General features: G+C 47.5%; 96 protein-coding genes, 1 tRNA gene and 2 riboswitches (2 of these 99 running past the window's edge). Of the genes, 54 read left to right on the top strand and 43 right to left on the bottom strand.

The genetic code is table 11. The features are described 5' to 3' along the window. From exeM to katB, 5 genes are all read left to right on the top strand, one after another. On the top strand, positions 1 to 396 hold the 3' end of the coding sequence (gene exeM, locus EYR25_RS03555) for an extracellular exonuclease ExeM (protein ID WP_023268388.1). It extends 2,217 nt beyond the left edge of the window; only the last 396 of its 2,613 coding nucleotides appear in the window; its start codon lies beyond the left edge, outside the window; its stop codon occupies positions 394 to 396. A 118-nt stretch (positions 397 to 514) separates the two neighbouring features. After that, positions 515 to 967 (top strand): hypothetical protein, encoded by a 453-nt coding sequence (locus EYR25_RS03560; RefSeq protein WP_039978636.1) that lies wholly within the window; start codon positions 515 to 517, stop codon positions 965 to 967. 108 nt (positions 968 to 1,075) lie between these two features. Next, on the top strand, positions 1,076 to 1,513 hold the full coding sequence (locus tag EYR25_RS03565) for a PaaI family thioesterase (protein ID WP_011623775.1): 438 nt from the start codon (positions 1,076 to 1,078) through the stop codon (positions 1,511 to 1,513). Between the two features lie 52 nt (positions 1,514 to 1,565). Continuing rightward, the gene (locus tag EYR25_RS03570; protein WP_023268386.1) at positions 1,566 to 1,811 is read left to right on the top strand and encodes a YgjV family protein; all 246 of its coding nucleotides are present in this window, start codon (positions 1,566 to 1,568) and stop codon (positions 1,809 to 1,811) included. Positions 1,812 to 2,155: 344 nt separating this feature from the next. After that, complete coding sequence (katB, locus tag EYR25_RS03575; protein ID WP_133178572.1) at positions 2,156 to 3,616, top strand: catalase KatB; 1,461 nt, start codon at positions 2,156 to 2,158, stop codon at positions 3,614 to 3,616. Positions 3,617 to 3,681: 65 nt separating this feature from the next. Here the strand turns inward: katB and EYR25_RS03580 are convergent, their stop codons facing one another. After that, positions 3,682 to 4,239, bottom strand: a complete 558-nt coding sequence (locus EYR25_RS03580; RefSeq protein ID WP_133178573.1) for a TMEM165/GDT1 family protein — start codon at positions 4,237 to 4,239, stop codon at positions 3,682 to 3,684. 85 nt (positions 4,240 to 4,324) lie between these two features. Beyond that, a riboswitch (yybP-ykoY riboswitch) is annotated at positions 4,325 to 4,428 on the bottom strand. 212 nt (positions 4,429 to 4,640) lie between these two features. Beyond that, positions 4,641 to 4,736, top strand: a riboswitch (cyclic di-GMP riboswitch). Between the two features lie 152 nt (positions 4,737 to 4,888). Between EYR25_RS03580 and gbpA the strand changes: the two genes are divergently transcribed. The 3 genes from gbpA to EYR25_RS03595 all read left to right on the top strand — a co-directional run bounded on the left by gbpA (position 4,889) and on the right by EYR25_RS03595 (position 10,439). Continuing rightward, positions 4,889 to 6,319, top strand: coding sequence for an N-acetylglucosamine-binding protein GbpA (gbpA, locus tag EYR25_RS03585; protein ID WP_425057217.1), 1,431 nt, complete (start codon positions 4,889 to 4,891; stop codon positions 6,317 to 6,319). 561 nt (positions 6,320 to 6,880) lie between these two features. Continuing rightward, positions 6,881 to 8,056: an aromatic amino acid transport family protein gene (locus EYR25_RS03590; RefSeq protein WP_165953543.1), complete on the top strand. Its 1,176-nt coding sequence runs from the start codon at positions 6,881 to 6,883 to the stop codon at positions 8,054 to 8,056. A gap of 226 nt (positions 8,057 to 8,282) precedes the next feature. Then, on the top strand, positions 8,283 to 10,439 hold the full coding sequence (locus EYR25_RS03595; RefSeq protein WP_011623769.1) for a S46 family peptidase: 2,157 nt from the start codon (positions 8,283 to 8,285) through the stop codon (positions 10,437 to 10,439). Positions 10,440 to 10,963: 524 nt separating this feature from the next. Here the strand turns inward: EYR25_RS03595 and EYR25_RS03600 are convergent. Beyond that, positions 10,964 to 12,001 carry a hypothetical protein gene (locus EYR25_RS03600; protein WP_133178576.1) on the bottom strand — a complete coding sequence of 346 codons (1,038 nt, stop codon included), beginning with the start codon at positions 11,999 to 12,001 and terminating at the stop codon, positions 10,964 to 10,966. 434 nt (positions 12,002 to 12,435) lie between these two features. Between EYR25_RS03600 and EYR25_RS03605 the strand changes: the two genes are divergently transcribed. Beyond that, positions 12,436 to 13,893: an OmpA family protein gene (locus EYR25_RS03605; protein WP_133178577.1), complete on the top strand. Its 1,458-nt coding sequence runs from the start codon at positions 12,436 to 12,438 to the stop codon at positions 13,891 to 13,893. 172 nt (positions 13,894 to 14,065) lie between these two features. Here the strand turns inward: EYR25_RS03605 and EYR25_RS03610 are convergent, their stop codons facing one another. From EYR25_RS03610 to EYR25_RS03620, 3 genes are all read right to left on the bottom strand, one after another. Beyond that, the gene (locus EYR25_RS03610) at positions 14,066 to 14,776 is read right to left on the bottom strand and encodes a 23S rRNA pseudouridine(2604) synthase RluF (protein WP_133178578.1); all 711 of its coding nucleotides are present in this window, start codon (positions 14,774 to 14,776) and stop codon (positions 14,066 to 14,068) included. Positions 14,777 to 14,787: 11 nt separating this feature from the next. Beyond that, the gene (locus tag EYR25_RS03615; RefSeq protein ID WP_133178579.1) at positions 14,788 to 15,480 is read right to left on the bottom strand and encodes a hypothetical protein; all 693 of its coding nucleotides are present in this window, start codon (positions 15,478 to 15,480) and stop codon (positions 14,788 to 14,790) included. Positions 15,481 to 15,643: 163 nt separating this feature from the next. Then, positions 15,644 to 16,981, bottom strand: coding sequence for a Na+/H+ antiporter NhaC family protein (locus EYR25_RS03620; RefSeq protein ID WP_133178580.1), 1,338 nt, complete (start codon positions 16,979 to 16,981; stop codon positions 15,644 to 15,646). A gap of 622 nt (positions 16,982 to 17,603) precedes the next feature. Between EYR25_RS03620 and EYR25_RS03625 the strand changes: the two genes are divergently transcribed. Continuing rightward, a complete protein-coding gene (locus EYR25_RS03625) occupies positions 17,604 to 18,443 on the top strand; it encodes an FAD:protein FMN transferase (protein WP_133182724.1) in 840 nt (279 codons plus the stop codon). Between the two features lie 171 nt (positions 18,444 to 18,614). On the opposite strand, the gene EYR25_RS03630 is transcribed toward EYR25_RS03625, so the two are convergent. Beyond that, complete coding sequence (locus EYR25_RS03630) at positions 18,615 to 20,246, bottom strand: methyl-accepting chemotaxis protein (protein ID WP_133178581.1); 1,632 nt, start codon at positions 20,244 to 20,246, stop codon at positions 18,615 to 18,617. Between the two features lie 137 nt (positions 20,247 to 20,383). Continuing rightward, positions 20,384 to 21,274, bottom strand: coding sequence for a DMT family transporter (locus EYR25_RS03635; protein WP_133178582.1), 891 nt, complete (start codon positions 21,272 to 21,274; stop codon positions 20,384 to 20,386). 191 nt (positions 21,275 to 21,465) lie between these two features. On the opposite strand from EYR25_RS03635, the gene EYR25_RS03640 reads away from it, so the two are divergent. After that, complete coding sequence (locus EYR25_RS03640) at positions 21,466 to 22,245, top strand: AraC family transcriptional regulator (RefSeq protein ID WP_023268372.1); 780 nt, start codon at positions 21,466 to 21,468, stop codon at positions 22,243 to 22,245. A gap of 565 nt (positions 22,246 to 22,810) precedes the next feature. Here the strand turns inward: EYR25_RS03640 and EYR25_RS03645 are convergent. The 4 genes from EYR25_RS03645 to EYR25_RS03660 all read right to left on the bottom strand — a co-directional run bounded on the left by EYR25_RS03645 (position 22,811) and on the right by EYR25_RS03660 (position 26,258). Then, positions 22,811 to 23,197 carry a GreA/GreB family elongation factor gene (locus EYR25_RS03645; RefSeq protein ID WP_023268370.1) on the bottom strand — a complete coding sequence of 129 codons (387 nt, stop codon included), beginning with the start codon at positions 23,195 to 23,197 and terminating at the stop codon, positions 22,811 to 22,813. 461 nt (positions 23,198 to 23,658) lie between these two features. Further along, complete coding sequence (locus EYR25_RS03650) at positions 23,659 to 23,793, bottom strand: DUF2474 family protein (protein ID WP_084294915.1); 135 nt, start codon at positions 23,791 to 23,793, stop codon at positions 23,659 to 23,661. Positions 23,794 to 23,854: 61 nt separating this feature from the next. Further along, positions 23,855 to 24,862, bottom strand: coding sequence for a cytochrome d ubiquinol oxidase subunit II (cydB, locus tag EYR25_RS03655; protein WP_133178583.1), 1,008 nt, complete (start codon positions 24,860 to 24,862; stop codon positions 23,855 to 23,857). A gap of 55 nt (positions 24,863 to 24,917) precedes the next feature. After that, a complete protein-coding gene (locus EYR25_RS03660; protein ID WP_133178584.1) occupies positions 24,918 to 26,258 on the bottom strand; it encodes a cytochrome ubiquinol oxidase subunit I in 1,341 nt (446 codons plus the stop codon). Positions 26,259 to 26,403: 145 nt separating this feature from the next. Between EYR25_RS03660 and EYR25_RS03665 the strand changes: the two genes are divergently transcribed. Continuing rightward, complete coding sequence (locus tag EYR25_RS03665) at positions 26,404 to 27,816, top strand: aminotransferase-like domain-containing protein (protein ID WP_133178585.1); 1,413 nt, start codon at positions 26,404 to 26,406, stop codon at positions 27,814 to 27,816. A 230-nt stretch (positions 27,817 to 28,046) separates the two neighbouring features. Further along, positions 28,047 to 29,339: an O-acetylhomoserine aminocarboxypropyltransferase/cysteine synthase family protein gene (locus tag EYR25_RS03670; protein WP_133178586.1), complete on the top strand. Its 1,293-nt coding sequence runs from the start codon at positions 28,047 to 28,049 to the stop codon at positions 29,337 to 29,339. Positions 29,340 to 29,399: 60 nt separating this feature from the next. Here the strand turns inward: EYR25_RS03670 and EYR25_RS03675 are convergent, their stop codons facing one another. Then, the gene (locus tag EYR25_RS03675) at positions 29,400 to 32,546 is read right to left on the bottom strand and encodes a DUF2339 domain-containing protein (protein WP_133178587.1); all 3,147 of its coding nucleotides are present in this window, start codon (positions 32,544 to 32,546) and stop codon (positions 29,400 to 29,402) included. A gap of 207 nt (positions 32,547 to 32,753) precedes the next feature. After that, the gene (locus EYR25_RS03680) at positions 32,754 to 33,887 is read right to left on the bottom strand and encodes a methyltransferase (RefSeq protein ID WP_133178588.1); all 1,134 of its coding nucleotides are present in this window, start codon (positions 33,885 to 33,887) and stop codon (positions 32,754 to 32,756) included. Between the two features lie 189 nt (positions 33,888 to 34,076). Here EYR25_RS03680 and EYR25_RS03685 point away from each other — a divergent pair, with 189 nt between their 5' ends. The 17 genes from EYR25_RS03685 (at position 34,077) to dinB (ending at position 51,754) form a co-directional block, all read left to right on the top strand. After that, entirely contained in the window at positions 34,077 to 34,736 is a 660-nt protein-coding gene (locus EYR25_RS03685; protein WP_133178589.1) for an alpha-ketoglutarate-dependent dioxygenase AlkB family protein, read from the top strand. A 134-nt stretch (positions 34,737 to 34,870) separates the two neighbouring features. Continuing rightward, positions 34,871 to 35,191 (top strand): BolA family protein, encoded by a 321-nt coding sequence (locus tag EYR25_RS03690; protein WP_023268362.1) that lies wholly within the window; start codon positions 34,871 to 34,873, stop codon positions 35,189 to 35,191. 200 nt (positions 35,192 to 35,391) lie between these two features. Then, a complete protein-coding gene (locus tag EYR25_RS03695) occupies positions 35,392 to 36,507 on the top strand; it encodes a TRAP transporter substrate-binding protein (RefSeq protein WP_133178590.1) in 1,116 nt (371 codons plus the stop codon). 155 nt (positions 36,508 to 36,662) lie between these two features. Then, positions 36,663 to 37,172 carry an S-ribosylhomocysteine lyase gene (luxS, locus tag EYR25_RS03700; protein ID WP_133178591.1) on the top strand — a complete coding sequence of 170 codons (510 nt, stop codon included), beginning with the start codon at positions 36,663 to 36,665 and terminating at the stop codon, positions 37,170 to 37,172. Positions 37,173 to 37,327: 155 nt separating this feature from the next. Continuing rightward, entirely contained in the window at positions 37,328 to 39,379 is a 2,052-nt protein-coding gene (locus EYR25_RS03705) for a TonB-dependent receptor domain-containing protein (RefSeq protein WP_133178592.1), read from the top strand. 403 nt (positions 39,380 to 39,782) lie between these two features. After that, a complete protein-coding gene (locus tag EYR25_RS03710) occupies positions 39,783 to 41,117 on the top strand; it encodes a Na(+)-translocating NADH-quinone reductase subunit A (protein WP_133182726.1) in 1,335 nt (444 codons plus the stop codon). Then, on the top strand, positions 41,117 to 42,316 hold the full coding sequence (locus tag EYR25_RS03715; RefSeq protein WP_023268357.1) for an NADH:ubiquinone reductase (Na(+)-transporting) subunit B: 1,200 nt from the start codon (positions 41,117 to 41,119) through the stop codon (positions 42,314 to 42,316). Before EYR25_RS03710 ends, EYR25_RS03715 begins: the two co-directional genes overlap by 1 nt. Beyond that, complete coding sequence (locus EYR25_RS03720; RefSeq protein WP_011621732.1) at positions 42,309 to 43,097, top strand: Na(+)-translocating NADH-quinone reductase subunit C; 789 nt, start codon at positions 42,309 to 42,311, stop codon at positions 43,095 to 43,097. Before EYR25_RS03715 ends, EYR25_RS03720 begins: the two co-directional genes overlap by 8 nt. Further along, on the top strand, positions 43,097 to 43,729 hold the full coding sequence (locus tag EYR25_RS03725; RefSeq protein ID WP_023268355.1) for an NADH:ubiquinone reductase (Na(+)-transporting) subunit D: 633 nt from the start codon (positions 43,097 to 43,099) through the stop codon (positions 43,727 to 43,729). The genes EYR25_RS03720 and EYR25_RS03725 overlap by 1 nt, the downstream gene beginning before the upstream one ends. 6 nt (positions 43,730 to 43,735) lie before the next feature. Further along, positions 43,736 to 44,344, top strand: a complete 609-nt coding sequence (gene nqrE / locus EYR25_RS03730) for an NADH:ubiquinone reductase (Na(+)-transporting) subunit E (RefSeq protein WP_006080469.1) — start codon at positions 43,736 to 43,738, stop codon at positions 44,342 to 44,344. A 46-nt stretch (positions 44,345 to 44,390) separates the two neighbouring features. Then, positions 44,391 to 45,647 (top strand): NADH:ubiquinone reductase (Na(+)-transporting) subunit F, encoded by a 1,257-nt coding sequence (gene nqrF, locus EYR25_RS03735; protein ID WP_023268354.1) that lies wholly within the window; start codon positions 44,391 to 44,393, stop codon positions 45,645 to 45,647. Positions 45,648 to 45,745: 98 nt separating this feature from the next. Next, entirely contained in the window at positions 45,746 to 46,804 is a 1,059-nt protein-coding gene (locus tag EYR25_RS03740; RefSeq protein ID WP_039978924.1) for an FAD:protein FMN transferase, read from the top strand. 11 nt (positions 46,805 to 46,815) lie between these two features. Next, a complete protein-coding gene (gene nqrM, locus EYR25_RS03745) occupies positions 46,816 to 47,040 on the top strand; it encodes a (Na+)-NQR maturation NqrM (RefSeq protein ID WP_011071354.1) in 225 nt (74 codons plus the stop codon). A 237-nt stretch (positions 47,041 to 47,277) separates the two neighbouring features. Then, entirely contained in the window at positions 47,278 to 47,751 is a 474-nt protein-coding gene (bfr, locus tag EYR25_RS03750) for a bacterioferritin (protein WP_133178593.1), read from the top strand. A gap of 9 nt (positions 47,752 to 47,760) precedes the next feature. Beyond that, positions 47,761 to 48,228, top strand: a complete 468-nt coding sequence (gene bfr, locus EYR25_RS03755) for a bacterioferritin (RefSeq protein WP_011621737.1) — start codon at positions 47,761 to 47,763, stop codon at positions 48,226 to 48,228. 297 nt (positions 48,229 to 48,525) lie between these two features. Further along, positions 48,526 to 50,529, top strand: coding sequence for a methyl-accepting chemotaxis protein (locus EYR25_RS03760; RefSeq protein ID WP_133178594.1), 2,004 nt, complete (start codon positions 48,526 to 48,528; stop codon positions 50,527 to 50,529). Between the two features lie 151 nt (positions 50,530 to 50,680). Next, a complete protein-coding gene (gene dinB / locus EYR25_RS03765; RefSeq protein WP_133178595.1) occupies positions 50,681 to 51,754 on the top strand; it encodes a DNA polymerase IV in 1,074 nt (357 codons plus the stop codon). Between the two features lie 242 nt (positions 51,755 to 51,996). On the opposite strand, the gene EYR25_RS03770 is transcribed toward dinB, so the two are convergent. The 3 genes from EYR25_RS03770 to EYR25_RS03780 form a co-directional block, all read right to left on the bottom strand. Then, complete coding sequence (locus EYR25_RS03770; protein WP_133178596.1) at positions 51,997 to 53,643, bottom strand: methyl-accepting chemotaxis protein; 1,647 nt, start codon at positions 53,641 to 53,643, stop codon at positions 51,997 to 51,999. Between the two features lie 63 nt (positions 53,644 to 53,706). Next, positions 53,707 to 54,261: a PDC sensor domain-containing protein gene (locus tag EYR25_RS03775; RefSeq protein WP_023268348.1), complete on the bottom strand. Its 555-nt coding sequence runs from the start codon at positions 54,259 to 54,261 to the stop codon at positions 53,707 to 53,709. A gap of 183 nt (positions 54,262 to 54,444) precedes the next feature. Continuing rightward, complete coding sequence (locus EYR25_RS03780; protein WP_133178597.1) at positions 54,445 to 55,905, bottom strand: aminoacyl-histidine dipeptidase; 1,461 nt, start codon at positions 55,903 to 55,905, stop codon at positions 54,445 to 54,447. A gap of 218 nt (positions 55,906 to 56,123) precedes the next feature. On the opposite strand from EYR25_RS03780, the gene EYR25_RS03785 reads away from it, so the two are divergent. From EYR25_RS03785 to EYR25_RS03810, 5 genes are all read left to right on the top strand, one after another. Then, positions 56,124 to 57,662 (top strand): M17 family metallopeptidase, encoded by a 1,539-nt coding sequence (locus tag EYR25_RS03785; protein ID WP_133178598.1) that lies wholly within the window; start codon positions 56,124 to 56,126, stop codon positions 57,660 to 57,662. Between the two features lie 916 nt (positions 57,663 to 58,578). Continuing rightward, positions 58,579 to 60,744: a TonB-dependent siderophore receptor gene (locus EYR25_RS03795; protein WP_133178599.1), complete on the top strand. Its 2,166-nt coding sequence runs from the start codon at positions 58,579 to 58,581 to the stop codon at positions 60,742 to 60,744. Between the two features lie 398 nt (positions 60,745 to 61,142). Continuing rightward, positions 61,143 to 62,432 carry an NCS2 family permease gene (locus EYR25_RS03800; protein ID WP_133178600.1) on the top strand — a complete coding sequence of 430 codons (1,290 nt, stop codon included), beginning with the start codon at positions 61,143 to 61,145 and terminating at the stop codon, positions 62,430 to 62,432. Positions 62,433 to 62,606: 174 nt separating this feature from the next. After that, the gene (gene proB / locus EYR25_RS03805) at positions 62,607 to 63,725 is read left to right on the top strand and encodes a glutamate 5-kinase (RefSeq protein WP_023268343.1); all 1,119 of its coding nucleotides are present in this window, start codon (positions 62,607 to 62,609) and stop codon (positions 63,723 to 63,725) included. A 12-nt stretch (positions 63,726 to 63,737) separates the two neighbouring features. Next, positions 63,738 to 65,015, top strand: coding sequence for a glutamate-5-semialdehyde dehydrogenase (locus EYR25_RS03810; RefSeq protein WP_133178601.1), 1,278 nt, complete (start codon positions 63,738 to 63,740; stop codon positions 65,013 to 65,015). 90 nt (positions 65,016 to 65,105) lie between these two features. On the opposite strand, the gene EYR25_RS03815 is transcribed toward EYR25_RS03810, so the two are convergent. The 3 genes from EYR25_RS03815 to EYR25_RS03825 all read right to left on the bottom strand — a co-directional run bounded on the left by EYR25_RS03815 (position 65,106) and on the right by EYR25_RS03825 (position 67,051). After that, positions 65,106 to 65,408 carry a hypothetical protein gene (locus EYR25_RS03815; RefSeq protein WP_023268341.1) on the bottom strand — a complete coding sequence of 101 codons (303 nt, stop codon included), beginning with the start codon at positions 65,406 to 65,408 and terminating at the stop codon, positions 65,106 to 65,108. 110 nt (positions 65,409 to 65,518) lie between these two features. Next, on the bottom strand, positions 65,519 to 65,995 hold the full coding sequence (ybaK, locus tag EYR25_RS03820; protein ID WP_133178602.1) for a Cys-tRNA(Pro) deacylase: 477 nt from the start codon (positions 65,993 to 65,995) through the stop codon (positions 65,519 to 65,521). Between the two features lie 135 nt (positions 65,996 to 66,130). After that, a complete protein-coding gene (locus tag EYR25_RS03825; protein WP_011716084.1) occupies positions 66,131 to 67,051 on the bottom strand; it encodes a DMT family transporter in 921 nt (306 codons plus the stop codon). Positions 67,052 to 67,335: 284 nt separating this feature from the next. On the opposite strand from EYR25_RS03825, the gene dnaK reads away from it, so the two are divergent. Together dnaK and dnaJ are read left to right on the top strand one after the other, a co-directional pair. Beyond that, entirely contained in the window at positions 67,336 to 69,255 is a 1,920-nt protein-coding gene (dnaK, locus tag EYR25_RS03830) for a molecular chaperone DnaK (protein WP_011625422.1), read from the top strand. A gap of 109 nt (positions 69,256 to 69,364) precedes the next feature. Next, positions 69,365 to 70,498, top strand: a complete 1,134-nt coding sequence (gene dnaJ / locus EYR25_RS03835) for a molecular chaperone DnaJ (protein WP_023268337.1) — start codon at positions 69,365 to 69,367, stop codon at positions 70,496 to 70,498. 554 nt (positions 70,499 to 71,052) lie between these two features. Here the strand turns inward: dnaJ and EYR25_RS03840 are convergent. Then, positions 71,053 to 72,117 (bottom strand): type I restriction endonuclease, encoded by a 1,065-nt coding sequence (locus tag EYR25_RS03840; protein ID WP_088210917.1) that lies wholly within the window; start codon positions 72,115 to 72,117, stop codon positions 71,053 to 71,055. Positions 72,118 to 72,716: 599 nt separating this feature from the next. Between EYR25_RS03840 and EYR25_RS03845 the strand changes: the two genes are divergently transcribed. The 6 genes from EYR25_RS03845 (at position 72,717) to carB (ending at position 81,364) form a co-directional block, all read left to right on the top strand. Further along, on the top strand, positions 72,717 to 74,072 hold the full coding sequence (locus EYR25_RS03845) for a DEAD/DEAH box helicase (protein WP_133178603.1): 1,356 nt from the start codon (positions 72,717 to 72,719) through the stop codon (positions 74,070 to 74,072). A 191-nt stretch (positions 74,073 to 74,263) separates the two neighbouring features. After that, positions 74,264 to 75,073, top strand: coding sequence for a M48 family metallopeptidase (locus EYR25_RS03850; protein ID WP_133178604.1), 810 nt, complete (start codon positions 74,264 to 74,266; stop codon positions 75,071 to 75,073). A 192-nt stretch (positions 75,074 to 75,265) separates the two neighbouring features. Continuing rightward, positions 75,266 to 75,883, top strand: a complete 618-nt coding sequence (gene bamJ / locus EYR25_RS03855) for a BamJ family beta-barrel-assembly machinery protein (protein ID WP_133178605.1) — start codon at positions 75,266 to 75,268, stop codon at positions 75,881 to 75,883. Positions 75,884 to 75,955: 72 nt separating this feature from the next. Then, positions 75,956 to 76,768 carry a 4-hydroxy-tetrahydrodipicolinate reductase gene (dapB, locus tag EYR25_RS03860; protein WP_011716092.1) on the top strand — a complete coding sequence of 271 codons (813 nt, stop codon included), beginning with the start codon at positions 75,956 to 75,958 and terminating at the stop codon, positions 76,766 to 76,768. A 168-nt stretch (positions 76,769 to 76,936) separates the two neighbouring features. Further along, the gene (gene carA / locus EYR25_RS03865; protein ID WP_023268331.1) at positions 76,937 to 78,112 is read left to right on the top strand and encodes a glutamine-hydrolyzing carbamoyl-phosphate synthase small subunit; all 1,176 of its coding nucleotides are present in this window, start codon (positions 76,937 to 76,939) and stop codon (positions 78,110 to 78,112) included. Positions 78,113 to 78,139: 27 nt separating this feature from the next. After that, entirely contained in the window at positions 78,140 to 81,364 is a 3,225-nt protein-coding gene (gene carB / locus EYR25_RS03870; protein ID WP_011716094.1) for a carbamoyl-phosphate synthase large subunit, read from the top strand. Between the two features lie 72 nt (positions 81,365 to 81,436). Here the strand turns inward: carB and EYR25_RS03875 are convergent, their stop codons facing one another. The 4 genes from EYR25_RS03875 to EYR25_RS03890 form a co-directional block, all read right to left on the bottom strand. Next, positions 81,437 to 82,204 (bottom strand): substrate-binding periplasmic protein, encoded by a 768-nt coding sequence (locus tag EYR25_RS03875; protein ID WP_133178606.1) that lies wholly within the window; start codon positions 82,202 to 82,204, stop codon positions 81,437 to 81,439. A 289-nt stretch (positions 82,205 to 82,493) separates the two neighbouring features. Next, on the bottom strand, positions 82,494 to 83,582 hold the full coding sequence (locus tag EYR25_RS21475; RefSeq protein WP_023268329.1) for a methyl-accepting chemotaxis protein: 1,089 nt from the start codon (positions 83,580 to 83,582) through the stop codon (positions 82,494 to 82,496). A 511-nt stretch (positions 83,583 to 84,093) separates the two neighbouring features. Continuing rightward, positions 84,094 to 85,467 carry a magnesium transporter gene (gene mgtE, locus EYR25_RS03885; RefSeq protein WP_133178607.1) on the bottom strand — a complete coding sequence of 458 codons (1,374 nt, stop codon included), beginning with the start codon at positions 85,465 to 85,467 and terminating at the stop codon, positions 84,094 to 84,096. A gap of 22 nt (positions 85,468 to 85,489) precedes the next feature. Next, positions 85,490 to 86,209 carry a hypothetical protein gene (locus EYR25_RS03890; protein ID WP_133178608.1) on the bottom strand — a complete coding sequence of 240 codons (720 nt, stop codon included), beginning with the start codon at positions 86,207 to 86,209 and terminating at the stop codon, positions 85,490 to 85,492. Positions 86,210 to 86,886: 677 nt separating this feature from the next. Between EYR25_RS03890 and EYR25_RS03895 the strand changes: the two genes are divergently transcribed. After that, complete coding sequence (locus tag EYR25_RS03895; RefSeq protein WP_133178609.1) at positions 86,887 to 88,020, top strand: endonuclease/exonuclease/phosphatase family protein; 1,134 nt, start codon at positions 86,887 to 86,889, stop codon at positions 88,018 to 88,020. 39 nt (positions 88,021 to 88,059) lie between these two features. On the opposite strand, the gene EYR25_RS03900 is transcribed toward EYR25_RS03895, so the two are convergent. From EYR25_RS03900 to bufA2, 3 genes are all read right to left on the bottom strand, one after another. Further along, positions 88,060 to 88,875, bottom strand: a complete 816-nt coding sequence (locus EYR25_RS03900) for an HvfC/BufC N-terminal domain-containing protein (RefSeq protein WP_133178610.1) — start codon at positions 88,873 to 88,875, stop codon at positions 88,060 to 88,062. Beyond that, on the bottom strand, positions 88,872 to 89,753 hold the full coding sequence (gene bufB / locus EYR25_RS03905; RefSeq protein WP_133178611.1) for an MNIO family bufferin maturase: 882 nt from the start codon (positions 89,751 to 89,753) through the stop codon (positions 88,872 to 88,874). Before bufB ends, EYR25_RS03900 begins: the two co-directional genes overlap by 4 nt. A 78-nt stretch (positions 89,754 to 89,831) precedes the next feature. Continuing rightward, positions 89,832 to 90,284, bottom strand: a complete 453-nt coding sequence (gene bufA2, locus EYR25_RS03910) for a BufA2 family periplasmic bufferin-type metallophore (RefSeq protein ID WP_133178612.1) — start codon at positions 90,282 to 90,284, stop codon at positions 89,832 to 89,834. 457 nt (positions 90,285 to 90,741) lie between these two features. On the opposite strand from bufA2, the gene EYR25_RS03915 reads away from it, so the two are divergent. Continuing rightward, complete coding sequence (locus EYR25_RS03915) at positions 90,742 to 91,932, top strand: class I SAM-dependent rRNA methyltransferase (protein ID WP_133178613.1); 1,191 nt, start codon at positions 90,742 to 90,744, stop codon at positions 91,930 to 91,932. Positions 91,933 to 92,039: 107 nt separating this feature from the next. Here EYR25_RS03915 and rpiA read toward each other — a convergent pair whose 3' ends face one another. After that, entirely contained in the window at positions 92,040 to 92,699 is a 660-nt protein-coding gene (rpiA, locus tag EYR25_RS03920) for a ribose-5-phosphate isomerase RpiA (RefSeq protein ID WP_133178614.1), read from the bottom strand. Between the two features lie 273 nt (positions 92,700 to 92,972). Here rpiA and EYR25_RS03925 point away from each other — a divergent pair, with 273 nt between their 5' ends. The 7 genes from EYR25_RS03925 to EYR25_RS03955 all read left to right on the top strand — a co-directional run bounded on the left by EYR25_RS03925 (position 92,973) and on the right by EYR25_RS03955 (position 100,178). Then, positions 92,973 to 93,899, top strand: coding sequence for a DUF808 domain-containing protein (locus EYR25_RS03925; RefSeq protein ID WP_133178615.1), 927 nt, complete (start codon positions 92,973 to 92,975; stop codon positions 93,897 to 93,899). Between the two features lie 93 nt (positions 93,900 to 93,992). Then, positions 93,993 to 94,904 (top strand): 3'-5' exonuclease, encoded by a 912-nt coding sequence (locus EYR25_RS03930; RefSeq protein ID WP_133178616.1) that lies wholly within the window; start codon positions 93,993 to 93,995, stop codon positions 94,902 to 94,904. A gap of 44 nt (positions 94,905 to 94,948) precedes the next feature. Continuing rightward, positions 94,949 to 95,917: a hypothetical protein gene (locus EYR25_RS03935; protein WP_133178617.1), complete on the top strand. Its 969-nt coding sequence runs from the start codon at positions 94,949 to 94,951 to the stop codon at positions 95,915 to 95,917. Positions 95,918 to 96,224: 307 nt separating this feature from the next. Next, positions 96,225 to 96,301 (top strand) — tRNA-Trp (locus EYR25_RS03940). A 158-nt stretch (positions 96,302 to 96,459) separates the two neighbouring features. Further along, positions 96,460 to 96,750: a DUF2946 domain-containing protein gene (locus EYR25_RS03945; RefSeq protein WP_165953459.1), complete on the top strand. Its 291-nt coding sequence runs from the start codon at positions 96,460 to 96,462 to the stop codon at positions 96,748 to 96,750. An 85-nt stretch (positions 96,751 to 96,835) separates the two neighbouring features. Then, the gene (locus EYR25_RS03950) at positions 96,836 to 98,983 is read left to right on the top strand and encodes a TonB-dependent siderophore receptor (RefSeq protein ID WP_133178619.1); all 2,148 of its coding nucleotides are present in this window, start codon (positions 96,836 to 96,838) and stop codon (positions 98,981 to 98,983) included. Next, on the top strand, positions 98,973 to 100,178 hold the full coding sequence (locus EYR25_RS03955; RefSeq protein WP_133178620.1) for an acetyltransferase domain-containing protein: 1,206 nt from the start codon (positions 98,973 to 98,975) through the stop codon (positions 100,176 to 100,178). Before EYR25_RS03950 ends, EYR25_RS03955 begins: the two co-directional genes overlap by 11 nt. Before the next feature lie 83 nt (positions 100,179 to 100,261). On the opposite strand, the gene dpsA is transcribed toward EYR25_RS03955, so the two are convergent. Further along, positions 100,262 to 100,729 carry a DNA starvation/stationary phase protection protein DpsA gene (dpsA, locus tag EYR25_RS03960; RefSeq protein ID WP_011621773.1) on the bottom strand — a complete coding sequence of 156 codons (468 nt, stop codon included), beginning with the start codon at positions 100,727 to 100,729 and terminating at the stop codon, positions 100,262 to 100,264. Positions 100,730 to 100,944: 215 nt separating this feature from the next. Between dpsA and EYR25_RS03965 the strand changes: the two genes are divergently transcribed. Together EYR25_RS03965 and rimI are read left to right on the top strand one after the other, a co-directional pair. Next, positions 100,945 to 101,295 carry a DNA polymerase III subunit psi gene (locus tag EYR25_RS03965; RefSeq protein WP_133178621.1) on the top strand — a complete coding sequence of 117 codons (351 nt, stop codon included), beginning with the start codon at positions 100,945 to 100,947 and terminating at the stop codon, positions 101,293 to 101,295. Positions 101,296 to 101,390: 95 nt separating this feature from the next. Next, positions 101,391 to 101,843: a ribosomal protein S18-alanine N-acetyltransferase gene (gene rimI / locus EYR25_RS03970; protein ID WP_165953544.1), complete on the top strand. Its 453-nt coding sequence runs from the start codon at positions 101,391 to 101,393 to the stop codon at positions 101,841 to 101,843. Positions 101,844 to 101,910: 67 nt separating this feature from the next. Here the strand turns inward: rimI and lipA are convergent, their stop codons facing one another. From lipA to leuS, 14 genes are all read right to left on the bottom strand, one after another. Continuing rightward, positions 101,911 to 102,876 carry a lipoyl synthase gene (gene lipA / locus EYR25_RS03975; RefSeq protein WP_023268311.1) on the bottom strand — a complete coding sequence of 322 codons (966 nt, stop codon included), beginning with the start codon at positions 102,874 to 102,876 and terminating at the stop codon, positions 101,911 to 101,913. After that, entirely contained in the window at positions 102,873 to 103,526 is a 654-nt protein-coding gene (gene lipB, locus EYR25_RS03980) for a lipoyl(octanoyl) transferase LipB (protein WP_133178623.1), read from the bottom strand. Before lipB ends, lipA begins: the two co-directional genes overlap by 4 nt. A gap of 92 nt (positions 103,527 to 103,618) precedes the next feature. Then, positions 103,619 to 103,885 carry a DUF493 family protein YbeD gene (ybeD, locus tag EYR25_RS03985; RefSeq protein WP_011621778.1) on the bottom strand — a complete coding sequence of 89 codons (267 nt, stop codon included), beginning with the start codon at positions 103,883 to 103,885 and terminating at the stop codon, positions 103,619 to 103,621. Between the two features lie 121 nt (positions 103,886 to 104,006). Then, a complete protein-coding gene (locus tag EYR25_RS03990; RefSeq protein ID WP_011621779.1) occupies positions 104,007 to 105,182 on the bottom strand; it encodes a serine hydrolase in 1,176 nt (391 codons plus the stop codon). Between the two features lie 144 nt (positions 105,183 to 105,326). Continuing rightward, positions 105,327 to 106,169, bottom strand: a complete 843-nt coding sequence (locus EYR25_RS03995) for a septal ring lytic transglycosylase RlpA family protein (RefSeq protein WP_023268307.1) — start codon at positions 106,167 to 106,169, stop codon at positions 105,327 to 105,329. Beyond that, the gene (gene mltB, locus EYR25_RS04000) at positions 106,153 to 107,235 is read right to left on the bottom strand and encodes a lytic murein transglycosylase B (protein ID WP_023268306.1); all 1,083 of its coding nucleotides are present in this window, start codon (positions 107,233 to 107,235) and stop codon (positions 106,153 to 106,155) included. Before mltB ends, EYR25_RS03995 begins: the two co-directional genes overlap by 17 nt. Before the next feature lie 17 nt (positions 107,236 to 107,252). After that, positions 107,253 to 108,356: a rod shape-determining protein RodA gene (gene rodA, locus EYR25_RS04005; RefSeq protein WP_023268305.1), complete on the bottom strand. Its 1,104-nt coding sequence runs from the start codon at positions 108,354 to 108,356 to the stop codon at positions 107,253 to 107,255. Then, the gene (gene mrdA / locus EYR25_RS04010) at positions 108,353 to 110,209 is read right to left on the bottom strand and encodes a penicillin-binding protein 2 (protein ID WP_011716117.1); all 1,857 of its coding nucleotides are present in this window, start codon (positions 110,207 to 110,209) and stop codon (positions 108,353 to 108,355) included. The genes rodA and mrdA overlap by 4 nt, the downstream gene beginning before the upstream one ends. Positions 110,210 to 110,269: 60 nt before the next feature. Beyond that, positions 110,270 to 110,740, bottom strand: coding sequence for a 23S rRNA (pseudouridine(1915)-N(3))-methyltransferase RlmH (gene rlmH / locus EYR25_RS04015; protein WP_011621784.1), 471 nt, complete (start codon positions 110,738 to 110,740; stop codon positions 110,270 to 110,272). Continuing rightward, on the bottom strand, positions 110,740 to 111,069 hold the full coding sequence (rsfS, locus tag EYR25_RS04020; RefSeq protein ID WP_037430791.1) for a ribosome silencing factor: 330 nt from the start codon (positions 111,067 to 111,069) through the stop codon (positions 110,740 to 110,742). The genes rlmH and rsfS overlap by 1 nt, the downstream gene beginning before the upstream one ends. Positions 111,070 to 111,177: 108 nt before the next feature. Further along, positions 111,178 to 111,816 carry a nicotinate-nucleotide adenylyltransferase gene (nadD, locus tag EYR25_RS04025; protein WP_133178624.1) on the bottom strand — a complete coding sequence of 213 codons (639 nt, stop codon included), beginning with the start codon at positions 111,814 to 111,816 and terminating at the stop codon, positions 111,178 to 111,180. Positions 111,817 to 111,828: 12 nt separating this feature from the next. Then, a complete protein-coding gene (gene holA / locus EYR25_RS04030) occupies positions 111,829 to 112,860 on the bottom strand; it encodes a DNA polymerase III subunit delta (protein ID WP_133178625.1) in 1,032 nt (343 codons plus the stop codon). A gap of 52 nt (positions 112,861 to 112,912) precedes the next feature. Continuing rightward, positions 112,913 to 113,407: an LPS-assembly lipoprotein LptE gene (locus tag EYR25_RS04035; protein ID WP_133178626.1), complete on the bottom strand. Its 495-nt coding sequence runs from the start codon at positions 113,405 to 113,407 to the stop codon at positions 112,913 to 112,915. Between the two features lie 59 nt (positions 113,408 to 113,466). Further along, positions 113,467 to 115,343 carry the 3' portion of a leucine--tRNA ligase gene (gene leuS, locus EYR25_RS04040; protein WP_133178627.1) on the bottom strand. It continues 703 nt past the right edge of the window, so 1,877 of the gene's 2,580 nt are visible here — the last part of the coding sequence; its start codon lies off the right edge, out of view; its stop codon occupies positions 113,467 to 113,469.

Raw genomic sequence — 115,343 nt, forward strand, 5'->3', positions numbered from 1 at the left:
AGCAAGATTGAGAAGGGCTATGGCCTAGTTAACCTCAATACTAAGGCTCACGGCGCTGGTACTTACTCATACAGCTACAACGGTGAGTTAGGTAACCTCGACCATGCCTTAGCAAATACTAGTCTTGCTAAGCGTTTAGTGGATATCGAAGATTGGCATATCAACTCGGTTGAATCTAACTTGTTCGAATACGGCAAAAAATTCTCTGGCGCACTGGCCAAATCTGAGAATGCTTTCTCAGCCTCTGACCATGACCCAGTGATTGTGGCATTAAGCTACCCTGCGCCTGTTGAGCCACCAAAACCTGAGCCAAAACCCAAGGATGATGGTGGTGCATTAGGATACTTAGGCTTAGCCTTGCTATCGCTATTCGGCCTGCAACGCCGTCGCCGTTAATCGAGAGTTTACATGCTCACGGCTAAGTTTGTGAGCTAAACTCAGAGCTAAGGGATGGTTTTACCATCCCTTTTTTATGGCTCGAATCGGGTTTAATTCGTCAATTGGAGAAGAGAAGATGGCGACTGGCTCCAACCCTTCTATTGGTGTAGTAAAGGCACCTCTGTGGTTCTATTTTGTCGCACTGATCAGTTTGTTATGGAACATCATGGGCTTATTGGCGTTTGTTATTCAAATGACCATCACCCCCGAAGCCATGGCGCAGATGAGCCCTGACCAAATAAAGCTCTATGAATCGACACCCGCTTGGCTCAACTTTGTGTTTGGTTTTGCGGTGGTTTCTGGTGTTATCGGTTGTCTGTTGTTACTCATTAAAAAGGCCTTCTCTTATAAAGTGTTACTCGCGTCTCTCGTCGCCGTATTGGTGCAGATGGGCTATGTCTTTGGGATCCAGCAGGCGGCAGCGGTATTAGGCAGCGATGCTCTTGTGATGCCGAGCGTAGTAATCCTATGGGGGCTGTTTTTAGTCTGGTTTAGTCGTTTGGCTGTCACAAAGCATTGGTTAACTTAGGCGTAGCGTCTCCTTGCCGTCTTATACTGATTAAGCCAATGCGTTTGTGTTGAACTTCAGTCACTTCTTAGTAAACTGCTAGCTGGTTTTCTTTACTAGGATGTTGAAATGAGTATTTGGTTTAGACCAGTAACCTTAGAGGATTGTGCCCGTTTAGATGCTGGTATGGGGGGCAAAGGCACCTTGATGCAGACCCTAGGGATTGAGATCAGCGAGATTGGCGATGACTATATGAAGGCGACTATGCCAGCCACGCCCGCCGTACATAATCCCTTAGGCATTGTCCATGGCGGCGCGAACGTAGCATTAGCCGAAACGGTTGCAAGCTATGCGGCAAACTTTGCGGTGGATTTCGAGCAATATTATTGTGTTGGACAAGAGATTAACGCCAACCATTTACGCGCTTCGCGTAATGGTGTGCTAACCGCAACGGCAAAACCTATTCACCTAGGGAAACGCAGTTCGGTGTGGGAAATCTTAATCCATAATAGTGCAGGGGAGTTGACCTGTATTTCACGGATGACGGCGGCAGTCGTTAAACGCTAATCTGGCTCAACCAACCTGTTTCTGTTGTATCAATCGATAAAAAGGATGTGATATGGATAGTGCAATGATGTGGGAATGGGTTGGTTATTTAGCGTCTGTGGTGGTAGCCATCTCTTTGATGATGTCTGACATCAAAAAATTACGTTGGTTGAATTTGTTTGGTGCGATGCTTTTTGTTGCCTATGGGATAGCGATACAAGCTTACCCGGTGGCGGCTGTTAACTTTTTTATTGTGTTAATCGATATCTATTATTTGGTCGTCATCTATCGTGAGCAGGCGGCTTCTGCCAGCGATTAATATTTATGTCTTTGAATCAATGTAAGTATTCTTAGCTTGTTTTAAGTTCGAGTTTTCATTTTTGCCAAGTTGATTCGTTTCACATCGGGCATAATCTTTATTCTGTTGCAGGCTCTTTCATCACATTCGGGGAGTGAGCGTTACTCCCCCGAATGCTCTAAATACTCTCTATTAATCTAAAATGTAGATTGTTTGAATCTGTATTAATCGTTTTATTCAATTTTAATTTTTCTCTATTCTAATCCCATCGACAAAACGTCGTCCGCCAAGGAGATAAGCCATGGCTACTATTTTCGATTTAATTGAATCTTGGATTAATACCAGAAAAGACTAAGGAGCAAGATATGAGTCAACAGTATTTAACTAGCCAAAGCGGTTCCCCGATTGCTGACGATCAAAACTCGTTATCAGCGGGTGAGCGTGGTCCTTTACTACTGCAAGATTGGCATTTAATTGAAAAGCTCGCACATTTTAACCGTGAGCGTATCCCTGAGCGTGTTGTGCATGCCAAAGGCACAGGTGTATACGGTACTTTCACCCTGACCAAAGACTTAAGCGAATACACCATTGCTGACCATTTTAACGGTGTTGGTAAGCAAACTGAAACCTTCGTGCGCTTCTCTACCGTAGGCGGTGAAATGGGCTCTGCCGATGCCGAGCGTGATCCCCGTGGTTTTGGTCTGCGCTTCTATACCGCCCGTGGTAATCACGATATCGTGGGTAACAACACGCCGACTTTCTTCCTGCGAGACGGGATTAAGTTTCCAGACTTTATCCATACCCAAAAGCGTAACCCATTGACGAACCTTAAAGATCCACAAGCTATGTGGGACTTCTGGTCATTAAACCCTGAAGCCATGCACCAAGTGACGATTCTGATGTCTGACCGTGGTATTCCGGCAAACTACCGCCAAATGCATGGTTATGGTTCGCATACTTTCTCGTTTTGGAATGCTAAAGGTGAGCGTTTCTGGGTGAAGTTCCACTTCAAATCGCAGCAAGGTGTGGTGAACTTAACCAACGAGCAAGCCGATAAGTTAAAGGGTATTGACCCTGACTCATCCCAGCGCGATATGGTAGTGGCAGTGACCGATGGCAACTTCCCACGTTGGACAGTGAACGTGCAGATCATGCCTGAGGCCGATGCAAATACTTACCATATCAACCCATTCGATTTAACTAAGGTGTGGCCACATGGCGATTACCCGTTAATTGAAATTGGTGTGTTAGAGCTAAATCGTTTACCGCAAAACTACTTTGCCGAAGTCGAGCAAGTGGCATTAGCACCGAGCAACTTAGTACCAGGTGTAGGCGCATCGCCAGATAAGATGTTACAGGCACGTTTATTCGCCTATGCCGATGCGCAGCGTTATCGTATTGGGGCGAACTACAACCAGTTACCAGTAAACTGCCCACATGCGACTAAAGCCAATCACCACCAACGTGCTGGCGCTATGGCGGGAACGCAATGCCCTTACCACGGTAGCCAAACCGGTGGCGATGCCGCGGCTAACTATGGTCCAAACAGCACAGCGGGAGCTTTAGTTGAACCGGCTAACTTTGCCGAGCCACCACTGCGTTTAGATGGCGAAGCAGCGCGTTACAGCCGTTACAATCAGGATGATTACACGCAAGCGGGTAACCTGTATCGCATCTTCAGCGAAGCTGAGAAAGCGCGCTTAGTGGAAACGATTTCAGGCTCACTGCGTCAAGCGAGTTTGGATGTGCAGCAACGTATGCTGGCGCATTTCCATAAGGCCGATGCGGATTACGGTCAACGGATCCAAACTGCACTCGGGTTATAAGCTTAATTAACCGATAAAAAGGCCAGTGTTATCACTGGCCTTTTGGTTTATCTTCATTTTATCAACTAGTTAACCATAAAGGTTGCAACGCCGAGCAGGGCGAATAAAATCGCGCAGCCCCGGTGGATCCACTTCATTGGTAGTTTTTCGGCACTAAAATGCCCTGCAATAACCACTGGGACGTTCGCCAGCAACATACCTAAAGTGGTACCTGCAACCACCATGGCTAAGGCATCGTATTTAGCGGCTAACACGACAGTCGCGATCTGAGTCTTGTCGCCCATTTCGGCAATAAAGAACAGAATAAAGGTCGCGATAAAAGGCCCCATCTTATAGAAGCGGCTTTCTTCGGCGTCCACTTTATCGGGGATTAACACCCATAGCGCAATCGCAAAGAAGGAAGCGGCAACCAAGTAGCGTGCAACATCTGGGCTTACCCAGTTAATCGCCCATTGCCCAAGCCAAGCGGCGGCAAAATGATTAAACAGAGTCGAGAGTAAAATTCCCAAGATAATCGCGGTTTTATTTTTAAATCTTGCAGCGAGCAATAGGGCAAGCAGTTGAGTTTTATCGCCAATCTCGGCGATGGCAACCGTAAAGGTTGAGGCGAGTAACGCTTCCAAGTGTGATCCTTTTAGGGGTGGTTTTTGACATAAGCACAATAGACCGTCCACCCCTAGGTGCGGTTACTGTGCTCAGGTCTTGCAGGACAAATCGATGATTTGCTGTGAACACCATGGCATGCTGCCAAGTATGTTGATGTTCACCCTGAATATCGATGGCTCGAAATCCAGTTAGCTACTCCCCCGAAGCGAGGAGGGCATTATACCCAAGTAAGAGTCTGTTTCAAGGTTAAACTCGTCAAGCTGAATAGCATAAAATCTGACAGGTGCCAAAAAATTACCGCCGAACATTCTGTAATCAATTGAATTTAAAGGTTTTAATTTTTGACAACGTTGTCTTTTATTGTTAGGTTAACCCTGTCTTAATTTTAAGTTACATATTGTTAACTTGAATTAAGATCCACCGTATTTGGCAAACTAATTGAAAAATTAGGACGCAAAGCCTCCGGTCTAAGGTTGTAAAGGGATGTTGTAACTAAGATAGCGGGGTTGCCTCAGAATTGAGCCGATGCTTTCAATTCTTTGAAAAATAAACGGCTTTGCTTAATGCTGTTTTGCCCAAATACCACTTTTATACCTATGCCAATCTCGTTGAGAAAGGCACCCTACGGAGTACATTAAAGTGGAACATCAAACTGCTTTTTCACCAATGACAAACGCTAAACTCAAATTAAGTCTTATTGCCTTAGCTTTAAGCGCCACGAGTGCGCTCGTCAGCCAAACGGCGTCGGCCCACGGTTATGTAGTATCACCAGAGTCACGCTCGTACGCCTGTAAAACTGGCAGCAATTTAAACTGTGGCGCCATTCAATGGGAGCCGCAAAGTGTTGAAGGTCCATCAGGTTTTCCTGAATCAGGCCCGGCAGACGGTAAAATTGCCAGCGCAGCCAACGGGGCGTTTTCTCCCTTGGATGAGCAGAGCCCAACTCGTTGGTCTAAGCGCGATATCAAAGCGGGTTGGAATGACTTTTCTTGGCAGTTTACCGCTAACCATGTGACCCGCAATTGGCGTTACTATTTAACTCGCCAAGGTTGGGATCAAAACCAAGCGTTGAGTCGAGCAAGCTTTGACTTAGCCCCCTTCTGTGTGGTCGACGGTGGCATGGTGCAACCGCCTAAGTTAGTGACACATAACTGTTATGTGCCTGAAGACAGAACCGGTTATCACGTGATTTTGGCCGTGTGGGAAGTGGGTGACACCACTAACAGCTTCTACAATGCCATTGATGTGAATTTTAGTTCAGGTCCTGTTGTACCCGGTGAATGGGCCGATATTGGTGATATCAATCCGTCACTCGATCTTAAGGCGGGTGATAAGGTGATGACGCGGGTGTTTGACGCCAACGGTGAGCAAACTGCCAAGCAAACTCAGATAACCATTGCCGATGCCACCCAAGGCGCCAAGCAAAATTGGCCATTCCTGTTAGCCAGTGCCATTAATGCCCAGCAGCCACAACTTAAGGCTGGTCAGAAGAATGCTACCGGGGTGATCTCGCCCGTTTACGGTAAAAATGAGATTTATTCCGCGCCAAATTCGGGGCTAGAGCGAGTGGAGGTGAGCTTTGATATTGCGCCTGCGCCGGGCAATCAGCTCGATGTTACGTCACTGGCCGATGACTACACTATTGTCGATGGTGCCGCAAAGGTCAGTTTCGATGTTAGCACTAATACCGATATGCAGGTCTCGGCGTACCTGTTTAGCCACGATGGCACGGCAGCAGGATATGTGACGCAAGCGGTCAATAATACGAGCGCGAGTCTAGTGCTTGATGTTGTCGCGCCAAAGGCGGGCCATTATCACTTACAGGTGAAGGGCGAGCCTAAGCAAGGTGAGGTTATCCAGCAAAACTTCGATCTGTTCTTAAAAGATCAAGCCACTGCTCCCGATGCCGACTTTGTCTTCCCCGAGGGCATTAAAAACTATGTCGCGGGTACCAAAGTACTGCAACCTAAAACCGGCAAAGTCTACCAATGTAAACCTTGGCCCTATAGCGGTTATTGCGTGCAATGGTCGCCAACGGCAACCGGATTCGAACCGGGTGTCGGCGACTCTTGGACTATGGCTTGGACTGAACTGTAACCTGTTAACAGGGAATGAGGGATTGTGAGTCGTGTTACTCCGCGACATTGAGCAATCCCATGATCCCCGTGAGCGAATCGCAAAGCCAATAGATAAACCCTGCAATGCCACAGGTGTTGCAGGGTTTATTGTTTTGATAACAGATCCGCCTCGATTTTTTATCTTTTACTCACATTTCCCCTTCGGATAGCCAAAGCGATGTCATCTTTGTCTATAACTGGCTTGCCCGCTGGGATAGGCTCTGTTAATGTCCCTAGCTATCTTCTATTACGCGCGATGTCGCTGCTTTGCTAAGGCAATCACGGTTGAAATTAATGTCACTTTTCTGCAAACGATTTAGTTAGCCTCAATGGCGACTGGGTTGAAATATTCAAAAGCTATTGGGGCCAATTGATCTGCTCTTTGAGATCGGATTGGATGCTTTAAGTTTAGTGACGCTTTCGTTTGAGATTGTTGTTGGCTTAATCACAGAGTGCGCAAGGCTTTATCCTTCAAATCTACTCAAAAAACCTTAAAAAATAATAATTAATACTTGAACAGGATAATTGTGTGAATTCAAAAATGTTAGGCTCGATAGCCATTGTCGCGGGGACCGCAATTGGCGCGGGAATGTTAGCCTTACCCTTAGCCACGGCCGCTTTAGGCATGGTGCCAGCCATTTTGTTAATGGTGGTAATTTGGGGTTTGTCAGCCTATACCTCATTGTTAATGCTTGAGATTAACCTGCGCTCCGGCGTCGGTGATAACGTCCATGCCATCACGGGCAAACTCCTCGGTAAGAAAGGCCAAATGGTGCAAGGCGCCTCCTTTCTCAGCTTACTCTTTGCCTTAACGGCGGCGTATTTGACAGGCGGCTCATCGCTGTTAGTGCTTAAAGCCAAAAATATGTTTGATCTCGTGTTAGACAACCAGCTGGCGGTGGTGCTGTTTACCTTAGTGCTGGGTGGATTTGCGGCCTTAGGTGTGGCTTGGGTCGATAAAGCATCGCGTTTCTTGTTTTCACTGATGATTTTATTACTGATTGTGGTTGTGCTGTTTTTGTTACCAGAAGTCAGTATCTCGAGTATGGCAACCAGTGCGGTGGCCGAGTCCATGACCAGCAGTTGGATGGCGGCGATTCCTGTGGTGTTTACCTCCTTTGGTTTCCACGTGTGTATCGCGACCTTAGTGCGTTATTTAGATGGCGATGCTGTGTCGCTGCGCAAAGTATTGCTAATTGGTTCAACCATTCCACTCGCGTGTTATATCTTCTGGTTAGTGGTGACCTTAGGCACAGTGGGGGGCACCGAAATCAGCAGCTTTAATGGCTCTTTACCTGCGCTTATCAGTGCATTACAAGAGATTGCCCACACGCCTTGGATCAGCAAGTGTATTTCGCTGTTTGCGGATTTAGCCTTAATCACCTCTTTCCTCGGGGTAACCTTAAGCCTGTACGATTTTGTGGCCGAACTGACCCGCGCGAAGAAGACCTTCCTCGGCCGCGCCCAAACTTGGTTATTAACCTTTGTGCCACCGCTGTTATGTGCGCTCTATGTCCCCGAAGGTTTTGTTGCCGTATTAGGGTTCGCCGCTGTGCCGCTGGTGGTGATGATTATCTTCCTGCCGATTGTGATGGCACTGCGTCAGCGCCAAACTGCGCCGCAGGGATACCAAGTGTCTGGCGGGGCATTTACCCTCGGCATTGCCGGTCTGCTAGGCGCGGTGATTATCGGCGCTCAGTTATTTGTCGCGCTGTAAGCTAAAGTCATTTTGCGTACTTAAGTAGGTAAATGATGGTGAATGTATTTGCTTTGTAAGCGAGTTTTTCAAACTCTGTTATTGAGTGCATGCGATATGCTAAAGTCAGGCCCTGTGCCTGACTTTTTGCTTTTTAGCATTAATCAAAGCGGCATGTTATCCCAATAAATATAAGAAATGGCCTCGCAAGCGCTCGGCTTTCTTCACCTAAAACGGACTTAAGATAATGAAAAAATGGTTACTCTCAGTTGCCGTGGCGGCGAGTTTTGCCTCCCATGCCGATGAAGGTATGTGGCAGCCACACCAATTGCCCGCAATGGCCGATGAGCTGAAAGCGAAAGGCTTAGAGATTGATGCGAAATCGATTTCCAAACTGACCGAATTCCCCATGAATGCCGTGATCAGCCTAGGTGGCTGTACGGCATCCTTTGTATCGCCAAAAGGCTTAGTGGTGACAAACCATCACTGTGCCTATGGTTCGATTCAATATAACTCGACTGCAGAGAAAAACCTGTTGCAGGACGGTTTCTTAGCTAAAACCTTTGCCGATGAATTACCCGCAGCGCCAGGTTCTCGCGTTTATGTTACCGAAGAGGTGACCAATGTGACTGAGCGCGTCAACGCTGGGCTTGAAAACAAAGCGGGCCGTGAGTTTTATCAAGGTGTTGAGAACCAAGAAAAAGCACTCGTTGCCGAGTGTGAAAAGGACGAAGGCTACCGCTGCCAAGTGTATAGCTTCCACGGTGGCTTAGAATATTATCTGGTAAAACAGTTAGAAATCCGCGACGTACGTTTAGTCTATAACCCTGCGGGCAGCGTTGGTAAATACGGCGGCGATGTCGATAACTGGATGTGGCCGCGCCACACGGGTGACTTTTCCTTCTACCGCGCCTATGTGTCTAAAACCGGTAAACCTGCCGAATTTAGCGCCGACAACGTGCCGTACGAGCCTAAGAGCTTCTTAAAAGTTTCGGCCAAAGGCGTGAGTGAAGGGGATTTTGTGATGGTGGCGGGTTACCCCGGCCGTACCAACAGATACCGCACCGCGAACGAAGTGCAAAATCAGTTCGAATGGGCTTACCCAGAAGGCAAGATGCTTCGCGAACGTTTTATTGAAATCATCAAAGAAACGGCGCCAGAAGGCAGCGACGAGCGCATTAAGTACGAGAGCCAAATCGCTGGCTTAGCGAACTACGCTAAAAACTTCACCTCGATGATTGAGTTTTATGGCAAATCCACCATGTTAGCCGACCGCAAGGCCCGTGAAGCCGAGCTCGCCGCATGGATTGCTAAAGACAGCAGCCGCGAAGCCAAATACGGTAAAACCTTAAGTGAATTAGACGCGCTGATCGCCAAGAGCAAAGCCCATCAAGAACGGGATATGATTTTAAGCTACATTGGCAACACTACTATGGTGCCAACGGCGACCAATCTGTACCGTTTAGCCCATGAGAAGCAACTGCCTGATATGCAACGCGAACCCGGCTTCCAAGACCGTGATATGACGCGTTTCAAGGCGAGCATGGAACGTATCGATCGCCGTTATGCGCCAAGTGTAGATAAGGCCGTACTCTTGGATATGCTTAAACGTTATGCCGCGTTACCTGAGGCGCAGCGCTTACCAGCTATGGATAAAGCCTTTGGTATCGATAAAAAGGTTAACGAAGCTAAACTGGCGAAAACATTAGATAAAATGTACGCCAAAACCGAGCTGGGTAACAAAGATGTGCGTTTAGCATGGATGGAAAAATCCGTTGATGACTTCAAAGCCTCTAAGGATCCTTTTATTCAATTCGCCGTGGCCATGTATGACACCAACATGAGCGAAGAGAAGAAAGAGAAAGAGTTAGATGGCGAGCTGATGAAAGTACGTCCGCAATATATGGATGCCATCATCGCCTATAACCGTGAGCAAGGTAAGCCAGTGTACGCCGATGCGAACTCTAGCCTGCGGGTGACCGTTGGCCATGTTAAAGGTTATGAACCTAAAGATGGTTTAGTGGCTAAGCCCTTTACTCGCCTCGAAGGCATAGTGCAAAAAGACACTGGCGTTGACCCATTCGATGCGCCGAAAAAGCAGTTAGAGCTTATCAAGCAGAAGCAATACGGTGATTTCTATGTGAAAGCCATCGATTCTGTGCCAGTAAACTTCCTGTCGACCTTAGACACCACTGGCGGTAACTCTGGCTCTCCAACCCTAAACGGCCGCGCCGAGTTAGTGGGTTTACTGTTCGATGGCGTATATGAAAGCATCATCGGTGACTGGGCGTACGACGACAACATCAACCGCTCAATCCAAGTCGATAGCCGTTATATGCTGTGGGTGATGAAGTATTTAGATAATGCCGACAACCTGTTAGCCGAGATGGAAATCGTTAAGTAATCCATCACCGCATCGCACTGATGTTGCGAATATGATTGCTAAGCTGCTTATGCCATATGAGTTACGTGATAAATAGGTAGCGATCGCAAGACAATAAAAAGCGATAAACCAATGTGGTTTATCGCTTTTTTGTATGTAATGACTTGCCGATGATTGTTGAAAACAGTATTGCTAGGCGAGCCATGGTATTCGCTCACCGACACGGTGAATAGAAACCTAGGGTTTCTAAGCTTATGAACGAGAGCCATTGATGGCGAACTGGCCGATAAACAGGGATGTTGTTCAAGTCCATCCGTGGATGTAGGGCCGCCCGTCTGATGTGAATGGATTCACGAATGCCGCGATGGCATGGATGCCAAAGAGCTGCCATGGGGCGGACGGTCGTCTCGCTAATTACCATGGAGCACCTTTCTAGCATTGGCGTAGTTTGTAAGTCTTAAAGACATACGTATCATGTTTGGGAGTGTTTTTGTGTTAAAACAATAAACTAAAACACAAAATATCAGATTAAAATTTGTATGAATTTACATCGTATTACGACGGTTTGTCCGCTGTAATGTTTTGTTATGCCATTCAATAATTTCCATCTCAAGCTGCAGCAGGTCACTTGCCGACCTGATTGGCAAGCTTTCATTGATTCTCATTATTTCTGAACGACTTGATTTCATAGCATTCAATTTTTTAGGTTTGCTTAAAGCTTCATATACCGATTTATCTTTATTATTTACATAGTAGTATCTGATTTTAGGTTTAATTTTTTTAAAGTTAACTGAAATAATCACAAAATCAGAATTTAAATTAATATCTTTGGCTTTAAGATCCTCAGTTTTAACTTTACCCCAATAAAGCCTTTCAAAAAGGCCGTCATTTGAAATTATGTCGTCTTCAATAGATGATAAAGAACCATCTTTAGAGAAAGTTGATGATATTTTTTCAAACTCTTCAAGATATGAAAAATCAATTGTTTTTTCATTCAAACTACTTGGTGGCAGCATAGCAAGTCCACAAGCTATACTTTCTGGCTTGTTATTACTTGCTAAGTTCCATAAATCTATGTCATCAAAATCATAATGAAGGGTAGAAAAACCATTCTTATTCTTAAAGAAATTTAACGATGTCTCATTATTACTGACAACAACACACAAAATTTTTTTGTTTGGAAATAGTCTTTTTAGGAGCTTTGATTTCCGTAGAGACTCTTTTTTCAAGCTTCTTAAATTTTCAGGCTTTTGCGTAAGAGTACACTCGTAGAACGATAGAGAATATTCATCTATTTTAATGCAATCAAATTCGGCCATTGCGATTCTGTCGCTATTATAGATAAATCGACCTAGGTTGTCGCAGTAGAATCCTGTCTTCAGATATTTATTATTTTTTGGTGTATACGGGCCTTTAGAAATTATCTTTACGGTATTTTCTGATAAGCTTTCAATATTGGAAATCATCATTTCATAGAAGGAAGCCTCATAAACCTCACCTTTGAAATTCATAGCTTTCCAATGGTTGTTAGGGGCTTTTATGTAACTCTTAGAATGTGAGTATCGATATTTATATAAATTCATTACTTGCTTCCTAATGGGGTATGCGAATCAAGTATCATCAATTATAAATCAATAACATAATGCACTTTTGATTTATCTACAACACATTTTTGTAAAGTGATTTGAATATTAAGCGAAAAAATCGAAGGGCTGCATCAGAGTCGAAAAATGGTTTTAGGAATTGATTTAAAAGGAGCGTTCAAGGCTTATCTGAGCTCTGCAAGGCGCGAAATATAAAGGCTTTTTCAATGCTGAATTAAGTATAGATGGAGGTTATTACCACGCTATTAAAAGCTGGGTATCTCAGTATTTTCGTATTTCCTTTTCAATAAAAAGTATTACTTTTATGTCGTTTAATACCTAGGTAAAAAATTTTATCGTATTATCCCGTCACTATTTTTTATCTAGTTAGTTGGTTTGCGAGGGCTAACTTTCCCTACAGAAAAGGATTTTTTATGGGACATAAGACGTTATTGAGTACTGTACTTTTGACTGCGACCTGCGGTATCGCCACTTTTGCGGTGAATGCCGAATCACTGTTTACTCCCTTCCCTGACGCCAAATCGCCTGAAGAAAAGCGCATCCACTATACGCCCTTTGAGCTTATCACCGCAGTGAATGGTGACAAGTTCACTCTGTTGCCTGTATCGGGCAAATTGACTCGACAAAGCGTTGAGTTGCCAGAGGGGTATAGTCCCGAGCATGTGATCAATAACTATTTGGCACAGCTTAAAAAACTGAATGCTGAAGTGTTATTTAGCTGCAAGGCCGCCACCTGCGGTGATGGTCAAACCATGCAAACTCAGCTAAAGCCACTTAAAAGTGTGAATGCCGACTATCACAGTGCTTACGTGGCGGCAAAACTGAAAGGTACTCGCGGTGAGGTTTACACCAGTATCTATGTCGTCAATCGGGAGGATAGGTACACCTATCTACAGGTCGATATCCTCGACGCTATCCCTGAGCCGCTGGATTTGATCCAAGCGAATGGTGACTTTTTACAGCAGGCGCCGAAGGACGTTGAGATTAAAGATAGGCGTAGTGATGACGCTCAAGGCGCGACCGACCATCCTTTGTTGGGGCGTATGCCCGGCAGTTATATTTCAAGTTACAAACAAACTAACTTTACCCAAGTACCCGTATTGGTGGGGATGACGGGCGCCGATTATCAAACCAAACCGCTGAACGCCAAGCTTACCCAAATAACGTATCACATGCCTGAAAGCTACTCGTTGTTTGAAATCAACAGCAATTATGCCGCAGCAGCACAAAAACTGCAGGCTGAGCGGGTGTTCCACTGTAAAGGTACGGCCTGCGGCGACGATGATAACCTGATCAATGCCATCAAATTAATCAAGGACGATAAAGAAGACGAATGGCAGGAGTATCAGCTGTTTAAGCTGAGTCACGCCAAGGGCGATGTTTACTTCGATATCTATTCCCAAGGTTATTTCGATGGCACACCTGCCGATACTACGCTCAGGGTAATGGAGCTCTCTACTCTGAAGGATGATCGTGTGGCGATCGACCTCGATGCCTTGACCGATGCGATTAGCCAAACAGGTAAGGCGACGTTAGAGGGATTGTTGTTTGATTATGACAGTGAGCGTATGTTACCTGAGTCTAAGCCAGTACTCGAGGTCCTCGCGAGCTATCTTAAGCAGAACCCCACGCTGAGTTTCTATGTGGTCGGACATACCGATGACAAGGGCGAGCGGAGTTACAATCAAAGCCTGTCGGAGCGCCGCGCCGCAGCTGTGATTAAGCAGTTGAGTGACGGGTTTAAAATTCCGTCGGCCCAATTAACCGCTCACGGTAACGGGGAATACAGCCCTGTGGCCAGCAACACGAATAATGCCGGACAAAAATTGAATCGCAGAGTGGAGTTAGTGCTTCGTTCCGATAAAAAGTAGCTAAATTTCAATAATTTGAAAGGCTATCTTCGTTCCATCAAAAACGCCTGAGTCATCTCAGGCGTTTCTATCTTCATCGGCGCTTATTGGCGCTCATTGGAAGATATTGTTCGCGCAGGCATTTGTCTCAAATTGAGGTTAGCTGCTTAAGGGTATTCACCACTTATCCTCACTAAATCGTCACAGCGGCTTTAAGCGCTGTAATTTCCTCTGGGCTGAGTGGTCGCATTTCGCCTTCGGCTAAGGATCCTAGGGTTAATGTCATTAACGCGACGCGTTGCAAGTCAATCACCTTATAGCCTAAGGCGTTGGACATGCGCCGAATTTGGCGATTCAACCCTTGGGTCAGCACAATTTCAAAACGGTCTGCACTTAACCGTGTGACTTGGCAGGGGGGTGTGCGTACTTCTTTGTATTGCACGCCGCTGGCCATTTGCTCGATAAAGGCATCGTTGAAGGGCTTATCGAGTTGTACGTGATAGGTTTTACTGTGGGCAAAACTGGGGTGCATCAGTTTATGGGTGAGTTCGCCATCGTTAGTCAGCAGTAATAAACCGCGGGAATCCTTGTCTAATCTGCCCACAGGGTAGAGTCTTGGTGTGGTTGGTAGTAAATGCAGCAAACTGGATTTATCGGCGTCTAACAAACGGCAATCTGTGCCTACAGCTTTATTGAAGATCCAATAAGTAAGCGCTTCGGTGCCCGATATAGGCTTTTCATCTAAGCAGAGGCTATCAAGACAGTGACCGTCAGCATCGAAATGCACGGCATCGGTATGCTTGGCTATCTTGCCATTGAGGCTGATGCGTCCGGCCTCAATCAAGCGGCAGGCCTCACGGCGTGAACTAATGCCGCATTGGGCAAGGTATTTGGCAAGACGCATAAATGACTAAGCTAAAACGGGTGATGGACTTGGGCGCGATGATACAGGATTTTGGATAAACGACGCATGGCAAATGCGAGGCTTAAGCACCAAATAATATTAAGGTTTGTTTGCAGCCACATATTGGCGGCAACAAAACAGAAGTGATTGCCCGTATCGCAGGGCGGGAAGTCCAGTTGGCTCCAATCCAGTTGTAAGCTCAGGCTAATGGCACTGATAAAGCTTAATAAGCTCAAGTAAAACAAAGGTCTTGGACAGATAAGTTTAGGCACGATTCCTGCGATAATCACCAAGGCATGCAGGGTTAGCGTACTTAACAGATAACTCGTCGAAACCAGCCTGTGCATGGTCAAAAAGTTAATCGGGAAAATCCCCATCAAAATCACCGAGGTGCCAACCCAGGCGCCAGTGAGCGCAATATATTGGCTAAAGGTGTCGAGTTTAAGTAAGTAGAGCCCAGCCATAGAGACCAACATACAAATCCCCGCGGCGAGTAAGCCGAGGTTAAACACATACGCGAGGGGCGAGTTGATATAGTCACCGAGAAAATCGGCACGCATAAACAGGGCGGGAGTGCCTACAACTTGATATTCGGCGTAAAGCGCTATGATAACCCCGGTGGCACTCAGCAGCGCAGCGCCCACAATCAACCAAGTGATTAGGCGATGTAAGTCGTAAAAACTGGGCTCATGCTGCAGATTCATTGTGATTTTGAGTTCAATGTATAGGGCGAAATATGGCGAACAATCGCGTGTAACTTGCCTGAATCCTCGAATGAAGGCAAGTCTAGGCGAGATTCATATGATTACCCAGATAAAAACAAAGGGAGCGAATGGCTCCCTTGGTGTTATCGATAATCGAATTAGGTTAGTGGCGCTTGCGGAAAATCACAATTGCAATGGCGACAGCCGCTAGGATCATGCAGTACCAAGCGTGGGATACGGCCGCCAGCGGTGTGATGCTAAAGGTTGAAGCGATCAGCAGTGCTTGGGCGCCATAGGGGATTAACCCTTGGATAATACAGGCAAAGATATCGAGTACACTGGCTGCACGCTTAGGGCTAACACCATGTTTTTCTGCCAGATCTTTAGCAATATCACCCGTCACAACGATAGACACTGTGTTATTGGCAACACAGCTGTTGGTGACGGCTACAATCCCTGCCATGCCTAATTCAGCCGCGCGGCATGAGGCTTCACCTTGAGCTTTTGAGAAACGGGTGATGAGCTTTTCAATCTGTTTGCTTACAAAGGCTAAACCCCCTTGTTGCTGCATCAGCGCGGCTAAACCACCGACTAACATCGACAGGATGAAGATTTCCTGCATATTGCTAAAGCCCGCGTAGATATCCTTACCAAATTGGATAACGCCATAGTCCATGGTCAGGAATCCCGCAGCGCCCGCCAGCAGAATGCCTAAGGTCAAGACAACGAACACGTTTAACCCTGCGACCGCTAATACCAGAATCGTCAGGTAAGGAATCACCTTGATAAAGTCTATATCTTGAGCGGCTAGATCGGCTTGGCCTTGGCCTGCAATCACAAAGGCAACAAAGGTGAGCAGTGAAGCCGGGATTGCAAAAATCAGGTTCTCGCGGAATTTATCTTTCATATCACAGCCTTGAGTACGAGTGGCCGCAATAGTGGTATCCGAAATAATCGAGAGGTTATCGCCAAACAGTGCGCCAGACATCACGGCGCCTGCCATCAGGGCATAATCAATTTGTGCCTGATCGGCAACGCCTAAGGCGATAGGTGCCACGGCGGCAATAGTGCCCATTGAGGTGCCCATTGCGGTGGCAATAAAAGCGGCAATCACAAAAAAGCCGGGCAGTAATAGGTTTGAAGGAATAAGGGATAAACCTAAGGCAACGGTCGCATCGACACCACCGGTGGCTTTTGCGACCGCAGCAAAACCTCCAGCCAGCAAGTAAATCAAACACATAGCAATAATATTGCTGTGGCCAATGCCGCCGATAAAGGTATCAATCGCTTGATTGAGTTTTTGTTTTGATAATACCAAGGCCAGAATAATGGCTGGCAGAATGGCAATCACACTCGGTAATTGATAGAAGGCAAAGTCCACACCTTGGCTTTGGAAATAGACGCCTGCGCCAATAAACAGACTTAAAAAAACAAATAAGGGTAACAGGGCAATAAAGGATGCCGGGCTACTTGGTGCAGTGGTTTGGGCTAATTGACTCAATGTAATGTCTCTTTTACTCGGCGGGTTGTCCGCGTGATCCTTGGCAGTCGAACTCGCTTAAAATCTATGCCGCTTTGGCATCATATCCTAGCAACTTGGTGCCAAGCATATTGGATTGCCAATTTACTGTCAATCTAGACGTCTAGATGTTTTTACTTCCGTTGTGATCTGTTCGTTAAAAAGAGGTTTAAATCCTGATTGCTCAACAATTTTTACTTTATTAAACATTGTATTATACGAGTTTATTAATGAGGAAAATTCTGCTTGTTTGGGCTGGTGTTATCGATGAGCTGAAGTTTCTGCTGTATTATCGTCCTTTTATGCCGCACAACTACATAGCACGAAGATTGTCTTGCATAAATATTAGCCAATATGGCGGCAAGCAATGAAACCTCAACACGGCCTAATAAATTCCTCTTACTTTTTGCTATTTCATCCTGCTGCCTATGTTCCCCATAATGGATAACTCTGTTTTGTCCCGAGATGGCCTCTCACAAAGTTATTCTGCTATTTCTTTTTTCGATTAGCTCAGTCGTTGTTCAATTGACTATTGCTGTTGTGGGCCAGATGGGGTAAAACGGTGATCTTTCATCCACATCCATTTATTGCAGCTAACAGCATAGTGATACGTAGAGCTAAGCCTTTATTAGGCACTTTAGTTGAAATTGCGGTCGAATCTGTTGTTGAAGATCCCTCTTTGCCAACACTCGATGAACAAGCCATGCAAGCTGCAATTACGGCAGCTTTTTCTCGCATTGCTCAAATCGGGCGGTTATTAAGTTTCCATCAGCAAGATAGTGAATTAAATCTTTTAAACCGACAGCCTGGAAATTGGGTTCTCCTAAGCCAAGATAGTTTACGCGTATTTAAATTAGCTAAATGGTTTGGTAAAGCCAGCGATAACTTATTTAACTGCACGATTGGCGGCGAAATGATGTCACGCGGCGCTTTACCTTGTTACCTTGGCATGCCATTACTTTTGCAGGGCGATTGGCAGGATATTGAGATCAGGGCAAATCAAGCACGTTTAGCCCGGCCATTAATCGTCACCTTGGATGGGATTGCCAAGGGATACGCCGTTGATATGGCCGTCAGTGAATTGTGCCGGGCCGGTGTATCGGGCGGTTGGGTTAACGCGGGTGGTGATCTAAAGGTGTTTGGTTCTGCCTCCTTAGATGTACTTTGCCGAGGTTCTAATGGATTAAGCCAAAAGGTCACGGTAAGAAATATGGCACTGGCTAGCTCACGGGTTTCACAACAATTGAGTTTAGGTTGCCCCGCATTGCTGCTACCGACTGGCAATGTCGATATGATGAGTTTTGATGCGACAAGTGAACGGGTTGTGAGTGTGCAAGCTCCATTCGCGTGGCGAGCCGATGCGCTGACCAAAGTTGCGGGTTACCTTTCTGCTGATGTTGCAAAGGAAAAAATCCAGTTACTTGGCGGGCAATTGGTCTGTTAACGTCATGACCAAGGGGCAAATATCTAATGATGCTCCGTGTTATCACATCATGCCTTGATATTTTAACATATTGTTTTAAAGGTGATTTTTAAACACCCCTTTAGCTTAATAAGGCCTGTTGACGTTTCATGATTGTTTAATCTCGAAACGTCAACAGGCTAGCGTGTACTATTATGCGACTTTAAAACGCGAGACTTCTTTTTGTAGATTGCTGCAAATGGCTTGAGTGTTGACGACTATCTGCTGGGTTTCTTGGATCACCGTATTGCAATACCTTGTTTTGTCAGACAACTCAGTCAAGTTACGATTAATTTCTTCGGTCACATGGGTTTGCTCTTCGGTGGCTGTGGCAGTTTGCGTCGACATCTCGCTGACCTTAGAGGTGGAGTTAAGGATCTCATCTAGGGCATCCTGTGTCTGACTGGCGAAGGTCACGGTTGAGTTTGTGAGGCTGGCGCCCGATTCAATGCTCTTCACCGCATCATTTACGCCCCGTTGTAACTCTTCAATCATGCGCTGAATATCTTGGGTCGAGGTTTCGGTGCGGCTCGCCAGTGTCCGCACTTCATCGGCAACCACGGCAAAGCCTCGTCCTTGCTCACCCGCGCGGGCCGCTTCAATGGCAGCATTGAGGGCGAGGAGATTGGTTTGCTCTGCAATTGCACGGATCACATCTAGCACTGAGGCAATATTAGCTGAGTTGACAGAGAGTTTTTCAATAACCGCTACTGCATGTTTGACTGATTCAGACAGTTGCTGAATATGGTTTACCGATTGCGAGAGGATATTTTTACCCTCAATGGTTTGGTCGTTGACCTTAGTGATTTCGGTGGCGGTATGCAGGGCGTTACTGGCTACCTCCCGCACCGCTGCACTCATTTCATTCACCGCTGTGACTATAGTATCGACAAATTGTTCTTGCTCGTGGCTAATCTCCATTGTTGTCGTTGACTTGCTTGCAAGGTGTTCAACGGTTTGGCTGACATCTTTTGTTTGGCTGATAATTGCAATGACCATTTGCTGCAGTTGGGCAACGAATAAATTAAAGGCATTGGCTAGTTCACCGATTTCATCTTGACGGGTGATGGGGATACGTTGGGTTAAATTGCCATCGCCATCGACAATATCGTTGATCCGATTGGTGATATCTTGAATCGCATTAACAATAATTTTGGGCCCGAAATAAGCAATCACTAGGGCGACGATAGCCACTAGGGTGGCAATGGTGATGGAAATTTGAGTTTGAGTGGTGGCCTGTTCCGATGCCTGTAAATCCAATTCTTTAACGCGGTTATCGGCGGCTTCGCCGGCGGCATTGTAGATACTCCTCAAGGCTTTAAATTCTTTTTTGGATTTACCTTCGTGTAGTTGTCTCGCCAGTTCGAAGTTATTGCTTTTGACTGCGTTAATCACTTCCGATGACGCTTGATGCCAAAGTGAAAATTGTGCATCGAAACCGCTAGTGGATTTGATTACTTCTAAATGATCTTGCAGGTGATTTTTAAACTCCCCCATACGATCGCGCGCTTGGTCGACGTTCTCTTGCCAGTTGTCTATTTCATTCTTTCGGTTCTCACTGCTCAGATCAGGGCGAAGTAGCACTTCTTCACTCAATTGGGCTTGGTAGAGATCCCGATCAGCGTTGAGAATGGCCGAAATCGCTGGATTAAATAATTGGCTAAACTCCTGCATTTGCTTGAGAGTTGAGCGGCTCTGCATGGCATCTGTGATGGCCATAACGATCAAGGCTGTCGCCATAATGGCAAACATCAGCGAAAACTTAACTCTAATGCTATTAAACATGGGACTCTCCATAACTCTCTGACAAAACAACTTATTAAATAGCATAGTCGCTATTTGGTTGTTTGCAGCAGTCAGTGAAAAGTCAAAGCGCGATGATAGAAAACGCCCCAAGTTTTTGGGGCGTTGTGATAAGCGATTTATTCGGTGCAGGCGATTGCAATCGAGGTCTTAGGTTTAGGTTTTACCTGCACTAACATCACCCCAAAGATGACCATAGCGCCACCTATATAGTGATAAATGGCTAAGGTTTCATTTAAAATAATCGCCGCTAAGATTGCCGAGAGGATTGGCATCAAATTGAAGAAAATGCTGGTGCGCTCGGCCCCTAACTTGCTGATGCCATTAATCCAGGCCCAAGGTGCGATGAGTGAAGCGCCTAAAGCGGCATACATAATTAACGGTGCGGCTTGGCTGCTAATGGCTGTACTTGGCGCGCTAAACAGCAGCGGAGTTAACATCAATACCGCGATAATCCCTTGAATATACACTGACTCCCACGTCGATATCGGCAATTGCCAGCGTTTAAGCAATACCCCATAAAGGGCGTACACAAAGGCGCTGATGAGTAACAGTAAATCCCCTTGGGTCACGCCGATGGCAAGATTGGCCATATCCCCGTGGCTTAACATAAACACTAAACCCAAGAGCGAAATCACAGTGCCACCAAAGACCAAGGGCGTCAGCTTTTGTTTGAGTATTGGCACGGCTAAAAACAAGCTCACCATAGGCACCAGCGAGTTGATTAGGGCCATATTGGTCGCGGTTGTGGTTGCCGCCGCAAAATAAGCCAGGCTTTGGTTTAATACCATGCCTAAGGCGGCTAAGGTGGCGAGTTTAGGCAGTAATGGTGCGATCGTTTTACGCTTGCGCCAGACTGGTTTTAGCATAAAAGGCGTTAATACTAGCATGGCAAAAAACCAGCGATAAAAGGCAATCGCTTCGGGGGCGATAATCCCAAAGGAGAGTTTGTTAACAATGGCGTTACCTGCCCAAATCACAACGGCGAGTAGGGGAAATAAATACAGCATAGGTCAGTCTTAATTGGCGTGAAGGCGGGTTAGGCGAAAGGGCATAAACCCGATGTTTTAGGTTGCTGCTATTATCGCGGGTCTTTTATGATATAAATATCGCTTAAAAGACAATGTCAGTTCGTCGGCGGACAATCTTTTTTAAGTCTCAGTATTCGCCTCGAATTTGCTAGTCTATTTTTGGAGTTCTGATGCGTCCTGTTTATCATCCGCTTAAGGCAGAGCAAGCGCCTGTTGCCGATATTTTCTTTAACTATGAAGCTTTTCTTCCCAATACCATCACCCCAAAACACAGTCATGCTTGGGGGCAATTGCAGCTGATCAGCGGCGGTATTATGGAACTGCATGCCGCAGGGCAGCGATTTTTATCGCCATCCCAATATGCGATTTGGGTACCTGCTGGGATTGAACATGAGAGCTTTACTCGCCGCAGTATCCATTATTGCTCGATGAATATCGTGGCTAGTCGAGCGGGGGCTTTTCCGGATGAGACCTGCCTGCTGGCAGTTACGCCCATCGCACAGGCGATAGTGAACGACCTAAGAGAGCGGCAAATCCGAGTAGCTGAAAGCGACGCAGATAAACGTCTGCTTGAGGTGCTAATCGACCAGTTGATTTTAGGTCAGGCACAGCCGCAATTTTTACCCTCAAGTGGCGATAAATTATTGCAGCCCATTTTGCAGCAACTCGAACTCGATCCCGCCAGCCAAAAGAGCCTTAAGGCTTGGGCGAGTGAACTACATACCACAGAGCGCACACTGGCTCGGCGTTGCCAAGACAGTCTTGGGATGAGTTTTACCGAGCTGCGGCAGCGGCATAAGTTTATTTATTCGTTACAGCTCTTGCGTGAGGGATTGGCAATCAAAGAGGTGGCACTGACCTTAGGCTATAACCAAACCTCACCCTATATTGTGATGTTTAAAAAATATGCCCAATATTCGCCTGAGCAATATCGTCGTCAATTGGGGTAAAAAAGAGGGCGAGATAGTCACCACGCCCTCTTGCTCATAAAGAGAGGATTTAAGGGATTTTTACACAGGGATTAATCGGAGTTTTTCTGTCGATTCCGTTTATCCTGACGTTTCTCTTTTAAGGTTTTCATCGGCGGTTTTTTCGCTTTTTCTTTACTCATGATAAATACTCCTAACTGAACTTAAACTCAGCAAAGTGATACTCAGTAAAGTGAAACTTCATAAAATGAGACTATCGAGTGTAGCGCCGCATTCTTACCGATAGTGTCGTTAACATTACCCGTCGGCAAAATTAACTCATGAAAAAGCCGTATGAGCCAGATAAATAAACTTATACTTCTTGATGGTTTTTACATAAGCGCTGCCATACTCGGTAAATATGCAAGAGGTCTAAGTTTTGGCTCATCGGCTTTAATTTGTTTCGCGGCCAGTTAATAGCTTCAAAATAATGCTCTCCCTATTTTCTTTATGCCTATGCTAGATGCCGCCGCAAATAGCGACCTAAAAGCATGCTGCCACTGAAATTTGAACATGCTTTATGCTGATAAAATTTTTTAACGTTAATTTATTTTTTGCTTAGGGCGATATCTTTCACCATAAATAATACGGGTTTACCTAGAATATTGACTTCGGCATATTCGCCCTTAGTGCGCCCGAGGAGGCTTACACCGAGATCGGAGATCACCGAATAACGGCCCGCTCTGGGTTTGTGCCTTGGCGGATACACCAGCTCGATACGATACTCCTGCTGGTCCTGTTGATTAACCAGTAAAATTTCTCGCCCAACCGTCACTTTATCTTGGGTTTCTTCACTCTTAAGTTGATCCAGTTTTGCAATCACCGCAGCTAATGAAGTCGGACGCAATGAGGCATTAAAACTGTTTTGCAGATAATAGGTCTCAGTTTTCAACATAAAAGACTGAAATAGATTGCTAAAAAAAGAATAAAACATAACTACCCCAAAATATGAGCTAGATAACGGCTATGCTCCAAAATAAAAATGGAAGCGATAAAATTAAATATAGGAACTAGATGCCGAGTGCGAGTGGCACTCGGCTTACACTGGAAATTTAAGTGAAAGGCGTACAAAGTTGGCTAAATAATGAGGCTTATTTAGCGTAAAAGGCGATGACTCAAATGTGATAGATGAAAATGCATTGTTTAACATATTGCTACATCTCCATATCAAATTAAGGCTAAATTAATCATCCAATTGGGTTGATGATTAATGACTAATAAACTGTCCATACCATAGGCCAACTGAAAAAATAAAGCAACCCATGTTTTGACGCTAGGCTCTTTATTTCAGGAATGACATTTTCCTATTAGATAAAAATATTCGCTTAATAATAGGCGATATTTTTAGGCAATTATTAGCGCATAAATTGATTAACGTGGCTGAATGTTAAACCGTTAAGTCGTTAGCCCTGCACCTTGTAGGATGATTTTAAGGCACAGGGAAACCAGCAGTAAGCAACTGACACTGGTACACCAAATCAGCAGTAACCAGCCGAGTCGTTTGGGGAGCGATGAAGTTTGAGTCGTCATAGCAATCTCCTAAGAGTGTGTTGCTGGTAGCCGAGTCGATATCGGCTGCATGAAGCCGTTTTTAGTGATAACCCGCATCCTTGGTGACTTTGCCGCGAAACACGTAATAGCTCCAAAAGGTGTAGACCAAGATCAAGGGAATAATCATCAGTGCGCCGATAAGCATAAAGCCTAAGCTGCTCTCAGGTGCGGCCGCCTGCCATAGGCTGATCGTTGGCGGAATAATATGTGGCCAGATGCTGATTCCTAAGCCACTAAAGCCTAAGAAGATTAACGCGAGTGTTAGCAAGAAGGGGCGGTAGTCATCCTCAGTATTTAAGGCGCGGATAAGTGCCTTAGTGCAGAGCAATACCAGCAGAGGTACAGGCGCAAAATAGAATAAATTCGGCAGACTAAACCAGCGCAGGGCAATATTGGGTTGTACGAAGGGCGTCCATAAACTGACGATTCCTATGGTCATCAACAGGCAAATCGCGAGGACTTTAGCAAGCTGCTGCATGGTCGTCTTGAGTGTGCCTGTGCATTTCTTTACTAACCAAGTTGCACCAAGCAGCGCGTAGGCCAGCATCAGCCCAAAACCACAGAAGAGTGAGAAGGGCGATAACCAATCGAAGCTGCTACCGCTGAACCTTTGTCCATCTACCGAAATGCCCGAGATAAATGCGCCGAGCACCACACCTTGGGCAAAGGTGGCAATAATCGAGCCGAACATAAAGGCTTTGTCCCAAAAGGGTTTGGTCTCTGCGCTGGATTTAAACCTGAATTCAAAGGCAACGCCACGAAAAATCAACGCTAGCAGCATGATCAGCAAGGGAATGGTCAGGGCTTCGAGCACTATGGCGTAGGCGAGGGGAAAGGCGCCGAGAAGGCTCGCACCACCGAGTACTAGCCAAGTCTCGTTACCATCCCATACTGGCGCGACGGTGTTAACCATCACATCCCTATCGTCTTCATCGTGGATGAAGGGAAATAAGATGCCGATGCCCAGATCGAAGCCATCCATCACTATGTACATGAGTGTGGCAAAGATGATGATCCCAAACCAAATCAGGGGTAAGTCGAATTCCATGTTGTGCCTTTAAATGGGTTGATTAATCAATTGATATGCTAAACAGTCGGATTTGTTATCCATGGTGCTCAATCCCTTGCGCTATCGGCCCTTTACTGATGAGTCGCATCATGTAGCGATAACCCACGCCAAAAATGCCGAAGTAACAGATAACAAACATCATCAGGCTGAGGCTTAAATGGGTCACACTGTGGGACGAAACTGCATCTTGAGTGCGCATTAACCCTTGGATAACCCAAGGTTGGCGGCCAAGTTCAGTGGTAAACCAACCCGCGAGGGTCGCGATTAATCCCGCGGGACCTAACAAGAGTACCAAGCGCAGGAACAGGCGATTACTGTATAGCGTCTGCTTGCGTCTAAGGTAGAGGCTCCAGACGCCCGCCAAAATCATCAGCACGCCTAAGCCCACCATCACCCTAAAACTCCAAAACACTAAGGGCACATTGGGCCAATCCTCGGCAGGAAACTCAGTGAGTGCTGGCACTTGCTTGGTTATATCGTGTTTTAAAATCAGACTGGCTAATCCTGGAATTTCCAAACTGAAATGATTGGTTTGCTTATCCATATCGGGCATGGCGAATAGGATGAGCGGCGTGGGCTCATCCCCTTCATTACGCCAGTGGCCTTCCATCGCCGCGATTTTTACCGGTTGATACTCAAGTGTATTTAGCCCGTGAAAGTCACCAATCACTGCTTGCAGCGGTGCAACAATCAATGCCATCCACATGGCCATGGAAAGCATTTTACGAATCGCGGGAGTATCGTTTCCTTTGAGTAAATGCCATGCGGCGGAGGCGCCAACAAAGAAGGCTGAGGAGATAAAGGCGGCAATCGTCATATGGGTTAAACGGTAGGGAAATGAAGGATTAAACACGATTTGCCACCAGTCGATGGGGACGACTCGGTTGTTAATGATTTCAAACCCCTGAGGTGTGTGCATCCAGCTATTGGAGGCGAGGATCCAAAAGGTTGAAATCACAGTGCCCGTGGCCACCATACAAGTGGCAAAAAAGTGCAGCTTTTTGCCAACCTTATTTTGCCCAAACAGCATCACCCCAAGAAATCCCGCCTCGAGGAAAAATGCTGTCAGCACTTCATAGGTGAGCAGAGGGCCAGTTACGCTGCCCGCAAAGGCCGAAAAGCCACTCCAGTGGGTGCCAAATTGGTAGGCCATCACTATGCCTGAGACTACGCCCATGCCGAAGTTAATGGCAAAAATTTTGACCCAGAATTGATAAAGCTGCTGATAAATCTGATTGTTTGTCTTCAACCAGAGTCCTTCTAACACCGCTAAATAGGTGGCTAACCCAATAGTGATTGCGGGAAAGATAATGTGAAAAGAAACGGTAAAAGCGAATTGGATCCTCGCGAGTACGGTGGCATCAAAATCAAACATAGTGTCCTCAGGAGTGCAGCAAAGGGATGTGTAAATGCAAGTCGCTCAGCGCCTCGGATTCGCGCCGCTGATGGCTTGTGTACTATTAGACCATGGGGTAATCTGGCTATAACAGATACAGAATTGACTGAGTTAGCTATAACAGATGTCTAAGTACCAACAGTTAGCGCAAGATCTCAAAAACCGAATTACTCAAGGTGTCTGGCAGGCGGGGGATAAATTGCCCTCATTGCGGCAAACTGTGGCGGATTCGGGGCTGAGTTTAATGACAGTGTTGAACGCCTATCAGTTGCTCGAAAGCCAAGGCGTGATATTGGCGCAGGCAAAATCCGGCTACATAGTGGCGCCTCAGCCCGAAGCCTTTCGTTACCCAGAGACTCAACGGCAGATCTATTTCTCCGATAAGGTCGATATTAACGAGTTTGTGTTTAACGTATTGCAGGCATCGAAACAGGCGGGGATTGTGCCCTTTGGCTCGGCATTTCCCGATCCCAGTTTATTTCCACAGCAAGCCTTGGCGCGCTCGTTAGTCAAGGTCACACGGCAGATGTCACCGTCGTTTGCGGCCGATAATCTTCCCCCCGGTAATACTGGGTTACGCAAGGCGATTTCCCAACGTTATGCCAAGTTAGGTATGAGTGTGGCGCCCGATGAAATTTTAATTACCTCGGGGGCGATGGAGGCGCTGAACTTGAGCTTAGCGGCCTTGGCTCAGGCGGGGGATTGGGTCGTGATTGAATCGCCAACTTTTTATGGCGCGATGCAAGCCATTGAGCGCCTCAAACTGAGGGCAATTGCGGTCGCGACGGATCCCCGCGAAGGGATTGATCTTAAGGCTTTAGCTGAAGTGCTGAAGACCTATCCCGTCAAAGCCTGTTGGTTGATGAGTCTGCATCAGAATCCCTTAGGTTGTAGTTTATCGGAACAGAAAAAACAGGCTATTTATCAACTGCTTTGTGAGCATAACGTCAGTCTGATTGAAGATGATGTATATCAAGAGCTTTATGTCGGGTCGAGTGCGCCTAGGCCGATTAAAGCCTTAGACACTCAAGGCTGCGTACTGCATTGTGGTTCCTTTTCGAAATCTTTGATTGCGGGATATCGAGTCGGTTGGGTCGCTGCGGGGCGCCATGCCCCGCAATTGCAACGCTTGCAATTAATGTCGACCCTCTCAACCAGTGCGCCTATGCAACTGGCCATCGCTGATTTTATTCAGTCGCCCCAATATGAGCGTCATTTAAAGCGCTTACGTCACACCTTAGCGGATCGCAAATTTGCCATGTATCAGTTGCTGCGGGCTCACTTGCCGGAGTCTGTAAGTGTGAACTTTGAACCGGGCGGTTATTTCCTCTGGTTGGCGTTGCCTGCTCATATGGATGCGACGCAGATATACCATAGTGCACTTGAGCGAGGGATCAGTATCGCGCCGGGCAATCTCTTTAGTAATCAAGCAGAGTTTCGCCATTTTATGCGCATTAATGCCTCCTACGATTGTTCAGCCGAGATAGTGCGCGCGGTAAAAGCGCTCGCACAGCTCCTTTATCACCACCCTAATTGAGACATCAAAGTGTGAGCTGTTGTGGTAAATTCGATGGCGATTTAAAAATCTTTAGACTTCTAGATGTCCATCTGCTAGCTTGGATGCAGCGCACAAATCTTGTGCGATTGGAGCATCGATTTGCATAACGCTGCCCTTCGATTTGCCTTAGGGAGTGGCGATGTTTTGAGAACAGTTTAGGGAACTGTTTTGGGAATTGTTCGGGGAATTTATTGGGGAAGGACACAAAGATGAAACTTGAATCACTGGCGTTACACCATGGATATGAATCAGAAGCGACCACTAAAGCCGCTGCGGTACCTATTTATCAAACCACTTCCTACACCTTCGATGATACCCAACATGGTGCTGATTTATTTGACTTAAAAGTCGCAGGCAATATCTATACGCGGATTATGAACCCGACGACCAGCGTGCTCGAGCAGCGGCTTGCAGCTATTGAAGGCGGCATAGGCGCACTCGCAGTCGCCTCGGGAATGGCGGCCATTACCTATGCGATTCAAGCGCTTACCCAAGTGGGGGACAATATTGTCAGTACCAGTCAGCTCTATGGCGGCACTTATAATTTATTTGCCCATACGCTGCCGCGCCAAGGAGTCGAAGTGCGGATGGCTGCCTTCGATGACTTTGAACAGCTCGATGCCTTAATCGATGCCAAGACCAAGGCGCTATTCTGTGAGTCCATCGGTAACCCCGCAGGCAATATTGTCGATCTTAAGCGTTTAGCCGAAATAGCCCATAAACACGGCGTGCCTTTAATTGTCGATAACACTGTCGCTACCCCTGTTTTATGTCGTCCATTTGAGCATGGCGCCGATATCGTTATCCATTCCTTGACCAAATACATTGGTGGCCATGGCACGACGATTGGCGGTGTGATTATTGACTCGGGCAAGTTTGATTGGGTGGCGAACAAGGAACGCTTTGCCCTACTTAATCAAGCCGATCCTTCCTACCATGGTGTGGTTTATACCGAAGCCTTTGGTGCTGCGGCCTTTATTGGACGTTGCCGCGTGGTGCCGCTGCGTAATACTGGGGCGGCGCTCTCGCCCCATAGCGCATTTTTGCTGCTACAAGGGCTGGAAACCTTGAGCCTACGTATGGAGCGTCACTGCTCGAATGCCTTGGCATTAGCCGAATACTTGATACTGCATCCTTCGGTCAGTTGGGTGAATTATGGTGCCTTGCCGAGTAGTCCTTACCGTGAAAATTGCCAAAAAATCACTGGTGGTAAAGCCTCTGGGATTATCAGCTTTGGTATTAAAGCGGCCACTCCAGAGGAGGGTAAAATCGCTGGTGGCAAGTTTATCGATGCGCTGCAGATGATTTTGCGCTTAGTGAACATTGGTGATGCCAAATCGCTTGCCTGCCATCCCGCCAGCACCACTCACAGACAGTTGGATGCGAACGAACTTGCTAGGGCCGGGGTGTCTGAGGACTTAATTCGAATCTCCGTTGGCATTGAGCATATCGACGATATTATTGCCGATGTGGCGCAGGCGCTGGAAAAAGCCTTGGCTTAACGTATTAGGAATGAAAAGGCCGCTAATGTTAGCGGCCTTTAACTTTGCATAACTGGCGACTTATTGGTTTGCTTCTTGTAAGCTATTACGCGCCTTTTGATAGAAATACGATACGGTCAGTAAGATCACCCCAATCAACATAAAGGCGATAACCTTCTGCACTAGCTCGAAGGATGCCATATCCAGCAATAATACTTTGAGAGTGGCTAAGGTAAAGAGTCCAGCCGCGAGGCGGATCATATCCCCATGCTGGGGTTTTAGGCTGATAAACATCAACACGCTGCCATGGACGACTAGCAAAATTGCACTGAGCGGCGCAGCAATCATATTATCGAACGCATAACTCCAGGTGAGATAACTCAGCACGAGCAACCCGTGCCAGCCCCACTTGAGCCATTGCAGCGGTAAGAAACGCTGATGCAAACGAATAGCGACGCCGCGGCGTAAGATAAGTAGTGCGAGCAGTGCTAATGCCATCAATTCACAAAGGAATAGTAAGGCGTTGTTCAAGTCCAATCTTAACGATATCTCAAAGTGCAGCATTATCGGCAGCAGCGCTAGCCCCAAACAGAGCCCGTAGGCCAAGCTGTAGCTTGAGCGCACCGCGGCTTGGGTTTCGATGGCTAAGTGCGCCATTAATCCCGTTTGCACGGCGCCATGTTTGGTGCGTCTTTGGAGTAAGAGGGCAAAGTAGCCGCTCAATGCTAATGCTGTCATCGACCATGCCACTACATCAACGCGATTAAATCCATAGACCAATACGGCCAGCACCAGCGCGAAATAATAAGGGCTAAGTTGCCATTGCAGGGTAAGCAGTGATGCCCAAGGCTTGGCAAGCTTGCGATAACGCAGCAGTACAAAGCCCATGACTAGGGCGCCGATCAGCAGCGCGATAAGCCCTTGCCAAACTTCAAATAGGCACAAGCTGGCGGTGGTGAGTATCGCCAGCCAAGTCAAAATCTTGGCTTCAATCTCAAGGGCTTTATGCTTGATAACATAGGCAAGGGCGAGGCTGAACAAACTGCTAAGCCAGAGTGCAACCGCGGTAAACTCCCAATAACTGCGCATGACCTTAGGCAATAAGATCAGCGGTAGCAGCAGATAACAGCCTAGTTGTATCTGCTTGGCGGCTTGGGCGAATAGCGAGCTAGGGTAATGCTTACGATACCAATAGTGGGCCAGCAGCAGGGCGGCGAACAATTCAATGCGTGCCAGCTTAGCAATCAGTGGCTGCACACTAAAACTCAGGCTGCCACTGAGCGTTATGCCTTCGACCACGGTAAATAAGAGTGGCAGCAGCAACAGCCAAGCGGCAAACTCGCTGACCATCAACTTGTCTTTACCACTGAAATACAACAGCAACAGACTCACGAGCGGGATGATAGCGAGGTAATAATCGTTGCTGACAAGGTAAGCCGCCAGCAAAAGGGTCGCCACATAAAAGCCGCTGAGTAATTCTTTGAATAAATAACTCAGTTGCCGCTCGAGCCGCGACAGTGACAACTCATCATTGCCAATTTGGCGGATAACAAAGAGCAGGGCCGCCGCGCTTAAGATTAACGCGAACAGCGGGAACCCAAGCGCCGCCACTGGCGTTTGCTCGCCAAGTCCGAGCAGAGAAAAACCTGTCAGCACCGCATATAAATTGAGAGCCAGTCCTGTCAGCAATAACACGTAGGCTTCGGCACGTACCGAAATCAGTTTCTCCTTAAGGCCAATCCACAGCAGGAGCAATGCTTCGAGGATAAGCACTAATCCAAGGAAATCATGGCTTAATAGATAAAGAGCGGCAAAGGCGGCAAAACTGCCGCCAAAGATTAATAAGAGACTGCTCTGGGACGGCTTGAGTCGAGACTTGAGCTTAACGTATAAGCCCGCACAGATGAGTGCGTTGGCGATAAAAATCTCCCCGGCGAATGGTGTAAATTGGGTGATTTCGAAGAGAGCAAAGGCCAGCAGAGCAATCGGCAGAACCAAGGCTCTGTGGCTGAGTGAGGTCCTGGAGGGATTGACGATTAAACCAAATAGACCATAGAGATAAAACAGTGCGTTAATGCTCACTAGGGCGAGCACCGCTGCGCCGCCCCATTGAGTGAGCGGTAAATCGACAAAATAGCTGAAGGCTTCGATGCAGGCGATATGCAGGAAGGCGGTGATATCCAGCAGTAATGGCCAGTGTAATTTACGGCTTTGGGCGAGGGCGCCCGCACCTATCAGTAGCAGATAGGGAATATACAGTAGCGGCGCATAGCTTTGGGATAACAACATCATAGGTGCCATCGAGCCGCCGACTAAGGCTATCACGGCAATGACCTTGGCATCGAGCCGCATCGAGAGGCCATAGCCCGCTAAGGTAATCAATAGCAGCAGGATAAAGCTGGCACTATTGGGGATAATCTCAAAGTAGGGGCCAATAAAATAGGCGCAGAGATAGTTTAGGATAAGGCCTAATCCGACAATCCCAGAGCCAAAGTCGGCCATGCCCGCCCTTTTTTGGCGGATAAAAATCCCGCCCGCAATAATCGCATTGGCGCAGCCAAAACCCAGCAGGGCTTTGCCGAGTTCGGAAAACCAATGGTTGATGGAATATTGTAGTAGGTAGCCAAAACCTAGGGTCAGGGTGATGATGCCCGCGACCGTCATTAAAAACACTGGGCCTAAGCCCTTGGCTTGATAATGTTGATAGAAACCTTTGACCTGTTCTGTGATGGCCGCAAATGGCGCCATAATGGCGGCAAGGCCTTGGGATAATAAGGTCTCCAATTGGCTTGCGGCCTGCACACCCACTTCAAGTCCGGCTTGCTGAGAAAAGGCCTTATCTTGCTGCAAATCATCCTGCTGCAAATCCACCGGTGAATCTACGGCTGCTGAGGGGGATTTCGCATGGCGCTGCCAAGGATCGTCTTGCCAAGGATTTGCCTCGGGCGCTTGTGGTTGGATATGGGGAGCCATTTCTTCAGATTGCAGCGGGGCGATCTCATCCCTTGGATCAATCGTCGTGCCGTATGGCGCTGTGATATCGTCCGTGCTGGTGGATGCGGTCGTGAGTGGGCCATTGCCTTGCTGCTCATGCTGAAGACTGATGCTATCGAGCTTGGCTGAAAATTCTGCCAGTTGGCGGCTGAGTGAAGATTGCTGCGACAGGTGCTGCAGTTTTAACTGCGCCAATTCTGCCTTGAGTTGGTCAACGTCGTCCTTTAACGGCATCTCAATATCCTAAATATGCTTTCCATATCCATGGGGCATAAAAGTCTAAGTGACTCACTTCTATGCTTTTACTGTGAAAGATTGTACTGACAACTAGGCATAACGGCTAGTAAAAAGCCGTTACTCAGTATGTGCGAATGCGAACGTGGAGTAGATGAGGCAAAGATAGCACAATGATTTCGCCCTATCTTTGCCGTATAAAAGTGGTTATTTTTGCGACTGCAGGATGACAAATTTGCCGTTGGAGGCGACTGTGGTGCAGTTTTTAAATAAACGCTGCAATTTCACGTGGTAAGCCAAGTGGCGATTCCCCACTATATGTAAAATGCCACCATTTTTGAGTCGGCGCCGCGCATCTAAAAACATCTGCCAAGCAATGTGATCTGTAATCGCCTCGCCCTGATGGAAGGGCGGATTGCAGAGCACTAAATCGGGTTCGACTCCATCGGGCAAATGGGTCATGCAATCATCCCAATGGAAATGGCCTTTATCTGCGGGGAGTTGATTACTGGCCCAATTGGCTTTGGCTGAGGCCACCGCCATTTCGGAATCATCAATAAAATGGATATCGGCATTAGGGTATAACTGGGCCGCACGCAGACCGAGCACGCCATTGCCACAACCTAGGTCGACAACCGTTTTAAAATCGCCCTGAGGGAGATTATCCAACATAATGCGCGCGCCGATATCGAGTTTATTGGCGGCAAACACATTGCTTAAATTACTGATGTGGAGGTTAAATTCAGGAATATCCCAGGTGACTTCCTTCGGTAAGGCGCGTGGCTTGCCGTCGCTAATACAGGTGATGACGCGGGTTTTCTTCCACGCGAGGCTGGCGCTCGCTGGCCCTAAGTGTTTGGCGAATACTTCCAATAAGCTGGCGTTGATAGACTTGGCTTTTGCGCCAACCAACACTATGCAGCCAGCGGGCAACACTTGGGACAAGCGCATCAGCTGGTGGGCAAAGTAAGTGAGGTTTTTGGGCAGCTTCATCAATACGAGGGCGAGATCACCAGGCAAGGTATCGCGACTGGTAAACCAGGTTAGGTTATCCATAGGTAACTGATTGCGATGATGATTTTGCTCTGCACCTAAAAAACTGGTTCTGGCATCGGTTTCGACATTCAGTGGCCAATCGGAGTTGAGCCGCGATAGGGCGCAGCTTAAGGCGCCAAAGCTGTCGTTGATAATGGCCGTTGGCACCGCGGTCTGTCCGCCCTCGACTAGGGTGTTAATCAAATGCTCGTCTGCCGCATCCCAAGCTTGGAGATTGGATTCCTGCGAAGCGGGGTAGCGAAAGAGTTCAAGCTCAATCCCTGCCACTGAAAATTGTGTCGTCATCTTTGTGCTAAGCCAATAAAAACGGTGCGAATAAAAACGCTGCCATTAAAACAGCGCCAATTAAATAAGGCGCAGATTATCGCAGATTTCCCCTTATCGTGCGATGCTTGCCTGAGGTTGTGTATCCGCTCATGCATTTATGGGGGATTGGATGGGGCAATCACAGTCGTCAGTGGTATAAGGTGCTGTATGAAACAAGTCTATTTAGGACTCGAACCAGAGGTCAATCTTGAGGCTGATAGTGGGATCTCTTGTACCCATCATCAAGATGCGGCACAAGTCGAGCCGCCTATCACCTTAGTTAGGGATTATTTGAATGTGGCGCAGCAGAATGCCCTACTCAAGGAGGCCGAATCTTATCCTCTGAGTCGCCCACAAATTCAAGTGTTTGGCGAATATCATGCCATTCCAAGGCAACAGGTTTGGTATGGCGATGTGGGGTGTGACTATTTGTATTCGGGGCTATTTATTCGTGCTCTGCCTTGGCCTAAGTATTTGCTAAAGTTGCGTGACAAGTTGCAGCGGGATTTTGCGCTAGGTAGCAATGGCGTGCTAGTGAATCGTTATGCCAATGGACAAGATTGCATGGGCGCCCACAGCGATGATGAGCCCGAGATTGCGAGCGGCAGTGATATTGCCTCTATCAGCCTTGGCGCCTCGCGGGATTTTGTGATTAAACATAAACACAGCAAGGTGAAATACACGATTAGCTTACACAGTGGTGACTTACTGATTATGCACTGGCCAATGCAGCAAGATTGGTTACACAGCGTGCCTAAGCGCTTAAAGGTTAAGGAACCCCGCTGGAACTACACCTTTAGGCAATTGATTGTTAATTATCATGGCTGATTGAAAGCTAAATCATTTCATACTGTTACTAAATTTGCAGAGTTTTACGCCACAAAGCCGGTGCTGAGATTTGATCTTTTGTACTTGAAGCAGTACTCTGCGGCCACTGGATTTTCCCATGTTGAGATTTGAATATGTCCAATAACCATGCGCAGGGCACTGTGGCACAGACCATTGATCAGAAGCTGACCGCGAGCTTCTCGCCAACTCATTTAGAAGTCCTTAATGAAAGCCATCGTCACCATGTTCCGCCAAATTCAGAGACTCACTTTAAAGTGGTTGTTGTCAGTGATGAGTTTGATGGGCTTCGTTTGCTTGCCCGCCATCGTTTAGTAAACAACTGTTTAGCTGATGAATTAGCTAATGGTGTGCATGCGCTGTCTATTCATACTTTCACTCAAAGTGAATGGGCCGCAGATGTTGAAGTGCCTAAAACCCCTAATTGCCGCGGTTAGCCCAAATTAAGCCTTTATTTAAAAGCCACTTCCAGAAGTGGCTTTTTGTTTTATGTCAATTTGAAGACATTCTACGGTTTCCCTGCTGAAAATTCTGTGTTAACAATATGTTTTCATACAGAGTTAAGCGCTCATCGTTCAATAAAAAAGAGTGCTATTTATCAGAGTGTTAATTGTTTTTTGCATGTGGGGAGTGCGTAATGCGTTATTTTTTGGGGCTATTTGCTGCGGTAGTGTTTTTGGGGCTTAGCGGATGCAATCCTTCATCCAAGAACGTTGAGCCAACTTCTGCTGCCCCCGACTATAACGCAATGCCAGTCCAAGAGGTGATTGAATGGCGATTGGCCACTTCATGGCCGAAGAACTTTCCCGGTTTAGGCATGGCACCAGAGCGCTTTGCGAAGCTGGTGAACGAGATGTCCCACGGCCGTTTGCAAATTAAAGTTTATGGTGCGGGTGAACTAATGCCTGCTTTTGCCGTATTTGACGGTGTTAGCCAAGGTAAAATTCAAATGGCACACGCCGCCTCCTATTATTGGAAGGGGAAAGCACCCGCGTCACAGTTTTTTTCTTCGATTCCCTTTGGAATGACTGCCCAAGAGATGAATGGTTGGCTCCATTATGGTAGCGGCATGGCGCTGTGGGAGGAAGTCTATCGTCCCTTTGGCATTATCCCATTAGCGGGTGGCAATACGGGAATGCAAATGGGTGGCTGGTTTAATAAACCCATCAACACCATTGCCGACTTTAAAGGCTTAAAGATCCGTATGCCAGGTTTAGGTGGTGAAGTGCTCAAGCGTGTCGGTGCCGTCCCCGTTAATATGGCGGGAAGGGAGCTTTATGGCGCCTTGCAAACAGGTTCGATTGATGCCGCTGAGTGGGTCGGGCCAGTGAACGATCTCGCGTTTGGTTTACATAAAGTCGCTAAATATTACTATTATCCCGGTTGGCATGAGCCAGGCTCCAATATGGAGTTTTTGATCAACAAAGCGGCTTTTGAGAGTCTACCTGAAGACTTGCAAGCCATAGTCAAAACGGCTGCTCGCGCCATCAATCAAGATATGTTGGATGAATACACTACACGTAATGTTTCAGCCCTTGAAACCTTAGTTAAGGATGAGGGGGTTGAACTTAAAGCTTTTCCGCCCGAAGTGCTTACTGAACTTGAACGTATCTCGCTGCAAGTGATAGAAGAGCAGGCGGAGCAGGATCCTATGATGCGTAAAGTGTATCGTGCTTACCATGCCTATGAGCAGGGTGTTCGCGAATATCATAAAATTTCTGAAGATGCCTACAGTCAACAGAGGCAACATTAATGCGGCTTATTTGAACAGAATGTTCATATTAGCGTCTGATTGATATGAGATGATTTCATCTTACATTAACTTGTTATCGACCTAATCCATTTGATGTTATGCTTTCGGCCATGAACCGATAGCGGTTGTATCGCCCTAAGAATTTGGAGATCCCTATGCCACTACTAGATAGTTTTACTGTTGACCACACACGGATGAATGCACCTGCTGTTCGTGTTGCCAAACATATGAGTACCCCAAAAGGCGATGCGATTACCGTATTCGATCTGCGTTTCTGTACTCCAAATAAAGATATTCTCAGCGAGCGCGGTATTCATACTTTAGAGCATTTGTTTGCAGGCTTTATGCGTGATCATCTAAACGGCAGCGATGTTGAAATTATTGATATTTCGCCAATGGGATGCCGCACTGGTTTCTATATGAGCCTAATTGGTCAACCAACCGAGCGCCAAGTGGCTGATGCATGGCTTGCGTCGATGGAAGATGTGTTAAAAGTGGTTGAGCAATCTGAAATTCCAGAGCTTAACGAGTATCAATGCGGCACGTATCAGATGCACTCTTTAGAGCAAGCACAGGTTATCGCCCGTAACATTATCGCCGCAGGTGTGAGTGTTAACCGCAACGATGATTTAAAACTCAGCGATGAGATCTTAGGTAAACTTTAAACTTTGATGGGGGCACCGCAACATGCGATGTCTTGATTCGAGGCTTTAGCGTCAAGAAAGCGACATTTGTCGCTTTTTTTTTCAAATAAATTCAGCTATTTTACAAAATAACAACAAAAACGCCGTACGCTAACAAACACTTTTGGGAGCTTGGTATGTCCAGTCGCTATTTTGTGATATCGATGACCGCGCTTGCGGTTTCCTGTGTTTACACCAATCCACTCAATGCAAATCCTCTTTATTCTCAGACGCTGGATCTTATTGAGCTCAATAACCAGTATCACTCCAGTGATGATGGGATGCAGTTAAGCTACTTAAATAGCTTAACCTTGCAGCGGGGTGATCACAGTGGCAATACCGCGAATATCAGTATGCGTTCCGCCAGCCAAGGTGTGGCAGTGATGCAAGATCGGGTGTATTTCTCACCCGCACCTTATTCTGCGCCGCAGTTACAGTTACTACCCAACCTTTTACTACAGCAGAATGTCACTAGCACTCCACTGGCGGATATGACGGTAGGCGGGCAGGGCGCTTTCGGTGTGGTGAAGTATCAAAGCCTTGATATCGAAGACCGACCTCAATCAGGCCGTTTTACGGTTGAAGGTTCGACGGAGTCTGATGTCAATGCAGGTATGAATTGGGGACTTAAACAGAAAGAATATGGTGTCTTACTAGCCGCAAATTATGCAAAAGAACAAGGTGATGCGAATTTTTTAAATGGCAGTGATGCCGACAGAAACAAAACCGACATTCTATTTAAGGTCAATGCCTCAAGCTTGCTTGGGGCGCGCAGTCCACAGCAAACCGAATTTACCTATCAATTTATCGATGACGATAGCTATCGCTCGCAGCTTGGCGTCACCGCGGCGGACTGGCAGCAGGAACCCTTACTCTTATACTCCGCAACGGCGAAGGATAAGCATAAAGGGCGGCAGCACAAGTATCAGTTGTCACACCAAGTAGATTTAAGTGGCAGTAAAGTGTTCAGCGACTTTTACTATCAGTCCTATTCACAACAGCTGAATCAGCTTGGCTTGTTTAATGGGCAAGAGATTGACGCAGCAACGCTTTCAAGCATCTCGGCTTTTGATCGAAATCCCATTGCAAATGGCGCCGATTTAAATCTACTCGTCCAAGATAACGATTACAGCGCTTTTGGTGCCCAGACCCAAGCTATAAACCAATACGGCGAACATCAAATTACCTACAGCGCTCGTTATCATACCGATAAAGCCGAAATGCGCTTTGGTGAGCAAACGGCGTTATGGCAAGCAGATAGAAGTATTGTCTCAGATGAATCAAGTGCCGTATTAGCATATACAGATGATGCCACTGCATTGACGTCTGCAATTGACTCTTTATGGCGCTTGCTGGGGATGCAAATCAAGTTAGGGCTCACTTACGAGCATGTGAGTGTTAATCGTGAAGTGAACCAGGCTGTTGCGGGACTCGATGAAGCGGATTTCTCCGATAGTGATTGGATGCCGCAATTTGGCGTGCTCTATGATGCGGGCGATTGGCGTTTTAGTACTGATATCCGTCGAGCTTGGACTGCGGCGAGTGCGGGAAATTCTACCCAAGAGGCTCAGGTGTCGCTCCACTATCAAGTGAGCGCCCAATATGCGCGTGAGGGGATAAAAGCCGATTTACGGGCGTATGTGCAAGAGTTTGATAACATGCATGTGGATTGTGATAGCTACTCGATGTGCGCCGATGCACGTTTGTTTACTCAAGAGAATATTCCCGATGTGCTTACCTATGGCGTAGAACTGGGCCTTGGCTATCGCTGGAATTTTGGGGAGATTGAATTACCCTTAATGCTAAATTATCAATATCTTAGTGCCGAGTACCAGACTAGCACTTGCACCGAGATTCAAGGCTGCGTCCTAGAAGGAGATAGATTAGCTTGGTTACCCGAACATCAATTGCAATTGAGTGCGGGGATTGACTATGGTGAATATCAATTAAATCTAGAGGCTAACTATCAATCTGAACGGAATTTCAGCCAATTTGGCAGCGAACTACAACAGGTTTCGGACCAATGGCGGGTTGATTTAGCGGCAAACTATGATTTTGATAAACACCATAGGCTGTATTTTAGGGTCGAAAACCTGCTGGATGAGTCCCTGGTTGCAGCAGCATCTAATAGCGGAATTCGGACTGAAAATGGACGGATCAGCTATTTAGGCTATCAATGGCGTTTCTAAACTGAATTAAATCTTGTTTAAAGATTATTCAAGAAGAAAGCGAAAGGATTGATATACTCGTCCGTACAAAGAGGTATCGACCTTTCGCTAAATTAATTCTTTAAAAATTAATGTTATAGTATTTGACGACCGTAATATTTTCTCTTTCTGCGCCCTCACTCGGTCGGAAGGTGAACGCTGTAGTGCATCATTCTTTTAAATCCTCATTTGAGGTTTGAAATCACCTATAATTTTCGTGGCGATGCCTCGGTAATTGGGGTAAAATGCGCGCGACCAGCGTGATTGCGATCGCATTTCTGTGATAAATCTGCGCTAGCTCAATGCAGTAGGTTTTGTTTAAAACCTCAGTATTTAGCAGGAACGCGGCGCATTGTCTTTCCTTCAAAACGTAGTGCTTGTGGATATGATTACAATTAAGAAAGGATTGGAACTGCCTATAGCAGGCGGACCAGAGCAAGTTATCCATAATGGCCCAGCCATTAAACATGTAGCTACTTTGGGTGAAGAGTATATTGGCTTACGTCCAACGATGAAGATCAAAGTGGGCGATAAAGTACAAAAAGGTCAGGTGATTTTCGAAGATAAGAAAAATCCTGGCGTAAAATATACGGCTTTAGCCAGTGGTACTATATTAGACATTAACCGGGGCGCCCAGCGTGTGCTGCAGTCTGTTGTTATTCAAGTAGAAGGGAACGAAAGCGTTGCCTTTGCTAAGTATGACGCCACTGCTCTCGATACGCTTGACTCGCAACTGGTCCGTGACAACCTGATTGAGTCAGGCTTATGGACTGCATTGCGTACACGTCCTTTCAGCAAAGTGCCTGCCGTAGACTCTTCTGCCGCTGGTATTTTTGTAACCGCGATTGATACACAACCCCATGCTGCCGATCCTGTTGTAGTGATCCGCGAGCATAAAGAAGATTTTGCTAATGGTCTTAAGGTCTTAGCAAGACTTACTGAAGGTAAAGTTTACCTTTGTAAAGCGCCTGGTGCCGATATTCCTGCCGCTAATGCCCAAGTTGAAGAATTTGCAGGTGTTCACCCAGCGGGTCTAGTTGGTACTCATATCCATTTCCTACTTCCAGCTTCTGCAAAACGTACTGTTTGGCATGTCGGTTACCAAGATGTAATAGCCATTGGTCAGCTATTTACTACTGGTCAACTAAATACCGAACGTGTGGTTGCGATTGCCGGTCCTAAAGCGGCTAAGCCACGTTTGGTTCGCACTGTTTTAGGTGCAAGCATGACTGAACTGACCGCGGGCGAAACCTTAGACGGTAACGTACGTGTTGTTTCAGGTTCTGTGCTCAATGGCCGTACTGCGGTAGGTCCTCAAGGATATTTAGGTCGTTACCACGCCCAGGTCAGTCTGTTAGAAGAAGGCACTGAAAAAGAATTCTTTGGTTGGGTGTTACCAGGCTCAAACAAATACTCTATTACCCGTGCATTCCTAGGCCACTTAAGCACTTCTCGTCTGTTCAATATGACAACGAGTACAGGTGGTTCAGACCGCGCTATGGTGCCAATTGGCAACTACGAGCGTGTAATGCCATTGGATATTCTTCCTACTATGTTGCTGCGTGACCTGATCTCAGGTGACTTTGATGGTGCTGCCGCATTGGGCGCGTTAGAGTTGGATGAAGAAGATCTCGCACTGTGTACGTTCGTATGTCCAGGCAAATATGACTACGGTTCATATCTGCGTGACTGTTTAGATACGATCGAGAGGGAAGGCTAATGAGCTTGAAAGATTTTTTCGAACGTATTGAACCCGACTTTGAAAAAGGCGGTAAATACGAAAAGTTTTATGCCCTCTTCGAAGCGGCATACACCATTTTTTATACGCCAGGTAAAGTGAACAAGGGCAAAACCCACGTTCGCGACAATATCGACCTGAAACGTATGATGATCACGGTTTGGGCCTGTGCCTTCCCTGCGATGTTCGTCGGTATGTACAACGTCGGTCTGCAAGCACAACTTGCGTTAATCGCGGGTTTTGCAACGCCTGACGTATGGCAAGTGAGCCTATTTGGCATGTTCGGTACCGAACTGACCGCCAACTCTGGCTGGCCTGCACTGATGTGGTACGGCGCCTGTTTCTTCCTACCTATCTACGCGGTGACCTTCGCCGTCGGTGGTATCTGGGAAGTGCTGTTTGCTGCTATCCGTGGCCACGAAGTTAACGAAGGTTTCTTCGTTACCTCTATCCTGTTCGCGTTAACCCTGCCTGCAACTATCCCATTGTGGATGGTGGCCTTAGGTATCACCTTCGGTGTGGTTGTGGCTAAAGAAGTGTTCGGTGGTACGGGTCGTAACTTCTTAAACCCAGCCCTAGCTGGTCGTGCCTTCCTGTTCTTTGCTTACCCACTGAACATGTCTGGTGACACTACTTGGGTGGTGGCTGACGGTTACTCTGGTGCAACGGCGCTGAGCCAAGCGGCTGCGGGCACCTTAGATTATGCCTTCAACCAAAACTGGTGGGATGCGTTCTTCGGTTTCATTCCAGGCTCTGTGGGTGAAGTATCGACTCTGGCGATTCTGTTAGGTGGTCTGGTTATCATCTATACCCGTATCGCTTCATGGCGCATCGTTGGCGGCGTGATGGTCGGTATGATTGCTATCTCTACACTATTAAATGTGATCGGTAGCGACACTAACCCAATGTTTGCAATGCCTTGGTACTGGCACTTAGTGTTAGGTGGTTTTGCATTTGGCATGATGTTTATGGCGACTGACCCAGTGTCTGCGTCATTCACTAACCAAGCTAAATGGGCATACGGTATCTTGATTGGTGCAATGGCTGTGTTTATCCGCGTGATTAACCCTGCATTCCCAGAAGGCATGATGTTAGCGATTCTGTTTGCTAACTTGTTCGCGCCATTGTTCGACCACTTCGTGGTTCAGGCAAATATCAAGCGGAGGATTGCTCGTGGCTAGTAATAAAGATTCGTTCGGCAGAACGTTATTTATCGTCGTTGGCTTATGTCTAATTTGTGCGATATTCGTGTCGACTGCGGCAGTATTACTGCGCCCAACTCAAGCAGAAAACAAGCTGCTTGATAAGCAAAAGTACATCCTCGAAGCTGCGGGTCTGATTGACACTAAAGCGGGCAAAGTAACCAAAGCTCAAATTTTGGATACTTACAGCAAGCACATCGAAGCTAAGTTAGTTAACTTAAAAACCGGTGATTGGGTTGAAGGTGTTGATGCCAATACATTCGATCAACGTAAAGCGTCTCGCGATGTAAAGACCTCATTTGTACCTGAAAACGACATCGCTTCGGTTAAGCGTGTTGCTGAAGATGCAGTGGTTTATTTAGTGCGTGACGAGCAAGGTAAGTTAACCAGCGTAATTCTGCCAGTTCATGGTTATGGCCTGTGGTCAACTATGTATGCTTTCCTCGCGTTAGATGCTGATCTGAACACGATTCAAAGCTTAGTGTACTACGAGCAAGGCGAAACCCCTGGTCTTGGTGGTGAAGTTCAAAACGCTCAGTGGAAAGCCAAATGGCACGGTAAGAAGTTATTTGATGAGCAAGGTAATATTGCTATCAGCGTAACTAAAAACCCAGCTGTTGCTAGCACTGAATACGGTGTGGATGCATTATCCGGCGCGACTCTGACCAGTAACGGTGTTCAACACTCTCTGACATTCTGGTTAGGTAAAGAAGGTTTTGCGAGTTTCATTGAAAAAGCACGCAATGGAGGTCTCAGCTAATGTCTGACGCTAAAGAACTGAAACAGGTTCTGACTGGACCTATCGTCAACAACAACCCGATTGCATTACAAGTCCTTGGTGTATGTAGTGCGTTAGCGGTAACGAGCAAGCTCGAAACTGCACTGGTAATGGCGTTGGCATTAACTGCGGTAACAGCGTTTTCTAACCTGTTTATCTCAATGATCCGTAACCATATTCCTAGCAGCGTACGTATTATCGTACAGATGACCATTATTGCCTCTCTGGTAATTGTGGTTGACCAATTGCTGCAGGCTTATGCTTATCAGATTTCTAAGCAGTTATCGGTATTCGTGGGCCTTATCATTACGAACTGTATCGTAATGGGTCGCGCTGAAGCCTATGCGATGAAAACACCGCCAATGATGAGCTTTATGGATGGTATCGGTAACGGTTTAGGTTACGGTGCGATTCTGTTAGCCGTTGGCTTCGTGCGTGAACTGTTTGGTAACGGTTCTCTGTTCGGTGTTCAAATCCTGCACAAGATCTCTGAAGGTGGCTGGTATCAACCAAACGGTCTGTTATTACTGCCGCCGAGTGCGTTCTTCCTGATCGGTATGCTGATTTGGATTATTCGTACCTATAAGCCAGAGCAAGTTGAAGCAAAAGGGTAATTTGAGATGGAACATTATATTAGCCTGTTAATTCGCTCTGTTTTCATTGAAAACATGGCACTGGCCTTCTTCTTAGGTATGTGTACTTTCTTAGCGGTATCGAAGAAAGTGACTACCGCGATGGGCCTAGGGATTGCGGTAGTTGTAGTGTTAACTATCTCTGTTCCTGCTAACCAAGTTATTTACCAAGGGCTGTTAGCACCTGGCGCACTGGCTTGGGCTGGTGCACCTGAAGCTGACCTAAGCTTCTTGAAATTCATTACCTTTATCGGTGTGATTGCGGCTTTAGTTCAAATTCTGGAAATGGCACTGGATAAGTACTTTCCTCCTTTGTACAACGCGTTAGGTATCTTCTTACCTCTGATCACTGTGAACTGTGCGATTTTCGGTGCGGTATCATTCATGGTTGAGCGTGACTACAAGCTGGGCGAAAGTGTGGTGTTTGGTTTCGGCTCTGGAGTAGGTTGGGCATTAGCTATCGTATTGATGGCCGGTATCCGTGAGAAGCTGAAGTACGCCGATGTGCCGAATGGCCTGCGTGGTTTAGGTATTACCTTTATTACCGCTGGTTTAATGGCCTTAGGTTTCATGTCGTTTTCTGGTGTGTCTCTGTAAGAGACACCAAACGGCTTCTTGAATTGGACCTTCTAAGGATAAGTTAATGGATATTCTTGGTATTTTTAAATCTACTCCGCTTGAGGTTTACCTCGGTGTGAGTATGTTTACTGCTATCGTCCTAGTCTTAGTGTTAGTGATTTTATTCGCTAAATCTAAGCTAGTGTCTAGCGGTGACATCACGATCGGCATCAACGACGATCCTGAAAAAGCGATTACAACCGGTGCAGGTGGCAAGCTATTAGGCGTGCTAGCAAACAACGGTATTTTCGTATCAAGTGCCTGTGGTGGCGGTGGTTCTTGTGGCCAATGTCGCGTAGTGGTTAAGTCTGGCGGCGGTGATATTCTGCCAACAGAATTAGATCATATTAGCAAGGGGGACGCCCGCAAAGGTTGCCGTCTGTCTTGCCAGGTGAACGTTAAGAACGACATGGAAATCGAGCTTGACGAAGAAATTTTCGGTATTAAGAAGTGGGAATGTACTGTTATCTCTAACGATAACAAGGCGACCTTCATTAAAGAACTGAAGCTGCAAATTCCTGATGGTGAATCTGTTCCGTTCCGTGCGGGTGGTTACATCCAGATCGAAGCGCCTGCGCACCATGTTAAATATGCTGATTTCGACGTACCTGAAAAGTACCGTGGTGACTGGGAACACTTTGGCTTCTTCAAGTTAGAATCTAAAGTTGACGAAGAAACGATCCGTGCTTACTCAATGGCTAACTATCCAGAAGAGTTTGGCATAATCATGTTGAACGTGCGTATCGCAACGCCACCTCCACGTAACTTGAGCTTACCATGCGGTAAGATGTCATCTTACATTTGGAGCCTAAAGGCTGGCGATAAAGTCACGATTTCTGGTCCATTCGGTGAATTCTTCGCGAAAGATACCGATGCAGAAATGGTGTTTATCGGTGGTGGTGCGGGTATGGCCCCAATGCGCTCACACATTTTCGACCAACTGAAGCGTCTGAAGTCTAAGCGTAAGATGAGCTTCTGGTACGGTGCACGTTCTAAGCGTGAAATGTTCTACGTTGAAGACTTTGACGGCTTAGCGGCTGAAAACGACAACTTCGTATGGCATGTGGCCCTGTCTGATCCTCAACCTGAGGACAACTGGGATGGTTACACAGGTTTCATCCATAACGTACTGTATGAAAACTACCTGAAAGACCATGAAGCGCCAGAAGATTGTGAGTTCTACATGTGTGGACCTCCAATGATGAACGCGGCCGTGATCGGTATGTTGAAAAATCTTGGTGTCGAAGACGAAAACATCCTGTTGGATGACTTCGGCGGCTAATGTGAATTAGCCCAAGGTGAGAAGAGTTGCAGATGTGGAGTAGAGCTCTCATCTGCAACTTTTGCATTAAAGGGCATCCAAAAGAGTTGTTAGTCACTATGTTTAAAACCCTAGCGTTAAAAACCCCCGTGTTAAAAACCTCAGTGTTAAAGCATTCAGTGAGCTGGCTGGTCCTTGTAGGTCTAGCCTTTTTTATTTCAGCCTGTAGCAAACAGGATGAGGTTATCTCCCTCGCGGGTAGCACAATGGGCACGACCTACCACATTAAAGTGGTTCCCAATGAGCAAATGCCGACGGCCCAATTACTGCAGGCCGAGATTGACTTAGCCTTAGAGCTGGTCAATAACCAGATGTCGACCTATCGACCCAATTCAGAATTATCACGTTTCAACCAGTTACCGCTTGAGCAAAGCGTCGAAGTCTCTCCTGATACCATCAAAGTGGTTAAAGAAGGTATGCGTTTGTATAACGTGACAGACAAAGCCTTAGATATTACCTTAGGGCCGCTGGTGAACCTATGGGGATTTGGCCCCGATAAGCGCCCAACCAAAGTGCCGACTCAAGCGGATATCGATGCGGCTAAAGCCAAAACGGGTATCAGTGAGCTTTCTATCGAAGGCAATCGCTTAAGCAAACACAATGCGCATTTATATGTGGATCTGTCTTCAATCGCCAAAGGTTTTGGTGTGGACAAAGTGGCCTCTATTTTAGATAAGTACCATGCAACTGGTTACTTAGTCGAAATTGGTGGCGAGCTGAGCATTAAGGGCACCAAAGGCGATGGCAGTTCGTGGCGCGTCGCGATAGAGAAACCGACCGATGAGGGCATGGCAGTGCAACAGGTGATTGAGCCTGGCACTATGGCGATGGCAACGTCGGGGGATTATCGCAATTATTATGAGGAAGAAGGTCAGCGATTTACTCATATAATTGATCCACGTACCGGTTTACCTATTAATCATAAGCTAGCATCTGTGACCGTTTTGCATAAAGAATGTATGACGGCCGATGGTTTTGCGACGGCGATGATGGTTTTGGGCACAGAAGCGTCATTGGAGCTTGCCAAGAAAGAACACTTGGCGATAATGCTAATAGAAAAGCAAGGCGAAGGATTTAAAGTCTACTACAGTGACGCCTTCAAGCCTTTCCTTAAGTAGTTGGAGTTAACATGAGCACTTTTATCGCGGCATTTGTGATTTTATTACTGTTCTTTTTGCTTATGTCGATAGGTTATCTCATCAAGCGCAAAGCCGTGGAAGGAAGCTGTGGCGGTTTAGGTGTATTAGGGATTGAAAAAGCCTGCGATTGTGATGATCCCTGCGACAAGCGTAAGCGTCGTATGGCCGCTGAAGAAGCGCGCCGAGCGAAGTTAACCAAAGACAGGATCATTTAATTATCCGCTTCAACTGAAATAGCCTCCTCTGGAGGCTATTTTTTGCCTCGGTTTTAGCACTGGCAAAATTAATCCCTGATATATGAGGAGGATAGCGGGCTAATCTAAGCGATAATGAGAATGCTTTTTATCTTTAAGTCTGTGAAAAATAAAGAAAATTTGAGTTGGGTTGAAAACTGTACTAGGCTAGAAGCTTGATTTAGATCAATCTTTCACTCATATCAAGGATCGTTACTTATGAAAGGTCATCCTAAAGTGGTGGGACAACTCAATCGGGTACTTACCTGTGAGTTAACGGCCATTAATCAATATTTTCTCCACGCCAGAATGTTCAAACATTGGGGCCTCGAGAAGCTAAATCACGTCGAATACAAGAAATCCATCCAAGATATGAAGCACGCCGATAAGCTTATCGAGCGGGTATTATTTTTAGAGGGATTACCGAATCTGCAACAGCTCGAAAAACTGCGTATTGGTGAGCACACTCAAGAGATGCTCGATTGCGATTTAGCCCTGGTGCAGGAACAACTCATACTGTTGCGGGATGCCATTAGCCTCTGCGAAGCCGAGCAGGATTATGTCAGTCGTGATCTGCTGGAAGATATCCTTGAAGATGAAGAAGAGCATTTAGATTGGCTCGAATCGCAGCAGGAGCTGATTAGCTTAACCGGCATTCAAAACTATCTTCAATCGCAAATTAGTGAGTCATAGGAGCTGAATATGAAAGGTGATAAAGAAGTCATCGACGCGTTGAATCGACTCCTAACGGGAGAGTTATCGGCGATGGATCAGTATTTTGTGCATGCTCATATGTACGAAGACTGGGGGCTGAACGAACTCTATGAGCGTATTGCCCACGAGTCGGATGATGAAAAAGGTCATGCGGCCAAACTGGTACAGCGTATTTTATTTCTCGAAGGCGTGCCGAATGTGGCCGCACGGGAAGCGCTCAATATCGGTTCAAACGTCGAAGAGATGCTGCGTAACGATTTGGCCTATGAATACAAGGTGGCCGATGATTTACGTAAGGTGATTGCCCTGTGTGAGTCGAAGAAAGATTACCAAACCCGTGAGATCTTAGAAGTCTTACTCGACGATACCGAATCCGACCATATGTATTGGTTAGAAAAACAACTCGGTTTGATTGACCGTATTGGTTTAGCGAATTACCTGCAAACTAAGATGTAATAGCGTCAGTAGCGCGGCTCAAACACTCAGGCCAGTCATTCCGTGACTGGCTTTTTTATTGGGATTTTGAGTATTTGGTCTAACATTCTGTAAAAGTTAGTGATAGTGATGGGATCTTCTGATGGAAGTCCTTTGTTTAGTGATTCCTATTATTTGCTAATGTCTTTTCTTTACAAATACTTGTTTACGTTTTTTCTCATCATTTCGGCTGTTGTTGGCGGGTAAAAATTGTTACCGTGTGAAACTGTTTTTGCATGATTTTTTGTTAAGTGGTTGATCAGCCAGACGGGAAGATGAATGAGATATATAAAACGTTCTCTAAGTTTGCAGTTAGTGGTCACTATCGTCGGTGCCCTTGCTGTACTTCTTACTTTAGTTGCTGCTTTGCTCGTGAATAAAGAAAGTAATAACACACGTAAGCAAGTGGATGCGGACATTTCGGCGCTCGTAGCCTTAAAGGCCAATGAGATTGGTGGTTATTTTGTGGCTAAGGGGCAAGTGATCCACTCAGTATTTGCCGAGCCAGGGCTTATCAACTGGTTTAGCCAATACCATGCCCGTGGCAGTAACTTAGCCAATGATCAGCAGTATCAAGATATTATTCGTTATTTCCGCTCGTTTTCCGACCGTGATAGCGATGTGAAGTCAGTGTTCTTCGGCTCGGCAAATACCTTTGAATATTTCGACCTCAATGGCCGTTTCGATGGCGATCCAAACTATTACACCAATAAACGTCCTTGGTGGCAGGAGGCTATCGATCAGCGCGGCCTATTTGTGGGCGATCCTGCGGTCGATGCCAACGATGGCTCGATTTCGGCCACAGTTAAAACCCCAGTCTATGGCGCCAATGGTGAGCTGATTGGGATTGGTGGTATGGATATTCTCATCGATACCATTGGCAAAACCCTGTTAGCGCCAATCAAATACCGCAATTACGGCCAAGCCTTCCTGATGACGGACGAAGGTAAGCTGGTTTATTTCCCTGGATTCTCGGATAAATTCCCGCCGGGCTCACTTGCGAATCAAATCGATAACCAGTTTAAGGACACCTCAGGCTTTACCGCCTTAAGGCAGCAAATGCAGCGCGAAGCGAAGGGCTTTGCCGAAGTCACCTTTAACGGTGTGCCGCAGCGGGTAACCTTTGTGTCTGTGGGCGGTGATTATCCTAAGCAGAAATGGCACTTAGCCTTTATGTTGCCCCATGAGGTGATTGAAGCGCCTGTGACTGAAGCCTTTTGGAATGCCTGTTTTGTTGCCTTAGGAATTATGCTCTTGGTTGGCATCACAGTATGGTTGATGTTGTTGCCCTTTAGACGCCAGCTTGGCAAATTGCTGGATGCTATGGAAGATATTGCCGAGGGTGATAGTGATTTATCCCAACGCATTTTAATGGAGCGCGAAGATGAGTTAGGCAAGCTGGGTGATGCCTTCAACCGCTTTGCCGAAAAGGTGCAGCAGATGCTGCTGCATACCCGACATCTTACCCAAGAGGTTGGCACTGGGGTGATGGATGCTCGCCAAGTATGTGATTTAGCGGTCTCTTCTGTGTCATCGCAGAAACAACAAATCGATTCAGTGGCCACGGCTGCCACCCAAATGGCGCAGACTAGCCAAGAAATGGCGATTAGCGCTCAACGGGCGAATGATTTTGCCGAAAAGGCACAGACTCAGGCCCATGACGGCACCCAAATCGTGTCCCGCGCGACCGAAGGCATGAAAGCATTATCGGTTCAAGTGATTGAAGCCGCCAAAGTCATCAAGGAGTTACGTAGCAGCTCAGAGCAAATTGGCGAAGTGTTAAGCGTGATCCGCAACATTGCCGACCAAACCAACTTGCTGGCGCTCAATGCGGCCATCGAGGCGGCGCGGGCGGGTGAGCAAGGTCGAGGTTTTGCCGTAGTGGCCGATGAAGTGCGAACTCTCGCATCCCGTACCCAAGATTCTACCGCCAACATTCAAGGGATTATCCAAACCCTGCAGCAGAGCGCGCTACAAGCCGAGCAGGTGATGGAGTCTGGGGTTGAACAGGCAAGAGTCGGGCAAGACCTGACCACGCAAGTGGAGCAAGCCTTAAGTGATATCGCCAGTGCGATTGTGTCGATTCAGCAACAAACGGTGGAAATTACCGTTGCGATTGGCCAGCAGGCCGTTGTGGCTGAAGAGGTGGCACAAAACGTTGTTAGCGTGCGCGGTTTGTCCGATCAGTCTTTGCTCTCAAGCCAAGATTTATCCCAAAGTTTGCAGGGGTTTGAGCAAGCGACTCATGAACTGACCCGCAACATTGGGCAATTTAAGATTTAATTCAAATAGTTGTAAATCAAGGGAGCCTTAGGGGCTCCCTTTGTTTTTTGGGCGCTAACAATCCAAGCGCAAACAGCACCGTTGCAAATTGAAAAGTGATACTTGATTACTGTTTTTATATACAGTATTTTGGATGTCGGAGGAATGCAAGGTGCGAAAAATCATTCATATTGATATGGATTGCTATTTTGCTGCGGTGGAAATGCGGGATTTTCCCGAATACCGCGGTAAGCCTTTGGCCGTCGGCGGCAGTCGGGTGCAGCGTGGCGTCATCAGCACTTGTAATTACGAGGCGCGCAAATTTGGTGTGCGTTCTGCCATGGCGACGGGCTACGCACTGAAATTGTGTCCCGATCTTATCCTCGTTCCCGGTCGTATGCAGGTCTACAAAGAGGTGTCGCAGCAAATTCGCGCCATTTTCTGCCGATACACAGAGTTAATCGAACCGCTTTCCCTCGATGAAGCCTATTTAGATGTCAGCGATTGTAAGCTGTTTAAGGGCTCTGCCACTTTAATCGCCGAGGCGATACGTCGGGATATTTTTACCGAAACTGGGCTGACGGCATCGGCGGGCGTGGCACCGATTAAATTTCTTGCCAAGGTTGCCTCTGATTTAAATAAACCCAACGGGCAGTGTGTTATCCCACCCGATGAGGTCGCCGAGTTCGTTAAAAGCTTATCCCTGCGGAAAATCCCCGGAGTGGGTAAAGTGACCGCTGAGAAACTGTCTTTGCTAGGCTTAAATACCTGCGCAGATGTGCAGGCTTATCCAAAGCAAGAGCTGATTGCCCGTTTTGGTAAGTTTGGCACAGTGTTAGTCGAGCGGGCCCATGGCATCGATGATCGTGGGATTTCAGTGAGCCGCGAGCGTAAATCCGTAGGCGTTGAGACCACTCTCGCTCAGGATATTTATACGCTGGAGCAATGCCAGCAGGTGATGCCGGGATTAATTCAAGAGTTATCGGTTCGCTTAAGCCGCAGTGCAAAGGATAGGCAAATTCACAAACAGGTTGTAAAGCTTAAGTTCAGTGATTTTAAACAAACGACCATTGAGCACCGTAGTCATGATATTTCGGTCATGTTGTTTTATGAATTATTAGCGCAGGCAATAGGAAGACAAGAGGGAAGAGGTATTCGACTTTTGGGGGTGGCAGTTGGGCTTGCCGACAAGTCACCTATTGTTGAGGTTGAATCGTTGCAAACCCAGCTCGCGTTCTCAATGTAATCAACCTGTGCCAGGGGTAAGTCGAGCTGATGAATAGGCATCTTTTCGGGCCTCTCTACGTTGCTCTGTCTCACCATAGCCGGCTATGGTGAGACAGAGCGCCTTGATATACGGAAAATCTGCACATTCAGTCAAAAAAGATTCTTGTTAACCAAATAATCATCTATCGCATTGATTTATTAAATTAATTTTCGACACTCGTTACCCGAGTTAATCAATTTCTTGCTTAGCGCTTTTTATGGTTACAGCTTAAAGCGACTGACTAAGGCTGTTAGTTCATTGGCCATGGTTGAAAGTTGGATACTTGCAGCATGGATTTCGTCTGTTGTATGTCGACTCTCTTCTGATTGCTCGGCAATATGTTGAATATTTTGATGGCTTTCGTTTTCCATTGTTGACTGTGCTTTTGCGGCAAGCGCGATTTGATTATTCATTTCGCTGATTTCACTCACCATTTCCGCAATATGAGCCAAAGCTTCTCCAGCATTGCTAGCGGCTTCCACACTAGCAATCGCTTTTTGATTACCGATATTGATAGCTGCCACAGCACTTTGAGTGCCATTTTGGACATTCGCTATCATCAGTTTTATTTCCTCCGTTGATTGATGGGTTTTGGAGGCGAGAGAGCGCACTTCATCTGCCACCACGGCAAAGCCTCGACCTTGTTCTCCTGCGCGAGCGGCTTCAATGGCAGCATTTAGGGCAAGTAAATTGGTTTGTTCGGCGATAGCTTGAATCACTTCCAGTACTTTGCCTATGTGCTGCCCTTCGAGCTCTAGCTTGTTAATTTGGTTTTCTGCTTGGCTAACATCTTGGGCGAGTTGTCGGATAACAGCTATAGTGTTTTGTACTTTTTCTTGGCCTGTGGCGGTATAGTTGTCAGCCTGTTTAGCCGCCTCTGCTGCATGGTTAGCGCTGCTTGAAACCTCTTGCACAGAGGCTGCGATATGGTCGCTTGCATCTGCCACTTTTCGAGTCGTTTCTTCCTGCGTCCTTAAGGTTTGCTTGGCCATTTCGCTGGCGTGGGCAAGCCCTTGTGCTGATAGCGTAAGCCTGGTGGTCGAGTCTTTAAACTGCGAAATAATACTATGCAGATTGTCCAGGAAATGATTAAAGGCGCGGGCTAAGTCTCCAAGCTCATCCTTGGAGGTTAAGTTAATCCTTGCTCTTAAATCGCCATCACCATCGGTAATGTCATGAATTTTCGCTAATAAAACAGCGAGTGGCCGACTTATTAATTTCGGTAACGCTATGACATAGATCGCGCAAATAATAATGCTGATTGCAAGGGCGACAAGTTGTAGTTTTTGTCCTTCTAGGGCATCTGCTTCGACTTGTTCTACAGCACCCTCTGTATGGCTATTTAGCTCATTGGTCAGGTGACTGATTTGTATATGGAGTTTGTCAAAGAGGGTTGCACCTTGACCAAAGCTTAAATCTATTGCTGTGGTGCGACCATTTCGGCCATTGTTAGTACGTTGATTACTAATTTCATTGGTTATTTTTTGCCATTCATTAAAAGTCTGGGTCAACTCTGTGAGTTGATTTAGAGCCAGCTGACTTGTTGTTACCTTGGCAAAATGAGTTAAGTGTTGGTTGACTAGCTCAATACTCTGACTGTGTTGCTTCAAAAGTTGGTTGTAGGAGTCTGTTCCAACATTAACAAACATCAGACTCCTTTCGGCCACTTGCGCTTGGTATAACTCTTTATCCGCTTGTAGCAGCAGGGATTGGCTAGGTAAATATTCTAATGCCAGTTTATCTGCACTTTGTTTTAGTGCCTTTAGGCCCACAATCCCTGTGAAAGATGCAAAAATAACGACCCCAGCAAGTAGCAGACTCGGGTAGATAAGTTTTTGGTTTATAGATAGATCCTTATACCAACGCATAAATGACTTCCTTGAGATCAGCTAGGATGAGTAGCGTATTAAAATCAATGTTGCCGTTAGTACTTACTTGCCAAATTCATCAAGGTTGATCCCTATCGTTATTGCGCCAATGGCAGTGTCGCCATCCATAACAGGGATAGATATTTGCACTAAATAGGCTTGTGAGCTGGTATCAAATTTAACGGGGCCAATATGTTTGTCCCCTTTTCCATTTGCGAAGGATTTCTGCCACTTATCTTCATCGCCCTGCCAATAGTCAGAGGTTTTAGCTGTCATTGCGACGTTAGCCCCTTGATTATCCATTAGGAAAATTTCTTGGTAATAAGGTTTGCTTGCTTCGAAGGTTGTTAAGAATTTGGCTGCATCATTGCTCATCAATGATGACATGAAGGGATCGATACCTTCAGTGGCGATCCACTTTTGGTCGAGTTCTTTGATGGAATCTAAACTTTTTCCCTGAGCATTTTGTGCTTTCACTGCTGAAACAAGTACGGGTTCCTTGCCTAATGGCATTAGGGTGTCTGCTAACTCTATGACTGCTTGCGGCACTTCTTCGGCAAAACTGATGTGACTGATTAAAACCAATAGGGCTGCAGAAACAATTTTTCCTAGTTTCATGATCTCTTTCCTTAAGCGAGCAAGTTTATAACGGTGTAGCTAAATGCTACTAGTTTTATGGAGTTGCTAAACAACTATAGTAGAGAATCGAAATTGTTGATGGGAATTAACACTTTATTTCTAACGGAAAAGAAATAAAAAAACCGCGCATTATATGCGCGGTTGAGTCTGAAGAGAGCTTACTTAGGCCTTAGCGGGAATGCGTTCTAGCACGGCAAGGAGCAGATCCCAGTATTGACCAACTGTGGTGATATTGACCATTTCATCTGGTCCATGTGGATAGCGGATGGTAGGGCCAATCGACACCATGTCCATTTCTGGATAAGGCTTCTTGAACAGACCGCATTCAAGACCCGCGTGGATCACCATGATAACCGGTTCTTTATGGTAGATAGACTCGTAGGTCTCACGCACAATCGCCATTACGGGTGAGCTGTTATCTGGCTTCCAACCTGGGTAAGCGCCACTGAATTCAATTTCGGCGCCAGCGAGGTTGGTCAGTGCGTTGAGCATGCCTTCAACCTGAGTGCGGCCCGAATCGATGAGCGAGCGAATTAAGCACAGAATGCTGACTTCTTCATCGTTAGTGCTAATCACACCAACGTTGAGTGAGGTTTCGGTCACGCCCGCGACTTCATCGCTCATACGCATCACGCCATTAGGGCATACATGCAGCAGGTCGATCAGGGTGTTTTGGCTGTTTTCACTCATCACACGTTTTGGTGTTGGGATTTCGCTCAACACTAAACGCATGTCTGGGTCGGCAATGGCCAGCTCGGCGCGGACTAAGGCTTCAAAAGCACGCACTTTTTCATTCAGCGCATCGACATTTTCAGCGGGTAACATAAAGCTGATATTGGCTTCACGGGGGATAGCATTACGCAGTGAACCACCGGTAAATTGGGTTAATTCCAGCGCTAATTCATCGGCATTTTCAAACAGGAAGCGTGCCAGAAGCTTATTGGCGTTACCACGACCCAAATGGATGTTAACCCCAGAGTGACCGCCTTTTAAGCCCGATAAATGCAGGCTAAATGATGCGTAACTTTGCTCCGAGGCTTGCCATACCATAGGCAGAGTGATCTGGGCATCGACGCCGCCAGCACAACCCATGTAGATTTCACCTTCTTGCTCTGAGTCTGTATTGATCAGGATTTCAGCATCGAGCATACCCGCTTGCAGGCCGAAGGCGCCTGTCATGCCCGCTTCTTCATCAATAGTGAGCAGCACTTCCAGCGGGCCGTGTTTGATGTCGTCGCTACCTAAAATCGCTAAGGCGGATGCCATGCCAATGCCATTGTCGGCGCCTAAGGTTGTGCCTTTGGCCTTAACCCAGTCTCCATCAACATAGGCTTCGATAGGATCTTTGGTAAAGTCATGCACTTTGTCGGCATTCTTTTGCGGCACCATATCGATGTGAGCTTGGATCACGACGATTTTGCGATCTTCCATTCCCGCGGTTGCGGGTTTGCGAATGATTAAATTGCCGACCGCATCTTCCACGACATCGAGTTGTTTACTCTTAGCCCAGGCTTGGATGTGTTGGCTGAGTGCTTGTTCATGTTTGGAAGGGTGGGGAATTGCACAGATTTGTTCGAACCATTGCCATAAAGGCTGTGGGTATAACTGACTTAACGCTGTCACAGGAGGTCCCTCATCAGGTCTTGTGGGTATAGGGCAAATTTGGCTTGATCCTACCACATTCTGCTCGGCCGATTAATCTTCTCGATAAGCTTGCGTGTGCTTGTGGCAGCGAAAGTTGCCACCCTCAGTCTTTTCGATGGGGACAAAGGGATTTTTTGATTGGTAATTAAGCGTTATAGCGGGAATAATGCAGGCACAATAATGAAAAAGGATGGGTCATGTTTCAAGTTAACTTTGTTGATGTACAAGCAGAAAATGCCATTTTTGATGGCGAATGTTGGGATGCGGTTGTGGTGGTCACTCCGGATCTCGTTTCTATCGGAATTGATGAGATCAGTTTATTGGCCGAGCATGGCGCTAAGGTCGATAAGCGTGTCGGTAAGAGCCCGACGTTATTGTTTGCCCCCGGTTTAGCCGGTGGCCGTTTAATCATAGCGCCCGTCACTCAAGTGGCTGATGATTATGCCGATGTGCGTGTTTATGGCGATGCGGCAAGAGCCGCGATTGCTATCGCTAAGGACGCGGGTGCTAAGCGTCCCCTGCTTTATGTGGTGCCTTCTACCACGCCCAAGTTTGGTTTTGCGACTGAAGTTGCGGCGCTCGCCTGCGGTCAAGAATTATGGCAAACCTTAGAATTGCGCGAGGCAACGGGCTTAACGCCAGCCTTTGAAGCCATAGGGTTGCTGTCTTTAACATCTGAAAAGAATGACTTGCTCAACGCATTAGAAGCTGGCCGTGTGTTGGCTCGGGATTTATGTGGCACTGAACCTGAGCGTATGTCGGCTAAGGCCTTTGCCGAATATTGCTTGCAAGCCTTTAAAGGCAGCGTGATTAAAACTGCTGTGGTGGAAGATAGGGATATTCTCGAGCGGGATTATCCGCTGTTAAGCGCGGTGGCGCGTTCTTCCTTTGCCGTTGGGCGGCATCAACCGCGGGTGGTGAAACTCGAATATCTGCCCGAGGGTGAGATTACTCGTACCTTCTTATTTGCCGGCAAAGGTGTGGTCTATGATACGGGCGGTGCCGATCTGAAAGTCGGCGGCGCAATGGCGGGCATGAGCCGTGATAAAGGCGGCGCCTCTGCCGTGGCGGGGTTATTTAAAACCTTGTCTATGCTCAAGCCTAAAGGGATCCGAGTGATCGCCGAACTAGGCTTAGTGCGTAACAGCATTGGTAGCGAAGCCTTTGTCACCGATGAAATTATCACCAGTCATGCGGGCGTGCGGGTACGCATTGGTAATACGGATGCGGAAGGGCGCTTAGTATTGGCAGACCTGTTAAGTCATCTGCGTATTAAAGCTGTTTCGGCGGTGCAACCTGAGCTATTCTCGGTCGCGACTCTTACAGGCCATGTGGTGCGTTGTTACGGGTCGTATCCTGCTGCGGTTGAAAATGCGGTCGCAAGTGGCGCCAAGTGTGCGCAGACTCTCGCGCTACAGGCAAGCCAATGGGGCGAACCTTTTGAGGTTTCTACATTACGTCGCGAGGACTTTGCCAAGATCCGCGAAGTGTCGGGGGCGGCCGATATTTTATCTTCTAACAATGCACCATCTTCGGTGACGGCCCGTGGGCATCAATATCCTGCGGCCTTTCTGCTCAAGGCTTCGGGATTGTTTGAACACGGTGTTAACGCTGCAATTCCTTTAGCTTACACACACTTAGATATCGCTGGCAGTGCCACAGAAGGCGATCCGCTCTATGGTAAACCCACAGCGAGTCCCTTAGTCGGTCTGTATCAATATCTGATCAATCGTTAACAACTTTACGTAATAAATAGAAATAATTCTGTAATATCTTACTTATTAGGTGGTTACAGGATTATTTCTGTTTTTATGTGATGCAGGTCGCCAAGATTTTTGGTAGTTTTACGTAATTAAATTACATTAAAAAGCCTTAATCAAAAAAAATACAAAAAAAGCTTGTAATAAAACTACAGAAACCTATAATAGCTTTTGTGGACAGGGCAATAGGCCTTTCCCCTCTAGTCTATCCAGGATGGATACCCTTCTCCAAGGACCCGAGTGACAAGTCGTCTCAACGGATTTGAGAATCTCTAGTTCCAAGGAACCGAGCCAAGCTTCACTAGAGTACTTAATCTCAACTTTACTTAGGAGTAATTGACTATGTCTTATACAGGCAACAACCATTTTTATTGGCAAAACACTTGGTTAAATTCAGATGTTTTGCGTGGCGGTTTATTCGCTATGAGCTTTAAGGGCTAACTATCCCTTTAAACCTAGTTTCCATCATCCATCAACCTTTGTATCGCCTATTTGGCGTGTTTAGACTCAAGTAGCATATCGGTGTTTTTGCATGGGTATGCCAGGTTTTCCGCTAGCGCGGTTATGTACTTCCCCGAAAGGGACGCTTGAAATATGTCTTGCCTGCTCATTGAGCAGGCTTTTTTTTACCTGTTTTTCAGCTTAGATAACTGATTTCGCTCATATCCTAGAATCTCGTCAAAAAATTTTTGCCTAATGGCAAAAATGCCCTGTGTTGATGACACTCTTTAATTATTTGTTTTTAAAGCGTAAAACTTTTTCATGAGCGTGGCATTTGTTTTGTAATACTTAAGAATGACAGTTTTGTTATATTTATCACATAAAATACAAATGCAAATCGTTCTCAATGGTGTTACCGTGTGCACACCTTAACAAAACTTGCTGAACGACTATGCGTTTTAATCTACTTCCTCTTGCGGCTGCGGTAACACTAGCATTGAATCCTTTGGCGTTGATGGCTGAAGAACAAACCTCTTCTAAAATAGAGACACAAGATCAAAATATCGAGAAAATCACAGTGATGGGTAAATACACTGTGAGTCGAAATATTGATACAGCGACAGGTCTCGGGCTCACGCTGCGGGAAACGCCACAGTCGGTCAGCATCATGACGGCGGAGCGGATTGAAGATCAGGCGTTAAATACTGTGGTCGACGTGGTGAATAACACTGTGGGCCTGTCTTCTTCAAAAACCGATAACGTGCGTAACGGTTTTTCGGCCCGCGGTTTTACCGTGCAAAACTATCAAATTGATGGCGTGCCTTTATCTTGGAGTTTAGGCGGCGATGCTGGTGAAACGGTATCGGATGTGTCTATCTATGAGCGTGTTGAAGTTGTGCGTGGTGCTACGGGTTTATTAACGGGCGCAGGCGATCCTTCTGCCTCGATTAACTTAGTGCGTAAGCATGCCGACAGCGCAGATCTTAAAGGTTATGTGGATGTCGCAACGGGAAGTTGGGATAAAAAACAAGTCACTGCGGATGTGTCCAATGGTCTGAATGAAGACGGCAGTGTCCGTGGCCGTTTAGTCGCTAAGTATGTAAATAACGATTCCTACCAAAATCTGTATCAAGACCGTAAAACTATTCTCTATGGTGTTGTCGATAGCGATATCACCGCCAACACTTTACTGCGTGTCGGTGCTAGCTATAACCACAACGATCCAAAAGGTGCGATGTGGGGCGCGTTGCCCGCCGTCTTTAGCGATGGCTCTGCCACAGATTGGGATACTTCCGCCACCACAGCCGCCGATTGGAGCCGCTGGGAAACCAAGAATATCAACTACTTTGCTAACCTAAATCATTACTTCAGCAATGGTTGGCAACTAGTCGCTAACTACAACCGCATGGAATATGAAACCACCACTAAGATGATCTACATGTCGGGTTTACTCGATAAAGACACGGGTGCTGGGCTCAGTGGTCAGCGTTATCACAGCCATGGTGAAAGTAACTCGAATAACTTTGATGTGCAGCTTAAGGGCGACTATGACCTCTTTGGTCAAACCCATGAGTTTGTGACAGGCGCCTTATATAGTAAGCAAAAATCCTACGCCGATACCTATGAGCCTATCCGTGACGATATGGCGGGATGGGACTCACAAGTGGTCGATAACTTCTACGAATGGCAACAAAATCAGTTTGCCGAGCCAGAATGGTCGACCAATGCGAACCGTCAGCTCAATATGGATACCGAGCAAAAAGGCTTTTATGCGGCGACTCGCCTGACCATCACCGATGATTTTAAACTGATCGCCGGTGGACGTATCTCAAGCTGGAACCGTGAAGGCGTGAGCTATGGTACCGATACTAACTTTGGCGATGATGGTGTGTTTGTGCCCTATGTTGGTGCTTTATACGATATCAATGAAGAGCACCGTATTTACGCCAGCTATACCGGGATTTTTAATCCGCAAAATTATTTCGATGCTAATCAAGAATATTTAGATCCATTAGAGGGCAAAGCCTACGAATTAGGTTTGAAGAGTTCCTATCTTGACGATCGCCTACATACCACAGTGGCCGTGTTCCAAATTGACCAAGATAACTTGGCAACCTTAGCTGGAACGATTGTTATCGGTGGCCAACCCGTGAATTACTATGAAGCCGCACAAGGCACTAAGAGTAAGGGGTTTGAGCTCGAAGTCGTAGGTGAGCCTGCCGATGGCTGGAATATCTCTGCGGGTTATTCGCAATTTAATGCCGAAGATGCAGAGGGTAAGCGAGTCGCAACTACCAGCCCACAGAAGCAATTTAAACTCTTTACTACCTACCAATTTGTGGATTTATTGCCCGAGTTAACCATAGGTGGTGGGGTGAATTGGCAAAGTGACAGTTACTCAGAAGGTGGCGGTGCGACAATCAAACAGGATGACTATTCCTTAGTGAATCTGATGGCGCGCTACGATCTGGCTGAGAATATGGATCTGCAGGTTAACGTAGAGAATCTGTTGGATGAGAAATACTATGCCTATATGACAGCGTCTGGCCTAGCTTACAGTGCGTATCACTACGGCGCGCCACGTAACTTTACCGTCAGCTTTAACTATCGTTTTTAAGCTGTTTCCCCGTTGAACTCAAAAAGCCGGCGCCCTTAAGGGTACCGGCTTTTTGCTATCGACTTCACTCCCATTTGCTGCGCAGAGGCGACCGAATATATAAGCATTGTGCTGTTTTGTGATTATTTTGCTTTAAAAACAATGTGCTGTTCATCCTGAGCGGCATTAGAACTTTCCCGAGATTAAGATTGGCTTGCTAACCCCTATTTAGCATGAGCTTTAATATAAATTAAGCTCGCTGGTTTTTTGTTCTCTTTAGCGATTTCTATCAAGAAAATCTCCATCAATTTTCTGGCCTGACCAGCACAAACTCCCTATAATCCCCCTGCGAAAAACACTGCTACATAGTGTTTACATTTTTAGACCCTACCTACTTAAAATAAAAGGAACCCAGTTCCATGTTAGAAAAGCTGTTCAAACTGAAACAAAATCAAACGAGCCTCAAGCAGGAAGCGATAGCAGGTTTGACAACATTTATGACTATGGCTTACATCATTTTTGTGAATCCAATGATGTTAGCCGATGCGGGTATGGATCATGGCGCCGTGTTTGTGGCCACCTGTTTAGCGGCGGCGGTGGGCTGTATTGTGATGGGTATCATGGCGAACTATCCCATTGCACTGGCCCCAGGTATGGGACTCAATGCCTTTTTTACCTACACAGTTGTGGGTGAAATGGGTTACAGCTGGGAAACGGCGCTTGGTGCGGTTTTCTTATCGGGAATTTGCTTTTTAATCTTATCCTTAGTGCGTATTCGCGAGTGGATTGTTAACAGCATTCCTATGTCACTGCGTATTGGTATTGCTGCGGGTATTGGTTTATTCCTCGCACTGATTGGTCTTAAGAGCGCTGGCATTGTGGTAGCAAGCTCCGCAACCTTAGTGACTATGGGTGATATTACCGCCTTCCCAGCGGTGATGGCAGTGTTAGGTTTCTTCCTGATCATCGCCATGGTGCAACGTGGCATGAAGTCGGCGGTGATTTTAAGCATCCTGATCATCACAGGATTGGGATTAATCTTCGGTGATGTGCAGTACAAGGGTATCGTCTCTATGCCGCCTTCAGTCGCACCGACCTTTATGGCGATGGATTTATCCCAAGTATTTGAAGTGACAATGCTGTCTGTGGTATTTGCCTTCTTATTTGTGGATCTCTTTGATACCTCTGGCACTTTAGTTGCGGTGGCGCAGCGTGGTGGTTTCCTCGATGAAAAGGGCCGTTTACCTCGCCTAAACCGTGCTTTAACTGCGGACAGTTTAGCGACGATTGCGGGCGCTGCATTCGGTACGTCAACCACCACCAGTTATATCGAAAGTACCGCTGGGGTGAGTGCAGGCGGCCGTACTGGCTTAACCGCTGTCGTGGTCGGCTTACTGTTCATCTTGGCCTTATTCTTATCACCATTGGCAGGGATGATCCCCACCTATGCCACGGCTGGTACGCTGTTCTATGTGGCGATTCTGATGATGTCCGGACTGGTTCACGTCGAATGGGAAGATTTAACAGAAGCTGCGCCAGTAGTTGTGGTCTGTATCCTGATGCCGTTGACCTTCTCTATCGCTACCGGGATTGCGCTGGGGATTATTTCTTATGCCGCCATCAAACTGTTAACAGGCCGTTTTAACGATTTAAATATCGGGGTGATAGTGCTCGCGGCGATGTTTATTGCGAAATTTATTTACGGCTGATACTTAGCCAGTCGCCAATTAGGCGGTTTTTTTGAGGGTCATCTAATCGATGGCCCTTTTTTATGCGCGATCCCAAGCAGAATTGAAAATTTCTACCCACATGCTGCCCACTAACTACCAATTGCTCTGCGGATTAGGTATAAGGATTACCCGGTTATTTTCTACATATGAATAATGAATTTAAGTGAGATTGCGTATCGCCGCGTGGTAGTGAAGTTAGGGACGAGTGTGCTGACGTCTGGCAGTAAACAGCTAGATAAAGCCCATATGGTTGAGCTTGCTCGTCAAATGGCCGCACTGATGAGATCAGGGGTCGAAGTCGTATTATGCACTTCTGGCGCAATTGCCGCCGGACGCGAACATCTCCAATACCCGGTATTGCCCGACACTATGGCCAATAAACAATTATTAGCCGCTGTCGGGCAGAGTCAGCTTATTCTTGCTTGGGCACAACTCTTTAGTATTTACGGTTTGCATGTAGGGCAATTGCTGCTGACCCGTGCTGACCTACACGATCGAGAGCGCTATTTGAATGCCCGCGATACCCTTAATGCTTTGCTGGCAAACAATATTATTCCCATCATCAATGAAAACGATGCGGTCGCCACTAATGAAATCAAAGTGGGCGACAACGACAACTTGTCGGCGCGAGCGGCACTGTTGTGTGATGCCGACCTGTTGATTTTGTTGACGGATCAAAAGGGCTTATTCGACGCCGATCCGCGCACTAACCCTAATGCTAAGCTGATTTCTCAGGTCGAGAAAATTGACGACAGTCTGCGTTTGTTGGCGGGTGGTTCGGTGTCGGGTTTAGGCACGGGCGGAATGTCGACTAAGCTAGAAGCTGCGGATATTGCTCGCCGCGCGGGCATTGAAGTGGTGATTGCCTCGGGTCATCACCCCGATGTGATTAAAAAGGTGGTCGCTAAAGAATCGATTGGCACCCATTTTAGTGCCATCGAAAATCCATTAGAGAGTCGCAAACAGTGGATTTTAGCGGGACCCGCCGCCCAAGGTTCTCTGGTGCTCGATGCGGGCGCGGTGAAAGCCGTGACCGAAAAAGGTCGCAGTCTGCTCTCTAAGGGGATTATTGGCGTTAAAGGGGAATTTGAACGTGGTGCAACCCTGCAATTGGTTGATCAAAAAGGCAAAATCATTGCCAGAGGCATCACCCGCTACTGTGGTGAGGCCTTAGGGTTAATTGCGGGTAAACATTCCGACGAAATCGAGTCTGTGCTCGGTTACGATTATGGTGACGCAATAGTGCACCGCAACGACATGGTCGTCTTATAAGCGAGGTCTGTTTTGAGTCAAACGAATCAAGCGCAATATTTACAACAACTGGGCAGTCAGGCTAAGCAAGCCAGCTATGCCTTAGCGAATCTTAGCACCGCACAGAAAGCGGATTTACTCGAGGCGATTGCCGAGGCCCTGACGCAGAACACTCTGGCGATTCTTGCGGCTAACGCCAAAGATGTTGCAGCCGCTAAGGCTGAAGGCTTGAATGATGCAATGATCGATAGGCTGTTGCTTAACGAGTCGCGTCTGGCGGGGATTATCGGTGATATTGGTGATGTGGTGCGTCTTGCCGATCCCGTTGGCGAAGAGTTTGGCAGCCGAGTGTTGGATAATGGGTTAAGGCTTACGCGCCGCCGCGTACCGCTGGGGGTGATAGGGGTTATCTATGAGGCGCGGCCGAATGTGACGGTCGATATTGCTGTGCTGGCACTTAAAACCGGTAACGCAGTGATTCTGCGCGGCGGAAAAGAGACGCTCGAATCTAACAAACTGATTAGTGAAGTGATCCGTGGCGCGATTGCGAGCCAAGGTCTGCCAGTCGATGCGGTGCAGCTGATTGATTCTCCCGATAGAGCCTTAGTCACTGGTTTACTCAAGCTCGACCAATATGTCGATATGATAGTCCCCCGTGGCGGACAAGCACTGCAGCGCCTATGCGCCGAGCAAGCGACGATTCCGGTGATTTTAGGTGGCATTGGGATTTGTCATCTGTATGTTGATAAACATGCCGATCTTGAGCGGGCTCTCGAGGTGATTGCCAACGCAAAAGTGCAGCGCCCGACGGTATGCAACGCGCTGGATACCTTGCTGGTGGATAACGCAGTTGCCGAGCGTTTTGTGCCGCAAATTGCCGAATACTTACATCGTTTAGGTGTGCGTTTTTCGGTGTGCGAACAAAGCTATGCACTCCTTGATGGGCTGGGGTTTGATATTTCCCCAGCAACAGAGCAAAGCTTTGCGACAGAGTGGTTGTCTTTGACCTTAGGCATTAAAGTGGTGAGCGATATAGATACAGCCATTGCCCATATCCGTACCTATTCCAGTGGGCACTCTGAGGCGATTATCACCGATGATATCCATGCTGCAACGCATTTTATGAATGAGGTGAATTCGGCCGCTGTGTATGTAAATGCCAGTACCCGCTTTACCGATGGCGGCCAATTTGGCTTGGGCGCCGAGGTAGCAGTGAGCACTCAAAAACTCCATGCCCGTGGTCCTATGGGGCTTGAGGCGCTGACCACCTATAAGTGGTTAGCATGGGGTGATTACACTAGCCGCGCTTAGTTCTCCTAACAAGGAGTAAGCTGTTGTGATCTGCAAAATCACCGATCAGAAAAGCCGCAATAGCGGCTTTTCTGTTGGCAAATATCTCGATTAATGGATGAGTGGAGTGTAAGTCGCTATCACCCACAAACATACAAAAGCGATAGACATCACCGTGGTGAATGTGCGAAAGGCTCTAATGTAATTCAAAGTATACAAAAAATACTTTTCTTGTACTCTGCGGGTGATAAGTACTGAGGGGAGTAAAAAAGTGCAATAAAGCATGACCACCATAGTGGTAAAACCATTTCCGAAAAAATGCTCATAGATAAAAAGGGCAATACAAATGAGCATGGCGACCCAACCGATAGGGCTTATGCCATCTTCTTGATCCCATTGAGTTGATTTTTGCATATGACTATCCTTAGCCACTCAATCGATAGTTTAATTTATAGACGGTTAAGACATGCTTTTCAATGACTTTTATGGGTAGTGTCTAAAAGAATTTGACTGACGTTTGTAGGCTAAAGCGTTTTAATATCTGCAAAAGACCCGCGGCATAATTTCGCTAAGTCATTCGCCGCAAGACAGATTTCAAGGCCGCGGCGACCAGCGCTGACATAGATTTTGTCGTATTGCTTTGCACTTTCATCAATGATCGTTGGCAGCTGTTTTTTCTGGGCTAGGGGGCTTATTCCGCCAACGAGGTAGCCTGATGATTTTTGTGCTAAATCCGCATCGGCCATTTGCAGTTTTTTCTGGCCTAAACATTTAGCGACGGCTTTTAAATTGAGTTGATGATCAACCGGAACGAGCGCAACAGCAAGCGGCGGATGGGCTTTATCGGTCGCAACCAGTAAGGTTTTAAACACTTGCGCGGGGGCGAGCCCTAACACATTGGCGGCTTCTTCACCGTAAGCGGCGCAGTGTGGGTCGTGACTGTATTCTAAGATTTCAAAGGGAATTTTGGCTTTCTTTGCCATTTGTATGGCTGGTGTCATGCTCTCGTCCTCGCGCCCCAAAATTAGGTGCAATAAAAGTCTAGGGGCAATAAAAGTCCGCCATAGTAGCCCTTTCTGCGGCGTTAAAATGTTAGCTCGGGCATAAATTGCCTATGCCCGAGTGATACGCCTTATTCAGTCAGCAAGCTTGGCATTGAGCTTGGTTTTGCGCTCGAGATAGCGTGGGAATAACTGCTGCAACATCATGCCACTTAAAATAAAACCTAATCCGATATAAGTTGCGGTGGCGATAGTCTCTTGCAAAATCCAAGCAATAAAGCCAATCGACATCACTGGCGATAAAAATACTAAGGTACTGATATTGGCCGTGCGAGTCGCGGTTTTAAGTGCCATTAACCAGAGTACAAAGGTAATCCCCATTTCAAATAAGCCGACATACATCCCCGCCATCACGGCGCTCAAACTAAAGCTAGGTAGGGTATCGGTCAGTAGCAGTGTCACGGTAATAAAGGGCAAACCAATCAAAAAGCTTAATAGTAGGCTGACGACGGGGTCACCTTGATCTTTAGTGTTCACAATCCAATATAGGCACCAGAGCAAAGTGCTGGTTAATGCAAGCCCAATCCCGAGCGGACTGTCGAAGCGAAAACCGCTGACATCGCCGCCGGTGGCGATAATAAAGACCCCAGAATAGGCGATCAGTGCTGCAATCATATCGCTCTTACGCAAATGTTGTTTCAAGAGCGGCGCGGCTAACAGCGGCAGCAATACCGCCCAAGTGTAATTGAGTGAGAGTGCCTGCTGGGCGGGTAATAGTGAATAGGCTTTAAACAGCACCACATAATACAGAAAAGGGTTAATTAGCCCGGTAACCAGATAAAACGCCGGGCGACGCAGGAGCTGCGCTTTAAGGAGTGGCAGTTTTTTCTGCCAAGCGAGAATAGCACCTAGGGCGATGATTGAAGTGAGGACCGCCACAAACACCAACTGCAATGGGCTATAAAATCCGAGGGCAATCTTAAAGGCGGTTGCCACCGTCGACCAGAGGAATACCGCGGCCATGCCGTACACATACGCCAAATTTGAAGATTTCACACTATTACCCTATGCGCTTATACATCACTCAATGTGCGCAGATTGAATAACAGCTATTGCTGATAAGCAAGCGGATTTTGCGGTTTTGAATATTTTATACATTCACGCACTTTGAAAGATAAATCAGAAAATTTTTTGTATGGCCCTTGTAATTAAATTCCCTGTCCCAATATAGGTGTTAAGGCAGAGAAGGTGGCCAACAGTGGACTTGAAAAAAATGCGTCCGGCCCCATATCAAAACCAACTTATAAATTTAGTTTGACAGAAATTTTTCGGAGGACCTCATGGGTAAAATTATTGGTATCGACTTAGGCACAACAAACTCTTGTGTAGCTGTCCTCGATGGTGGCAAAGCACGCGTATTAGAGAATGCTGAAGGCGATCGCACAACCCCGTCTATCATCGCTTACACCGATGATGAGACCATCGTGGGTCAGCCAGCAAAACGCCAAGCTGTAACTAACCCAAATAACACATTCTTCGCGATCAAGCGTTTGATCGGTCGTCGCTTCAAAGATGACGAAGTTCAACGTGACGTGAACATCATGCCATTCAAAATTATCCAAGCCGACAACGGTGATGCTTGGGTTGAATCACGTGGCAACAAAATGGCTCCACCACAAGTTTCTGCTGAAATCTTGAAAAAGATGAAGAAAACAGCAGAAGACTTCTTAGGTGAAGAAGTGACTGAAGCGGTAATTACCGTTCCTGCATACTTTAACGATTCACAACGTCAAGCCACTAAAGATGCGGGCCGCATCGCAGGTCTTGAAGTTAAACGTATTATCAACGAACCAACGGCTGCAGCACTGGCCTACGGTATCGACAAGAAGCAAGGCGACAACATCGTTGCAGTGTACGACTTAGGTGGTGGTACATTCGATATCTCTATCATCGAAATCGACAGCAACGACGGCGACCAAACTTTCGAAGTATTAGCGACTAACGGTGACACTCACTTAGGTGGTGAAGACTTTGACAACCGTTTAATCAACTACTTAGCTGATGAATTCAAGAAAGAGCAAGGCTTAGATTTGCGTAAAGATCCATTAGCAATGCAACGTCTGAAAGAAGCGGCTGAAAAGGCGAAGATTGAGCTGTCAAGCACCAACCAAACTGAAGTGAACCTGCCATACATCACTGCCGATGCAACAGGTCCTAAGCACTTAGTGGTAAAAATCACCCGTGCTAAGTTAGAGTCACTGGTTGAAGACTTAATCATTCGTACCTTAGAGCCATTAAAAGTGGCACTGGCTGACGCTGACTTATCAGTATCAGACATTAACGAAGTGATTTTAGTGGGCGGTCAAACCCGTATGCCTAAGGTTCAAGAAGCGGTTTCTAACTTCTTCGGTAAAGAACCTCGTAAAGACGTTAACCCAGACGAAGCCGTAGCCGTAGGTGCTGCGATTCAAGCGGGCGTACTGTCAGGCGACGTGAAAGACGTTCTGCTGTTAGACGTAACACCACTGTCTCTGGGTATCGAAACCATGGGCAGCGTAATGACCAAGCTGATTGAGAAAAACACCACTATTCCGACTAAGGCACAGCAAGTGTTCTCAACAGCCGATGACAACCAAAGCGCAGTAACCATTCACGTACTGCAAGGTGAGCGTAAGCAAGCGAGCGCGAACAAGTCATTAGGTCAGTTCAATCTTGACGGTATTGAGCCAGCACCACGTGGCATGCCACAAATCGAAGTGATGTTCGATATCGACGCTGACGGTATTCTGCATGTTTCTGCGACCGACAAGAAAACCGGTAAGAAACAAAACATCACCATCAAAGCTTCTTCAGGCTTAAGCGAAGAAGAAGTGGCGCAAATGGTACGTGACGCTGAAGCACACGCTGAAGAAGACAAGAAGTTTGAAGAGTTAGTGCAATCTCGCAACCAAGCTGACGGCTTAGTTCACGCAACTAAGAAACAAGTTGAAGAAGCGGGCGATGCACTGCCAGCAGACGACAAAGCTAAGATTGAAGCGGCAATGAGCGCAGTTGAAGTTGCAACTAAAGGCAACGACAAAGAAGCCATTGAAAAAGCGACTCAAGAGCTGATTGAAGCGTCTGCTAAGCTGATGGAAATTGCTCAGGCTAAAGCTCAAACTCAAGGCGGCGCACAAGAAGGTGCTGCTAAACAGTCTAACGCGACTGCCGATGACGTTGTCGATGCTGAATTTGAAGAAGTGAAAGACGACAAGAAATAACATTTGCTTTCAATCAAATTGATTGATTTCAAATAGTTAATTTCTAGGCGGGCGTTACGGGGAAACCCTAACGCCCGTTCGTTCAACTTAAGCTGAGAAGCATGAGATTATGTCAAAGCGAGATTATTACGAAGTATTAGGCGTTGGTCGTGACGCCAGCGAGCGTGAAATTAAAAAAGCCTACAAGCGTTTGGCGATGAAGTTTCACCCCGATCGCAACCCTGGCGACAAAGCAGCCGAGGCGAGCTTTAAAGAAGTTAAAGAAGCCTACGAAATCCTTACCGATGCCAACAAAAAAGCGGCCTATGACCAATTTGGTCATGCGGGTGTGGATCCGAATCGCGGCGGCGGTGGTGGCTACGGCGGCGCGGGAGATTTCGGCGATATTTTCGGTGATGTCTTTGGCGATATTTTCGGCGGTGGACGCCGTGGTGGTCAGCGCCAAGCGGCCCGCGGCTCAGATTTACGTTACAACCTAGAGTTATCACTGGAAGAAGCCGTAAAAGGCCTCACCAAAGAACTGCGTATTCCAACCTTAGCTAGCTGTGATGTGTGTGACGGCAGCGGTGCGAAAAAAGGCACTTCGGCGACCACTTGTACAACCTGTCATGGTCAAGGCCAAGTGCAAATGCGCCAAGGTTTCTTCACCGTACAACAGCCATGTCCAACCTGTCATGGACGCGGCAAGATCATTAAAGATCCTTGCTCTAAGTGTCATGGCGATGGCCGTGTCGAGAAGACTAAAACCCTGTCAGTTAAGATCCCTGCGGGTGTCGACACTGGCGACCGTATCCGCTTAGCGGGTGAAGGTGAAGCGGGTGAGTTTGGTGCGCCACCGGGGGATTTATACGTTCAGGTTACAGTACGTGAACATGCTATCTTCGTGCGTGATGGCAACAACCTCTACTGCGAAGTGCCAATTTCATTCAGCAAAGCGGCGCTCGGCGGCGAGATTGAAGTCCCAACACTGGACGGCAAAGTCAGCCTGAAGATCCCCGCCGAAACGCAAACCGGCCGTATGTTCCGTCTGCGTGGTAAAGGGGTTAAATCGGTTCGCAGCCATGCCGTGGGCGACTTGCTCTGCAAAGTGGTGATGGAAACACCAGTCAACCTAAACGAGCGTCAGAAGGAATTACTGCGAGAGTTTGAAGCGACCCTAACCGGAGAATCAAAGAAGCACAGCCCAAAGGCTGAAGGCTTTTTCGATGGCGTGAAGAAGTTCTTCCAAGACCTAAATAGCTAATTAGGTTTGCTGGCGCCGCTGTTATGTTAGCAGCGCACTAGATAAATAAAGCCCCGCAGTGTTTAACACTAGCGGGGCTTTTTTATAGTTGTTTTATGCAAAACCACTTAAAAGGTTTGATGTTAGTTTGATTGTTCTGCTTTGCTATTTGTCTTTATAGCCGAGATTGTACGTGACTTAAACCTAGCGTTAGGCTTCTCTTTTTTAAAGAAAAATCCAAGTCGTGGGGCTTCACCCCACACCCGACCAAAAGGGGAAAAGCGCCTGTTCCCCTTTTGGATATCCCTCGGCGTCCCCAACGGAGTTGAAAACCCCTTGTGCTCATAGCCAAATTTGCTATCGCTTCCGAAGGCTCCACTTTACATCCATGTAAAGCCCTCCTGTTTGGCAGTCCCAGCCTCTCGCTCATAAGCGCGAAAATCACCGATTTTCATTCGCCCCTGCACCTGCGAAAGCTAGCTTGCCATCCATGGCAAGACTCACGCAATTTGTCTATTCGCCCTGCGGCAACTCCGAGGGGATGGTGTACACATCATATTTTGAGTAGACATTGACTACTCATAAAAGTTGACTGTATTCATCAATTGCTCACTAAAATTAAATATCTCATCTAAGTTATTAATTGGATGCCTTGTTTCATTCTTTTCAGCATCTAAAAGGCCTAGATATTTCTGTTTTGCATTAAAATGTAATCTACAGAGTGGTTTACGGTTGTTATCATCAAGCAATATACCGAAATAACTTTGTGTATCCCTAGCAACAACACGACTCAAATCAACCTTCTGTCTTAGAATTGCTTTGATAATGTTATAACCTTCAACCTCTTCTTCTGTCGTTATTACTTTATTCTTTTCTTCCTCGGGAGTTGAAGGTACATCGGCTTGTGGTACCTCAGTTAACTTATCATTATTTAATGCTGTTTTTATTCTTTCATTAATGCTATCACTCAAAAACTGCATCAAAGCTTTTTGAGTTATATCATGAAATTGTTGCTTCACTTTTGGTGTTAGAGTTCCTTCATACGTTCTTGAAGCAAAAAATCTTACAAACTCTTCCTCTGGCTCTTTGAATTGCTCAGCCACAATTTTCTTAATTTGACTGAGGTACTTTAACTCTCCAGCGCTACTTACAATAGAATCAATATTAAATACAGATTTAGCGAGTTTCCTAACTTCTGGAATAATATGTTCATCTATATCTTCTAAATCAAATTTCAAAAATGGCTTTTCATCCATTTTATTTGGAGCATCGGAGTCAGTAAATATTTGATATTCTGAACCGTTAGTAAGTATTGCAAGACGAGCATTAGTAACTGAAAAATACCTAAATAATTGCGAAGCATGTTTAATTGTAAGCTTTTCACCATATTTCTTACATTCGATGAGTATTTGAACCTCTCCATCCTTCATCAAAGCGTAATCAACTTTTTCCCCTTTTTTGTTTATCGTATCAGCAGTAAACTCTGGAATAACTTCCGTTGGGTCGTATACATCCCATCCTAATACTTTATCTAAGAAAGGCATAATTAAGGCGTTTTTTGTAGCTTCCTCAGTCTGCAAATTGCTTTGAATTTGTGGAATACGTTTGGCTAAAACATTTATACGTTCAATAAAATCCATCTTATTGGCCTCATAGTTTGACTCAGTAAACAAACATAGCCTATATCAGAACGTTGTACCAAAAAATCAACATTGATCACTTTGCGCACACTTTAGGTTTATAAAAATCAAATGTTCGGGATGAGTAAGCTATTCTCTTTTGAAAAATTTACAGCCGAACACAAAACAAGAGGTATACACCTTCCCCTGCGAAGTTGCCGCGGGGCGTTGGAATAAATTGCGTGAGTCCGGTCATGGATGACCGGCTAGCTTTCGCAGGTACAGGGACGTTGCCTTCGGAAGCGATAGCAATTTATCCATAAGACCAAGGCTAGTAATCAATGCATGTAACTTCGCTAGGGGCGGCAAGGGAGATCCAAGAGGGGATTGCTGTTGATCCCCTTTTGGTCGGGTGTGGGTTGAAGACCCACGACTTTGACTTTATCTTTGATTTAAAAATTTAAATGAAGTGTGAAAATTAGGCTTTGGGCTTACGTAACGTAAATAGTTAAATATCCCGTCGAAAACTACCCCAAGGCTTTAGTCAAAGCCCAAACAACATTGGTATTAACTGCCAACTATGCGTAAACTTTCGCTCCCATGTTTTTATTGGTGTTGTGATGACCATTCCTAAGCCTTCTACTTCCCCTGAGCCTTCTCCTGAGTCGTTAACCTTTGCCGAGCTTGGCATCAATTCGACGTTATGTTCGGTATTGCCTGCCGCACTCAAGCATCCGACACGGGTGCAGCAATTAGCGATTCCGGCGATTCTGGCTGGGCGAGATGTGTTAGCGCTATCGCAAACCGGTAGCGGTAAGACCTTGGCTTTTGGTTTGCCCTTGCTGCAAGCAGTCTATCAACAACTTCAGCAGCAAGTCGTATTAGCGGGGGCTGAGTCTGTATCATCCTCGACCAGCAATGTGCAGGCTTTGGTGCTAGTGCCAACGCGTGAGTTAGCACAGCAGGTGAGCGAGGCGCTGCACGCGCTGGCGAGTAAGTTATCGTCTTCTTTGAATATTCAGCTCCTCTGTGGCGGTATCGCGCAGGAAGAGCAATTAGCCGAACTTGCCGCTAAACCGCAGCTTGTCGTGGCAACCCCAGGGCGGTTATTGGATTTATGTACACAGTCCCATATCAGTCTCGAGTCGATAAAATACCTAGTGTTAGACGAAGCCGACCGCTTATTAGAAATGGGATTTTGGCCCGATGTGCAAAAGCTGATGGCAATGATGCCTAAGCGTAAGCAAACCTTATTGTTTTCAGCCACCTTGCCAGAGGCGTTGGATTCCTTGGCGGGTAAATTGCTGAGCAATGATCCCCTACGGGTTGAGGCCAGTACACGCAATGCTGTCGCCGCTGAAATCGAAGAGCGACTGTATTTAGTCAATAAGGGCAGCAAGGCGCAGGCATTGATTGCGTTACTCAAACAATATCAATGGCAGCAAGTGCTAGTGTTTATCAGTGCCCGCGATGATGCCGATGCGATTGCGAAACGACTCGTTAAGACGGGGATAAATGCTGCCGCGCTGCACGGCGAAAAAGATCAAACCGTGCGCAGCCAAACCTTGGCCGACTTTAAAGCCCATCGCATTCAAGTGGTGGTGGCGACGGATTTAATGGCCCGGGGTATTCATGTCGATGCCTTGCCTGTGGTGATCAACTTAGACTTACCTACCAGTGCGCCCGTGTATGTGCACCGCATTGGCCGCACCGCAAGGGCGGGCGCTAATGGGCTAGCCATCTCTTTGGTGTGCCATGGTGAAATGCTAAGCTTAACCGCGATCCGCAACTTGACGGCGCGTGAGTTACCGTTAGCATCATTGGCGGACTTTCCTGTAACCGATAAGCCGAGCGAAAGAGTCAGAGAGGATGGTACTGATAATAAAGTGACGCCTAAGCGCCCACCTCGGGACAAACAGGCAAATCGTCGCAGTCTTAATAAGCACAGCATCAAAGCCTTTAAAGGTAAGCGTTGATATCGTATGACCTAAGATAAGCCGTTACACCGGATCTGATTTTCCAATAAATCAACTGGTTGAGCGATATTTGAAGGGAATAGGGCACAATTTTTCGAATCGACATTGGCTTCGGGTAAAGTAAAATACTGTGTAAGCCCTCAAATGCTCATCTTCTGTTCGAGCAATCAAAGGATAAAAGGGAGTTCTACATGAAATCAAAGCGATTAAGCTTAGTGTTGATGACTGCTGCGCTCGGATTAACCGCCTGTGCAACGACACAGTCGCCCACTGGACGTAGCCAAACCTTGCTTTATTCATCCTCGCAAATGCAGCAAATGGGGGATGCTTCTTTTGAAGAAATGAAAAAGCAGCAAAAGATCAGTAGCGATAAAAAGCTGACACAGTACGTAAATTGCGTGGCGAATCGCGTCACCGCGGTGCTGCCCGACCAAAGCCAGAAGTGGGATGTCGTCTTGTTCAACTCCGAGCAAGTTAACGCCTTTGCATTGCCGGGTGGACACATTGGTGTGTATACCGGGTTACTTAACGTCGCGAGTACTCCGGACCAACTGGCGACCGTATTAGGCCATGAAGTGGCCCACGTATTAGCCCAACACGGTAATGAACAGGTCTCTCGGGCGCAGATGACGGGCATGGGGATGCAAATCGCCGATGCAGCCCTTGGCGCGAGTGGCGTCTCAAACCGTGACTTATATATGTCTGCCTTAGGACTGGGGGCGCAGGTCGGGGTGATTTTACCCTTTGGTCGCGCTCAAGAGAGTGAGGCAGATGTGATGGGGCTGGAGTTGATGGCGCGGGCAGGGTTCGACCCAGCGCAGAGCGTGGTGCTGTGGCACAATATGTCGAAAGCGGGTGGTAGCCAAGGGCCAGAGCTGTTATCAACGCATCCATCCAACAGTAATCGCATTGCCCAACTCGAGCAATTACAGGGGCAAATGCAGCCTTTGTATCAAAGCGCAAAGGCGAGTATCAAAAACCAATGCGTGTTGCCTAAATAGCGATTTAGGGCTTGGCGCTCGTTTAGAGGCAGGCCTTATCTTGCCGCAATTAGGTGCTATTGCTGGATAAATACGCATCGGTTACGTAAAATCGCCGCCAAAGTTAAATAAGCAGTCAGTTTATCAGCATAGGGCGTGGAACTATGATAAACTGGCGCGCAAAATTCCATTGAACATTGAGAGTCGTTAATTATGTCTGATAAATTCAGTACTGTTGAACAGCAAGCAAGCTATGGTGTAGGTCGTCAAATGGGCGAGCAACTGGCTGCTAATTCTTTTGAAGGTGTGGATATTGCTGCCGTTCAAGCAGGTTTAGCTGATGCATTTGCTGGCGTTGAAAGCGCTGTATCTATGCAAGATATGCAAGTTGCATTCACTGAGATCAGCCGTCGCATTCAAGCAGCTCAAGAGCAAGCTGCAGCAGAAGCTTCTGCCGAAGGCGAAGCCTTTTTAGCTGAAAACGCTAAGCGTGCAGGCGTGATCGTGACTGACTCTGGTCTGCAATACGAAGTATTAGTTCAAGGTAGCGGTGCAAAACCAACCTACGAAGATACAGTGCGTACTCACTACCATGGTTCTTTCATCAATGGTGACGTGTTCGACAGCTCTGTTGTTCGTGGTCAACCAGCTGAATTCCCAGTATCTGGCGTTATCGCAGGCTGGACAGAAGCTCTGCAACTGATGCCAGTAGGCACTAAGTTAAAGTTATATGTTCCACATCACTTAGCTTACGGTGAGCGTGGTGCAGGTGCTTCTATTCCTCCATACTCAACGTTAGTATTCGAAGTCGAGTTATTAGACATCGTCTAATGTGATCGAAACGCCTAAGCCAGTCTTAGGCGTTTTTGTATGGAAGTGATGAACAGGTTTGAGGAGATTGAAATGGGTGGACAAGTGAGAGTTGCAATTGTCGGTGCGGGTGGACGCATGGGACGGACTCTTATTGAATCGGCTTATCATCAAGAGCACATTCGCTTAGGCGCGGCTATCGAGCGTCCCGGTTCAAGCTTAGTTGGCGTGGATGCAGGCGAGCTTGTCGGTGTGGGTAAGTTAAATGTCATTATCATGGATTCGCTCGACTATGCGACCGATGACTTTGATGTGCTGATTGATTTTACTGCGCCAGAGGCCAGTATTGTCCATTTAGACTGGTGTGTACGCCATAAGAAAGCCATGGTGATCGGCACAACGGGTTTCAATCATGCTCAAAAAGAACAGATCAATGCCTTTGCCGAGCAAACGCCGGTAGTGATGGCGCCGAATATGTCTGTGGGTGTCAATCTGATGTGGAAATTGCTTGAGTTGGCCGCTGAGGTCATGGGCGATTACACCGATATCGAAATTATCGAAGGTCACCACAGATATAAGAAAGACGCACCATCTGGCACGGCACTAAAAATGGGTGAAGTGATAGCCAAGACCTTAGGGCGTGATCTCGAAAAATGCGCCGTCTATGGCCGCGAAGGGATCACTGGCGAGCGCGACCGTGAAACTATCGGTTTTGCGACTGTGCGCGCGGGCGACTTAGTGGGTGAGCATACCGCCATGTTTGCCGATATCGGTGAGCGTTTAGAAATCACCCATAAAGCCTCTAGTCGTATGACCTTTGCTAATGGCGCTATGCGTGCCGCCCATTGGTTAGTGGAGCAAAAACCGGGTCTGTATGACATGCAGCAGGTATTAGGTTTGAATTAACAGAAAAAACGCCATATTGGCGTTTTTTTTTGCACTCAGATACCAAGGTGTAGACGAGTTTGGGTTTATCCTGTAAACTCGCTGGAATTTGTCAAAATTTCGTAAATCAGCGGAAATTGGTATCTTAACATAACATAAAAACATTATATTTCAGTGGCTTGGCTCTTTATGGAGGTCGCGTTGACAAAGTCTGCCTTACTCGTACTCGAAGATGGAACCGTATTCACTGGCACAGCGATAGGTGCCGATGGTCTCTCTGTTGGTGAAGTTGTTTTTAACACTTCCATGACAGGATACCAAGAAATTTTAACTGATCCCTCTTATTCACGCCAAATAGTAACTTTAACCTACCCCCACATTGGTAACACTGGTACCAATAATGAAGACGTCGAATCCAATGGGGTTCATGCTTGTGGTTTAATCATTCGCGATCTTCCACTCGTAGCAAGTAGTTTCCGCAATCAGCAAACCCTCAGTGATTATCTCAAAGCAAACAACGTTGTTGGCATCGCAGATATCGATACTCGTAAATTAACTCGAATCCTCCGTGAAAAAGGTGCCCAAGCGGGTTGCATCATGGCGGGGGCTGACTTAGATGAAGCGAAAGCACTGGCTGCGGCTAAAGCCTTCCCGGGTTTAAAGGGCATGGATTTAGCAAAAGAAGTTACTACTGACAAAGCTTACCCATGGCGCAAGGGTAGCTGGCGTTTAGTGGGCGGCTTGCCTGAAGATACGCCAGCCGAAGCGCTGAAGTACAAAGTCGTTGCCTACGACTACGGCGTTAAGCAAAACATCCTGCGTATGTTGGTTGACCGTGGCTGTGACGTCACCGTTGTTCCGGCAAAAACATCGGCTGCTGAAGTGTTAGCGATGAACCCAGACGGTGTGTTCCTCTCTAACGGCCCTGGCGACCCAGAGCCATGCGACTACGCTATCGAAGCGATTCAACAAATCCTGAAAACTGATACGCCAATTTTTGGTATCTGTTTAGGCCACCAGTTACTGGCATTGGCATCAGGCGCGAAAACCTTAAAGATGAAGTTTGGTCACCACGGTGCTAACCACCCAGTGAGCAATATCGAAAAAGGTAACGTGATGATCACCAGCCAAAACCACGGTTTTGCTGCCGATGAAGCCACATTACCTGCCAATATCAAAGTGACTCATAAGTCACTGTTCGATGGTTCACTGCAAGGTATCCATCTGACGGACAAACCTGCGTTCAGCTTCCAAGGTCACCCTGAAGCGAGCCCTGGTCCGAACGATGCGGCCCCACTGTTCGATCACTTTATCGAGCTTATTGAACACTATCGTCTTGTAACGAAAAGTCAGAACGCTAAGTAATACGCAAGCTAGGAGAAGAGAGAAGCAATGCCAAAACGTACAGATATAAAGAGTATTCTTATCCTAGGTGCTGGCCCAATTGTTATTGGTCAGGCGTGTGAATTCGACTATTCAGGCGCTCAAGCCTGTAAAGCCCTGCGTGAAGAAGGTTACCGCGTCATTCTGGTGAACTCTAACCCTGCCACCATTATGACCGACCCAGAAATGGCCGATGCCACTTACATCGAGCCAATCCAATGGGAAGTGGTACGTAACATTATCGCGAAAGAACGTCCTGATGCGATTCTGCCAACCATGGGCGGTCAAACCGCACTAAACTGCGCCCTTGAGCTTGAAGCTAAAGGCGTACTGGCTGAATTCAACGTTGAAATGATCGGTGCAACCGCCGATGCGATTGATAAAGCTGAAGACCGTAGCCGCTTTGACAAAGCCATGAAGAGCATCGGCTTAGAGTGTCCACGCGCGGGCATCGCCCACAGCATGGAAGAAGCCTATGGTGTACTCGACCTCGTTGGTTTCCCTTGTATTATCCGTCCATCATTCACTATGGGTGGCTCGGGCGGTGGTATCGCCTACAACAAGGAAGAGTTCGAAGAAATCTGTTCTCAAGGTTTAGATTTATCGCCAACTAAAGAGCTACTCATCGACGAGAGCTTAATCGGTTGGAAAGAATACGAGATGGAAGTGGTTCGTGACCGTAACGACAACTGTATCATCGTCTGTTCTATCGAAAACTTCGATCCAATGGGCGTGCACACCGGTGACTCTATCACCGTTGCCCCAGCGCAGACCCTGACTGATAAAGAATACCAACTGATGCGTAACGCCTCTATGGCGGTACTGCGTGAGATTGGTGTTGAAACCGGTGGTTCGAACGTACAGTTTGGTATCAACCCGAAAGATGGCCGTATGGTTATCATCGAGATGAACCCACGCGTATCACGTTCATCGGCACTGGCATCTAAAGCAACAGGCTTCCCGATTGCGAAAATCGCCGCCAAGTTAGCGGTCGGTTTCACCCTCGATGAGCTGATGAACGACATCACTGGCGGCCGTACCCCAGCGTCATTCGAACCAGCCATCGACTACGTCGTGACTAAAGTACCTCGCTTTAACTTTGAAAAGTTTGCTGGCTCAAACGATCGCTTAACCACTCAGATGAAGTCAGTGGGCGAAGTGATGGCGATTGGCCGTACTTTCCAAGAGTCACTGCAAAAAGCTCTGCGCGGTTTAGAAGTGAGCCGTCACGGTTTTGACCCAATCACTGACTTAACCAAAGCCGATGCCTTAGCGCGCATTCGCCTCGAGCTGAAAGAGCCAGGCTGTGACCGTATTTGGTACATCGCCGACGCTATGCGTGCGGGTTTAACGCTGGATGAAATCTTCCGTTTAACCAACATCGATCCATGGTTCTTAGTCCAGATTGAAGAGCTGATTAAGCTGGAAGGCCAAGTGGCCGAAGGCGGTTTAGCCGGTCTTAACGAAGAGCTGCTGCGTAAGCTTAAGCGTAAAGGTTTTGCCGATGCGCGTCTGGCGGCGGTCCTTGGCGTAAACGAGACTGAAGTCCGTAAACTGCGTGACCGTTTCGACATCCACCCAGTTTACAAGCGCGTAGATACCTGCGCGGCTGAATTTGCCACCGACACTGCTTACATGTACTCAACCTATGAGGAAGAGTGTGAAGCGAACCCATCAGACCGTGAGAAAATCATGGTGTTAGGTGGCGGTCCAAACCGTATCGGTCAAGGTATCGAATTCGATTACTGCTGTGTGCACGCGGCATTAGCACTGCGTGAAGACGGTTATGAAACCATCATGGTGAACTGTAACCCTGAAACCGTCTCTACCGACTATGACACTTCAGATCGTCTGTACTTCGAGCCTGTTACTTTAGAAGACGTGTTAGAAATCGTCCGTATCGAGAAGCCAAAGGGCGTTATCGTACAGTACGGTGGTCAAACTCCGCTGAAACTGGCTCGCGCCCTTGAGGCGGCAGGTGTACCCATTATTGGTACTAGCCCAGATGCGATTGACCGTGCAGAAGACCGTGAGCGTTTCCAGCAAGCGATTCAACGTCTGGAAATGAAACAGCCTGAAAACGATACAGTCACCACCGTTGAAGGTGCTGTGATTGCCGCTGAGCGTATCGGTTATCCATTAGTTGTTCGTCCATCCTACGTCCTTGGCGGCCGCGCGATGGAAATCGTTTACGACCAACAGGATTTACTGCGTTACTTCAACGAAGCGGTAAGCGTATCTAACGCATCGCCAGTACTGTTAGACCACTTCCTAGATGATGCTATCGAAGTGGATATCGACGCAGTATGTGACGGCGAAACCGTAGTTATCGGCGCGATTATGGAGCATATCGAGCAGGCGGGGGTTCACTCAGGTGACTCTGGTTGTTCACTGCCTCCTTACACCTTAAGCCAAGCTATCCAAGACGAAATGCGCGTACAAGTACGTAAGCTTGCGATGGAGCTGGGTGTTGTCGGTCTGATGAACGTACAGTTTGCCGTTAAGAATAACGAAATCTACATGATTGAAGTTAACCCACGTGCTGCGCGTACCGTGCCATTCGTATCGAAAGCGACAGGTGTACCGTTAGCTAAGATTGCCGCCCGTGTGATGGCGGGTCAAAGCTTGAAGGCGCAAAACTTCACTCAAGAAGTGATCCCACCTTTCTACTCAGTGAAAGAAGTGGTGCTGCCATTTAACAAGTTCCCTGGCGTTGACCCACTGTTAGGCCCTGAAATGCGCTCAACAGGTGAGGTGATGGGCGTGGGCGATACCTTCGCCGAAGCTTATGCTAAGGCGCAGTTAGGTGCGACTTCTGAAGTGCCTAAGTCTGGTCGTGCTCTGTTGTCTGTGCGTAACAGCGACAAGAAACGTGTTGCCGACTTAGCCGCTAAGTTGATTGAGCTGGGTTATCAAATTGATGCCACCCACGGTACCGCGGTTATCCTAGGTGAAGCGGGTATCAACCCACGCTTAGTGAACAAGGTACACGAAGGCCGTCCACACATTCTTGACCGCATCAAGAACGGTGAGTACACCTATATAGTGAACACCACCGAAGGCCGTCAAGCGATTGAAGACTCTCGTCAATTACGTCGCGGTGCACTGCGTTACAAAGTGAACTACACCACGACCATGAACGCAGCATTCGCCACTTGTATGGCGCACGCTGCGGATGACCGCACTAACGTGACGTCAGTGCAAGAGCTGCATCAGCGTGTACTGGCTAAATAAGCCATAAGCTTCTGTAATCAAAAGGCCGGGTAACTTAAGTTATCCGGCCTTTGTTTTTAAGGGATAAAAGGTTTATAAACCAATACGCTCGGTTTCCATTGGCGGTGCATCATTGGGCAGCCAGCGATGATAGATTTGTGCAAAGGTGCCATCGGCCTTAATACTGATAAGTGCTTCTTTCCATTTATCGATTTCTTCACTTGGCGTTCCCTTCGAAAAGGCAATGTACAGATGATTCGCACTGATAGTGTAGAGGGATTTGACATCATCAATGCTCGCCCCCGCTTCGGCCAAAATGCTTGGCGCTGTGAGATTAGCATTACACCATAAATCAATGCGTTGCTTCATTAACTGCTTAGCGCTCAGTAGCGGGGTTGAAGAGGGCGCGATATTGGAAAAACCACGCTCGAGTAATAATTGCTCTTCGACTGAAGAGCGATATACGCCAATTGCTTTTGCCTGCTTAGCATCTTCAATTGAGTTTATGTTTAATTGACTGTTTTTCAGGGCGTAGAAGTTTGTTGTACCGACTGCAACGGGGCCTATCATACTAAACATGCGCTCTCGCTCGAGTGTACGAGTCATAGTAAACAGCACTGTATTAGGTTGCTCCGTCATAATCTTCCAACCGCGAGCCCAAGGCACAACCCTTATTGGCTCATGGTTATTAAGTCGTTTTTGGATTTCATGTACGACTTGTACCGCTAAGCCGTCGGGTTTTCCGTCAACGGAAAAGCTAATGGGAGCCCATTCTTCCGTATATATATTGAGAGTGGCTAGTGCGAATCGTGGAATACTGCACAGAAAAATAATGAGCACTAAGCGAATGACAGATTTCATTAATAACCCTAAAAAATTAGAATGTTATATGCGAGTCTCACGGCATGCTCTCAATGAATTAAAGATGACAAGTCTTAAGCTAGCAAGCGACTTTTGGGTTATTTTGTTATCTGTAGGCTGGTAGATGAAATTGACGATTGAACAATATCGATGATTTGAGGCAGATAAAAATAAATACTTTTTGCAAAAACAACGTCAATTGATCTTGTTAGGAGGAGACGAGTGAGATTGTGAGTACATTACAAGCAATAAAGCGCCAAAGGCGCTCTATTGCTTGATGTTGTTGTTTTTACTGGCGGTAAACATCACGTAGTAGATTATCGAGACAATTAACGACTCGCATACTTGAGTCTTCCATTAAACGTAATTGTCTGACCATTTCGGGTAAATTGCCTTTTTGTCTAGCTGCAAGTGCCGCTTTACCCGCATCGTGCACCGCTTTATGGGGAGCGTCCAGCGCTTTGAAGTTGCTTAAATGCTGATAATTCTCTGCGCCAAAGCCTTTAAAATACCATTGGCCTAAACGGCATTCCGTATGGCTGTTTACATCATGGGAGTGATGATTTTTTTCAATCAGTTGATATACATTACTTTTCCAAACGGCGTGGTCTAGTTTTGTCGTATTTAAAAAGGATGCTGTCGCAGCATTATGAATCACATGCTGCATTTTGTTAGAGCGTTGCAACACATCTTCAACCACTTGGCCTATTTGAGTGGAAGAAGAGGCAACATCGAGAGCGCTGTTTTGATTGTTATGAACAATCTCTTTGATATTTGAAGCTTGCGTCACAATCTGTTTAACCAGCTTCTCGATTTGGCTACTGGCCTCATGTGCTTTACTGGCTAATTGCCTGACTTCATCGGCAACAACGGCAAAGCCACGACCCGCCTCTCCCGCCCGAGCGGCTTCAATTGCTGCGTTAAGGGCGAGTAGGTTGGTTTGCTCTGAGATCCCTTGGATAGCTGCAACAAATTGGTTAATAGATGAGGTAGTGCTGTTAAGCTCAGTCACCGCCTTCATACTATTTGTGGCTTGTTCATTGATATAGCTGGCTCGGTTGCCTAAATTCCCTATGGCTACTCGTGTTTGATCAAAAATTTTATCTAATTCAGATAATGATTCTTTTTCTTCAGTGAGTAATTCGGCACTGCTTGCAAGTCCTTCTCTCACTGCATTTAACATCTCGCCACCTTGGTTTTGGCAGGCGATGACTTCGCTGTATAAATCAGTATTTTGACGGGATTGTTGCTGCATAGCCTCGTTTTCGCGGGCCATATTCTTCAGCTCTTCAAGTTCTGATTCATATCTATGCTGTTGATCAATTAACTGTTTTTTTAGAGCTTCGTTTTCTGCTTTGAGTCTGGAATTAAACCACATAAAAACCTCTAAACCGTTATTACTATTGTTATGGCTACTGCTTTTTAACGTCTATGGTGCAATCCCTGTCAATGTTAAGATTAGGTAAAATTTTTCTGATGGTGAAATATTAACTTATCCCAACTCTTTATTCTTATCTTTTTATTAATTAACAGTGGATTTATGAAGTTGAGCAAATAAATTGCCCAATATATTCCCGAAATACAAGATGATAAGGTCGATTTTCATACTATTATCATCGGCTAAGATGCGGTTTATTTTAGAGAAAGACTCAGCCGTCTAGGGGGCTGACGCTTCATAACCATGGATATTTCTAAGTAGCTTGGCGCTTATCGATGGCATAATCAGCCAGCTGAATGTGGCTCTCTGGGGGCATCATTTACCCCATAGAGCCACATTGATATCAGGTCTTATTTACTGAGGCTAAGTTTGCCATATCGACAAACGTTAGTCGTGAAGTGTCAGCACCCTAAACGTCATAGGGTGTAGAAACCCCGTACTCCTCCTCTATCTATGCCGCCGGTAAATCTAAAATCATGGTTGCAATACTAAAATAAACCAGCACACCAATGATATCGGCTATTGAGGTGATAAGTGGCGCGCTGGCTGAAGCGGGATCCATTTTTAACTTGCTGAGTAAAAAGGGCAGTGACATACCAATCAGGCTGCCAATAATCACCACCACTTGCATAGTTAGCGCGACAACAAGAGCAATTTCAGGGCCACCGCGCCAGAAACCGAGCAAGGACACCGCCAGCGCCATGCTGGCACCGAGTAATCCCGCAACCCCTAACTCGCGTCCCAGCAGTGACAGCCAATCCTTGAGTATCACTTCACCTGTAGCTAATCCTCGCACCATTAAGGTAGCGGATTGGGAGCCAGCATTACCGCCGCTGTCGATAAGCAAAGGCAGAAAGAACACTAAAGACACATAGCTCGAAATCGTATCTTCGAAAAAGGCGATACCTGCCCCCGAGAAGATATTGCCAAAGACCAAAATCACCAACCACACCACACGCTTACGGTAGAGTAGCCCTATGCTGGCGGTCTTTAAATTGTGCTCGATATTGCCTATGGCCGCGGTTTTGGTGAACTCGAGATCGGCCTGCGAGCTGGCAATGTCCATCGCATCGTCATAGGTCACAATCCCCACCAATTGCCCCTTGCCATTGATAATGGGCAAAGCTAGCAGATCGTAATGGGCGATCATCTGCACTGCTTCTTGGCATTGGGCATTGGCATCCAAGGCAATGGGGTTGGGCTTCATAAAATCGACCACCCGTTCTTCCGGCTGAGCCAGCAGTAATTGCCGTAGCGAGACTGTACCTATTAAGCGCCCCAACATATCAACCACATAGGCTTGATATATGGTTTCTTTGTCGGCGGTTTCCGTGCGGAGCATATCAATCGCTTGTGCGGCGGTATGTCGACTATTGAGCAAGGTATAATCCGATGTCATCGCCGCACCGACCTTAGTTTTATCGTAGGCGGCTAAGGTGCGCAGCTCTTCCCGTTTAGCCTGCGCTAACACGGGCAAGAAGAGTTTTTGCTGCTCAGGTTCGAGCAGATTGTAGAGATCGGCGCGCTCATCCGCCGCCATCGTTAGCAAAAGCGACGATAATGTTGCTTTATCAAGCTGTTTCACTAATGCGGCTTGCTGATCATCGCTTAAATAGCGCAGTAAATCGGCGGCAACTTTTGCCGGTGATAGTTGCAAAAACACTAATTGCTGCGCCTGACTAAAGGTACTGAGCGCGGCGGCAATGTCCGCGGGATGGCGCTCTTTGGCCAAGGCGACCATGCCAGCACTGTCGCGCTGCTCTAGGATGATTTGCAGGGCTAAGATAATTTGCTTAGTGTTTTTTTGGTTGTTGTTCATGTTCATAGGTCATTCTCCCAACGAGCTATTATTTAAAGAAAAAAGTGATATCTGCACCGAATTGCTGGGCACTTCCCTTAAGGTCGTTGCCTAGACTGAATTCGAGTTGCAACTGTCTTTTGAGTAACCATTGATAGGCAACCCGGTAGGCGTGTGCTTCGGATGCCTTGCGATAAATTTCGCCGACCCATTGCTGATCTTCACTCGGCGCTAAGGCAATGGCGACGCCCGCGATCAGTTGCGGCGACTGAGCCGCATGTTGATAAAAGCCCAAATTGCTATAGAGGCGTAAATCCCGCGCCATCTGATATCCCATAATACCGAGCACTTCTGCGGCAATGGGGTGATTGTCTTGATGATGGTGTTGCAGATTAATGGCCAGCGCGCTCTGCCAAGGGCCTGTGTCGGCATGTAAGGGCAACTTAATGCCCAGCTCGGTTTGCTGTTCGTTATTGCTGCTGTTTGTTTGACTTTCAAAAGCTAAGAGTTGATTTTCAACGCCTAGGTGTTGATGTTCAAAACCTAAGTGCCATTCCCATTGTCCTTGGTTGCAGGTCGCCGCTGTTTTGAGTGTTGTTGCAGAGTGATCCGATCTAGGTTGTTGCCAGCCGAGCTGAAGCTCGCAACGTTCAGCGATGCCGGGATCATCAAGGTCCAGCAATGAAGCGTTCGCCGTGACACTAAGGCATAGCCCAAATAGGGCTAAAGGTTGCCGGGCTAAAGTGGATGTATGCTTGATATAAGCCATAGGTAAACTCCCAAATTAAGGGAAGCCTACTGGGGCAAAACATGTGTGAAGATGTATTCAATGGCCAGCACTTTAGCTCCAGCGCAAGGCCGGATAAAACCAATAGCCGAGCGTATGCACGGGCATGATTGGCCATGGGTAAAGGCTTAAATTGAATATATGGGAGTGGAGTGAGGAAGCGTCACGCTACTACCCTGCCTAGCAGGTAGCAGCAACAACATTGCGGGCTAGTGCTAGGTGTTTAATCCTGTCACTTGGACAGGGCATCTACTGTCACTTATGTGTGTGCCCACAGTGGGTCTCCGCAATGATAAAAGTGGCTAGATTCTAAACCGCTAAAGCTAAAAGTCAAACCTGAACACTAATTAGCTATGTTTATGTTTGAATATGGTTTTTATTTTTGGATGAATTGAGTTGGTTGGTTTTAATCTTGCTGCATCCTTAGTGGTTGGGTGTTGTTGGTTGGTGAGTTAATTGTTTGTTTTGTGGTTTTTCGGCCTAGGTCGCTGGTGGCAATACACACTGTGATTGATGATTAAATCGATTTAGGTATAACCTTAGGTATCAGTCTTTATGAGTCACCTCTTGCCTAAGTCGTTGGGTAAAGAGATATTTTGACGCGGTAATCCGTTAACGGCGCTGTTGAGTGCATGATTTGGCTAAAGAGGAATAATACCGTGGCGCAGCATTCCCCAGAATTGTCGAGTTCGACCGAGGCAACGCAATCGAATATTAAAATTGCGACCGTGAATCTATTTAACTTTATTGAGCCGCCCTCAGCCTTTTACGACTTTGAGAATATCTATAGCCACGGCCAATGGCAGAAAAAGTGCCAGTGGTTTAGCGAGTTATTGAATCAACACCATCCGGATATTGTCGGGTTTCAGGAGGTATTTAGCCCCGAACCGTTACGCCAGCTTGCGTTGCAGCAGGGACTCACCCACTTTGCAGTGGTCGATAGTGCGACCTTGGTCAGTGACTATATCTACCAAAGCCCTGTGGTGGCTTTGGCTTCTCGCTTCCCTATCCTTGAGGTACACGCTATCGAACCCGAGGTGCACTTAGTGGCGGCGATGGGCCTGTCGAGCGAATTTGCCTTTAGCCGTAAAGTGTTACGGGCGACGGTGACGGTGCCGCAGATTGGCCCCTGTGATTGCTATGTGGTGCATTTTAAATCTAAGCGGCCAGGATTAGCCTTAGAGCCGCATCCTTTGGGCTTGTCGTTAAATGCGCCATCGGATCTTAAGTTACACGCCGAGACTAAGCTATTAACCGAACAAGCCCTCGGTCGCTGGGCCTCGACCATGCAGCGGGGCGCCGAGGCGGCATTGCTGTTCCATGCCATACTCGCCAGAAGACAGAGTGCCAAATATCCAGTGATCCTGATGGGGGATTTTAACGATAGTTTGTCCTTAGGCGCGCTGGATGCGTTAACGCTCCAAGGCGAAACGCTGCACAGTAACGATATTAAAGCCGCAGGGCTTGGGCATTTATCCGATGCGGCGTTAGCACAAGTGTTTGCTCACTATCGATTACAAGATGCCTATGAGCTATTTATCGAAGCCAATGTAGCCGACAACGCCGTCCATTACCGGGAGCATAGGGCGCCTACCCATTACTATGGCCCTAAAGGATCTGTGCTGGATTATGTGCTGCTCTCCAATGAGTTTGATGCCAGCGATAGCCGCAGTTTGGCGCAGGTGGTGGATTATCAAACCTGTGATAGACACTTAGTCAGGCCCGAATATGAGCGCGATGCCTATAGTACCGACCATGCGCCCGTGATGGTGGAGTTGGCACTGCGGCGCTAGCGGTTCGAGCCGCTGCTTGTGTATAGAGCGGCAGATGCCTTAATTGTTCGGCTGAACACTCAATATCAAGCCTAATTGAAACCAAGCTTGCAGTGCTTGCAACAGCTGCTGCATGGCCTCTTCTGGCACAAAAAAGTTCAGCATCAATTCGCATTGCTCGCCAATATTGGCGCCGTGAATAAATCCTTGAATCAAGGCTAATTGGTATTCTGCAAGGGAGATAAACTCCGTTAAACGGCTTTTACCGCGCCAGAGTAGCCAAGCGCGTTTACCTTGATAATCGGGCGCGGGTGGGACTTGTTGATGCTTTAAGGCTTGCCAGGTTTCGACCGCATTGCTGGCACACTCAAATAGCTGCATGCTAGGGTGAAAACGCAGTTGGCAATAGGGCCAAGCGTCTGCGGGTAAGGATTGCAGCGCCGCAAAGCTTGCCCTCTGTTCATCCTTGGCATCGAAGGAGTTGAGTAGTCTACGCTCGAATCTGGCGATATCACTGATAATCGGATACTGACTAAAAAAAGCGTCGCTGGCTAAATAGTCAGGTAGGGCATCGGCAAATTGGCGTAGCGAAGTAAAACGTGAGGGCTGGTGGGCGATATAGCCATTGGCCATGCGCGCGAATAAGTCATCGCCTAAATACAGACCGAGTATTTCATGGTCGGTATCGAGGACTTCGATTAAGCGAATGCGATAGGCATTGGCGTAAATCTGCATGCGGATATCACGGCCAACGCCGCCTTGCTCGGCAACCTTGTCGCTAAAGGATTTCTCTATAGTTTCTGCTATCGGCGTTTGGGCGGCACTTGCCAGTAGATAATCCATAAACTGCTGTTGGATCTCGCGAAGTTGACTCATGCCACCGTCTCCTGCCGCGGCCTGTAAACCAGAGGATGTGACTCGCCTAACGTAGTGCGGGCGATATTGCGGGCAATCGCCAACTCGGCTTCCAATGCATCAAATTCGGGGATATTGGCATCGCGCTCGATCATAGTGCTCACACCGCCAAGGCGGGTTAATGCCTGCCGATACAGCTCCCACACACTGGGGCAAACATCGTGGTCATGGGTGTCGATAACATAGTCTCCGTAATCCGAGTGGCCCGCTAAGTGAAATTGTTGCACTCGATTAAGCGCGATTTGCAGCAGATAATCCTCTGGGGGAAACTGATGGTTACGGGCGCTGACATAGATGTTATTGATATCTAACAGCAATAGGCAATCGGCCTCCTCGGCTACCGCGTTAACAAATTGCCATTCATTCATGGTGGAATCTTGGTAGGACAAATAGCTGGAAACGTTCTCCATCAGAATGCGGCGGCCTAAAAAGTCCTGCACTATGCCAATGCGCTCGGCCACGTGTTTGACGGTTTCTTCGGTGTAGGGCAGGGGCAGTAAGTCATGGCTATTGATGCCGTGAATAGAGGTCCAGCAAATATGATCGGAAATCCATTGGGGCTGCACTTCATTGGCAAGTTGTTTGAGTGCCTTGAGATAATCCATATTCAGCGGATCTGTGCTGCCGATGGATAAAGATACGCCGTGCATCACCAGCGGATAACGCTCGGCAATCTCACTCAGGTAATAGCGGGGTTTTCCGCCCGCGACCATAAAGTTTTCCGAGAGTATCTCGAACCAGTCGACCTCGGGCTGATGCCTAAGCACATGATCGAAGTGTTGAGTTCGCAGTCCTAAACCAAAACCTAGGGTGGGGTGAGTGAGACTCTGCTTATCCATGTATAAACCTTATGTTGGCTGAGTGGCCGAAGCGGCCCACATTCCGACCGCTTCTTTATCGATAAACACCTATTTGTCTTAGGCGCCGACGTTACCGCCCAAGTCACCACAGGCTTTGGCTGGGGTGGCTACAAAACCACTGCCTTTACAGCTGGCGTGTCCGGCGCAGGCATTGTCTGCGGTCTTGCAGTCGTTGTGGCCTTTGCAGGTATTGATGCCATAGCAGTGTACTAGCTCGGTATTGGCGATTTTGCCCACCCAATCATCGGCCACTTTGCCGCCGACATCGCCACAACTCTTGGATGGCATAGCCACAAATCCACTGCCTTTACAGCTGGCGTGGCCGGCGCAAGCGTTATCGGCAGTTTTACAATCGTTATGGCCTTTACAGGTATTCACGCCATAACAGTGGACGAGATCGCTACTGTCGGCGCTGGTCATGGGTTCTGCCGCATTGACTTGGCTTGCCATACCAGCCATGGCCATAGCAAGTGCTGCACCTGAAAGTGCGGTTTGGGCTTTCTTATTCATGGTATCTTCCTTTGCATTTTGACTACATGAGTCATCTTGTTGATTAGCTTGCTTTTATAACGACAACACCAATAGGCAGCATAAAAAGCGAATGAGTAAACACAGGAGCTTTTGCCGCTTTGAGTTAACTCCTGTTACTAGCAAAAGACCTTAATGGGCGAGAATATCTTTCAGCGAATGGGTATTTCTGCCATCAAACAGCCCGATGATTTGCCAAAAATCGGCTGTGACAACTGGGTTTTGCAGCGAAAACTAAGCTATGATCGCCATCACTTAGCGCGGCACTATCGCGCGTGGTTGACGGTGGACGCTCGTTGTTTATGGTAGATGGCTCGCGCTCAAACGATATTAGGTATATTATCCGCTTCCATTTTTTTGAAGACGGCGCCTGACGAACTTAATGCAGTTTGTTGTGGCGGTTCAATTTAGCAAGGCGGTACTTTTTTAAGGCGGTACTATGGCAGTCAGAATCAAACTTAAACCCGGTCGCGAAAAGTCCCTTGAGCGTCGTCATCCTTGGGTCTTTTCCAACGGGATCCACAACGTTAAAGGTAAACCTGAAGCGGGCGAGACCGTCGATGTGGTTGCCCATGATGGCCATTGGTTAGGCCGTGGAGCCTGGTCTCCTGAGTCTCAAATCCAAGTGCGGATTTGGACTTTTGATCGCGAAGAAGAAATTGACCGTGAGTTTTTTAAGCGGCGTATTCTGCGTGCCCAAGCGGGACGCGACGATCTTATTCGTGAGCAAGGCTTAACTGGCTACCGCTTAATTGCCGCCGAGTCCGATGGCTTGCCCGGTATCACCATTGATAAATACGCCAATGTGTTAGTCTGCCAATTGCTGAGCATGGGCGCCGATGTATGGCGTGACACTATTGTCGATGTGCTCGCCGAACTGTACCCCGATTGCGCGATTTACGAGCGCTCAGATGTCGATTCCCGCAAGAAAGAAGGCTTAGCCTCTACCATGGGTTTACTCCATGGCACGCTGCCTGAAATGCCCGTCATTATTGAAGAAAACGGTATCAAAATCGCCGTCGATGTGACTAAGGGTCATAAGACTGGTTTCTACCTCGACCAGCGGGATAACCGCGCCATCGCTGCCCGGTTTGTGAAGGGCAAATCGGTTCTGAACTGTTTTTGCTACACGGGCACCTTTGGTCTGTACGCTGCTAAGGCGGGCGCGGCCAGCATTGAAAACGTCGATGTGTCGGCGCTTGCCCTCGATACCGCGCGTTTGAACATGCGAGTCAATGGCTTAAATGATGACAATGTGCATTACAACGAAGCCGATGTGTTTAAGCTGTTACGCCAGTACCGTGATGAGGGTAAAACCTTCGATGTGATCGTACTCGACCCGCCAAAGTTTGCCGACAATAAGTCGCAGCTCAATGGCGCCTGCCGCGGCTATAAAGATATCAACATGATTGCGCTGCAATTATTAAATCCGGGCGGGGTGCTGTTGACCTTCTCTTGCTCGGGATTAATGCCTGCGGATCTGTTCCAAAAAATCGTTGCCGATGCGGCTTTGGATGCCAAACGTGAGATCCAATTTATCGAGCGTTTAAGCCAGGCGAGCGATCACCCGATTGGCAGCGCCTTCCCAGAAGGTTTTTACCTCAAGGGCTTAGTGGCTCGAGTGTGGTAATCGCTTAATAGCCCTAGGGTCATAAAAAATGAGGGTCATAAAAAATGCCGGTGCAGTTGCACCGGCATTTTTGTTTCTTACATGGGAGTCTTTTGACTCACCTTGCCTTAAGCTGTAAAGGTTTTCACGCCTTCAGGGGTGCCAACCAGTAACACATCGGCGCCGCGTTTTGCGAACAGGCCGTTGGTCACTACGCCGACGATGGCGTTGATCTTATCTTCTAATTCCTTAGGATTGATGATCTTAAGGTTGTAAACGTCGAGGATCACGTTGCCGTTATCTGTGATAACGCCTTCGCGGTACACTGGGTCGCCGCCGAGTTTGACTAGTTCTCGGGCCACGTAAGAGCGCGCCATTGGGATCACTTCAACGGGTAGCGGGAATTCACCTAAAATATCCACTTGTTTAGTGTTATCCACGATACAGACAAACTTTTCAGCCACAGCTGCAACGATTTTCTCGCGGGTTAATGCCGCGCCGCCGCCTTTGATCATGTCCATATGGCCGTTGATTTCATCGGCTCCATCGACATACACGGATAATTTATCGACGCTGTTTAAGTCATAAACCGGGATGCCAAGGGCTTTCATCTTCTGAGTTGAGGCTTCTGAGCTTGATACCGCACCTTCAATATCGGCCTTCATGGTCGCCAAAGCATCGATAAAGTGGTTAACGGTTGAGCCTGTGCCCACACCTACAATGCTGTCCTTCTCAACGTATTTGAGTGCTGCCCAGCCTGCGGCTTTTTTCATTTCATCTTGAGTCATGTTGACATCCTGTAATGGCAAATGAGTAAAAAATTCTGAGCTTAGTATACTCTTTTCCATCAAAGTGTGTGGTGCTATTGCACTGTAGCTGTGATCTTGCTTGCAGCCCGCACTGATTTAATCCGTGTATAAAGGGCAATGCTTTAAGATAAAGTTCATTAGGATTACGACAATGCTCTATGCGGGCTTAATCTAACTAAGTTACTATGGCGAAAGCAGAATTGGCGAAAGCAGAATTGATAAAAACAGCATTATTTGTTTAAGGGAGAATGTATGGCAGGGGCGAGTTTATTAACCTTACTCGACGATATTGCATCCATTTTGGATGATGTGGCGGTGATGAGTAAGGTCGCGGCCAAGAAAACCGCAGGGGTGTTAGGGGATGATTTGGCTTTAAACGCCCAGCAAGTCACTGGTGTGAGTGCCGACCGCGAATTACCCGTGGTCTGGGCGGTCGCCCTAGGCTCGTTTCGTAATAAATTGATTTTAGTGCCCGCAGCCATGTTGATCAGCGCCTTTATTCCTTGGGCAGTAACCCCCTTATTGATGTTCGGCGGCTTGTTTTTATGTTTTGAAGGCTTTGAGAAATTACACCACAGCTATAGTCATCGCAAAGATAAACACGCGGAGCAGGCCGAATCTGACTTACCCGAGATAAGCGATCTGGCGGCCTATGAGAAGGAAAAGGTGAAGGGCGCGATCCGCACCGACTTTGTGTTGTCGGCAGAAATTATCGCTATCACCTTAGGCATAGTTGCGGATAAGTCGCTAACGACGCAATTTTTTACCCTCGCGATTATTGGTATTGTGATGACCATAGGCGTTTATGGTTTGGTGGCGGCCATTGTAAAAATGGATGATGCGGGGTTGTATCTGAGCCAGCGTCAGGGCGAATCGAGCTTTACTCGCTTTAATCGTAAGTTGGGTTTTGGCCTGCTTAGCGCGGCCCCCGTGTTGATGAAGAGCTTAACCATTATTGGTACTGCTGCCATGTTTATGGTGGGCGGTGGTATTCTGACCCATGGATTACATTGGGTCGGCGAGCAAATTCACCATGCTGAGCAATTTGTGGAAACCATTGCCCTAGTAGGCCCTGTACTTGGGTTACTGATGCCGAGCATACTTAACGCGCTCTTTGGTATTGTAGCGGGCGCGGTGGCGGTACTGCTGATGACGGGATTCCAAAAGCTGCGTAGCTGATCCGTTTTTGATCCTTTATTGCTGATCAGCTCACCCGAGTTGTGCGAGTGCGAAGGTGCTCGCGGCGATTATTTCAGCGCTTAAGGACGAAGTATGAAATTAATGCGTTATTGCCTTTCTCCCAATAAGTTGGCTTGGCTGCGACAGGAATTAGGCGAACACGCCGACGAGCTTATCGCGGCGATGGATAAAGCTGGGAGTCACTATCTAGCTGGGTTAGCCGAGTCCCAAGCGGGGAACTTATCGGCAGCCGATTCGCAACTTAAGTTCCAATGGTTTCAGCAGAAGCTCGCCTTAACGACGCGATTAACTGATCCTGAGCTGGCAAACCTTACGCCACTGTCGCTGGTGGATATAAGGGGCGAAATACGGGAGGAAATGCGGGTTGAAATGCATGTTGAATTAGTCACGCCCGATAAGCTTACCGCAGCATTACAACAACTTAGCCGTGAATCCGTGCTTGGGTTTGATACCGAAACACGGGCAAGCTTTGAGTCGGGCGTTCAACATCCCTTGAGTTTAGTGCAACTGGCGACCTCCGATACCTGCTATTTATTTCAGCAGGCGGTATTGGGCGAGAGGCTCGCCGAACTTAAACCTTTGCTGGAAAATGAGCAGATCCTCAAAGTGGGGATTGGATTAAGGGGCGATGGCCAAGCACTGAAACGGGATTGGGATATTCAGGTATCCCCACGACTCGATTTAAATTGGGCGATGGCGCAGCTCGGCGCTGGGAAGGAAATGGGCACGCGGCAATTGGTGGCGGCATTACTGCATAAACGCATTGATAAGCCTAAAAAAATTACCCTCTCGAATTGGCAACAAGTGCCTTTATCCCCAGCGCAAGTTCAGTACGCCGCCCTCGATGCATTGGCGGCGAACCTGTGTTTTTGGCAGTTAATCGACAAGCTGCAAGGTTTTTATGGCAAAAAGACTGTCGGTAATAAACCCTTATTGCCGCCGAGTTTAGCCGCGCGACTCGCGAGCTATTTTCATCCGGCTTAATACTTAAGATAAGGTCGCGAAGATAAGGATTAGGGGAGCAAGAGATGTTGGATGCGATTTGTGTACTCACAACCGAGACTGCGGCAGAACACGCTTCGTCGCCACTACGACTCAACCCTAATGCGCAGGCCAGTGTCACCTACAGTGTGTTCAAGTTTCAGCAGTTACCCGAGGCTGAGATTGAGCGTTTACGCCAATATTTATATTGTCCCGCCTGCTACGGCAAAGCCTATTTTCGTAAAGCATCTAAGGATGGTAAGGCCGCCTGTTTTGGCTCCCGTTACCATGAGCACGATTGCATCGAATTTAATCCGTCGGCGCAAAAGTCCCGTGAAGAACAAGATGCCCTCGAAGTGCAGCAACAACTGCTCGACGCCGATGCCTTGGTTATCGATTTTTCGCTCAATCCCAGTAATAAGAGCTCCTCTAACTCAGCGCTCAAAGTGAACGCTTCCCAAGAGCAAGAAGTTGGGGCCAAAAGTAAAATGGCAAATGATACCGAGCAATTAGCGTCAGTGCAGGAGCCTAAAGCTGGCTATCAAGTGGCGACCGATAAGCCCGAGATAGCCATCACGGCAAAGCGTACTCCGAGCCAAGGGCTAGAAAAGTTACTCCATAGCCTGCTGCGCGGCTCCGATCTGGCGACTTCGGATCTTTGGGTTTACACCGATGATGAGCGAAAGTACCGCTGGCGGGCGAAGAATTTGTTTGTGAATTTTGCCGATGCGGATCCTACAGATAATAAACCCCATATGTACTGGGGCACTATCTCCCACAGCGACCCGACGCTATCTTGGCTTAATCCCGCCGACAGTAAAGACATAGGTATTCCTATTGAGGCCGTTAAAACTAAACTGTTTAAGCGCTTTAATATCGAAGATAGACGGGATTTAGAGGGCGCAGGGCTTATCCTGTTTGGTAAGTGTTTTTGGAATAAGGATAAGACCCGCAAGATTATCCAGCTTTGGGATAATGATTTGCGGCGGATTTTTATCTCAACCCTTGATGATTAACCATTAGCTGTGGGATTTGCCAGTGAGTGCGTGGTACGCACTGTGCTTAAATTCATCCTTTAAAGTGTTTTCACGACTCTTTTGTAAGTTTCTGGGCCATAGACAGTGCATCAGGTTTCACCGTTTACGACGTTGCCAGCGGTTTTTGAACATTCTGCAATGAGCTTACATGCCGACTTTTTCAGCTTTATGCCAATTAAATCAACAGTAGATGGCAAACTTGTTTGAAAATTCCTCAGTTAATTAAGTTTGTCATAAAAAGTCCTTTACCTTTGAGAGTGCTTTTAGCATAATGCCCCACGTCAACAGGGGTGTAGTTCCAATTGGTAGAACAGCGGTCTCCAAAACCGATGGTTGCGGGTTCGAGTCCTGCCACCCCTGCCAAATAAAACAACGGCTTGCATAGAAATATGCGAGCCGTTTTATTTTTCGCGCGATAAAATTTCCCTGCGCATTTGCTTACATTTGTTAAGTAAAGGTATTTGCAACTTTCGTTGTGTCTAACATACAATCGCAATCCCTTTGGTTTGAGGATGTATGGTTTGAGCTCTGTGATACAAACAAGGCGCAGATTAGCACTATGGCTTGCCGCCATCTTAGTGTTGCTGTCTGTTGCGTTTGCGGTGCACAGTGTTTCCCACCTCAATGATGATACCAAGGCCCACTGTGCGCTGTGTTTGCATCAGTACCAATTGCAGCATGCCATCTCATACTCTCCGCTAGATTTTCAAGTTACTCAACAGGGCGTTATCTCGGTTGAGTTTGATGTTATTTCCTTTAAGACGCCATTTAGGCGCCACTTCCATAGCCGCGCGCCGCCGCTAACAGCCTAACTCCTGCTTTTTATCTATTTCTCTTATTTTTCGAGCGCCTTGGCTTAACCAAGGTGCCCGATGCTGTTTATTTTTGGAGTAAAAAATGGCTACTTATGTCATTCAAAAGCGCTCGGTATTACTGCTGGGCGTGGCGTTATTGGCGTTGGATACAAGTCTTCCACTATTGGCCGCCGAGGCGCTGCAAACTGATAACACTGGACTGAATGAGGATATCGAGCGTTTAAGCATTCATTATCGACAGGCCTACCGCGGCAATGTGCCTGCGACGGAGTTACCTCAGGCCATCACAGTGCTGGATGAGCAACTGATTAAAGATACTGGGCTGACGCGTTTTCAAGACTTATTGGATTATTCCGCCAGTGTCGCGCGGCAAAACAACGGTGGTGGGCTATGGGATAGTTTTTCGTTACGGGGCTTTCCTGGGAATGAAAACATGCCATCGGGCTATTTAATTAATGGTTTTAATGGTGGCCGAGGTTTTAGCGGTCACAGAGATCTATCGAACGTGGCCTATGTGGAAATCCTCAAAGGCCCTGGCTCGGCGCTTTATGGACGCTCGGAGCCTGGCGGTACTGTGAATATTGTGACTAAAAAACCGCAGTACGAGGCGCAGGGCTATTTAAAAGCCTCCGCGGGGAGTTTTGATCAATATCGGTTAGAAGGAGATTTTACCTCGGGGCTGACCGATACCTTGGCCTTCAGGATCAATGGCGCTTGGCAGGAGCATGACAGTTTTCGCGATTATGTGTTTAGCGATAAAAAGATCGTCACGCCATCGCTGCGCTGGCAACTGTCGGATAAGTCATCGCTCCTGTATGAAGTTGAATATCTTAAGCAAGAACAGCTATTTGACCGTGGCTTAGTGGTGCTCAATAACGACTTTAATACCGTGCCCCGTTCGCGTTACTTGGGCGAGCCCAACGATGGGCCAACTAAGGTGGATGCGACTGGACATCAGCTTACCTATGAGTATGAGTTGAGCGATGATTGGTCGCTTACTGCGGGTTATAACTATCGCGATTCGAGTTTAAATGGCTACTCATCGGATGCTGAATTAGCTAAGGGGCGTCAATCCTTATATGACGATGGACGTACTCTGACGCGGCAGCATCGCTATCGAGATTACGCTTCTGAAGACCATTCTGTGCGGGCCGAACTCAGCGGTCAGTTTGATACTGGCAGTATAAGACACAATCTATTGCTCGGAACGGATGCCTATCATTATCGACTGAAAACAGGGCTCTACCGTTATCGAGGCCAGAAGGGCGCCTATGCTATCGATATCTTTGCGCCGGAATATGGCGCGGTTCAGCCCGAGGTGAGTCTGCTGTATGAAAACCGAGAGACTCAAGATGCCTGGGGCGCCTATTTACAGGATCAATTGGAGTTAACCGAGCACTGGAAACTGCATTTAGGGTTAAGGTTTGACCGTTATTCCCAAGAAATCGCAGAGCAGGTGAACGCGAGTCTGTCGAAACAAAACGATCACAGAGTCAGCCCGAAAGTCGGATTAGTGTATCAATGGTCTGAGGCGTTAAGTGTTTACGGCTCCTATTCGGAAGGCTTTTTACCGCTTTCAGGCACTGATTATGCAGGTAATCCCTTCGAGCCAGAGGAGAGCAAATCCGTCGAGTTGGGGGTTAAGTTCAACAGCACTTGGTTTGAGCTACCCGTCAATGGCAGTTTGGCTTGGTTTGATGCGCAAAAGAGCAATATCTTGACCTCAGATCCCGTCAATGTCGGCTTTTCGGCGACCCTTGGTGAAGCCAAAAGCACTGGGATTGAATTGGATATTGCAGCCGAGTTGACTGAGAGCTTACAAGCGACCTTGTCCTATGCCTACCTGAATACCCGCACGGCGAACGACAGCCTGAATCTGGATTGGGGCGTGTTAATTCCGGCGGGAAGTCCGCTGGTCAATGTGCCAAAACACACGGGCAGTATCATTCTCAAACAGGACTTAAATGATCTTTCTATCGACGGTCATTTAGGGCTGAGTTGGCGTTACGTGGACTCACGCTTGGGCGATTCGGCCGATCCAAGTTTTCAATTACCGAGTTATCAGTTACTTGGAATGTTCTTCACTACTCGACTAGGCGAAAACCTAAGTCTCGCGCTCAATGTCGATAACCTGCTGGATGAGCACTATATCGCCAGCAGCTACTCGGCGCTGTGGGCCGTACCGGGTGAGCCACGTAACGTTAAAGTGAGTGTCAGCTATGAGTTCTAATACCACAGTGACCCCCGAGGCTTCGACTGTTGCGCCTAAACTGCAAGGGCGTCAGCGGATCAATAGCATCGACATGATGCGCGGCTTAGTGATGCTGATTATGTTGCTCGACCATGTGCGGGAGCGGTTTTTCCTGCATATGCAGGTGAGTGACCCAATGGATTTAAGCACAACAAACTGGGCGCTGTTTGTCAGCCGTTTTGCGGCGCACTTTTGTGCGCCTGTGTTCGTCTTTTTAACTGGGGTCTCGGCTTGGCTTTACGCCAATCGCGATCATGGCGAGCCGCGCTCTGCGCGCGAGTTTTTAATCAAGCGCGGACTATTCTTAATCGCCCTCGAGGTGCTGGTGATAAATTTCTCATGGATGGGCAATTATCACACCCTGTGGTTGCAGGTGATTTGGGTGATAGGACTGAGCATGTTGGCCCTTGCGGCATTAATCAACCTCCCAAGGTTGTGGATGGCATTACTCGGGCTATTGATTATCTTTGGCCATAACCTATTGTCGCCTATTCATTTTACGCCAGACGAGTGGGGCTATAGCCTGTGGACGATACTGCATGACCGAGGTTATTTGATTGCCGAGGGCGAGCTTAAGCTGAAGATAAGTTACCCAGCGCTACCTTGGATAGGCGTGATTTTATTGGGCTATGTGGCTGGCCCCTTATTTGGCCGAGGGAGTGATGCGGGGCTGCGTCAGCAAAAATTAATATTGCTAGGGCTTGGCTGCGCCCTGCTGTTTGGCTTGCTGCGCGGATTCAATCTCTACGGCGAGACGCTACCTTGGCAGTTTGGCGATACCCTAGGTCAAACCTTAATGTCGGTATTTAACTTAACTAAGTATCCGCCATCCCTCAGTTTTTTGTTGGTGACCTTGGGCGGAATGTTCTATTGCTTAGTGGTGTTTGAGCGCTATTTTGCGACAGGCAGTGTATTAGGTTGGATGGGGCAGAGGTTAGCAGTGTTTGGCTCAGTGCCTATGTTCTTCTATATCTTGCACTTATATGTGCTGTTGTTGCTGTATTCTCTGGCTAAATGGGTATTTGGCGCAAATCATGGTGAGCTTTTTGGCGTAGCACATATGGGATGGGTATGGCTAATAAGCTTAGTCTTGATCCCCTTACTCTATTATCCCGTGCGTTGGTTTAGTCGTTACAAAGGACAGAGTCAGCAGGCTTGGCTTAAGTATCTCTAACTTGGCTTTAGCATCGATAAATGCCTAATAAAATGGCCGAGCGCGTGACTGCTCGGCCATTTGGCTTGGGGATGATGAAAGGGTTATTCGCTTAATAAGCTACGTAACATCCACGCATTTTTCTCATGGAGTTGAATGCGCTGGGTGAGTAAATCGGCCGTTGCTTCATCGTTGGCTTGGCTAACCAAGGGATAGAGCGCACGTGCGTTTCTAATCACCACTTCTTGGTCGCTTAACAGTTCACGGATCATGGTTTCAGCTTTAGTGACACCTTGGTCTTCACGGATTTCGGTCAACTTGGCATAGGCCGAATAGGAGCCTAAGGCCCTTGCGCCCAATGCACGAACTCGCTCGGCGATTAAATCGACCGCTAAGGCAAGCTCGGTATATTGCTGTTCAAACAATAAGTGCAAGCTAGTGAACATGGGGCCTGTGACGTTCCAGTGGAAGCTGTGGGTTTTAAGATAAAGGCTATAGCTGTCGGCCAATAACTGATTTAACCCAGCGGCGATTTCTTCTCTGTGACTCTGGTTGATGCCGATGTTAATCATGGAAATTCCTCCTATTGTCCTACTCAATGGAGATAGCTTATCAAATGAGCAAAACATCTAAAGCGGTTAAAATAGATTCTATAAATCGATTTTGTAGATTAAAACATAAGCAAACATTTGGCTTGAGTAATGAACCATATCTTGGCAATAACATTCGGCCCATTTAGCTGGTATTCTTGTGGCTGTGTCTATGCCTAATGAAACCCCAATAACCGATGAATAAATCAGCCTATTTAGCCGCGATGGAGATAACTCCTTGGCAGCTTCGCGATACAAAAGTGCGACCTTATCAAGTGGTTTGGGACGTTGATGATATGTCGTCTGCCGCTGAGCCACTGATTGATACGGTCCTTGGCTTAATTTGGATCAGTAAGGATGACTGTGAGTTCAACACTGAGCCACATAAGGGCAAAACCATAGTTTGGGATTTACGCCGCCACAGGGTTAGGCCCAGAGTGGCTTGGTTAGTGTCGGATCCCCTTGCGGACTTGCTGTCTCGCAGTGAGGCAAAGCGTGCCTTATGGGCCCAGATCTGCCAGTGGCGTGAGCAGCAATTAACGGCCTAAGCCTCTATTGGTTGTGCCCTATACATTATCGTAAGTTACCTTTTAATTTGGATTTTCCCGTGAGTCATCAAGTTCTTAAAACCCTGAGTGAATCGTTGCAAATTGTGCTCCTGACGCCAACGGATGTAAGCCAAATGGCGCGCATTGAAGCGAGTGCCCATTCCCATCCTATGAGTGAGAATAATCTTGCCGATTGTTTTGGCCACTTGTACCGCGTCCTTGGGTTAATGCAACGCGATGGCGAGTTACTCGGCTTTGCGATTGTGCAGCAGATTGTTGATGAGGCAACGTTGCTAGATATTTGTTTGCCGCCAGAACAACAAGGACGAGGTTATGGGCATCTGCTACTCACGGCGGTTATCGAAGGCGCTAAGGCTGCCAAGGCCGTGGTGCTGATGCTAGAGGTTCGCGAATCAAACCTTGCCGCGCGCGCACTCTATCAGAAGCGGGGTTTTGTCGAAACCGGACGTCGCAAAGGCTATTATCCTTTGGCTGATGGCAAAGAAGATGCGATTTTGATGGATTTAGCCTTAAGCGAAACGGCTTAAGGTTTTCGAAGTTGATATAAAAAACAGCGCATTAGCGCTGTTTTTTATGGGGTTAATAAAGCGAATGTTACTTCACTTCTTTACCTTGAGCTTGCAGGTCTGCATGGTAGCTCGAGCGCACTAATGGACCACAGGCTGCATGGGTAAAGCCAAGCTCATCGGCAAGGGCTTTAAGCTCATCAAACTCGGCTGGTGACACGTAACGCTCAACCGGCAGGTGGAATTTAGACGGTTGCAGATATTGACCTAAGGTCAACATTTCAACCTTGTGCTCACGTAAGTCGCGCAGCACTTGGGCGATTTCTTCGTTGGTTTCGCCTAGACCCATCATCAGCCCCGATTTTGTCGGCACGTTGGGGTGACGCTCTTTAAAGCGCTTCAGTAGGTCGAGTGACCATTGATAGTTCGCACCCGGACGCGCTTTGCGGTAATGCATAGGCGCAGTTTCAAGGTTGTGGTTGAACACATCAGGCGGCTCGGTCGACAGAATGTCGAGGGCGGCATCGATACGACCACGGAAATCGGGCACTAAGATCTCAATCTTAATCTCGGGATTGAGCTTACGGATCTCACGGATACAGTCGGCAAAATGCTGGGCACCGCCATCACGCAGGTCATCGCGGTCAACCGAGGTGATAACCACGTATTTCAGCTTCATATCGCGAATGGTTTGTGCCAGTTTGACTGGCTCTTCCGCATCGGGCTTGAGTGGACGACCGTGGGCCACGTCGCAGAATGGGCAGCGGCGAGTACAAATTGCGCCTAAAATCATAAAGGTCGCGGTGCCGTGGTTAAAACATTCTGCCAAGTTAGGGCAAGATGCTTCTTCACAGACTGAGTGCAGGCCGTTAGCGCGTAACGCTTGCTTAATATCGAGAATGCGTTGGTTTGACGCGGGCAATTTAACCCTTAACCAATCGGGTTTGCGTAACATGGTTTCGCGCTCAGAGGGCACGATTTTAACCGGAATGCGCGAGACTTTATCGGCATCTCTTAATTTGACTCCGGGTTGTAAACGTTCAGGCCTATTCATGACGCTGCTAATCCTTGATGATGAACTAGTTGTTGGTAGCCCAATAGTTGGCTAAGGGTAATAATGAGTTGTTCGCCTGCTTCTATCACGGTTTGTGGGCCGCCCAGTTCCTTGCATTGCACCATTTCAAGCCCAGCATAACCGCAGGGGTTAATGCGGCGAAACGGCGCCAGATCCATATCGACATTCAGTGCTAAGCCGTGGAAGGAGCAGCCTTTACGAATGCGAAGCCCTAAAGAGGCGACTTTGCGCTCATCCACATATACGCCCGGCGCATCGGCCTTAGCGTAGGCATTGATATCGTATTTGGCGAGCATATCGATAATGCTTTGCTCGATATGGGTCACTAGCTGACGGACGCCAATCTTGCTGCGTTTAATATCGAGGAGAGGGTAGACAACTAATTGTCCCGGCCCGTGGTATGTCACTTGGCCGCCACGATCCACTTGGATCACGGGAATATCACCCGGATTCAAAATATGTTCGCTTTTACCTGCTTGGCCTTGGGTAAATACGGGTGGATGTTCAACGATCCACAGCTCGTCTGGGCTATCGCCGTTACGAGTGTCGGTGTAATGCTGCATCGCATGCCACACAGACTCGTAATCCTGTTGTCCCAGATGCCGAATATGCAAAGTGGTGTCTTGCAAGGGCAACCTCTCCCCTAGAATTGAGTGGCGCTATTATACGCCTCTTGACCATAAATGTAAGACAGATCACATTTTCTGGCCTTGAGGAATACTTATAGTACGCGGCGTACGCCTTCGATACCGGCAAGCTCAGTGTACAGTGTCTCAATATGATCTTTGCTGGTCACTGTCACGCGGATAGTGACCGAATAGTAGCTACCTTTGCTCGAGGCCTTAACCGTGGGTGAATAGTCTCCCGGTGCGTGTCTTTGCACTACGGCAACGACTCTGTCGGTCAGGGCTTCGTGGGCATCGCCAACCACTTTGAAGGGGAAGGCGCAGGGGAACTCCATGAGTTCATCAAATTTCGTGTTTAACATAGTCGTGCTCTATAACCATTTTAATGGGAACTATATGGTGACGATTATACCCGATTCAAGGGCGATACTCCCCCAAAAACAACTAAGCCACCCGAAGGTGGCTTAGTTTTTGTGATTCGGATTAGCTAAACCAACCAGAAAACAGTTGCTTAAAGTAATCAACCAATTTGCTGAACCAGCTGCCTTCGTTGACTTCTTGCAGGGTAACCAGTGGGAATTGCGCAATATCTTTGCCATCTAACTGGAAGTATAAGCGGCCAACGGTTTCACCTTTTTTCAGTGGTGCGTCCAGTGGCTTAGTCAGTTCGAAGTTGGCTTTTAAGTCTTTCGCGCGGCCACGGCTGATGGTGATTGGGGTATCAGTTGCGACACCTAAATCGACGGTGCTCTTATCGCCGTACCAAATTTGTTGGGTCACGAAGCTGTCGCCCGCCTTGTAAGGGGTGACGGTTTCGAAGAAGCGGAAACCATAGGTCAGCAGCTTTTTACTTTCGGCTTTACGGGCGGCTTCACTCTGGGTGCCCATCACCACCGAAATTAAACGCATGCCGTCTTTGGTAGCAGATGCGACTAAGTTATAACCCGCGCCAGAGGTGTGGCCGGTTTTGATACCGTCGACATTCATGCTGTTATCCCACAGCAGGCCGTTGCGGTTGTATTGCTTGATACCGTTGAAGGTATAGTATTTTTCGCTGTAGACACGGTATTCTTCAGGCACGTCACGGATAAGCGCAGCACCTAATAACGCCATGTCGTAGGCAGTGGATTTGTGGTTTTCTGAGTCTAAACCGTGGGAGTTTTCGAAGTAGCTGTCACGCATGCCAAGCTGCTTGGCCCATGAGTTCATCATGTCGACGAAGGCGCCTTCGGTGCCGGCAATGTGTTCGGCCATGGCTACACAGGCATCGTTACCCGACTGGATGATGATGCCGCGGTTTAAGTCGGAAACCTTAACGGTTTTACCCACTTCGATGAACATTTTTGATGAGTCAGAGAAGTTCTTCGACCAGGCATTTTTACTGATGGTCACATCATCATCTGGGGATACGTTACCGGCTTTGATTTCTTGACCAATCACATAACTGGTCATCATCTTAGTTAAGCTGGCTGGGTTTAAGCTTTCGTAGGCATTTTCTTCGGCAATGATTTGGCCCGAGTAATAATCCATCAAGACGTAAGCCTTGGCGGCAACTGTAGGTGCATCAGGGGTAACAATCGGCTGCGCAGCATAAACAGGAAGAGAAACACTCGAAATTAGCAGCAATGTTTTAATGGGACTTTTTACAAAATTCATCATTAACTTAGCACGTCTTTTTGGTTGTATTGAAAGAAAAGGCAAAATAGTTTCGCGAGTATACCACCCTTCGACAAAGGTTTTCAGTGAAGGTTCCTTCATCTGGGGTATTTTTAAGCTAAATCGACATCTTATAGTGAGCGGTCACTACTCTAAAACCATATAGCCTTCGGGATAACCGTCTTGTTTCACTTTATTGAGTAATCGGTCAGCAAGCTCTGCTTGGCCGATTGGACCGAGCTGTAGTCTAAACATATTGTTTGCCGGTTGTACACGGGTCTTGACCTGATATTTCTTCTCCAGATCCTTCGCCATTTTGTTTAGCTTATGCTGATCTTTCGAGGCGACCAATTGTATGTAGTGATTACCTGAAGATTGGATGCTGGCGATGGCTGACTGAGTCGCAGCCTTATTGCCCACATAAATCACATCCAGCTTAATGCGCGCGGTACCTGTACCTAACATGCCCAGCTTATACGCGGCGGCATAGGATAAGTCTAAAATCCGGTCGGAGTGGAAAGGTCCGCGATCGTTAATCCGAATAATCACCTGCTTATTGTTATCTAAGTTAGTGACGCGGGCATAGCTTGGCAGAGGCAAGGTCTTGTGAGCTCCTGACATGCCATACATATCGTAGGGCTCACCGTTTGATGTTTCATAGCCGTGGAATTTTTCACCATACCATGAGGCACGGCCTGTTTCGGAGAATCCCTCACCCGAATCTAATACTGTATAGGACTCACCATAAACCGTATAAGGTTTATTACCGCGACGGCTGTAGGGCTCGTATTTTGGCGTCGCGTTTGGCACATGGTCCACGTTGGGTGGATTTATGGGCATCTTATCGTTTTTTAGCGCGTAGCGGCCCTTGTTGGGATCCATGTTCTTGTTCTTCTCGCTGGCCGAGCCAGAATTTGAACTCGAACAGGCCGCGAGCGCAAAACAGCAGCCGAGCATCAAGAGCGGTAAAAGGTTATTTTTTAGCGTCATGTTGTTGCTTCAGTTGTTGGCTAAATTGATAAACGGCCATGGAATACAAAGGGCTACGGTTATAACGGGTGATCACATAAAAGTTATTGAGTCCTAACCAGTAGTCCTTACTATCCACTTGTTCCAGCTCGATGAGCATGGCCTTTTGCGAGGCATCTAAATCGCGGGCGGTGGCTAGCGATAAACTTGGGCTGAGAATATCAGAAACCTTGTAGTGTAACTTCTCGCCGGCCCACACTTTGGCTTTAGGCGCATTGGCACTGCTATTCACTAAAGGGAGCGCAACGGGGGCATGCAACTGCCAGCCGTGTTCATGGAAATAATTGGCCACACTGCCAATGGCATCCTCTGGACTTTGGAGCAAATCACGGTTGCCGCTGCCATCAAAATCCACGGCATAGTGGCGATAGCTTGAAGGAATAAACTGACCAAAGCCCATGGCGCCAGCGTAGGACCCCTTAAGGCTATTGATATCTAAGTGTTCTTCTTTTACCAGCTTCATCAACTCACCAAATTCCTTGCGAAAGAAGGTGGCTCTTGGCTCGTAATAAAACCCTAAGGTATAGAGCGCATCGATTACCGGATAATTACCCGTGTACTGGCCATAGAAAGTTTCTATACCAATAATAGCCACAATAATTTGTGGTTCGACTTGGTACTTTGTCGCGGCCTTGGCTATTGTCGCCTCGTGTTTTTTCCAGAAGGCTAGACCTGCATTGAGGCGCTTTTCTGTTAAGAAAATCGGATAGTACTGATGCCAAGGCTTGGCTTCCCAAGGGCGAGAAATGGCATCGATAACGGCTTGGTTGTAGTTAGCTTTAGCTAAGAAACTTTCAACTTCGGCTTGGGTAAAGCCTTGTGCCATTTGGGTTTTAATAAATTCAGCCTTTAAGGATTCAGGTAATACTGGTGCCTCAGTTAATACGGGGCTGAGAGCCTGTGTCGTTACTGCTGCACTTGGCGGGGGTGTGGGTGCAGCAGGCTCGTTTGCCGTCGAGCAACCAAGGAGATATGAACTGAGGCAAAGTACTGCCAGTGGAGCCAAACAAGCTCGAAAAATAGGCATTAAAAAGTCCCTAAAAATTATCTATCTACAAAACGTCTATGGGTATGAATGCTCATAAGAATGCCAAACCCTGTCATCAATGTCAGCATGGAAGTACCGCCATAGCTGACAAGGGGTAAAGGCACACCCACCACAGGCAGGATACCTGAAACCATACCAATATTCACAAAAACATAAACGAAGAAAGTCAATGTGATACTGCCAGCAAGGAGCCGGGCGAAGCTGGTTTGCGCGCGCGAGGCGATGACTAAGCCGCGTCCGATAATATACAGATACATCAGAAGCAGGATAATGCTACCAATCAGGCCAAACTCTTCACCGATCACTGCAAAGATAAAGTCGGTGTGACGTTCGGGGATAAATTCTAATTGGGATTGGGTGCCATCGAGCCAACCTTTACCCCAGAGACCGCCGGAGCCAATGGCAATTTTCGATTGGATAATATGGTAACCGGCACCTAAGGGATCCTGCTCTGGATCGAGTAGGGTCAATACGCGGGTTCTTTGGTAATCGTGCATCAAGAAGTACCAAAGAATGGGTAAGAAGGCTAACACTGCGGCAATAAAACCGCCCACAATCGCCCAGCTCATGCCCGATAAAAACAGTACAAAAATGCCTGATGCTGCCACCAAAATCGAGGTGCCTAAGTCAGGTTGTTTAGCGATTAATAGGGTTGGTATTAGCAGGATAACCCCTGCACCTGCTAGATAGCGTTTCTTTGGCGGCAGAGGGAACTTACTGATATACCATGCCATAGTGATGGGGAAGGCGAGCTTAATCAGTTCCGATGGCTGGAACTCCATAAAGCCTAAGTTCAGCCAGCGCTGCGCACCTTTATTGATTTCCCCAAAAAAATGTACCCCAAGCAGCAGCACAATCCCCGCAAGGTAAATCGGTAAGGCCCAGCGTTTTAGCGCCTCGGGATTGATCTGTGCCATGGTAAACATAATGCCTAGGGATAAAAACATCCTAAACAGCTGGCGCTCCATCATGCCAAGATCTTCACCGCTGGCGGAGTAGATAACAAACAGGCCAAAGCCCATGACGGCAAATAGGCCGAGCAGTAAGGGCAAGTCGATATGCATTCGTTGCCAGATATTTTGACGTGGTTGGGCACTCATGGTGTTGGTTTCCAAGTGTCTCTTAGCATGTATTCATCGAGCATAGCGCGGGCGACAGGGCCTGCGTTTGCGCCACCCCAGCCGGCGTTTTCCATCACCACTGCGAGGACGATTTTCGGATCTTCAAAGGGCGCGTAGGCGACGACGAGGGCGTTATCGCGGAAATGCTCGGCAATCTTATTGGCATCGTACTTAGTGTTTTCGGCTACGCCAATCACCTGCGCCGTACCGGTTTTCATCGCGGCCGTGTAGCTGGCGTCGGTAAAGCGCGACTTATGAGCAGTCTGGCGCATGGCTTCGTTGATGATTTTCCAGTTGCGCGGATTTTTAAGCTCAATCGGTGGTAACTCGTTAATTGGCGAGTCAATTTTGGCCGTATTATCTTTAATCGACTTTAACAAATGTGGCGGGAAGCGGCGGCCATCATTGGCGAGAATGGCGGTGGCGCTGGCTAATTGCAATGGTGTTGCAGTCCAGTAACCTTGACCGATACCGACAGAAATCGTGTCGCCAATATACCAAGCCTGATTGTATTTTAAGCGCTTCCATTCTTTTGAGGGCATATTGCCTGCCGACTCTTCGAAAATATCGACCCCGGTATTCTGTCCAAAGCCGAATTGTTCCATAAAGCGGGCGATAGGGTCGACACCGATTTTATAAGCCAATTCATAGAAGTAGGTATCGCAGGATTCGACGATGGCGCTGTAGACGTTCACCCAGCCGTGGCCCCAACGTTTCCAGTCGCGGTATTTACGCTCAACGCCGGGGATTTGCCAAAAGCCAGGGTCCCAAATACGGGTGTGCTCGGTGACGGCTTTTTCATCCAATCCCAGCAGGGCGATAATGGGTTTGACCGTCGAGGCTGGTGCATATTGGCCTTGGGTGGCGCGGTTAATCAGCGGGCGGGATTTATCGTTCAATAAATCGCTGTAATCTTTGCTGTTAATCCCTTGGACGAACTGGTTAGGGTCGTAACTTGGGCTTGAGACTAGGGCCAAGATACCACCGTCTCTCGGATCAATAGCGACAATCGAGCCACGGTGACCTTGGAGTAATTCCACGGCCTTTTGCTGTAATTGCAAATCGAGGGTCAAGTAAATATCTTGCCCAGGCTCCGGCGGCACGATTTTAAGCGTGCGGATAGTCCGGCCGCGGTTGTTCACTTCTTCTTCGAGGTGACCCGGCGTGCCGTGCAGCAGAGATTCATAAAACTTTTCAATGCCTTGTTTACCAATATCCTTGGTGGCAGCATAGTTCTTCCATTGATCGTTACGCTCCAATTGGGCGCGATCACGGGTGTTGATTTTGCCTACATAGCCCAGCACATGGGTGAGCTGGCTTGCATAGGGGTAGTTACGCTTTAAACCCGCCTCGACGGAAATCCCAGGGAAGCGATGCTGGTTCACGCTAAAAATCGCCACTTGCTCTTCAGTCAGCTGATTTTTAAGGGTGAGCGGCTTAAAGCGGCGGTGAAACTTTAAGGCGTCGGTAAAGGTTTCGCGCTCATCTGGGGTGATCTCGATTAACTTGCCTAGCTCGTCCAAAGTCTCGGACATATTGGCAATTTTCTCTGGAACCAGATCGAGGGAGTAAAAGGGTTGGTTTTCGGCGAGGAGTACGCCGTTTCTGTCGTAAATCAGGCCACGGCTTGGGGCGATGGGCACGACGCGAATACGGTTGTCATTAGAACGTGTTGCGTAATCTTTATAGGATTCAACTTGAAGGTGATAAAGATTGGTCACCAACACGCTCAAGAGGGCGACAACACAAAAAAAAGTGAACAGCGCACGGCGCTTAAACAGTGACGCCTCGGCGGCGTGGTCGTGCATGGTTATCCGCTTTTTTGGCGACACTTAGGCTATCTCCAGCTGATCCCATCCGGGTGGTTGACACTCGTTAACATCAAGATCCCGCTATTCTCTGTGATAAGGGTGATTGGTGTTCACGCTCCACGCGCGGTATAAGCTTTCGGCAACCACAATCCGCACCAAAGGATGGGGCAGGGTTAATGCCGACAGGCACCAACTCTGATGGGCGGCTTCCTTACAGGCGGGCGCTAAGCCTTCGGGGCCGCCAACCAGTAAGCTCACATCACGACCATCGAGTTGCCATTTGTTCATGGCGGTCGCCAATTCTGGCGTAGTCCAGTTTTTGCCGGGAAGATCTAAGGTGACAATGTGATTGCCCTTAGGGATAGCCGCTAACATTTGCTCGCCTTCCTTTTGCAGGATACGAACGATATCAGCGTTTTTTCCGCGCTTGCCGGCAGGGATTTCAATCAGTTCCAGCGCCATATCTCGGGGGAAGCGGCGTTGGTACTCTTCAAAGCCGCGGGTGACCCAATCGGGCATCCGTGTCCCTACTGCGATGAGTTGCAACTTCATTAGGCTTGCTTTTCTGACCAGAGCTTTTCAAGCTGGTAGAAATCGCGGGTTTGGTCTTGCATAACATGCAGGATCACGTTGCCCATATCCACCAATACCCATTCGCTGCTGTCGCGGCCTTCGATACCAATTGGTGGAATGCCGGCCGCTTTCGCTTCGAGCACGAGGTTTTCGGCGATCGCTTTCACGTGAGTTTTAGATGTACCTGAACAAATCACCATGTAATCGGTAATGTTAGATTGGTTGCTGACATCGATAACCACGACGTCACGGGCTTTTAAATCGTCGATTTTATCGACAACAAACTGCTTTAATTCGGCGCTCTGCACGCTGATGTACCTCATTTATTTTAAATAGCGCGCTAGTATATCAGTCTTGCGCTGTGGAATACATTATCTTAGCGGCCGAGTTTGTATTATTGGCGCGGGATTTTGGGCCTAAGAAAAATAAAGCCGTTGTTTTTGAATGTAATTTAAAGTGATGGGCAGGAGGGCATCCTGTGGAATTTCCCCCATGGCCAGTTGTGAGCGAATTTGGGTGGACGAAATATCCTGTGGGCTTATATCGACGGTAAAGATGCGTCCATGTTGCGGCGCGCTTGAGTGACTGAAGGTTTCAAGCGTTGCCTGACGGGCGCTTAGTTCATGCAGCATTGGATGCCCTTCGGCTAAATGCCAACCCGGGCGCTGACATACCACAATATTGGCTAATTCAAACAGTTGCTGCCATTTATGCCAGCTTTGCAGATGAATAAACGAATCCATTCCCATGATAAAAAACAGTTCGTCCTCGGGATAAAGCAGACTTAACTGCTTAAGGGTGACAACGGTATAGGATGGGCTGTCGCGTTTAGCTTCGATATCACAGAGCTCGAAGCCGGGTAAACTCGCACATACCTGCGCGACCATTTCGAGCCGCTGCGCTGTGGTCGAGTGAGTGGTGTTCTTATGCGGCGGAATATGGTTGGGCATCAGCAGGATTTTATCCAGCTTGAGACTGGCTTTGACTTCCATCGCGGGGCGAATATGGCCGTAATGTATGGGGTCGAAGGTGCCGCCTAAAATACCGATACGCATCAACACTCCGCCTTAATCTAAGCTGATATGGGCCAGATGGCCGTGGGCCTTGGGATCGAATAATAAGCACAGGTGGCTGAGCCCTGTCCAATCTTCATGGCCTAATTGCTTTAGGTTCAGCTCCAGCTTAGACGCGAAGGCAAGCATATGTTCGATTTGGGTGAGGCTTAAGCGCTGCAACGCGGTTTGGTACAAGGGTTTGCGTTTATCCCAAATTCGATGTTTACCAAAGAGACTATTTAAGGGCACGCCTTGGGCTTGTTCACTCTTGAGGCTAAGCAGTAGCTGCAGCTCTTTAAACAAGGCCCAGAGTAAAATCGGCATGGCCGTGCCTTCACCGTTGAGTTGGGCCAGCATATGTTGAGCACTGTCTTGACGATTATTCAGCAGTGCATCGGTGAGCTGAAACACGGTAAAGCGGGATTGATCTTCAAAGTAATGGCTTAATTCGTCGGCACCGATGGGTTGGCTTGGGCTTAACAGTTGTAGCAACTGCATGGCCTGATCGGCGGCGAGTAAATTCCCTTCATACAGGGTGTAGAGCATAGCGCGCGCATCGGGTTGTAAATTCAGTTTAAAGTGCGCGATACGTGAGTCGAGCCAACGTCTGAATTGGTCGCCCTCTGGTGTAGTGCAGGGCAAATAAATCCCTAAGCTATCTAAGGTTTTGAACCACTTGCTATTGGTTTGCTCGCTGGCGAGTTTTGGACCTTCGAGGATCAGCAGCACATCGGGATTAGGCGTTTGAAGTAACGCTTGTAGCGCCGCCGAACCATCTGCACCGGGTTTTGCGTTGGGTAGTGTTAGCTCAATAATGCGCCGGCTGGAAAACAGGCTCATGGATTGCCATTCTTGGGTCAAGTCACCCCAGTTAAAACCCGTTTCTTGAATTAACTGAACGCGCTCTTCAAACCCTTGGCGTTTGGCCGCTTGGCGGATCTGATCCTTGGAGGTTTCGAGCAACCAAGGATCATCACCAAAAATCAGGTAGCAAGCGTGAAGCGGATTGAGATGGCGGGAGAGTTGATCAGGATAAACACGCATTTAAATCACTCTCCACATTTTGTTGCAGTGCCACATTAATTGGGACCCTGCATTAATTCACCTCAGTGCTGGCCATGGATTGCAGGATCCGGTCGGCCGCTTGGATACGCATTTCTTTGACTAACAGTTCCATCTCACGGCTTTTAGCCAGTGCGGTGCGAGGGTCGTCTAAGTAATCGCGGCGAATTTCAATCTTGAAAGGCTGCGCCTCTTTGCCTGGCAAGGCCACGGCAAATTCGACGAGATAGATAAGCTCATACTCGGCCACATTGCCCGTTGGGTAAAGTGACAGGGTCGAACGCTCTAAGGAGTCGGTGATGAGCCTTAACACTGGCACATCATTGGCGGCATCGACAATCTTGACGTTGTTCAAACGTAACCGCTCACGCACCAAACGGGTGAGTTCGCTGTATTCGTCCGAGCTGCTCAAACTGAGTTGATTGAGCTGCTCGGGGATTTGATAGCTACGTTGAAGCTTAAAACCGCAACCTGCGCTGGTCATAATGACCAGCGCCATGATTGCGAAAGCTAAGCGTTTAATTAGCATAAGTTTTCGCGGTTTCCTGTTTGTCTTGTGGACAGCATCCGTTTATCACAGCAACGATGTTAGTTGGCAACGATGCTGAGCAGTTTACCGGGTACATAGATAACTTTACGCACGGTAACACCATCTAAGTACTTGATGACTTGCTCGTCCGCCATACCCAGGGCTTCAACAGACGCTTGGTCAGCATCGGCTGCGACTGTGATCTTAGCGCGCACTTTACCGTTCACTTGTACCACGATGAGTTTGCTGTCTTCTACCAGTGCAGATTCATCGACAACTGGCCATTGGCTGTCTTCGATGCTGTTGGTGTTGCCCAACTCATTCCACAGAGTGAAGCTTACGTGTGGGATGATTGGGTACAGTAAACGCACTACCGCAGTTAAAGCTTCGCCAATGATGGCTCGGTCTTGACCTGTGGTTTGTGGCGCTTTTTGCAGGTGGTTCATCAGTTCCATCACGGCGGCAACCGCAGTGTTGAACATCTGACGACGGCCGATATCATCGGTCACCTTAGCGATGGTCTTGTGTACTTCACGGCGCAGCGCTTTTTGCTCGCTAGTTAATTTGCTCACGTCTAAGGCTTCGCTGTTGTCCTGCGCCACATAATCGCTGGCCAGTTTCCACAGACGTTTGATAAAGCGGTGCGCGCCTTCAACGCCAGACTCTTGCCATTCCAGCGTTAATTCTGGTGGAGAGGCGAACATCATGAACAGACGAACTGTGTCGGCGCCGTATTTCTCTACCATCACCTGAGGGTCGATACCGTTGTTTTTCGACTTAGACATCTTGCTCATACCGGTATAAACCAGCTCGTTACCGTCTTTGTCGATAGCCTTAGTAATACGGCCCTTGTCGTCTTTTTCTGTAGTCACTACATCCAGTGGCGACACCCATACACGGGCACCTTTGTCGTTGGTGTAGTAGAAGGCATCGGCCAGAACCATACCCTGAGTCAGCAGTTGTTTTGCTGGCTCGTTAGTGTTTACTAGACCTGCGTCACGCAGCAACTTGTGGAAGAAACGGAAGTACAACAAGTGCATACAGGCGTGTTCGATACCACCAATGTACTGATCTACGGGTAACCAGTAGTTAGCCTTGGTTGGGTCTAACATTTGGTCAGCCTGTGGGCTGCAGTAACGGGCGTAATACCAAGAAGATTCCATAAAGGTATCGAAGGTATCGGTTTCGCGCAGCGCGTCTTGGCCGTTAACTTGGGTTTTCGCCCATTCTTTATCGGCCTTGATTGGGCTTTGGATACCATCCATCACCACATCTTCTGGCAGAATGACTGGCAGTTGATCTTCTGGCGTTGGGATCACAGTACCATCGGCTAAGGTCACCATAGGAATTGGCGCGCCCCAGTAACGCTGACGTGATACACCCCAGTCGCGCAGACGGTAGTTCACTTGGCGTTTGCCTTTACCTTCAGCCACTAACTTGTCGGCGATGGCATTGAAGGCACCGTCAAAATCTAAACCGTCGAATTCGCCAGAGTTAAACAGCACGCCTTTTTCGGTGTAAGCTGCTTCGCTAATGTCTAACTCGCCATCAACAGGTTTGATAACCGCTTCGATGGGCAGATTGTACTTTTTCGCAAATTCGTAATCGCGTTGGTCGTGACCAGGAACGGACATCACGGCACCAGTGCCGTAGTTCATCAGTACAAAGTTAGCCGCCCAAATGGGCACTTGTTTGCCAGTGATAGGGTGAATAGCGTATAGACCAGTCGCGACACCACGTTTTTCCATGGTGGCTAAATCGGCTTCAGACGTTGTGCTGTTTTTGCACTCATCGATAAAGGCAGCAAGCTCAGGGTTAGATTGCGCTGCTAATTCTGCTAATGGGTGACCCGCGGCAATCGCCACATAGGTTACGCCCATCAGGGTATCTGGACGGGTAGTGTAAATGTCGAATGACTTGTCGCTACCAGCAACAC

The sequence above is a fragment of the Shewanella decolorationis genome, from assembly GCF_004354305.1.
Classification (GTDB): Bacteria; Pseudomonadota; Gammaproteobacteria; order Enterobacterales; family Shewanellaceae; genus Shewanella; species Shewanella decolorationis.

What these genes read in the sequence shown, in the direction of transcription:
- EYR25_RS03660 (WP_133178584.1), bottom strand. Translation starts at nt 26,258, where the DNA reads ATGTTTGATTTTGATGCCACCGTACTCGCGAGGATCCAATTCGCTTTT.
- EYR25_RS03665 (WP_133178585.1), top strand. Translation starts at nt 26,404, where the DNA reads ATGTCTAAGTACCAACAGTTAGCGCAAGATCTCAAAAACCGAATTACT.
- EYR25_RS03845 (WP_133178603.1), top strand. Translation starts at nt 72,717, where the DNA reads ATGACCATTCCTAAGCCTTCTACTTCCCCTGAGCCTTCTCCTGAGTCG.
- rpiA (WP_133178614.1), bottom strand. Translation starts at nt 92,699, where the DNA reads ATGACTCAAGATGAAATGAAAAAAGCCGCAGGCTGGGCAGCACTCAAA.
- EYR25_RS03990 (WP_011621779.1), bottom strand. Translation starts at nt 105,182, where the DNA reads ATGATGAATTTTGTAAAAAGTCCCATTAAAACATTGCTGCTAATTTCG.
- EYR25_RS03710 (WP_133182726.1), top strand. Translation starts at nt 39,783, where the DNA reads ATGATTACAATTAAGAAAGGATTGGAACTGCCTATAGCAGGCGGACCA.
- EYR25_RS03630 (WP_133178581.1), bottom strand. Translation starts at nt 20,246, where the DNA reads ATGTTTAATAGCATTAGAGTTAAGTTTTCGCTGATGTTTGCCATTATG.
- nqrM (WP_011071354.1), top strand. Translation starts at nt 46,816, where the DNA reads ATGAGCACTTTTATCGCGGCATTTGTGATTTTATTACTGTTCTTTTTG.
- EYR25_RS03760 (WP_133178594.1), top strand. Translation starts at nt 48,526, where the DNA reads ATGAGATATATAAAACGTTCTCTAAGTTTGCAGTTAGTGGTCACTATC.
- EYR25_RS03690 (WP_023268362.1), top strand. Translation starts at nt 34,871, where the DNA reads ATGTCCAATAACCATGCGCAGGGCACTGTGGCACAGACCATTGATCAG.
- katB (WP_133178572.1), top strand. Translation starts at nt 2,156, where the DNA reads ATGAGTCAACAGTATTTAACTAGCCAAAGCGGTTCCCCGATTGCTGAC.
- bfr (WP_133178593.1), top strand. Translation starts at nt 47,278, where the DNA reads ATGAAAGGTCATCCTAAAGTGGTGGGACAACTCAATCGGGTACTTACC.
- dpsA (WP_011621773.1), bottom strand. Translation starts at nt 100,729, where the DNA reads ATGATTAACATCGGCATCAACCAGAGTCACAGAGAAGAAATCGCCGCT.
- carB (WP_011716094.1), top strand. Translation starts at nt 78,140, where the DNA reads ATGCCAAAACGTACAGATATAAAGAGTATTCTTATCCTAGGTGCTGGC.
- nqrE (WP_006080469.1), top strand. Translation starts at nt 43,736, where the DNA reads ATGGAACATTATATTAGCCTGTTAATTCGCTCTGTTTTCATTGAAAAC.
- EYR25_RS03705 (WP_133178592.1), top strand. Translation starts at nt 37,328, where the DNA reads ATGTCCAGTCGCTATTTTGTGATATCGATGACCGCGCTTGCGGTTTCC.
- EYR25_RS03925 (WP_133178615.1), top strand. Translation starts at nt 92,973, where the DNA reads ATGGCAGGGGCGAGTTTATTAACCTTACTCGACGATATTGCATCCATT.
- dnaJ (WP_023268337.1), top strand. Translation starts at nt 69,365, where the DNA reads ATGTCAAAGCGAGATTATTACGAAGTATTAGGCGTTGGTCGTGACGCC.
- EYR25_RS03840 (WP_088210917.1), bottom strand. Translation starts at nt 72,117, where the DNA reads ATGGATTTTATTGAACGTATAAATGTTTTAGCCAAACGTATTCCACAA.
- EYR25_RS03640 (WP_023268372.1), top strand. Translation starts at nt 21,466, where the DNA reads ATGCGTCCTGTTTATCATCCGCTTAAGGCAGAGCAAGCGCCTGTTGCC.
- EYR25_RS03950 (WP_133178619.1), top strand. Translation starts at nt 96,836, where the DNA reads ATGGCTACTTATGTCATTCAAAAGCGCTCGGTATTACTGCTGGGCGTG.
- bufA2 (WP_133178612.1), bottom strand. Translation starts at nt 90,284, where the DNA reads ATGAATAAGAAAGCCCAAACCGCACTTTCAGGTGCAGCACTTGCTATG.
- EYR25_RS03610 (WP_133178578.1), bottom strand. Translation starts at nt 14,776, where the DNA reads ATGCGTCTTGCCAAATACCTTGCCCAATGCGGCATTAGTTCACGCCGT.
- EYR25_RS03775 (WP_023268348.1), bottom strand. Translation starts at nt 54,261, where the DNA reads ATGAAACTAGGAAAAATTGTTTCTGCAGCCCTATTGGTTTTAATCAGT.
- luxS (WP_133178591.1), top strand. Translation starts at nt 36,663, where the DNA reads ATGCCACTACTAGATAGTTTTACTGTTGACCACACACGGATGAATGCA.
- lipA (WP_023268311.1), bottom strand. Translation starts at nt 102,876, where the DNA reads ATGAATAGGCCTGAACGTTTACAACCCGGAGTCAAATTAAGAGATGCC.
- EYR25_RS03645 (WP_023268370.1), bottom strand. Translation starts at nt 23,197, where the DNA reads ATGTTTTATTCTTTTTTTAGCAATCTATTTCAGTCTTTTATGTTGAAA.
- EYR25_RS03955 (WP_133178620.1), top strand. Translation starts at nt 98,973, where the DNA reads ATGAGTTCTAATACCACAGTGACCCCCGAGGCTTCGACTGTTGCGCCT.
- cydB (WP_133178583.1), bottom strand. Translation starts at nt 24,862, where the DNA reads ATGGAATTCGACTTACCCCTGATTTGGTTTGGGATCATCATCTTTGCC.
- EYR25_RS21475 (WP_023268329.1), bottom strand. Translation starts at nt 83,582, where the DNA reads ATGTGGTTTAATTCCAGACTCAAAGCAGAAAACGAAGCTCTAAAAAAA.
- nadD (WP_133178624.1), bottom strand. Translation starts at nt 111,816, where the DNA reads ATGCGTATCGGTATTTTAGGCGGCACCTTCGACCCCATACATTACGGC.
- EYR25_RS03915 (WP_133178613.1), top strand. Translation starts at nt 90,742, where the DNA reads ATGGCAGTCAGAATCAAACTTAAACCCGGTCGCGAAAAGTCCCTTGAG.
- EYR25_RS03560 (WP_039978636.1), top strand. Translation starts at nt 515, where the DNA reads ATGGCGACTGGCTCCAACCCTTCTATTGGTGTAGTAAAGGCACCTCTG.
- EYR25_RS03995 (WP_023268307.1), bottom strand. Translation starts at nt 106,169, where the DNA reads ATGACGCTAAAAAATAACCTTTTACCGCTCTTGATGCTCGGCTGCTGT.
- nqrF (WP_023268354.1), top strand. Translation starts at nt 44,391, where the DNA reads ATGGATATTCTTGGTATTTTTAAATCTACTCCGCTTGAGGTTTACCTC.
- EYR25_RS03590 (WP_165953543.1), top strand. Translation starts at nt 6,881, where the DNA reads ATGTTAGGCTCGATAGCCATTGTCGCGGGGACCGCAATTGGCGCGGGA.
- EYR25_RS03565 (WP_011623775.1), top strand. Translation starts at nt 1,076, where the DNA reads ATGAGTATTTGGTTTAGACCAGTAACCTTAGAGGATTGTGCCCGTTTA.
- EYR25_RS03615 (WP_133178579.1), bottom strand. Translation starts at nt 15,480, where the DNA reads ATGAATCTGCAGCATGAGCCCAGTTTTTACGACTTACATCGCCTAATC.
- mgtE (WP_133178607.1), bottom strand. Translation starts at nt 85,467, where the DNA reads ATGAACATGAACAACAACCAAAAAAACACTAAGCAAATTATCTTAGCC.
- ybeD (WP_011621778.1), bottom strand. Translation starts at nt 103,885, where the DNA reads ATGTTAAACACGAAATTTGATGAACTCATGGAGTTCCCCTGCGCCTTC.
- EYR25_RS03770 (WP_133178596.1), bottom strand. Translation starts at nt 53,643, where the DNA reads ATGCGTTGGTATAAGGATCTATCTATAAACCAAAAACTTATCTACCCG.
- EYR25_RS03935 (WP_133178617.1), top strand. Translation starts at nt 94,949, where the DNA reads ATGTTGGATGCGATTTGTGTACTCACAACCGAGACTGCGGCAGAACAC.
- EYR25_RS03600 (WP_133178576.1), bottom strand. Translation starts at nt 12,001, where the DNA reads ATGAATTTATATAAATATCGATACTCACATTCTAAGAGTTACATAAAA.
- EYR25_RS03635 (WP_133178582.1), bottom strand. Translation starts at nt 21,274, where the DNA reads ATGCTGTATTTATTTCCCCTACTCGCCGTTGTGATTTGGGCAGGTAAC.
- ybaK (WP_133178602.1), bottom strand. Translation starts at nt 65,995, where the DNA reads ATGACACCAGCCATACAAATGGCAAAGAAAGCCAAAATTCCCTTTGAA.
- EYR25_RS03680 (WP_133178588.1), bottom strand. Translation starts at nt 33,887, where the DNA reads ATGACGACACAATTTTCAGTGGCAGGGATTGAGCTTGAACTCTTTCGC.
- EYR25_RS03725 (WP_023268355.1), top strand. Translation starts at nt 43,097, where the DNA reads ATGTCTGACGCTAAAGAACTGAAACAGGTTCTGACTGGACCTATCGTC.
- EYR25_RS03850 (WP_133178604.1), top strand. Translation starts at nt 74,264, where the DNA reads ATGAAATCAAAGCGATTAAGCTTAGTGTTGATGACTGCTGCGCTCGGA.
- EYR25_RS03800 (WP_133178600.1), top strand. Translation starts at nt 61,143, where the DNA reads ATGTTAGAAAAGCTGTTCAAACTGAAACAAAATCAAACGAGCCTCAAG.
- EYR25_RS03875 (WP_133178606.1), bottom strand. Translation starts at nt 82,204, where the DNA reads ATGAAATCTGTCATTCGCTTAGTGCTCATTATTTTTCTGTGCAGTATT.
- EYR25_RS04035 (WP_133178626.1), bottom strand. Translation starts at nt 113,407, where the DNA reads ATGCTAATTAAACGCTTAGCTTTCGCAATCATGGCGCTGGTCATTATG.
- gbpA (WP_425057217.1), top strand. Translation starts at nt 4,889, where the DNA reads ATGACAAACGCTAAACTCAAATTAAGTCTTATTGCCTTAGCTTTAAGC.
- EYR25_RS03715 (WP_023268357.1), top strand. Translation starts at nt 41,117, where the DNA reads ATGAGCTTGAAAGATTTTTTCGAACGTATTGAACCCGACTTTGAAAAA.
- EYR25_RS03740 (WP_039978924.1), top strand. Translation starts at nt 45,746, where the DNA reads ATGTTTAAAACCCTAGCGTTAAAAACCCCCGTGTTAAAAACCTCAGTG.
- EYR25_RS03650 (WP_084294915.1), bottom strand. Translation starts at nt 23,793, where the DNA reads ATGACGACTCAAACTTCATCGCTCCCCAAACGACTCGGCTGGTTACTG.
- dnaK (WP_011625422.1), top strand. Translation starts at nt 67,336, where the DNA reads ATGGGTAAAATTATTGGTATCGACTTAGGCACAACAAACTCTTGTGTA.
- bamJ (WP_133178605.1), top strand. Translation starts at nt 75,266, where the DNA reads ATGTCTGATAAATTCAGTACTGTTGAACAGCAAGCAAGCTATGGTGTA.
- EYR25_RS03965 (WP_133178621.1), top strand. Translation starts at nt 100,945, where the DNA reads ATGAATAAATCAGCCTATTTAGCCGCGATGGAGATAACTCCTTGGCAG.
- EYR25_RS03930 (WP_133178616.1), top strand. Translation starts at nt 93,993, where the DNA reads ATGAAATTAATGCGTTATTGCCTTTCTCCCAATAAGTTGGCTTGGCTG.
- EYR25_RS03675 (WP_133178587.1), bottom strand. Translation starts at nt 32,546, where the DNA reads ATGCCGTTAAAGGACGACGTTGACCAACTCAAGGCAGAATTGGCGCAG.
- dapB (WP_011716092.1), top strand. Translation starts at nt 75,956, where the DNA reads ATGGGTGGACAAGTGAGAGTTGCAATTGTCGGTGCGGGTGGACGCATG.
- rodA (WP_023268305.1), bottom strand. Translation starts at nt 108,356, where the DNA reads ATGAGTGCCCAACCACGTCAAAATATCTGGCAACGAATGCATATCGAC.
- bfr (WP_011621737.1), top strand. Translation starts at nt 47,761, where the DNA reads ATGAAAGGTGATAAAGAAGTCATCGACGCGTTGAATCGACTCCTAACG.
- EYR25_RS03570 (WP_023268386.1), top strand. Translation starts at nt 1,566, where the DNA reads ATGGATAGTGCAATGATGTGGGAATGGGTTGGTTATTTAGCGTCTGTG.
- bufB (WP_133178611.1), bottom strand. Translation starts at nt 89,753, where the DNA reads ATGGATAAGCAGAGTCTCACTCACCCCACCCTAGGTTTTGGTTTAGGA.
- EYR25_RS03605 (WP_133178577.1), top strand. Translation starts at nt 12,436, where the DNA reads ATGGGACATAAGACGTTATTGAGTACTGTACTTTTGACTGCGACCTGC.
- EYR25_RS03900 (WP_133178610.1), bottom strand. Translation starts at nt 88,875, where the DNA reads ATGAGTCAACTTCGCGAGATCCAACAGCAGTTTATGGATTATCTACTG.
- EYR25_RS03685 (WP_133178589.1), top strand. Translation starts at nt 34,077, where the DNA reads ATGAAACAAGTCTATTTAGGACTCGAACCAGAGGTCAATCTTGAGGCT.
- rlmH (WP_011621784.1), bottom strand. Translation starts at nt 110,740, where the DNA reads ATGAAGTTGCAACTCATCGCAGTAGGGACACGGATGCCCGATTGGGTC.
- mltB (WP_023268306.1), bottom strand. Translation starts at nt 107,235, where the DNA reads ATGCCTATTTTTCGAGCTTGTTTGGCTCCACTGGCAGTACTTTGCCTC.
- EYR25_RS03785 (WP_133178598.1), top strand. Translation starts at nt 56,124, where the DNA reads ATGTTTCAAGTTAACTTTGTTGATGTACAAGCAGAAAATGCCATTTTT.
- EYR25_RS03815 (WP_023268341.1), bottom strand. Translation starts at nt 65,408, where the DNA reads ATGCAAAAATCAACTCAATGGGATCAAGAAGATGGCATAAGCCCTATC.
- EYR25_RS03670 (WP_133178586.1), top strand. Translation starts at nt 28,047, where the DNA reads ATGAAACTTGAATCACTGGCGTTACACCATGGATATGAATCAGAAGCG.
- carA (WP_023268331.1), top strand. Translation starts at nt 76,937, where the DNA reads ATGGAGGTCGCGTTGACAAAGTCTGCCTTACTCGTACTCGAAGATGGA.
- EYR25_RS03890 (WP_133178608.1), bottom strand. Translation starts at nt 86,209, where the DNA reads ATGGCTTATATCAAGCATACATCCACTTTAGCCCGGCAACCTTTAGCC.
- EYR25_RS03795 (WP_133178599.1), top strand. Translation starts at nt 58,579, where the DNA reads ATGCGTTTTAATCTACTTCCTCTTGCGGCTGCGGTAACACTAGCATTG.
- proB (WP_023268343.1), top strand. Translation starts at nt 62,607, where the DNA reads ATGAATTTAAGTGAGATTGCGTATCGCCGCGTGGTAGTGAAGTTAGGG.
- holA (WP_133178625.1), bottom strand. Translation starts at nt 112,860, where the DNA reads ATGCGTGTTTATCCTGATCAACTCTCCCGCCATCTCAATCCGCTTCAC.
- EYR25_RS03695 (WP_133178590.1), top strand. Translation starts at nt 35,392, where the DNA reads ATGCGTTATTTTTTGGGGCTATTTGCTGCGGTAGTGTTTTTGGGGCTT.
- EYR25_RS03595 (WP_011623769.1), top strand. Translation starts at nt 8,283, where the DNA reads ATGAAAAAATGGTTACTCTCAGTTGCCGTGGCGGCGAGTTTTGCCTCC.